Consider the following 114,147-nt stretch of genomic DNA (forward strand, 5'->3'; position numbering starts at 1 on the left):
CAACGGCTCCACGACAGCCCACGACTCATCGGTCAACTCATGACGACGCACCACGACTTACCAACAGCACAAACCACTTTGCGGACACGGCCTAGCAGGACACCCGCCCGCGCGCACGTCCCACCGCATCACTCCAGCTCGATCTCCGCCCCGACCGACCGCTCCCGGGCTGCCGCGACGACCAGCGCCGCGGCCGCGGCGTCCTGCACCGCCACCCCGACGGATTTGTAGAGGGTGATCTGCTGGTCCGAGGAGCGGCCCGGTTTGTTGCCGGCGAGGAGTTCGCCCAGCTCGGCGTGTACATGCCCGTCCGTGATGACGCCGTCGCGGAGGGGGCCCAGCAGATCGTTGCTGCCCGCGGGGAAGGGCGCCAGCGCCGCCTGCCGCGACTCGACGCACACCAGCGCCTCGGCGACCGTGGCATCGTCGATCTCCCGGCCGTCCGGGTTGAAGCCGACCGAGGTCACATGCACTCCTGGTGTCAGCCAGGAACGGCGGATGACGGGCTCGACGGAGTGGGTGGTCGCGGCGGCGATATCGGCCCCGTCGAGCGCCTCGGCGTAGGTGGCCGCCGCCTCGACGGGCACCTGGAGGGCAGCGCACAGTTCGTCGGCCAGCACGGCCGCCTTCGTCCGGTCGCGGCCGGCCACCCGGATCCGCCGGATCGGGCGCACCCGGCACATCGCCTCGGCATGCGACCGGGCCTGTGCGCCGGTACCCAGAACGGCCAGCACCGAGGCGTCCTCACGGGCCAGCAGGCGCGCCGAGAGCGCCGAACCGGCGGCGGTCCGCGCCGCGGTGATCGCCGTACCGTCCAGCAGCGCCGAGGGCGCGCCGGTCTCCGGATCGAAGACGACGATCAGTGCCTGGTGGGTCGGCACCGGGGTGCCGCTGTTCCGCGGAAAGACGGAGACCAGCTTGCTCGTGAGCGCCCCGGCGGACGGCACGAAGCCCGGCATGGCCGCCAGGAAGCCGTCCCGTTCCGGCAGCGTCACGGCGACGCGGTCCGGGGCGGAAGCACGGCCCGCGCTGAGATCCGTCATCGCCGACGCCAACGCGTCGATCAGCGCATCCAGCTCGAGCAACGCCTCGACCTGCGAACGCCCCAGTACCAGCATCCCGGCTCCACCTCCTGATCAGAGCTGCCCGACCGACTGCGCCGGGCCGAGGGGTCGACCGTAGTCCCCTCCCCGTACTGCCGTCTCCCATAAGGCGCGCGGACCGTCCACGGGCCCTTCAGGCCGGGCCCAGGGTGCAGGGGTGGCTCAGGAAGTTGCCGAGCCGGCCCTCGGTATCGCCGTTCTTGTAGGCGTGGGCCTCACCGGTCAGCGCGCCGTCGGCAAGCCGGAGGTACAGTCCCAGCTCCGGGCTGTTGATCCGGGCGTCCGCGGTCGGGAGTTGCAGCGGGAAGGAAGCGCGCAGGTCCCAGGCCGCCGAGGCGGTCGCGGTGGTCGTGGCGCTCATGTCGGCGAGCCGCAGGGCGATCTGACGGTCCGGCAGCACATGGAGGGTGAGCGGGATCGCTCCCTCGGGTGCACTGATCCGGCCCGTCCAGTCGCCCTCCGGCAGGGTCATCGGGCGCGACGGATCGGCGATGACCGGCGTCATCGACTCGGGCGGGCAGTCCGGGGCCAGTTCCTCCAGCACGTACCGGAGGATCGCGTCGCGGGCGGCCTTGTTCGTGGAGTTGGTGAGCACCGCGACGGAGAGCAGCCGCTCGGGTACCGCGACGGCCATCGCGGCCACGCCGGGCCCGCCGCCGCCGTGGCTCTGCACCAGCGGCCCGTCGCCCGAGGACAGGCACCAGCCGAGCCCGTACCCCAGATGGTCGTTGACCGGCAGCGCGTGCCGTACGGCGGCCGCGGTCTCCGGCTTCAGCAGCCGGTCGTACGACTGGGCGAACAGCGCCAGCTCACCGGCCGGGGCCCAGCCGAGGGTGGCGCCCGGGTGGCTGCACTCGTAGTCGGGGTAGGCACGGCCGTCGGGGGTGTACCGCTGCGCCGACGGGGCCGGGCCCGGGTAGACCCTCGTGAGATGGCAGCCGGTGAGCCCGAGCGGTGCGAAGACCCGCTCGCGGAGACAGTCGCCCAGGTCCCGGCCGGTGGCCTGCTCCAGCAGCCGGCCGAGGAGGCGGTAGCCGAGGTTGGCGTAGCCGAAGCCGGTGCCCGGCGCGCGGTGGGGCACGGCGTAGCGGTCCGGGTCGTGCACCCGCTCGCCGTCGCCGTAGTCCCAGTCGTAGTACGCGCCCAAGCCGCCCCGGTGCTGGAGCAGTTGGCGTGCGGTGGGGGCCGGCCCGCCGTCGGCGCCCGGGAGCGGAACGGGGGCGTCCAGGTCCAGGAGCCCTTCGTCGGCCGCGTGGCAGACGGCGGTTGCCGTCATCGGCTTGGTGACGGACGCCAGCGCGTATGCCGTGTCCGGTGTGGCCGGGCGGCCGGTGGCGAGATCGGCCGTCCCGTAGGCGGCGGCGCGCACCACCTCCCCGCGCTCGGCCACCGCGACGGAGACCGACGGACACCCGTGCTCCTTCAGTGCCTCGGTGCAGAACTCGCTCAGCCCGTCCAGCATGGTGCCCCTCCCCGTCGTCCCGTCCATATCAGTTCACGGCTGTTCACGGGAGTCAAGAGCGCTGGTCGCAGGGTGTCTTGGCCGGGGGTGTCGCGGCCCCGGGCCGTTCAGGAGCGCGTCTGGCGCGGCCCCTCGCCGTGGCCGCGCCCGGCCGGAATGTGATCGATTCGGGGAGGAATGTGTTCGTTCGGGTTGGCGGCGCATTGTGGGCGCAGGATCGGGCACGCGAGGACAGCAGGCGTCCGGGTAAGGAGGCTGCCGAGGCAGCCGGCCGACCCGGTGAAGCCGTGCCGCACTGCCCATCGACCGCGCCCCGCCGCGGAGAACGGAGGTAACTCATGGACTGGCGTCACGACGCGGTGTGCCGCGAAGCGGACCCGGAGCTTTTCTTTCCCGTCGGCAACACCGGTCCCGCGCTGCTCCAGATCGAGGAGGCCAAGGCCGTCTGCCGCCGCTGCCCGGTGATGGGGCAGTGCCTCCAGTGGAGCCTCGAATCCCGGCAGGACACGGGTGTCTGGGGCGGTATGAGCGAGGACGAGCGGCGCGCCATGCGGCGCCGGGCCGCCCGGCACCGGGCTCGGCTTGCCTCCGCCTAGGGGAGGCCGTGCGGGCACTCGTTCCGACGGGTGCCGCACCGGTACGGCGTCCCCGTACGTGCGAGGGGGCGGTAGCGGCACGAGGTCCGCTACCGCCCCTTTGTCACGTCACGGGCAAGGAGCCGGGAAACCGCCGCCGGACGCCCGCTCAGCCCTCCGCCCGCTGGGTGACGGGGGCCCCGGTGCGGTCCCCCGGGAACTCGTACCACCGGCGCTGGAGACAGACGTAGCGCGCATCGGCCTCGACGAGACGGAGGAAGGCGGTGACGGTCTCCTCCAGGCGCGTTTGCAACGCGGGGTCGGCCAGCTGTCCGTCCTCGGTGAAGCCCTGGTGGGCCGCGCCCAGGCTGAACATGTCCGGGTAGACGCGGGTGCCGAGATGTTCCAGCGGAACCCGTAGCGCCCACAGTCCCCGGTTGCCGCCGACCAGGGACGGGGAGGCGGAGACGAGCAGCGCGTGCTTGGTCTTGAACGGCTGCGGCCGGACCCGGGAGACCCAGTCGATCGCGTTCTTCACCACTCCCGGCACGGAGGCGTTGTACTCGGGTGAGGCGAGCACGAAGCCGTCGCACCGTTCCAGCCGGTCGCGGAGCGCCAGTGCGCCGTCGGGCAGCCCCTGTGTCTCCTCCACATCACCGTCGTACAGCGGCATATCGAACTCCCGCATCGTGGCGAGATCCACGGTGGCGCCGGCCGCGGTCATCATGCGGGCCACGAGGGAGGCCAGGCGGGCGTTGCTCGATCCGGTGCGCATCGAGGCGCCGAGCACGAGTACGCGCAGCGGGCCGGGGTGTGCGTCCGTGGGCATGGTGACGTCCTTCCGTCGCCGGGGAGGCCGGTCTCCCCTCACAGCAGGTGCTCGATCCTGATCGGCAGCTCCCGCGCCCGGTAGCCGGTGGCGTGGAAGACGGCGTTGGCGATGGCCGCCGCGGCGCCGACCATGCCGACTTCGCCGAGGCCCTTGACGCCGAGCGGGTTGACGACGGTGTCCGGCACTTCCACGAACTCGACGGCGACGTCGGGGGCGTCGGCGTTGACCGGCACCAGGTACTCACCGAGGCTCGCGTTCGCCCAGCGGCCGTCGCGGGGGTCGGTCGAACTGCCTTCGAGCAGCGCCTGGCCGAGACCCCAGAGCATGCCGCCGACGACCTGGCTGTGGGCCGTCTTGGCGTTGAGGATCCGGCCGGGGGCGAAGGCACCGAGCATGCGGCGCACCCGGACCGTACCGAGGTCCGGGTCGACGACGACCTCGGCGAACTGGGCGCCGAAGGTGGCCAGCCCGTACGGGAGGTCCTGCGGTGGCGGGCTCCAGCTGCCGAGTGCCTCCAGGTCGGTCATGAAGTGACGCTCCATCAGGGCGCGGTAGCTCTCGCCGGTGTCGGGCCGGTCCCGGAGCTGCATCCGGCCCTCGCGGACGACGACGGCGGCGGGGTCCGCGTGGTGCAGCGGGGAATGGGGGTCGGCGATCGCCTGCTCGATCATCTGGTCGCGGAGCGTGGTGGCGGCCGTGTACACCGCGGCGCTGATCATTCCGGCGCCGGCCGAGCCGACCGCGGCCGCGATGTTGGGCAGGTCGGTGTCGCCGTATTCGAACCGGACGTTGCGCAGTGCGATGCCCAGTCCGTCGGCGGCGACCTGGGTCATGGCGGTACCCACCCCGGTGCCGAACTCCTGGGTACCGGCCTGCACCACCGCGGTGCCGTCGGCGTAGAGGCGGGCCCGGGCACGCTGCGGCTGCATGGGGAAGAGCACCGGGTAACCGGCGGTGGCCATGCCTTTGCCGATGAGCCGGTTGCCGTCCCGTTCGGAGCGGGGTTCGGGGTTGCGCGACTGCCAGTCGAAGCGGGCCGCGCCGCGCCGGTAGCACTCCTCGGCACCGTCGCTCGACCAGGGGTGGCCGGTGTGGGGATCGGCCTCGGCGTGGTTGCGCAGCCGCAGTTGCACCGGGTCGACGCCGATGCGGTGGGCGAGCTCGTCCATCACGCATTCCATGGCGTACATGCCCGTGGTCTCGCCGGGGCCGCGGGTGAAGGTGGGGGTCATCGTGTTGCTGCGGATCAGCCGGTAGACGCCCTCGTAGTGGGGGCAGGCGTAGACCTGGCCGGCCATGCCGAGCGAGGGTTCGGCCCATTCGTCGAAGGGCGAGGTCAGCGAGAGTTTGTGGTGGCGCAGGGCGGTGAGCCGGCCGTCGTCGGTCGCCCCGAGTTCGATGCGCTGTTCCTGCTCCTCGCGGTGGCCGCAGGAGGTGAACATCTGCTCCCGGGTGAGCGCCAGTTTGACGGGCCGGTCCACCTCCCGCGCGGCCAGGGCCGCCAGGGTGACATGCGGCCAGATCATGGCCTTGCAGCCGAATCCCCCGCCGACGAACGACGCCCGGACCCGCACCTTCGACGGCGGGATGCCCAGCAGTGCGGCCACGGTGCTCTGGGTCGCCACGATGCCCTGGGTGGCGTCGTAGAGGGTGAGCCGGTCGCCGTCCCAGACGGCCGTGGTGGCCGACGGCTCGATGGGGTTGTGGTGGTTGGCCGCGAAGTGGAAGGTGGCATCGAGGCGTTGGGTCGCGGCCTTGAAGCCGGCCTCGACATCGCCGCGCACACTGCGTGCGGGAAGGAACCCGGCGAAGATCGCCTCGGGTTCATAGCTCTGGTCGCGGCCCTCGTCCAGGGTGGTGACGGAGGGACGCCGGTCGTAGTCGACATGGAGCTGCCGGGCCGCGAAGTGGGCGCGTTCGAGCGAGTCCGCGATCACTATGGCGACGGGCTGGCCGAAGTAGTGGACGACATCGTCCTGAAGCGGGAAGAAGCTCTCCCCCGGGGCCGCGTGGCCGGCCAGGGACGGCAGCAGATGGGGCCGGCCGGCGATCTTCGGCAGGTTCTGGTGGGTGAGCACGGCGAGCACACCGTCGGCGCGCTCGGCGGCGTCGGTGCGGATTCCGGTGATCCGCCCGCTGGCCGTACGGGCGCCGACCAGGGCGGCGTACGCGGTGTTGGGCAGGGTGATCTCCGCCGAGTAGCGGCCGTGTCCGGTGACTTTGGCGGGACCGTCGACGCGGTCGACGGGCCGGCCGACGGCTTCGAGGGTGGCGCCGGTGGTCATGACGTCCCGCCTCCGGTCGTGGCAACGGTGCGCAGCGCGCGGACGAGGGTCCGCCGGGCGAGTTCCGCCTTGAACGCGTTCATCGGCCGGGTGGTGGCCGGGGCCAGTTCGGCGGTCGCGGCCCGGGTGAACGCGGCGTCGTCGGCGCGCTCCCCCAGGAGGAGGTCCTCGGCCCGGCGGGCGCGCCACGGCTTGGTGGCCACCCCGCCGAGGGCGAGCCGGACCTCGCGGATCACTCCGTCCTCCAGGGCGAGCGCCACCGCTGCCGAGGCGAGGGCGAACTCGTAGGACTCGCGGTCCCGCACCTTCAGATACAGCGATCCGCGGGCCATGGGGAGCGCGGGCACCTCGATCGCGGTGATGAGTTCGCCGGGTGTGAGCGGATGTTCGCGCTCGGGTGTATCTCCGGGGAGCAGGAAGAAGTCGTCGACGGGGAGGGTGCGGGCGCCGTCCATGCCTTCCAGGTGCACCACGGCGTCCAGGGCGACGAGGGCGACCGCCAGGTCGGAGGGGTGGGTGGCGATGCAGTGCTCACTCGTGCCGAGGACCGCATGACCGCGGTGGACGCCCTCCAGCGCGGAACAGCCGCTGCCCGGAACGCGTTTGTTGCAGGCCGATTCGGGGTCGCGGTAGTAGGCGCACCGCACCCGCTGCATCAGGTTCCCGCCCATGGAGGCCATGTGCCGCAACTGGGCGGAGGCCCCGAGCAGCAGTGCCTGGGACAGCATCGGGAAGCGCTCCACGACCGCTCGGTCCTCGGCGACCTCGCTCATCCGGGCCAGCGCACCGATGAGCAGTCCGCCGTCGGCCAGCTCCTCGACGCCGGTCAGCGGCAGCCCATTGATGTCCACCAGCCGATGCGGCCGCAGCACATCCAGCCGCAGCAGATCGAGTTCCGTGGTGCCGCCCGCGAGGAAGGAACTGCCGGGGTCACTCGTCACCGCCTCGACGGCGCTGTGCACATCCGTCGCACGGGTGTAGCTGATGGCACGCACATCACTGTCCTGTCTTCCGGTCCCGCACCTCGCGGATGGCTGCGCGGATGAGGGGATACGCCGCGCAGCGGCAGAGGTTGCCGCTCATCCACTCGGCGATCTCCGCGTCGGTCCCGGCATGTCCTTCGTTCAGCAGCGCGACGGCCGACATGATCTGTCCCGGCGTGCAGTAGCCGCACTGGAAGGCGTCGTGTTCCAGGAAGGCACGTTGCATCGGGTGCAGCTCATCGCCCTCGGCGAGGCCCTCGATGGTGGTCACCTCCCGGCCTTCGCAGCTGATGGCCAGGGTCAGACAGGACAGCACCCGGCGCCCGTCGACCCAGACCGTGCACGCACCGCAGGTTCCCTGGTCACAGCCCTTCTTGGAGCCGGTGAGAGCCATCTGCTCGCGCAGCGCGTCCAGCAGGCTCACCCGGGGTTCCAGATGCAGGACCCGGGAGACGCCATTGACGTCGAGGGCCACGTTCACACTGCCCGGCCCGCGCGTCTCCAGGAGGGCGGGCCGGGTGACGGGTATCGGCGCGCCTTTGTCTGCCACGACACTCACCTCGGAGTCGATGCCGTGAGTCCATGCCGTATGTCGAGCCTCCGTCCGGTCGTCCGGGCTCGCAACCGGGCGGCGGGGGTCTTCCGGGCGCCGGCGCGCGTGCACCCGGCGGATCCGCGCCGGGCCCCCTGCGGGATAATGCGGAGCATGCGGATCTCAGCCAGAGCGGACTATGCCGTGCGGGCCGCGCTGCAACTCGCTGACGCCCGGGACGCGGGGCCGCTCAAGGCGGAGGCCATCGCCCAGGCCCAGGACATTCCGCACAAGTTCCTCGAAGGCATCCTGAACGATATGCGCCGGGGCGGGCTGGTGCAGAGCCGGCGCGGCGGCAACGGCGGCTACCGGCTGGCCAAGCCCGCGGAGGCGATCAGCATCGCGGATGTCATCCGGGTCGTGGACGGACCGCTGGTGTCGGTACGCGGAGTCCGTCCGCCGGAGCTGTCCTACACCGGGCCCGCCCGGTCCCTGCTGCCGCTGTGGATCGCGCTGCGGGCGAATGTCCGCGAGATCCTCGACGGGGTGTCGCTGGCCGATGTCGCCGCCGCCGCGCTGCCGCCGCAGGTGGCGGAGCTGACCGAGAACCCCGAGTCCTGGACGAATCCTTAGGGCGGAAGGGCGGAAGGACGGGCCGCCCGGAGCGAGGCGCGTCCGGGGCGCGGTGTGTCCGGAGCGAGGCGCGTCCGGGGCGAGGTGTGTCCGGCGCGCCCTCGCGGCCCATGTCCCGGATGCCAAGACGGGCTTGTCCATCCCTTGAACGCCCCTTGATCCGTCCGCGGCCCGGAAGCATTCTTTTCCCTACCAATCCAGTGGGAAAACTAGGGAAGCCAGGAGGTGGGCGTGCGCGCACCGATGCGTTCCGTCCCGTCGGCCGGTGGCCTGATCTGCCCGCCCGCACCGGACGCGACCGACCGGACGGGGCAGGTCACGATGCCGGAGAAATCCCCCGCACACCCCGCTTCCCCGCAGGTCAAGTCCTGTACCGACGAGGAGATCTGGCTGCGCGTCACCCGGGAGGTCGCCGATGACCTCGCGGTCGACGCCCTGGTCCGCGACCGGGCCGGCAAGCCCCCGTTCGACGAACTCGCCCGGCTGCGCGAGGCGGGCCTGCCCGCACTGCTGACACCCCCCGGCCCCGCCGGGCGAGGCACCGACTGGCGCACCGCCTGCGCCGTCATCCGGGAGATCGCGGCAGCGGACGGTTCCATCGGCGAACTGCTGGGCCGGCACTATGTGTTGTCGTGGAGCGCACGGTTCTTCGGTACGCCGGAACGGGCCGACGAGCTCGAACTCCGGGCGAGCGCGGAGCAGTGGCTCTGGGGCGGCGGCATCGACCTCCCCGACACGGAGCCGGCGACCGGGCCCGAGCTCGCTCTGACCCCGGCCGGGGGCGGATACCTCCTCCATGGCTGCCGGTCGTTCGCCGCGGGCGTGACCGTCGCCGACCGGCTGGTGCTCGGCGCGGTGCGCACCGATACGGGCGAGTCCCTCGTGGTCTGCGTCGACCCGGCCCACCCCGGCGTGGCGGCCGCCCCCGAGCACGACCGCCTCGGCCAGCGGCTCACCGCGGCCGGCCGGATCAGCTTCGACGGTGTCCCGGTCGCCGCGGACCAGGTGCTCGGCGCCGTCCCGCGCGATGAGCACGCCCTCGCGCCGTTCGCCACGCTCGCCCCGCTGGCGCTCCGACTCGCCCTCGTCCACGTCGGTCTGGGCATCGCCGAGGGAGCGCTGGCGGAGGCCCGGGACATCACCCGCGCCGGACCGCGCGGCCGGCCGGCCGACGGGCGGGACGGGGGCGGGTACGCGGAGCGGCCGGACGCGGACCCCTATCTCCTCCTCGCGTACGGGGAATTGGTGACCGACACCCACACCGCCGCGGCCGTGGTCGAGTCGGCGTCGGAGGCCCTGGCCCGGGGCCTCCTCACGGGCCCGGAGCTCGGGGTCGACCAGCGCGCCGACATCGCGGTGCTGGTCGCCGCCGCCGAGGCCGTCACCAGCCGCTCCGCGATGCGTCTGACCACCCGCGTTCTGGAACTCACCCAGGACGCCGACTCCGCCGCCGATCCCCTCGGCTTCGACAGGTTCTGGCGCAACGCCCGCGTGCTGACGGCGCAGGCCGCCCCCACCCGCCGGCTCCGTGACATCGGTGACCACTACCTGAACGGGACGCATCCGCCGCTGACCCTGCACTCCTGACCGTGGCTCATGGGGCACGGCGGTGCGGTGCCGCGCGCCGCGCGGAGGTAATCGCCGGTGCCGTCGGCGCAGCTTCGGACGGATCGGCGCCGGGGGCTGCTACATCTCGGGTGTTGATCCCGGAGCGGGGAAGCCCGTCGGTCCTGTGAGGTGGCGCCTTGTCAGAAAGCCGCAGCGTACCCGTGCAGCCGCCCCTGAGACGAGCGGAGCCGCTCCAGCGACTGCTGTTCGGCGGGGTGTACGGCTCGGTGCTCGCCAGCGCTCTGGTGGCCGCGCTGGGCCATGAGGGCAGACCGCCGGACCCGGGCTACGACGCGCTGTGGGTGGCGCTGACGGCCGTGGCGTCGGCCGCGGCACACGGCTACGCGCACTCGATCGCGCACCGGACGAGCGACGACAAGCACGTCACCCCGAGCGCGGTGCGTTCGGTGCTGATGGAATGGCCGCTGGTGGCCGCGATGGCGCCCACCATGTTCGCGCTGTTCGGGGCCTACGCGGAATGGTGGGGCGAGGAGGGCGCGGTCGACGTCGCGCTGACCATCAATACGGTGGCGCTGTTCGGTTGGGGGGTATGGGCGGCCCGGGTGGCGGGCCGGCGCTGGGCGGCGTCCTTTCGGGCGGGTGGGGTGGACATGCTGATCGGCTTGCTCATCGTGATGGCGAACACGCTGATCCACTAGGGCGGCGGCGTACGGGCCGGGCCGCCGCTCCGGCTCAGGGTTCCACGGCGAGCCAGCCGGCGATGGCCTGGGCGATGGGCTGGTCGGTCTCCAACTGGATGAAGCCGAACTGGCCGCCCTGGTTGCATTCCAGGAACCACCAGGCGCCGTCCGCGTCCTCGGCGAAATCAAAAGCACCGTAGGCGAGTTGCGCCTCACTCATATAGGAATTCACGGCCCGGTGGACGGCGTCGGGCACCTCGACGGGCTCCCAGGTGCCCTGGTGGGTGAAGCGGCTGTCGACTTCTTCCGGATCGGCTTTCTTACGGGCTGCGTAGAGATGCTCACCGACACACGTCAGCCGGATATCCGCCTCCTTGGGGATGTGCTGCTGGAGCAGGGTCGGCCCGGCCGCCACCCCGGAGAAGTCGGTGTCCGGACTGATACGGGTGGTGGGCAGCACCATCGGAGGGTCACCGGGGTGCTTTCCGCTCACCGATTTCACCACCAGGTCCGGGTGCGCGGCGGCGAACTGCCGGGCCATCGCCGGGAACGTGGTGAGCAGCGTGGCGGGCACGAGGAAGCCGCTCCGGTGGGCGAGCCGGAGCTGCCAGGGCTTGTAGCGCGCCTGCGCGGCCGCGACCGGATGGTTCATCCAGCGCGCCTGGGTGCTGGTCAGCATGCCGTAGAGCGCATGCTCGGCCTCGGCGGTGATCCAGGCGGACTGTTCCGCGGTGCGGGCACCGGGGATACCGGGCCGGCGCACCCATACCGAACGCAGGCTGCCCAGGCTCACCATGCGTTCGCCGGATTTGAGGTATCCGTGGAAGTCGTTCTCGGCGTACTCCGCCGACAGGGCGACCCTGCCGGGCAGGTCGGCGGGGTCGAGGCGGACGAGCGGGACCCCGAGGTCCTGCAACGTCGACACCACGATGTCCGCCGTCAAATCTTCCTCGCAGGTGAGGACCAGGACGGTCATGGGCTCAGTCGTCGAAGTGGGTCTTGGAACCGGCGGTGGAGGCGGTGGTGCCGGTCGCCAGCAGCACCGCCCGGCTGGACGTGGCCGGGCGTCCGTCCGGGAGGACGTTGAGTTGCCGCGTGGCGTCGTAGCTGTACGGCGTACTGGTCGATGACTTCGCCGCCGGACGGGCGTAGCTCAACGCAAACGGTCGCATTCCATCTCCTCAAAGACCGGTTTCCGAACCCCTGGCACGGGGCAGGGGTGGAAAGCCCCTTCTTATGACTCTGCACGGAAGACGCGACAATCTGGTCAGTTAGTTGCCTCTTTTGCTCGTTTCCAGCGTTCCACTTGACTGAAAAGCGGCGAGCACGTACGCACTGTCTCCGTCATGTGTCACCGAGTAGGCAAGAGACGCAAAAACGCGTCACGCCCCGCCCGGGAGGGCGAGGCTGACCGGCCGTCAAAGAACGGTGTACCCGTTCGGGGCGCTACTCCGGGTGCACCCCGCCGAACGCGTGGTGCACCGGGGTGCCGTCCAGAAGGGCGGTGACCAGGTCCACGGTCAGCCGGTGCCAGTGAGATGCGTCACGCAGCATGGTGTGTCCGCCGCGTGGCATGGCGACCGTGTGGGCGCGGGCCCCCGCCTGCCGGGCGCGGTCGGCCAGGAGCCAGGAGCCCTCGGCGTCGGTGACCCGGTCGTCCGCGTCGTGCAGCAGCACCACGGTCCGGTCCCGCAGATGGGAGACGGGTTCCCCGGGCGGGCACCACGGGGCGAGGGCGACGACGCCGCGGACCGCCGGATGGCCACCGGTGAGCAGGGCGGCCCGGCCGCCCATGGAGTGGCCGACCAGCACGACCGGGAGGTCCGCGGCGCGGGCGGCCAGCTCGTCGAGGGCCTGCCGGGCGTCCCGGGCGGCGTCCGCCCGCGGTCCGTTCCACCCCCGGCAGCGGTAGCGCACGGACGCGAGGAGCACCTCCCGCCCGCGCAGCGCCCGGGACACCGCCGAGCCGAAGGGCCGCATCCGCAGCGCGGGGAGGTTGAGCCGCGGCGGCGGGCCGAGACCGTCGGCCCGCCCTCCGTGCAGCAGGAGCACCGCCGCCCGTGGAGTGTCCGGGCCGCGGTGGATCACCAGCGGCCGGTGCGGGACTCCCCGTGCGCCGCTGCCGGGGGCGGTGGGCCGGGCCGGTCCTGTCGTCATGGGCGGGGGTCCTCCGGGTGGGGGTGCCGGCGGGGTGGCAGCGGTACGAAGCCGCTGGTGCGGGCACGGTACGCGGCGTAGCCGGGGCGGTCGGACAGGTGGTTCTCCAGCAGCCGTTTACCACTGCCGTACGTCAGCAGCAAGGACATCACCAGCGGGGAGAGCATGGCCATCGCGGCGGTCTGCCCGTTGCCGCACGCGAGCAGGAAGAGTCCCCACCACACCAGGAAGTCACCGAAGTAGTTGGGGTGCCGGGTCCAGCTCCACAGTCCGCGGTCCATGACCCGGCCGCGGTTCGCCGGATCGGCCTTGAAGCGGGCGAGCTGGAAGTCCCCGATGCTCTCGCAGGCGAAGCCGGCCGCCCACAGCAGTCCGCCGACGACGGCGCTCGCGCCCAGCGGCACCGGTACGTACTGCGCCACCTGCACCGGCAGCGAGATCAGCCACACCAGGGCGGCCTGGAGCAGGTAGACCACCCGCAGGGCGTAGGCGTCGCGGCTGCCGGGGGCCCGGGCGAGCAGGCGGTCATAGCGGGGGTCCTCGCCCTGCCCGCGGCCGCGCCGGGCGAGATGGGCGGACAGCCGCAGCCCCCACAGGACCGTGGCCCCGGTGACCAGGAGCCGCCGGCCGTCGTCGCCGTGGCCGGCGGACATCCCGTAGCCGGCCAGGGCCACCGCGGCGAACGCCGCTCCCCAGGCGATGTCCACCAGCCGGTGCACACCCTTGGTTCGGGCGACGGCGAACGTGAGGAGCATGACGGCGCCCGCCGTCCCGGCCGCCACCGCGAGGCCGCCGGCGAACGCCGCCCAGGGGAAGCCGGTCACCGCCGGACTCCCCCCACGGACCAGCCCTCCGGTGTCGGCGGCATCGCTGCCGCTCCTCCCGGTGTCGGACGTACGGCGAGGATCTGGTCGACGCCCATCCGGCGCTCAGTGAACGCGAGTCCGCTGCCGGCCAGATACAGCCGCCACACCCGGGCGGTCGGTTCGCCCGCGAGCGCCACGAACTCCGCCCAGCGGGTCTCCAGGGTGCGGTACCAGGCGGCGATGGTCCATGCGTAGTGTTCCCGCAGCGCTTCGACGGACCGCACCTCCAGGCCGCCGGCCTCCAGCAGACCGACGGTCTCGCCCAGCGGGCGCATATGCATGTCGGGGGCGATGTAGACCTCGATGAAGGCACCGCCTCCGGGCGCGGCGGAGCCCCGTGACATCTGCTGGATCAGCGCCCGCCCCTGGGGCCGCAGCAGCGCGTGCAGCCGGGCGGCGAACGCCGGGTACTGGGCGTCGCCGACATGCTGCCACAGCAGGCGGCGCAGTGCGCGGCGCGAGCGCAGGATCACCACCGGTGCGTCCGGCGGGCCGGCCTCGCTGCCGTCCCAGGCCCGCAGCCGCACCGGAAGGCTCCCCGCGAACCGGTCGGCGAGCAGGGCCGCGAGACGGTCCGCCACCCGCGTCACCGCGGGCCCCCGTCCCGCGCCGTCGCGCCGGCCCGGGTGAGGAGCAGCTGGCGGACGTCCAGGTAACCGGCCCGGAATCCGGCCTCGGAGTAGGCCAGATAGAACTCCCACATCCGGCGGAACACCGCATCGAAGCCCAACGCCTCGACGTCGGCGGCCCGTTGGGTGAAGCGCTCCCGCCACAGTCGCAGGGTTTCGGCGTAGTGGCCGCCAAAGCCGTCGTTCTCCCGCACCCGCAGGCCGGCGGCCGCCGTGTGCTGCTCGATGGCCTCGACGGAGGGGAGCAGGCCGCCGGGGAAGATGTATTTGTGGATCCAGGTGTAGGTCGTGCGGGTGGCGCGCATCCGTGCGTGTGGCATGGTGATCGCCTGGAGGGCGATCCGGCCGCCCGGAAGCAGCAGGCGCGCCAGGGTCTCGAAGTAGACGGGCCAGAAGTCCTCGCCGACGGCCTCGATCATCTCCACGCTCACCACGGCGTCGTAACGGCCGCTCAGCTGCCGGTAGTCACACAGCTCGACCGAGACCCGGTCCGCGTGCCCGGCCCGCGCGATCCGTGCGCGGGCGAGGTCGCGCTGCTCCCGCGACAGGGTCACCGAGACGACGCGGGCGCCCCGGGCGGCGGCGCGCAGGGCCAGTTCTCCCCAGCCGGTGCCGATTTCCAGCAGCCGGGTGCCGTCGCCGACGCCCGCCAGGTCCAGCAGCCGGTCGATCTTGCGGTGCTGGGCGGCGGTCAGGTCGCTCCACTCGGCGGGACGCTTCCGGAAGACGGCCGAGGAGTACGTCATGGTCGGGTCCAGGAAGAGCGCGAACAGGTCGTTCGACAGGTCGTAGTGCCGGTGGATGTTCTGCCGCGCGCCCTCCAGGGTGTTGCGCTGCGCGCTCGGCCGGCGGCGCGCCCAGGCGCCGCGGAGCCGCTGAAGCGGCCGGGGCACCAGCGAGGTGAGGTGGGCGGCGAGGACGGTCAGCGCGCCGACCAGGTCGTCCGCCTCCCACTCCGCCGCCATATAGGACTCGCCGAAGCCGATCAGCCCGTCGGTGCCGATCCGCCGGAAGAACGCCTCCGGGTCGCTCACCCGCACCAGGGGCCCCTCGGCGCCCGTGACGGGGGCGTCGCCGAGCGCGATCCGCAACGGCAGGGCGGCCAGCGCCCGTTGGACGAGCAGCCGGGTCACGGCGGTGCGCGCCGCCGAGCCGCGCGGTCCGCGCGCCACATCGGGCCAGGTGGCCGCGTCCACCCGCGGGTGGGCCGGCGCGAGCTCGGCGTCCGGGGCGACGGCGGCGGGTTCGGTGCGGTCCGAGACGGAAGTCTTCACTTCATGCCTTCCTGGATGCGGTGGTGGGGACGGGGCCGGACGGGCAGCCGGCGCAGGAACAGGGCGATGCCGTGCCGGCGGATGCCGAGGGAGACGGCGGCCGTGGACCAGGGGCGGCGGAGCGCCGCGGTCAGCAGCCGGCCGGCGGTCGCGGGCCGCCGGGTGCCGCGCACGGTCGCGGTGAACGGCCGGGCGGCGCCGCGGCGCAGCTGTACGGTCAGATCGAGGCGGCCGGCCGGTGCGGGCAGCCGCATCCGGTAGGCGCCGTCCACCGGGAAGAACGGCGAGACATAGAAGTCCTTGGCGACCTCGGCGCGGCCCCGGTCGTCGGGGTGCAGCAGGTAGCAGTGGCGCTCGCCGTAGGTGTTGTGCACCTCGGCGACGACGCAGACGGGCGCGCCGTGCCGGTCGTGGCACCAGTACAGCGTCAGCGGGTTGAAGACATGGCCCAGCACTCGGGCGTGCGCGAGCATCAGCACCCGCCCGCCGTCGAGCCGTACGCCCCGGCCGGCCAGGAACCGCTCCAGTCCGGCCCGGATCGACGGCGCGGTGCCGGCGAAGTGGTCGCGGGGGTCGAAGCGGGCCAGCGGGCGCAGCACGGCGGGGAGCCGCGGCGGATGGTCGAGGTCGATCAGCCACAGGTAGGTCCGGTGGCGCAGGGAGTAGCGCAGCGGCGCGGTACGGGCGTGGGAGACCAGGCAGACGTAGAGGGCGGGGGCGTGGGTGCCGGTGGCGGGGCCGGCGGCCGGTGCGGTCGTGCCGGGGGTCACCATCGCACGCCCAGGGCCGCCGCGGCGTGCACGCCGGAGCGGCAGCCGTCCTCGTGGAAGCCCCAGCCGTGGTAGGCCCCGGCGAAGGCGGTGACCGCCGTGTTCAGCTCCGGCAGCCGCTGCTGGGCGGCGACCGACTCCGGGGTGTAGAGGGGGTGTTCGTACACCATCCGCGCCAGCACCCGTTCGCTGTCGATGCGGTCGGTGGCGTTGAGGGTGACGATGAAGTCCTCCGGGGTGTCCAGCCGTTGCAGCCGGTTCATGTGGTAGCTGACCCGCACCTCGTCCGCCGGGGTGGTGCAGGAGGCCATCAGGTAGTTCCAGGAGGCCCGCGCGCCGCGGGACCGGGGCAGCAGTGCGGTGTCGCTGTGGAGCACGGTGGTGTTGCGGGAGTAGCGGAAGGCGCCCAGGGTCCGCCGTTCATCGGCGGTGGGGTCGGCGAGTATCCGCAGCGCCTGGTCGGGGTGGACGGCCACGACCACCGCGTCGAAGCCGCGCTCGGCGCCGTCCTCGGTGATGATCCGGGCCCGGTCGGGTGCGCGGTGCACCGCACGGACCGGAGTGCCGGTGTGGACGGCCGTGAGCTGTTCGCCGATCCGGCTGACGTACTCCACCGAGCCGCCGGTGACCGTCTTCCACCGGGGTGAGCCGCCGACCGACAGCAGACCGTGGTGCGCGAGGAAGCGGAACAGATAGACGGCCGGGTACTGCATGGCGGTCGTGGGGGCGCAGGACCACACCGCGGAGACCAGCGGAGTGACGAAGTGGGTGACGAAGTACCGGGAGAAGCCGCAGCGGGTGAGGAACCGGCCGAGGGTCAGGGTGTCACCGCGGTCGGTGGCGAGCGTGGTGCGCGCGGCGCGGTGGAAGGCCCGGATCTCGGTCAGCATCCGCAGATAGCGGCCCCGCAGGGCGCTGCGCGGCCGGGCGAACAGTCCGGCCGGGCCGCGGGCACCGGCGTACTCCAGGCCGCAGCCCTCGCACCGTACGGACATGCTCATCTCGGAGTCCTGGGTGGCCACCCCGAGTTCACGGAACAGCCGCAGCAGCAGGGGGTAGGTGCGCTCGTTGTGGACGATGAAGCCGGTGTCGACCCGTAGTACCCGGCCGTCCGCCGAGGCCCGGTCGTGGGTGTGGGCGTGGCCGCCGAGCCGGTCCTCCGCCTCGTACAACGACACTTCGCAGCCGCCCTGTTGAAGCACGTGGGCGGCGGTGAGTCCCGCCACCCCGCCGCCCACCACAGCGATCCGTCGACGCTCCACGGTCATCCGCCTCCTCGCCTCGGCGCGGGCCGCGTCCGGGTGCGGCGGCCCGCTCACCGAGGGATTCGGCGCCAGGGTGGGCGCGGATTGGTCGGGATGTGTTCCGGACCGCAAGGCCCGGCGCGCGGCGGGGCGGTGGGCTCCGCGCCGGGGCAGCACGAGCCGGCCGCCGGCCCGTGGCGGGGCCGGCGGCCGGGGTCAGATCCGGTGGGGGCCGGAGGTCACAGCCGAAGGACGGCCAGCGGCGCGGTGGTGGGCCGGCTGGAGCCGCCCCGGGGTTCCGCCGTGACGCCGACGCCGTCCGCGCCCTGGGGTCCGCCGGTCAGCAGCATCGTGCCGGAGGAGCTGCCGGTCCGCACGAGGCCGGCGGGTTCCATCGCACCGTTGCGGCTGTACCAGAGTTCGTACACCCGCTGACCGGACAGCGCCGGCAGGCCGTGGTAGAGGAAGGCGGTCTGGCCCCTCCGCTGGGAAGCGACGACGGTTCCGCTGCCGCCGCCCTTGAGCGCGGTGGTGTGGAAGGTGGCGTCCGGGGCGGCCATCAGGGCGCTGACCGTGGCGGCCTGCTGCTCGGCGCGGGCGCTGCGGTCCCGCTGCGCGTCGGCCTCGTTCCGTGCCTGGACGGCCAGCCCGCCGGCGAGCGCGGCGACCACCAGACAGGCGGCGGCCGCGAGATAGGGCAGCCGGAAGCGGATGCCCCGGCGCAGCGGGGTCACGGTGGCGTGGCGTCCCCTCGGCGGCAGCTGCCTGACCTCGGGCAGGGCGGCCATCACCCGGGTACGCAGCCCGGCCGGGGGCACCTCGGCCACGGCCAGCGCGAGCCGGGCCGCGGTCTCCTGAAGTTCCCGCACTTCCTGGGTGCAGGCCGGGCACTGCGCCAGATGGCGGGTGAACTCGGCGGACTCCTGCTCGGACAGCGCGCCCAGCGCGTAGGCGCCGGTCAGTGTGTGCAGATCGACGGTGCTCATGCCGACACCCCCAGGCAGTCGCGGAGCCGGATGAGTCCGTCCCGCAGTCGTGTCTTGACCGTGCCCAGCGCCGCGCCCAGCAGATCGGCGGTCTCCCGGTAGGTGTAGCCGCGGTAGTAGGCGAGCGTCACCGACTCCCTTTGCAGGTCGGTGAGTTGCTGGAGGCAGCGGCGCACCTGCTCCCGCTCCAGCCGCCGCTCGACCTGCTCGCTGACCTCGTCGAAGGGCGCGGTGTAGGCGCCCATGCCGGCCCGGTGGTCGCGGTCGGACGCCGCCTGGACGGAGCGCACCCGGTCCACCGCGCGACGGTGCGCCAGGGTCATGATCCAGGCCATGGCGCTGCCCTGCCGTGCGTCGAAGCGGGCCGCGGAGCGCCACACCTCGATCAGCACCTCCTGCGCGACCTCCTCGGACTGCGCCGGATCCCGTACCACCCGGCGGACCAGGCCCAGTACGGAGCCGGCCACCGCCGTGTAGAGACTCTCGAACGCGTACTGGTCGCCCCGGGAGACGCGGGCGAGCAGGGTTTCCAGGGCACCGGTATGCGGTGCGGGGGATCGGTCGCCGCGGGCTGCGACGGGCATGGACACCTCCGGACGTGACGTGGTCACGGGTGATTCGGCGCCGTGCGACACCTGGATTGGTCGGGAGAGGATTCTTGCGGACGCCCGCACGGGAACCACACCCGGGGCGGCGGCCCGCACGCGCCCGCCGGATTTCCGCGCGTCGGATGCCGCCTCCCGGCCCGGGACTGCGGAAAGATCGCCGCGGGGGCATCGGGCGGCGAGAGGACCGGGTGTGCAGGACGCGGATGCCGTCATCGTGGGCGCGGGAGCGGCCGGGCTGTCGCTCGCCCACCGGCTGTGCGCACCGGCGGCCGGCGGCCGGCCGCTGCGGGTGGTGCTGGTCGACGCACCGCGGGGGCCGCTCACCCCGCCGGAGCGGACCTGGTGTTACTGGGAGGCGCCGGGTGGCGCGTTCGACCAGGCCCTGACCGCGTCATGGGAACGGCTGCGGGTGCACGGGCCCGGCGGAGAGGCGACGGCGGGGCGGCCCGAGCCCTTCCGGTACAAGATGCTGCGGTCGCGTGACTTCGAGGCCCTGGTGGCCGCCCGGCTCGCCGGACAGGACGCCGTGGTCCGGGCCGAGGCAACGGTGGAGTCCGTACGGGACGTCAGCGGCGGGGCCGAGGTGCGGGGGCGCGACGCGGCCGGGCGGCCGGTGACCCTCCGGGCCCGCTGGGCCTTCGACTCCCGGCCGGCCGGGCGGCTCCCTCCGGCGCGGACCACCCTCCAGCAGCACTTCCGGGGCTGGTTCGTCCGCACCCGGCGCCCGGCGTTCGACCCCACGACCGCGGATCTGATGGACTTCCGTACCCCGCAGCCCGGCCACGGTCTGTCCTTCGGTTATGTGCTGCCGCTCAACGACTGTGCGGCGCTGGTGGAGTACACGGAGTTCTCCCGCCGGGCCGTGGCCACCGCCGACTACGAGCGGGCCCTGCGCCACTACACCGGGCAGGTGCTGCGGCTGGGTGCCTTCCGGGTCACGGCCGTCGAGCAGGGCGCGATCCCGATGACCGACGGCCGCTTTCCGCGCCGGGCGGGCCGGGCGGTGTTCCGCATCGGGACCGCGGGGGGCGCCACTCGCCCGTCGACCGGATACACCTTCGCCTCCGTGCAGCGGCAGACGGCGCTGATCGCGGCCGCGCTGCTGGCCGGCCGCCCTCCGGTGCCCCCTCCCCCGCACACCGCCTGGCACCGGGCGATGGACGCCGTGCTGCTGCGTGCGCTGGACAGCGGCCGAGTGGACGGCGCCGAGTTCTTCACCGGGCTGTTCCGCACGGTGCCGATGGAGCGGCTGCTGCGGTTCCTCGACGGCCGCTCCCGTCTGTGGGAGGACGTCAGCATCGGCCTGCGCACCCCGGTGCTGCCCATGCTCCGCACCGTCGCCGAACTCCCGCTGCTGCCCCGCCGCGCCACCGTGCGCTGACCCCGCCCGCTCTTGCCCCGTCACCGGAGGAGACATCCATGGCCCTGCTGCACGACGGCGAACTGATCGCCGCCTTCGACCATGCGTCCCGCAGCTACGACCGGCTGGTCGCGGTGAATCCCGGCTACCACGGCCAACTGCGGCGTTCCGCCCGGCGGTTGGGGCTGCCCGAGGCGGGCCGTGGACTGCGGGTGCTGGATCTGGGGTGCGGCACCGGCGCCTCGACGGCGGCGCTGCTCGCGGTCGCCCCGCACGCCGAGATCACCGCCGTCGACGCCTCGGCCGGCATGCTGGCGCGCGCCGCCGGCAAGCCCTGGCCGCCCGGGGTCTCCTTCGTGCACGCACCGGTGGAACGCCTGGCCGAGGCCGGTGTGGCCGGTGGCTTCGACGCCGTCTTCGCCGCGTATCTCTTCCGCAATGTCACGGACCCGGACGCGGTCCTCGGGGCGGCACGGGAGGCGCTGGTGCCGGGCGGGCGGCTGGCCGTACATGAGTACACGCTGTCCGGCGGGGCGGTGCCCCGCGCCGTGTGGACGGCGGTGTGCGCCGGCATCCTGCGGCCGGCCGGGCGGCTCGCGGGGGACGCCGGCCTGTACCGCCATCTGTGGCGCAGCGTCCTCGCGTTCGACACCGCCGCGGAGTTCACCGGGCGGCTGCGCCGGGCGGGCTTCCGGCAGGTGCGGGCCCTGCCGCTGACCGGCTGGCAGACCGGCATCACCCACACCTTCGTCGCCGCCACGGCCGGCGTCCGCGAGGAGGGGGCGTGACGCCTCGGCCCGACGACGGCGGTACCGCGCGGCGCGGACGTGACCGGCGGGCCCGGACGGTGCCGGGGCCGCCGGGGCGGGACCGGGCGGCGGGCGACCGTCCGGAGGTGGCGGTGATCGGCGGCGGGATCGCCGGCCTTTGCGCCGCGACCGCACTGGCCGAGCGCGGGGTGCGGGTGACGCTGTACGAGCGTGCCGGGGTCCTCGGCGGCCGGCTGGCGGGCTGGCCGGTGCGGCTCGCCGACGGCTCGGCGGCGACCATGAGCCGCGGTTTCCATGCGTTCTTTCCCCAGTACTACAACCTGCGGGGGCTGTTGCGCCGGGTCGACCCGGGGCTGGGGATGCTCAGACGGCTGCCCGACTACCCGCTGCACCACCGGTCGGGCCTGCGGGACAGCTTCGCCCGGGTGCCCCGGACCCCGCCGTGGAGCGCACTGGGCTTTGTGGCGCTGAGTCCCAGCTTCACCTGGCGGGACCTGGGGCGGATGCGCCCCGGCGCCGCGCTGCCGCTGCTGGACGTCAGGGTGCCGCAGGTCTATCGGCGGCTGGACCGCGTCAGCGCCGCCGACTTCCTCGCCGGTATCCGGTTTCCCGAGGCCGCGCGGCACCTGGCCTTCGAGGTGTTCTCCCGGAGCTTCTTCGCGGACCCGCGGGAACTGTCGGCCGCGGAGCTGGTGTTGATGTTCCACATCTACTTCCTGGGCTCCAGTGAGGGGCTGCTGTTCGATGTGCCCGATGAGCCGTTTCCGCAGGCGCTGTGGGAGCCCCTCGGCCGGTATCTGGAAGGGCACGGCGTCCGGTTGTGCACGGGCACGGAGGTGACGGAGGTCGCGCCGGTGGCGGGCGGGGGGATGCGGGTCGCTGCCGGGGAGGGCGTGGACCGCCGGTTCGACGCGGTGGTGCTGGCGCTGGACCCGGGCGGGCTGGGCCGGCTCGTCGCCGCCTCGCCCGAGGTGGCGGATGCCGCCTGGCGGGCGCGGATCGGGCGGCTGCGGACCGCGCCGCCGTTCCTGGTGTCGCGGCTGTGGCTGGCACGGCGGGTGGCCGCCGACCGGCCCGGCTTCCTGGGCACCAGCGGTTTCGGGTCGCTGGACAATGTGAGCGTGCTGGAGCGCTGGGAAGGCGAGGCGGCGCGCTGGTCCGCCCGCACCGGCGGCTCGGTGCTCGAACTGCACGCCTACGCCGTCGCCCCGGGCGCCGACCGGGAACGTGAACAGCGCCGTCTGGTGGAGCAGTTGAACGCCGTCTACCCGGAGACCCGCGGTGTCCGGATCACCGACCGCCGTCACGAGTGGCGCGCGGACTGCCCGCTGTTCCCGGTGGGCGGCTTCCCCGACCGGCCCACCGTGCACACCCCCGACCCCCGGGTGGTGGTCGCGGGCGACACGGTACGGACCGGGCTGCCGGTGGCGTTGATGGAGCGGGCCGCGACGACCGGATTCCTCGCGGCGAACGCGCTGTTGGCGCGCTGGGGCCTGCGCGGCCAGACCCTGTGGACCGTGCCGGACCGGGGCCGGTCGGCGGCCCTGCGGTGGGCGGCCCGGCGGGCCGAAAGGTGACCGGGGCGCGCCGCGGTCCAGGCTACGGGCCCGCGGGCGGGGCCCGGCCGGGCCGGGCGGCACCCCACCCTCCGGGCTGCCCCCGGATGCCGCCCGGGGTCAGCCCGGATGCCGGCCGCTGGTGCGCAGTTGCCAGCGGCGTTCGGCGTAGGCGAGATCGTCCCGCCACAGCCGGCCCGCGGCGGCCCGCATCAGCGGACGCAGGGCGGGGGCGGCCGCGCGGGCCAGGGCGAAGCCGGGGCGCCGGGAGGTGGCGACGATCGCCTCGATGACCACGGTGCGCGGGCGTCCCAGGTCGTCCGGCCCCAGGGGCGTGGCATGGGTCTCCACCACGGATCCCTGCCCTTCGCCCTCCAGGATGCGCATCACCACCGTACGGGGGCCGGGGGCGGTGAACAGCGCGGTGACCGGCACCACCGCGCGTCCGGCGACCTTGAAGGAGACCTGGACGGTGAGGCCGTCGGGCCGTTCCGCGCCGTGCTCCGCCGGGGTGTCGAGCACGGTGAGGTCGACGAAGGAGTAGGGGTGGAACCAGGCACCGTGCCAGGGGTCGAGGCGGTTGGCGACCACGTCCTCGGGTTCGCAGCGGCCGGTGCCGGTGTAGACGGTGGCGACGGCGCCCGCCGGGCGCGGCCGGTCGGGCGGCACGGGCTGCACCAGCGGGCGTTCGCCGCCCGCCTCGTCGAGCCGTACCCAGGCCAGCAGCCCGTCGTCATGGGCGGGGAACGGCTCCCAGCCGGCGAACGGGGCACCGTCCAGGGCGAGTCCGTGCCACCGGCAGCGGAGGATGCCGCAGCGTACGGGCCCCTGCGCGAGGGGCGCGCCGAGGTGCGGGCAGGCCCCGGGGCCGGCGATCAGGCGGCCGCCGGCGTCCCGCCAGGCGACCACCTCGACCCCGGCGACGGTGCGGCCGAAGGCACGGCGTGCGCCGACGTCGCGGGCCGCGCCGAGGACGAACCAGTTGCCGGACGGGCGGGCGAGGGCGGCCTTGACGGCGTCGGCGATGCGCGCGGGCTTCGCGTCGCGCCAGGTGGGGTGCTGCTGTTCCCACAGCTCGGGCCGGCGGCGCAGCCGGAGCGGGAGGCGCGGGGCCCGGCGGGCCTCCTGGGTCATGGGGTTTCCTCCTGCGCGTGGTGCGGCACCCGGCCGGGCCGCACCACGGGCGGCCGGGCGGTGACGCGGGTGGCGGCGAGACGGGCCAGACCGCCGAGGGCGGTGGCCGCGCGGCGTCGGCGGGAGACCACGGCGCGGCGGTGCAGCACGGCGTATCCGTCGTCGTGCACGGCGTCGAGGATGGCGCCGTAGAGGACGAACGCGGTGCGGATACAAGGGCGGGAGACCGGATCGAGCATGGCGAGGCCGGGCTGCGCCTCGCGGTAGACGCCGCGGGTGAGTGCGGCGGCCGCCTTCAGGGCCGCGGTGATCCGCGGGTCCGGGAGGCCGGTGTCCCGGCTCCAGCGGAGCAGTGCGCGGTCGACGCCGTGCGCCGCGAGCAGATCGGCGGGGAGGTAGACGCGGCCCCGGTCGAGATCCTCGCCGACATCGCGCAGGAAGTTGGTGAGCTGGAAGGCGATGCCGAGGGCCGCGGCGTGCGGCACGGCCTCCTCCTGCGGTACGACGGTGCCGAGCACCGGCAGCATCTGTAGCCCCATCACCGCGGCGGAGCCGTGCATATAGCGCCGCAGATCGGCGTAGGTCGGATAGTCCGTCACCGTCAGATCGCTGCGCATCGAGGCCATGAAGTCCTCGAAATGGCGGTGGTCGATGCCGTACACCGCCGCGGTGTGCGCCACCGCGCGCACCACCGGTTCGCTGCTCCCGCCGCCCCGCAGGCCGTCGTCGAGGCGGCGCTGGAGGGCGTCGAGCGCCTGGGCGCGGTCCGTGGTGGGGTGGCCGGTGGCGGGGTCGTCGACGATGTCGTCGGCCCAGCGGGCGAAGCCGTACAGGGCGTGGACGGCCGGCCGGCGGGCCGCGGGCAGCAGCCGGGTGGCGAGGAAGTAGGTCTTGCCGTGCCGGGCGTTGAGCCGGCGGCAGTGGGCGTATGCCTCACGGAGGCCGGGGTCGGTGATGCCGGCGGCGTCGAGTTCGCGTGCGGTCATGCCGGGATGCCTCTCGTGGCGGGGCGGGACGAACCGGCGGCGGGACGTGGGGTCCGCGGGCCGGTGATCCGGGCCGCGGCGAGCTTGCCGGAGATGAGGACGGTGGGGACGCCCACCCCCGGGGTGGTGCCACAGCCCGCCAGGACGGCGTTCGCCGTGCCGCGTACCAGGTTGCGGGGGCGGAAGGGGCCGGTCTGCGCGAAGGTGTGGGCGGCGGAGAACGGCGTTCCGGCGGCGAGCCCCTGTGCCGTCCAGTCGGCCGGGGTGACCATGCGGTACTCCTCGATGGCGGCGCCGATGCCGGTGAGCCCCCGGCGTTCGAGGACGGCGAGCAGGCTGTCGCGGTACCGGGGGGCGAGGTCGCGCCACTCCCCGGCGCCGGGGCCGGTGTCGGTGTTGGGGCAGGGCGCCAGGATGTAGTGCAAGTGCCGCCCCGGCGGGGCGAGTTGCGGGTCGGTGGCGGTGGGGCGGGTGAGCAGCAGCGAGGGGTCGCTCATCAGCCGGCCGGTGCGGGTGAGTTCCTCGAAGGTCCGCTCCCAGGCGGCGCCGAAGGAGAGCGTGTGGTGCGCCAGTCGCGGCCAGGTCCGGTCGGTGCCGGCGTGCAGGACGACCGCGGACGGTGCGTGGCGGAGCCGGACCGGGCGCCGGGGACGCCGGCCGAGCAGCCGGTGGACGACCGGCAGATCGGGGGTGAGGACCACCGCGTCGCAGGGGATGCGCTCGTGCGCGGTGACCACCGCCGTGATCCGGTCACCGGTGCGTTCCAGCCGGGTGACGGGGTGTCCGTAGCGGAAGGCGGCACCGGCGTCGGCGGCCGCGTCCGCCATGGCCCGGGGCAGGGCGTACATCCCGCCGCGGGGGAAGTACACCCCGGCGACGGTGTCCATGTAGGCGATGACAGCATAGGCGGCCAGGGCGCGTGCGGGCGGGACCCCGGCATACAGCGCCTGGAAGGAGAAGACCCGGCGCAGCCGGGCGTCGGGCAGGAAGCGGCCGATCCGGTCGTCGAGCCGCCCGAAGCCGCCGAGTGCGGCGAGGCGGGCCAGGTCCGGGTGCATCAGCTGGAGCGGTGAGTCGAAGTTGGTGTCGATGAAGCGGTGGCGCTGGACCGCGTACAGCTGCTGGAGCCAGCGGCGCAGCCGGCGGTAGCCGTCGGCGGCCCGGGGCCCGGCGAACCGTTCGACCTCGGCCGCCATGGCCTCCGCGTCCGTGTGGACGTCCAGTTCGCTGCCGTCGGCGAACCGGGCGCGGTAGGCGGGGTGCAGGGGCCGCAGTTCCATCCGGTCGGTGAGGCGCTCGCCGACCGCGGCGAACGCCTCGTCGATGAGGTCCGGCATGGTCAGCACGGTCGGTCCGGTGTCGAGGTGATAGCCCCGGCTTTCGATCCGCCCGGCCCGGCCGCCGGGCAGCGCCGCCCGTTCGACGACCGTCACCTGCCGTCCGGCACCGAGCAGATGCAGCGTGGCGGCCAGGCCGGAGAGACCGGCGCCGACCACCACCACATGGTCGGTGGGGCCCTGGACGGTTCTCATACGGTGCCCCTCTCGGCGACCGGGGCGGGAACGGGCCCGGATGCGCTGCCGGTTCGTGCCGCCGGGCGCGGGGGGCCGGTGGCGGTGCGGAGGCCGGCGACGGACGCGAAGAGGCCGCGCAGCCGGGCGGCCGCGGCGGGTTCCGGGGCGGCCGCGGCGAGATGGCGGACGCTGCGGGCGACCAGCCGGTGGATGCGCCGTTCGACCAGGCCGGGGGCGCCGGTGGCCACGAGGACGGCGCGCACCCGCTCCAGGTCCGCGGCGTCCAGCCCGCTGTCACCGACACAGCGGTCGAGGAGCGCGAGGGCCGCCCGGTCGCGGCGCTGCACGGCGCGGGCCCGGCCGACCGCGAGCAGATAGGTGTGCTTGCCCTCCCGGATGTCGCCGCCGGACGGTTTGCCGGTCCGCTCCTGGTCCCCGAACACCCCCATCAGGTCGTCCTGGAACTGGAAGGCCACCCCGGCACAGCGGCCGGCGGCACTCAGGGCGCGGGTGGTGGGCTCATCGGCCCCGGCCAGCGCCGCGCCGAGGGCCAGCGGCCGCTCCACCGAGTACCGCGCGCTCTTGAGGTACGCGGTGCGGACGGCCAGCGCCACGGAACGGGCGCCGGCGATCTGGCCGTACAGGTCGAGGTACTGGCCGGCCACCATCTCCATCCGCATCGCCCGCCAGAGGTGCCGCACCCGCGGACCGGCCTCCGCGCCCAGTTCGACACCGGCGACCGTGTCATCCGCCCAGGCGAGGGCGAGATCGCCGGTGAGTACGGCGGCGGCGGTGCCGAACCGGCCGGCCGCTTCCACGGTGTCCGGCGTCGCGTACTGGCCGGCGAACGCGGCATGGACCGCGGGCCGGCCGCGGCGCAGCGGTGACCGGTCCATGGCGTCGTCGTGGATGAGCGCACAGGTCTGGAGGAGTTCGACGGCGGCGGCCACCCGGAGCGCCGTCGCCACGTCACCGGCGCCCGGCCGGTCCTGGCAGGACCGCAGCCCCCACCACAGGAACTGGGAGCGGGTGCGCTTGCCGCCGTCCAGGGTGAAGCGGGCGACCCGGGCGGCGACATCGCGTGCGAAGGTGCGCTCGATCCCGGCCGCCCGCGCGACCTGCTCACCGAGGACGCCGACGAGCATCCGTCCCACGGCGGCCGGCACATCCGCGTCGACGGTGTCCGGTCCGAGGCCGGCTGAGCAGGTGTCAGCACGGTGCGGTACGGCCGTCCCGGGCCGCGGACCGGCCGGCGGCGGGCTGGTCTCGCGCGGCGTGCGGGGCGCGGTGGCCCCGGTACGACGGCGCATCGTGGTTCCTCTCGTCGCGTCGGTCGGCGGAGGTCGGCGGCGGGCCGCGCACCGGGTCCGGGAGCGCCGCCGGCCGGGTGTGGCAACGGCGGCCGTGCGCGGCCCGGTCCGCGGGTCAGGCGGACCGGAAGATGAGGGCGGCGTTCTGGCCGCCGAAGCCGAACGATGTGCTGGCGGCGGCGGACAGGGGTGTGCGGCGAGGGGCTTTGGCCACGATGTCGAGGTCGATATCGAGGTCGGGGTCCTCGTGGTTGGCGGTGGGCGGGATGGTGTCGTTCTGGAGGCTCATGACCGTGACGGCCGCCTCGATGGCACCCGCCGCTCCGATGGCGTGGCCGAGCGCGCCCTTGAGGGAGGTGACGGCGGGCGGCTCGGGGAAGACGGCGCGCAGCGCCCTGGCTTCGGCCAGGTCGTTCAGGCGGGTGCCGGTGCCGTGCGCATTGACGTGATCGATGTCCCGGGGCGCCAGACCGGCGTCGGCCAGGGCCGCGGTGAGGGCGGCCGCGGCGCCCCGGCCCTCGGGGTCGGGAGCGGCGTAGTGGTAGGCGTCGCAGCTCGCCCCGTAGCCCACCAGCTCCGCACGCGGGCGCGCACCGCGGGCGCGGGCGTGCTCCGGGCGTTCCAGGACCAGCACGGCGGCGCCTTCGGAGAGCACGAAACCGTCGCGTGCGGCGTCGAACGGGCGGCTGGCGTCCGCCGGGTCGTCCGTGCGCCGGGACAGGGCGCCCATCCGGTGGAAGCAGGCGGCGGGGATGGGGTGGCGGGCGGATTCCGCGCCGCCGGCCAGCACGAGGTCGCAGGTCCCGGCGCGCAGCAGGTCACGGGCGACGCCGAGGGCGCTGCTGCCGGAGGCGCAGGCGGTGGAGACGGCGAAGTTGGGTCCGGTGGCCGTCAGGTCGAGGGCGATTTCGGCGGCCGCCATGTTGGGCACGCTACGGGTGATGGCCAGGGGCGAGATGTCCAGCGGGCGGCCGGCCGCGAGCTTGGCGAACTCGGGGACGTAGCGCTCCATGCTCCCGGTGCCGGTGCCGATGACCACGCCGACCCGCGAGGCGTCCCACTCGGTGGGGTCGAGACCGGCGTCGGCGACGGCGTGCCGGGCGGCGAGCAGCGCCATGGCGACGAAGCGGTCCAGCCGCCAGGCGGCTTTCCGGCCGACCAGGCGCGCGGTGTCGAAGTCGGGCACCTGGCAGGAGATGTCCACCGGCAGCCCCGCCAGCCCCGGGTCCCGGGCGGCGGTGGACCGGCCGGTGAGCAGGGTGTCCCAGGTGGCCCGCGCGCCGACCCCGGCCGGGCTGACGACGCCCAGGCCGGTGACGGCGGCGTCTCGGCACTGACCGGGCATCAGCTGCCGCTGTTCGGCGCGGTGGTCAGGGCCTGCTCGGCCGTACCGCTGTCGATCAGCGCGGCGAGTTCGCCGAGGGTCGTCCGCAGCGGAACGTCGTCCAGCGAGATCCCGGTGCGCTCCTGAAGCATCAGGCCCATCTCGACCAGCGCGAGGGAGTCCAGGCCGAGGTCCTCGAAGGTGCGCTCGGGGCTGACCTCGGCCGGGTCGAGGTCGAAGGTCTCGGTGAGGGTGCTGGTGATCAGCTCTGCACTGGTGGGCACGGGTGGCTCCTTCGGTTGGGGTGGGGGTGCCGGCCGCCGCGGGCGGGGCGCCGTCCGGAGGCGGGAGACCGCTTCCGGCAGGCGCCGCGCGGCCGCGCGGAAGGAGCCCGGGGCACCGTGGGAGGTGCGGGTGCGGACGGGGTCTGCATCGTGGCTCCAGGCGGGCGGGGGCGGCCGGCACCGGGGGCCGGTGCGCAGGGGTCGGGCTCGCGCTCTACTGTCGCCGACCGTCTCCTCCGGCCCGGGTCATGAAGGCACCTCTGAACGAGTGACTTATCGCTCTATAGCGCCGGACGCTCCTCTTCCCTGGGCGCCGGCTGCGGTCCGTGGAGCCGGGCACCGCCGGCCCGGGGCGCGCCGTCCGGCGGTCCGGCCGGCCGAGCCAGCGTGCCGCGGCCGCGGCGGTGAGCAGGGTGACGGCTCCGGCGACGACGGCGGTGAGCGTCATGGCGTCCGTGAAGGCGCGTCGTGCGGCGGACAGCACACTGCTGCGCAGCGGGCCGGGCAGCCGCATCGCCTGTGCGGGGACCGACAGCATGCTGTGCCGGGCCGCGGCGGCCACCGGCGCGGGGGCGTGCAGATCGGTGAGGGAGGCGGTGAGCCGGGAGGTGAAGACGGCCGCGAGCAGGGAGCCCTGCACGGCCACCCCGAGGGCGGAACCGACCTGGCGGGTCGCGTCGTTGATGGCCGAGCCGAGCCCGGCTCTTTCGGTGGCGACCGAGCCCATCACCGATTCGGTGGCCGCGGCCGCCACCAGCCCGGCCCCGAAACCCGCCACCAGCTGGAAGGCCGCACAGTGCGGGTAGTCGGAGTCCGGGGTGGTGGTCGCCAGGATCGCGAAGCCGACCGTCACCAGGGCCAGTCCGCCCACGACGGGGACCCGACCGCCCAGCCGCGCCCGTACCGGCACCGCGCACCCCGCGCCGAGCGCCAGCCCCGCCGGCAGGGGCAGCGTCCGCAACCCGGCCTGCAAGGGGCTGAAGCCCAGCACCCCCTGGAGGTAGAGGGTCAGCACGAACAGCGCGCCGAACATGGCGAAGGACATCAGCGCCAGGGCCACCGCGGCCACCCCGATGGCCGGCACCCGCAGCAGGGACAGCGGGAGCATCGGCGCGGGCGTGTGCAGTTGCCGGCGGACGAACGCGGCCAGCAGCAGCGCGGCGGCGGCGAATCCGGTCAGCGCGGCCGGGCTGGTCCAGCCGCGGTGCGGGCTCTCGGTGATGGACCACACCAGGACCAGCAGGCCCGCGGCGGACAGCGCGGCACCGGGCACATCGAAGCCGGCGCGCCGGCGCGCATGGGACTCGGGCACCAGGAGCAGGGCCAGGACGATGATGACGGCGGCGAGCGGCAGGTTGATCCAGAAGGCGGCGCGCCAGGAGAAGTGCTCCACCAGCCAGCCGCCGATGACCGGACCGCACAGGCCGCCCATGCCGCCGACCGCGGCCCAGGCGGCGATCGCCCGGCTGCGCAACCGGGCCTCGGGGAACAGATGGTGGAGGACCGCCAGCGTCGCCGGCATCAGCAGCGCGGCCCCGGCACCCATGGTGCAGCGCGCGGTGATCACCTGCCACGGCTGCGCGGACAGCGCGCCGCCCAGCGAGGCGCCCGCGCAGACCGCCACCCCGCAGACGAAGGAACGCCGCCGGCCCCAGGCGTCGGTGAAGGCACCCACGGCCAGCACCGTGCCGCCCAGGACCAGGGCGTAGCCGTCGACGATCCACTGGACCTGCGCGGTGGAGGTGTCGAGGCCGCCCTGAAGGTCGGGCACCGCGACATTGAGGACCGTCAGATCCAGGCCCAGCATGAAGAGTCCGAGGCACACCACGGCGGCCGCCGCCGCCCGGCGTGCGGGGGCGGCCGGCGTGCGGGCCGGCGCGGCGGCCGTCATGCCGTCGCCACGGGGCGGGCGTACCGGGCCGGGTCGAGGTTCTCCGTGAGCCGGTCGACCAGGGCTTTCGTCTCCGTCTGGAGGTAGGTGTGCCCGCCGGGGAAGAGCTGGACCGGGGCCGGTGTGGTGACCAGGTCGTTCCATGCCCGGAGGTCCGGCACGCTGGTGACGGGGTCGTGTTCACCGCCGTAGAGGGCCAGCGGCACGTCGAGCGGCGGCTCGGGGCGGTGCCGGTAGTGCAGGAGCAGCAGACAGTCGGCCAGCAGGGGGGTGCAGGCCGCGGCCATCAGGCGGGCGTCGGCGAGCAGTTGGTCGGGGATCGGGCCGACGAGTTCACGGATGCCTTCCAGCCCGGCGGTCAGCCGGGGCGGCAGGCCGGCGCTGTAGGCGTCGATATGCGGCGCGGACAGTGAGGACACCGCCAGCAGCGACGGCAGCCGGCCGTGGGTGCGCCGCAGATGGCGGGTCGCCTCGTAGGCCAGCAGGGCGCCCGCGCTGTGTCCGAAGACCGCGAACGGCCGGGGGTCGGTCCAGTCGTCCAGCACCGCGGCGAGCCGGGCGCTCAGATACGCGGGGTCGGTCAGCGAGGGTTCCGCGGCGCGGCTGCCGCGGCCGGGCAGCGACACGGAGCAGGGCTCGATCCAGGGCGGCAGCAAGGGCGCCCAGCGCAGATAGCAGTCCGGGCCGGCCCCGGCGGGCGGCACGCAATACAAGCGCAGCGCGGCCTGCGGACGGGCGGCCAGCACCACACGCTCCGGCACCGCCGACGCCGCTACCGTCACCGACGTCGACTCTTCTGCGAAACCGACACCCACGACACACGCCCTTCGCCTCTCGCTCCACTGGTCCGGGCTCCGCCCGTGCACCGCCGGCCGCCCGGGACCGGCCGGGTGCGGACGTCGGTCCGGAGCGTTCCGGCCGCGGACCCCGCCGGCCGGCAGGGTCCGGAGACCTCCGGCCGGACACCGGACCGGTGCCCACGCCGACCCTGCCCTCCCCCGCCCCCGCACTCCACACACCACGCAAGGCGCCGTCCCCCTCTGACACCAACGGCGGCAGCCGGGCCCGGCCGCCGCGCGGGAGCCCGGCCGGGTGCTCAGTCCTGCTCGTCGAGCTCGAAGGTGCCGTACTCGGGCTTCCCGGCCCGTTGGTAGACGCAGTACTGGACGCCCACGCCGGAGGTGCGGGATTCCGTGAGCCGCCAGGCGGTGGGGGCGGCGCCCTCGGCGAACAGCCGCTTGCCGGTGCCGAGGATCACCGGGTTGATCAGCAGCCGGTACTCGTCGACCAGGTCGTGCTGCTGGAGGGTGCGGATGAGGTCGCTGCTGCCCTGGGTCATGAGCACGCCGTCGAGCTGCTCCTTGAGCCGTGCGACCGCCTCCGCGGCGTCGCCCGCGAGCAGCTGGGAGTTGTTCCACTCCAGGCTGGTGCGGGTGCGTGAGGCGACGTACTTGGGCATGCTGTTGAGCTTCACCGCGATCGCGTTGTCCGGGTCGGTGACGCGGGGCCAGTAGGTGGCGAAGATGTCGTAGGTCTTCCGGCCGAGCAGGAGATGGTCGGCGGTCTCCTCGAAGACCCCGGTCATGAGGTCCATGAATTCGTCGTCGACATACGGGACCTGCCAGCCGCCGTGCGGGAAGCCCGCGTCGACGTCCTCGTTCGGGCCGCCGGGGGCCTGCATGACGCCGTCCATGGTGACGAACGCGGTGACGATCAGTGTGCTCATGGTGCTGCCCTTCGGGTGCGGAAGCTGCCGTTACCGGGGTGGACTCCCGGGCCGGCGAGAACTCATCGCTCGCCGCGCGACCGGCCGGTCCTGGGTACATACCACGACACATCACCGCAGGCCGTACGTCGCGGCCCGCCGCCCGTCAGCCGGCGGCCGGGCGGTGCCCCTTCGGCGGGACGCAGAAGAACGCGAGCGCGGCAGCCGTCAGATACGCGGCCGCGCCGATGGCCATGCTCGTCCGCAGCCCGGTGGTGAAGCCGGCCGCGGCGGCCAGCAGGGAGCCGCCCAGTGCGACGCCTGCCGCGCTGCCGATCTGGCGGGTGGTGTTGAACAGCGCGGAGGCGGTGCCGGAGTACGCGTCCGGGGCGGCCGACATCACCGTGGCGGTCGCTCCGGTGAGGGCGAAGGACGTGCCGAAGCCCGCCGCCATCATCGGCCCCACCAGCAGCAGGTAGTCCGGACGGGAGCCGGCGGCCGCCCAGCCGGCCAGACCTGCCGCGCCCAGGAGCATGCCGGTGACCACGAGCGGGCGGTGGCCGGTCCGGCGGGCCAGCCGCCCGGACAGGACGGAGGCGAACATGGTCATGGCCACCGCCGGGAAGAGGGCGAGCCCGGTGCGCAGCGCGGTCAGGCCGCGGTGGTGCTGGAAGTACAGGCTGGCGGTGAAGATCATGCCGTAGAAGGCGAAGTTGAAGAGGAGTCCGATGGCCGCTGCCCCGCTCATGGGACGGGAGCGCAGCAGCCGCAGCGGCAGCACGGGGGTACCGGCCAGGCGCTCGCGCAGGACGAACGCGGCGGCCGACAGCAGACACAGGCCGGCTCCGCTGAGGATCAGCGGGTCGGTCCAGCCCCGTCGTCCGGCCTCGTTGAGGACGGTGGTGAGCAGGGCGACGGTGGCGATGAGCGCGCACTGGGCCGGCCAGTCCACGGGGCGGTCCGTGCGCCGGGCCGAAGCAGAGACATGACGCAGCGTCAGCAACAGACAGGCGCATCCGACGGGCAGATTGATGAAGAACACCCAGCGCCAGCCCACGGTGGTGACCAGGAGGCCCCCCAGGAGGGGTCCGGCGGAGGCCGCGACGCCCGCCATGGAGCCCCAGAGGCCGAAGGCCCGGGAGCGCTCGGCGGGTGCCGGATACGACTGTTGGAGGAGGGCGAGCGAGCCGGGGACGATCAGGGCCGCGCCGAGCCCCTCCACCAGCCGGGCGGCGATCAGGACCCCGCTGGTGGGGGCCAGGCCGCGTCGTCAGCGCCGGACCCGCCGCCGGGGACACCGGCACACCGCCGGCCGGCGCCCTTCCGCGAGGTCGGGCGCCGGCGCCCGTCAAGGGCCCGCGGTGCGGGTCAGTGCCGTGCCCGGGCGTCCAGCCAGTCCCGGACCAGTTCGTCGTTGGGGGATTCGAGCAGGGCGAAGTGATCGACCGGCAGCCGGTCCACGGCGTCGTCGGGCAGGATGTTCCGCCACTGGCCGAGGGCCTGTCCGCGGGTCCACGGTGTGCCGCCGCCGGCCGTGACGGCGGTCGGTCCGCGGCGGGCGTAGTCGATCTCGCCGCCGGTGTCGCCCTGGAGGATGCGCACCGGGAGCCCGTCGGGCGGGCTCAGCACCAGGCCGTCGAGGATCCGCGCATTGGATTCGTACACCGCCCAGGCGTCCTCGATCTCCTGCCGGCCGGCGTCCCGCGCCAGGGTCCCGGCGTCCTTGGCCGCCGCGGTGACCGCGGCCAGGTCGAACCCGCCGTCCTCGGTGACGAACCGCTCGGCGGGCACGGGGATGGACCAGCCGACCCGGACGAAGATGTCGAAGGCGTCCTGCACCCGCACCCGGTGGGCGCCGGGGTCCGGCGGGTCGATGAGCAGGGCCCGCACCGCGTCGCCGCAGCTGTCGCGGAGCCGGCGGGCGACCTCGTAGCCGAACACCCCGCCCAGCGAGAATCCGGAGACACAGATGGTGCCGTACCGGTCGACGTCGTGGGCCAGCAGGACCTCGGCGAGACCGTCGGCGAGCGCCGCCATGCCCTTGCCGGACAGTTCGGGCGGGGTCTCCATGGCCCACACGGTGTCGTCGGCGGGCAGCAGCCGGGACAGCGAGGCGTAGCGGGTGACCGCGCCGGACAGCGGCGGCAGGAAGACCCACAGCCGGTCCGCGCCGGCCGGCCGCATCGGCACGAGGGTGGTGCCGGTCGTGTGGTGGGCGGTCGGAATGCCGTCACGACGGTCGGTCAGCAGCCGTGCCAGCGCGTCGAAACCGGGGGTCCGGTACAGCTCGGCGGCGCGCAGCTGCACATCCAGCCGGCTGCGCACCTGGGTGATCAGCTCGATCGCCCGGACCGAGTTGCCGCCGACCGCGAAGAAGCTCGTCGAGCCGTCCTCGGGCGGGCTGCCCAGCACGTGTCGCCAGGCCAGCCGCAGCTGTGCGGTCACATCCGCCGGGTCGGCGTCCTCCTCGGCGTCCGCGCCCGGCCGGGTCCGTGCCCGGTCGAGCAGCGCCGCCTGATCGACCTTGCCGCGGGACGTCAGCGGGAACTCGTCCAGCACGGTGACCTGCGAGGGCACCATGTAGTCGGGCAGGGTCTGCGCGAGCTGCCGCACGAGCGCCGCTTCGGGATCCTGGTGCGCTGCGCGGCCGCCGTCGAGCCGGACGAACGCGGCCAGCAGGCGGCCGGCAGCGCCGTCGAACGGCACGACCACCGCGTCGAGCACGTAGTCGACGGCCAGCAGCCGGGAGACGATCTCACCGGGTTCCACCCGGAAGCCGCCGTTCACCTTGACCTGGGCGTCGAAGCGGCCGTGCAGGTCGTAGCCGCCGTCGGGCCGGGCGGTGGCCACATCACCGGTGCGATAGGACCACTTGCCGTCGAGCAGACCGAACGCCGAGGACGACGCGGCCCGCCCCAGGTAACCACGGCCCACCGCGACGCCCTGGATGACCAGCTCGGACGCGTCCCCCTCGGTGCCGATCGGTGCCAGCCGGAACCGGACCCCGTCCATCGGCGCACCGACCGCGATGTCGTCGCCGGGCAGCAGGTCCCGGTAGCAGACGACGACGGCCGTCTCGGTCGGGCCGTAGCCGTTGACCACGCGGGTGCCGCCCGGCGCGGCGTTCGCCCAGGCGGCCACGGCGCCCTGGGTCGGCGCCTCGCCGCCGGCCATCACCAGCCGCAGATCCGGCGCGAACCGACCGTCCGAACCGGCCAGTTCGGCACCGAACCGGTTGAACACGCCCGTCGGCAGGCTCAGCACGGTGATCCCGAGCCGGCGGCAGTGATGCAGGAAGTCCTCGGCGCCGCCGTACACGAACGCCTCGTCCCGGAAGACGAGTTCACAGCCGACGGCCATCGAGGTGCAGATCTGTTCGAGCGCCAGGTCGAAGGCGATCGAGGAGAAGAGCAGCCGGGTGTCGGCCGAGGTCAGCCCGTACCACTCGATGGTGCGCCGGACGTGGTTCTCCAGGGCGGCCTGCTCGATGACGGCGCCCTTGGGCACGCCGGTCGACCCCGAGGTGTAGCCGACGTACGCGGCGGGCGAGGTGCGCCGGACCAGGCGTTCGTCCAGCGGCGGACCCGGCTCGGGGCCACGTGTCAGCCCCGACTCCGTGATCAGCGCGGCCGGGCGGCAGTCGTCGATGATCAGCTGCTTACGGGAGTCCGGCAGCTCCGGCTCCAGCAGGGTGAAGGCCGCGCCGGCCCGGCTGACCGCGGCCATCGCGACGATGGTGTCGAAGCCCACCGGCAGGTCGATGACGACCACGCTCTCCGCCGTCACACCGACGTCGTGCAGCCGCGTGGCCAGGGTGTCCGCGGCCGTGGCGAGTTCGCGGTAGCTCAGCCTGTGGTCGCCGCGGGACAGCGCGGTCTTCTCGGGACGGTCGCTCGCATGCGCGGCGATCGCGGCGTACAGCATGCCGCCGGTTTCCGAAGTCATCAGGCGTTCACCTTTCGCGAACGGGGAGTCACGGAGGTACTCGTGGGGGTGGCGGGCAGGATCACCAGGACGGTGAGCGCGGCGACCGCCGCCACCGCCGCGCCGGTGATCCAGGCAGCGAGCAGACCGGAGCTCAGCCCGTCGGCGAACCAGGCCGCGGCCTGCCGGGATCCGTGGGCGAGCAGGTCATGGCCCTCATTGACCGAGCGGGCCGCGGCCGGCAGACCGGGCACCGAGGCGATCTGCGCGCCGTAGCCCGCGGAGAACACCAGCCCCATCACCGCGACGCCGCCGGCGCCGCAGATCTGCTGGAACATGGCGTTCACGGAGGACCCGACGCCCGCGTCGTCCGGTCGCAGGCTGGTGACGATCAGGGTCAGCGCGGGTCCGACGGACGACCCCATGCCGAGTCCGCAGCACAGCAGCCCCGCGGCGAGCAGCGGATACCGCAGGTCCGCGGTGGCCATGGCGCAGAGCGCACAGCCGAGGGCACCGAGGCCGAGTCCGGTGGCCACGACGGCCTTGGCCCCGGCCCGCGCGGTGATCGCGGCGCAGGACAGCGAGGCGACGGTCAGCCCCACCGCCAGCGGCAGCAGTCCGGCACCGGCCAGCAAGGGGCTCCAGCCCAGGCCGTATTGGGTGAACTGGCCGGCCAGGAACACCGTGCCGAACAGGGCGAAGAACAGCCCGGACATGGCCACGACGGCCCCGGTGAACTTCCGCACCCGGAAGTAGCCGAGATCGAACAGCGGCCGCTCGGTGCGCCGTTCGTGGACGGTGTACCCGGTCAGCGCCAGCAGACCGACGGCACCCAGGCCGATCCGCAGCCAGCCGGGGAGCCGGTCGTCGACGGCGAAGATGATGGCCGAGGCGAACACCCCGACGCCGATCAGCAGCAGCACCGCCCCGATGAGGTCCGGGCGCCCGGTGGTGGGCACCGGGTCCCGGCGCTGGATGAGGGTGGCGGCACCGATCAGCGCGATCACCCCGACCGGGACATTGATGAGGAAGATCGAGCCGTACCAGAACCGGGTCAGCAGCAGACCGCCCAGCACCGGGCCGATGGCCACGCCGAGACCGACGACGGCCGGCCACAGCGCCAGCACGCGCCGGCGGCCGCTCTCGGTCAGTTCCGTGGCGAACAGCCCGAAGATGCTCGGCACGATGAAGGCCGCGCCGATGCCCATGCCCGCGCGGGACAGCACCAGGGCGGGCACCGAGGGCGCGAAGGCGCCCAGCAGCGAGGCGGCGGTGAACACCATGACGCCCACGGCGTAGGAACGGCGGGCCCCCATACGGTCGACGGCGCCGCCCGCGATGATCAGCGAGGAGGCGAAGACCAGCATGTAGGCGTCGATCGCGAATTGCACGGCGGGCGTGCCCGCCTCCAAGGACGCCGATATCCGGGGTACCGCGGTGTTGATGATGGAGTTGTCCGCGGAGACCATGAACAGACTCAGGTACGCGGTGGCCACGACACCGCGGGTACGCGACATCATTTTCGGTCGACTTGCTGCCAGCGACATTCGGTTCTCGGTCTTCTCTTGGGCTGGGGCTAACCGTTGATCAGAAATGCGATGCCGTCCACGAATTGATGCAGATGCCGGCGGCTGAATCGACACGTGTCGTCATTTCCATGCCAGGGCAAGAGGAAGAAGTGTGGGGTGGCTTTCCGGGTGATGACCTTGTGTGCCCCCGACGCGCAAGCTATTTTGCGCTCGCTATCCTCAGACGCTAGCAGTCGGCCGCGAGGAAGATCAATCGTAGGTGTTTTGGATCACAGGCCCCTCCCCCGCATCGGAAAGCCGAGTGGCCACGGCCGCTCGGTGGCCGTCCGCCACCACGACGTCTGCGATCTCCCAGCCGTGCGGCTGCACGGCCCCGTGTGCCGCCGTACCCAGGTAATCCAGGGACGGATCACGGCCGAGGCCGATTCCCAGACCCTTGAGATACGCCTCCTTCCGCACCCAGACCCGCGCGAACGCCGCCCCGCGCTCCTCCTCCTGACATACCGTCAACTCTGCGGCCTCCTTGGGGTGCAGTGCTGTCGCCACCCCGTCGACGGTCCCGGCGGCGGGCACGGCCTCGATGTCGACCCCGACCGGCACCGCCGCGAGCGCGATCAGGCCGAGGTGGCCGGTGTGGGAGAGCGAGAAGTGCACCGGGTTGCCGCGCACGACCGGACGGCCGTGCGGGCCGCCGCACGTCAAGCAAGGGGCCCGGTCCAGCGGCACCCGCGCGGGCTCGGCACCGAGACGGCCACCGAGCAGCATCCGCAGCGCGACATGGGTGACCAGATAGGTGTTCCGGTCCTCCGCGCGCCGGAACTCCCCGGCGCGGTCCCGCTCGTCCCGGCTCAGCACCGAGGGGGCCAGCTCCGCAGCCGCGGACAGCAGGTCAGCGGTACGGGTCAGCCGGAGATCGGCCGGCTCCCCGGGTTCCGGAGGGCCCGGCCGACGGCTCCAGGTCTCGGTGCTGAGCAGTTCGGCGGCGCGTGGCGCGGGAAGGGTCACCCGCGCAGGATACGAACTCGGGTCAGCCGTTGATCAGGTGGTCGGTGCCGGGTACCAGGTGCTCCTGGTGCGGCGTCATGTCGTCCACGTTCACCGTCTTGATGATCCAGCGGCTCTGGAGCGCCTCGGGGTCGCCGACCTTGACGACCTCCTTGGCGTGGATCGTGTGGTTGTTGTAGGTGATCACGAAGTCGCCGGGCTCGATGAAGACCCGCTGCTTGAGGGCGTGCAGGGTGGCGGCGACCTTGGGGACGATGGCCTTGGCGGCCTCGGTGACCCCCACCGTCCGGTTCTCGAAGAACCGCAGGTCCTCCGGGCCCCGGCCGCCGATGATCGGGTGCTTGTCGGCCTCGCCGAGCTCGACCCGGCCGCCGCCCATGGTGCTCAGATCGTCAAAGGGGGTGTAGAACTCGTGGGAGCGCAGCAGCGCCAGTTCTTCCTCGGTGAAGGCGGCGATGACATCGATGTTGCGGACGAACGAGGTGTAGACCTCGTTCACGGGATTGCTGCGCATACCGACCATGTACACCTGGTCGGGCCGCACGAAGTGATTTGCCAGGTCCTTGTGAAAGTGAATCTGCTTCAGTGCCTTTTGCGACTGGCTGCCCTGTAGGTGCCGCTGCGGGTAGATGTCCTGGAAGACATCGCCGTCGTTGACATTGACGTATCCGATGGCCGGCGTGTTGGCCAGCTGGGCGAACAGCGCGAGGAATCCCTCGGCGATGAAGGTCTTCTTCAGCTCGTACTTGGAGCGTACGGGCTGGTCGAAGTCGAATATGGGGACCTCGTGGTCGTACGGGACGTTCTTCAGGACCACTACGGGCTCGGCGCCGCGGTCGCGGGCGGCCAGCGAGTCGACATAGGTCCGGAAGCGTTCCGGGACCAGGCCGTTGGCGATCAGCCGGCCCACCTGGTAGCGATGGGCGTCATAGAGGCGATAGGGGTTCGCGGTGATGTTGTCGAGCGAAGATTCCAGGGCTTCGCGCTCCGCATCCGTGAACACAAACTCTGGACTGATGGTCCAGCTGGTTCCGGTAGCAGCTTCCACAGTCATTTACGCTCCTTGTGGGAATACCCTCACCGCTGGCGGAGGAGGTTTCCATGCAACGCACAGCCGGATGACGAGTTCGGCACTTCAGCGGCAGTCAACTCTGGCCATTTCACGCTGTCCATGTATTTGAGACAGAGTCAAAATCATCCGGCCGGCGCCACTGACCGCACCCTGAACGCGCGCGCCGGGCCGTCAAATCAGCTGTGGAGCCATGTTTGGTTCTGCGGTGAATTGAGCGGTGATCAGCGCCGAACCGACGGGGGTCAGGACATGTCTGACCGCTTTGCCCACGCGGTGCGTGGCCACCAGGCCACCGTTGCGGAGAGCGGTCACATGCACCGAGGCGGTCCCCGCGCTGACGCCGAGCCGGTCGGCCAGTTCCGTGGTGCCGCAGCCGGCCCCTATGTTGAGGAGCGCCGCCGCGCGACCGCGGCCGAGCAGCGCGCCGAGCCGGGTGGCGGCCACCGCCTCGTCGTCGTCCCACAGTTGGCGATGGCCGGCGGCCGGATAGGTGATCACCGAGCCCCGTTCGCTCGTCAGCAGCACCCGGGTGCGCTGAAAGACCGAGGGCACCAGGATCAGCCCGCGCTCGACGCCTGCCGGACCGCTTCGGGCCTCGCGCACGGTGAGGCCGGGCAGGCTCTCCACGACCCGCCGGACGCCGCACGAGGCCAGGTTGTGGGCGCGTAGCGCGACATCGGACTCCAGCGCGGTCCTGATCCGGGGCCAGTCGCCGACCAGGCATTCCTGGAAGAATTCCCGCGCCGACTCCGCCAGCGGCCCGAGGACGGTGAAGTCGGTCTCCTGACGGCTCGTCGCTCCCACCTGCTGGCGGAGTAATTGCCCTGCCACCAGCCGGATCCCGCGTTGCACCACGGCCTGGGGGAAGTTGAGTGCGTGCCGCTGTCCGAACTGGGGAATGCGACGGCGCCAGCCGCGCAGGGCCGGGTACGGTCCGCACAGCGCCTCCGCTGCCGCCAGCACCTCCAGGAGCGGCGAGATCAGAAAGCGGCAGCCGGACAGGTCACTCGCCGAAATGCTCAGTAACTCCTGGCCGTTGTGCTCCGGCCGGGCCGGCAACTGGTGGCCGGCGCGCTCACCGGCCAGCGGGGGCGGCGTGGTAATGGACATCGGGTGTGGTGCTCCTCCACTCGACCTTTATGACCGCCGGCGGTCTCCGCGTACGGGTGGCGGTCACCGAGCCGTTTCCAACGGTGTCGGGTCAGCAGAATCCCCCGGGCACGGGGGTGGTGTCCGCCCGTCTCCGCGCACGGAACGCTCAGACGCTCCGCTCCTGGATGGAGATGACGTTCACCAGCTTGTCGAGCTGCTGAATGACCTGCTCCAGAGAGCGCTCCTCCACATCGACGACGATCGTCATGTGGGAGGTGGCGGGTTCCTCTGCGGGGCCCACGGACAGCGAGTCGATGTTGAACCCCCGGCGGGAGAAGAGGCCGGCGATCCGCGTGAGCGCACCGGCCTTGTTCTCGACGCGGACGGAGAGGGTGTGCTTCGACATGGCGTTCTTACTCCTCGTCGTCGCCGAAGTCGGGTCGAAGATCGCGGGCGGCCATGATCTCGTCGTTGGAGGTACCGGCGGCGACCATCGGCCAGACCATGGCGTCCTCGTGGACGATGAAGTCGATGACGACCGGGGCGTCGTTGAGTGACATCGCCTTCTCGATCGTGGCGTCGAGCTGGTCGGGTGTTTCACAGCGCAGCCCGTGGCAGCCCATGGCCTCGGCGAGCTTGACGAAGTCCGGGAGGCGGGTGCCGCCGCCGGTCCCGCCCCCGGCCGCCTCGCCGGAGTGCAGCACGGTGTGGGAGTAGCGCTGGTTGTAGAACAGGGTCTGCCACTGACGGACCATGCCCAGCACGCCGTTGTTGATGATCGCGACCTTGATCGGGATGTTGTTCAGCGCGCAGGTGACCAGTTCCTGGTTGGTCATCTGGAAGCAGCCGTCGCCGTCGACCGCCCAGACCGTCGCCTCCGGCCTGCCCGCCTTGGCGCCCATCGCGGCGGGCACGGCGTAGCCCATCGTGCCGGCGCCACCGGAGTTCAGCCAGCTGCCGGGCCGCTCGTACCCGATGAACTGCGCGGCCCACATCTGGTGTTGGCCCACGCCCGCCGCGACGATGGTGTTCTCGTCGGTGAGCTGACCGAGGCGCTGGATGACCTGCTGCGGGGCGAGCTCGCCCGCCGGGGCCGGCTCATAGCCCAGGGGGTAGGTCGTGCGCCAGCGGTCGAGCTGCTCCCACCAGGCCGCGTGGTCGCCGGCGGTCCCGGCGGTCCGCTGTTCCTCTGGGAGGGCGGCGATGAGGCCGGTCAGCACCTCGCGGGCGTCTCCGACGATCGGCACGTCCGCGAAGCGGTTCTTCCCGATCTCGGCGGGGTCGATATCGGCGTGCACCACCGTGGCGTCCGGCGCGAAGCCGTCCAGCTTGCCGGTGACCCGGTCGTCGAACCGTGCGCCCAGGGCCACGATCAGGTCGGCCTTCTGAAGTGCCGTCACAGCGGCGACCGTCCCGTGCATCCCGGGCATGCCCAGGTGCTGCGGGTGGCTGTCGGGGAAGGCACCGATGCCCATGAGGGTCGTGGTGACGGGCGTCCGGGCGAGTTCTGCCAGGGCCTTCAACTCGGCGGTGGCCCGCGCCTTGAGCACCCCGCCGCCGACGTAGAGCACCGGGCGCTCGGCGCGGGCGAGCAGCCGGGCGGCCGCACGGATCTGTTTGCCGTTCGGCTCGGTGACGGGGCAATAACCGGGGAGTTGGTGTGCCACCGGCCACCGGAAGACGGTGTTCTTTTGCAGCGCGTCCTTGGTGATGTCGACCAGGACCGGTCCCGGCCGGCCGGTGGCGGCGATATGGAACGCCTCGGAAATCGCCCGGGGGATCTCGTCCGGGTCGGTGACCAGGAAACTGTGCTTGGTGATCGGCATGGTGATGCCGCAGATATCGGCTTCCTGAAAGGCGTCCGTACCGATCGACGAACTCACCACCTGCCCGGTGATCGCCACCACCGGAACCGAGTCCATGTAGGCGTCGGCGATCGGCGTGACCAGGTTGGTCGCCCCCGGACCGCTGGTCGCCATGCAGACCCCGACCTTGCCGGTGGCCTGGGCGTATCCGGTCGCGGCGTGGCCCGCGCCCTGTTCGTGCCGCACCAGAACGTGCCGCACTTGGGTCGAGTCCATCAGGGCGTCGTACGCCGGGGTGATCGCTCCCCCCGGAATGCCGAACGCGGTGTCCACGCCCACGGCTTCCAGGGAACGAACGAGGGACTGGGCGCCCGTCATGGTCTCCGCGGAGGACGGGGCGGCGGGTATTTCTGCGATCTGAGTCATCGATTCCGTGTTTCTTTCCCGGGGCGAGCCATCGATGGTCAGGGTCTGCCCGAATCTTCAAGTGAAGCGGCAGGATGTGCCGGCACAGAAAGCCGGAAGGGGGCGCATGGTCTGCACTCACGCCTCAGGCGCGCGACATTCGACGGGCCGGGCCCATCGGTTTGCGTGAAGTATCCGCTGGTGAGCGGGCCCTGATCATAAGCACAAATGATCTAGGAACAACAGCCTCCGCCCAGATGCTGAGAGGCGCCCCGTGCCACGCGAACGCGGGCGCGGCAAAGGGGCATTCGGGTGGGCGAGGCGAATTCGCGAACCGGGCCGCAGCGCGCCGCCCACCGCCGCCCCGCCCCCTACCCCTGCTACCTGAGAGCTAGTCCGGAAGTACGCTCCCCGGCGGGACGCCGGCCAAGTGCCCTGCTCCATAGCTTCGGTACCGGAAGCACGACCGGCTTCCGGTACGGAAGGACCATTCATCATGGCGTCCCGCCCGCGCGGCAGCCGTCCGCTGCGCACTCTCCTCGCCGCTTTCGTCGTCACCGCGGTGGTGGTGCCCGTCTCGGGTGCGGCCCGCCCCGCGGCCGTCCCGGCACCCGCCCCCAAGGCCCTCGCTCCCCTGCGGTCCGCCGCACCCGGCGCGCTCGCCGAGCGGTACGCCGTCAACCGCGAGGGCATCCGGGCGGCGGAGCGGATGGCCGAGGCCCACGGCGACCGGGCGCGGGCCGGGGTACTGCGCGGGATGGCCGGCCCGGCGCGGCAGTTCCTGTTCTTCGACGGCCGCGACGGAGGCCGCACCACCGAGGTCTTCGGCGACCTGGCACGGGCCGAGCGGATCGCCGTACTGGTGCCGGGCTCGGACACCCATCTCGACAGGTACGAGCGGCTGCGGTCCGGTGCGCTGGCGCTCCAGAAGGAGTTGGGCGGCCGGTCCGCCGTCCTCGCCTGGGCCGGGTACCGGACGCCGAGCACGGTGAGCCCCGATGTGCTCACCCCCGGCCGTGCGGCGGAGGCCGCTCCCGGGCTCCGCGCCTTCGTCGGTGCCGTGGCGAAGCTCCGTCCCACGGCCCGGCTCTCCGTGCTCTGCCATTCGTACGGAGCCGTGGTCTGTGGCCGCGCCGCGCCGGGGCTGGATGTCGCGGACCTGGTGCTGTTCGGCAGCCCCGGCGCGGGGGCCGGAAACGTCGCCGCGCTGCACACCCCGGCGACCGTGTGGGCCGGCCGGGGCGCGGACGACTGGATCGCCGATGTGCCGCACGGGCAGCTGGAACTCCCCTTCGGGACACTCGGGTTGGGCACCGATCCGGTCACGCCCGAGTTCGGCGCCCGGGTCTTCGCGGCGGGCCCCGGAGGCCACAGCGACTACCTGAAGCCCGGTTCGGTGTCCCTGCGGAACCTCGCCCGGATCGTGTCCGGCCGGGCCCCTTCCGAGGAGAGCAGCGATGCGTGAGCTGATCCGGCGGATCGCCGCCGCGACACCGGCCGACCGTGACCGCGGCGTCGACGCCCTGCGGGCGCTCGCCATTCTCGGGGTGATGCTCGGACACTGGCTGGTGACCGCCCTGGTCGCCGACAGCGGCAGGGTGCGGGTCGTCAGCCCCCTCCACCAGCTGCCCCACCTCACCCCGGTCTCCTGGCTTCTCCAGACCCTGGCCGTCTTCTTTCTGGTGGGTGGTCAGATGGCGGCGAAGAGCCATGCCGCCGCCCGTGCCCGGGGCGGGACCTACCGCCGGTGGCTCGGCGCCCGGACGGCCCGGCTGTTCCGGCCCGTGGTGGCCGTGCTGGTCGTCTGGAGCGTGGTGGCGGGCGCGCTGCTCGTCGCCGGGGCCGGTCTGGACACCGTCTACGCGCTGGGCAAACTGGCGCTCTCCCCGCTCTGGTTCCTGCTGGTCTTCGCCGCGCTGACGGCGGCGACTCCGCTGGTCGCCCGGCTGCATCCGCTGTGGCCGCTCGCCGTCGTCCTGCACATCGATCTGCTCCGGTTCGGGCTCGGCGGCCCGGCCTGGCTCGGCTGGATCAATGTGGCGGCCGGCTGGCTGGTGCCGTACTGCCTGGGCGCGGCCTGGGCCCGGGGCGGGCTGCGCGGCCGGGCGACGGCATGGGTGCTGCTGCTCGGCGGCGGCGCCACCACCGCCGGGCTCGTCCTGTGGGCCGGCTACCCGGCCGCCATGGTCGGGGTGCCCGGCGCCGCCCTCTCCAACCTCAACCCGCCCACCCTCGCGGCGGTCACCTTCGGTCTCGCGCAGTGCGGGGCGGCCCTGCTGCTGCTCGGCCCCCTTCGGCGGCTGCTCCAACGCCCCACCGTCTGGGCGGCGGTGGCGCTGCTGAACCTCTCGGCGATGACTCTCTTCCTGTGGCACCAGACCGCGATGATGGCGGTCACCGCGGTCGGTCTGCTCACCGGTGGGTTCCTGCCCGGTCTGCACACCCTTCCCGACGGGGTCGGCTGGGTCCTCGCCCGGCTGGTGTGGCTGCCGGTGTTCGCGCTCGCGCTGCTGGTGTGCTGGGCCGCGTTCCGCACATACGAGCAGGGGCGGCGCGGCGGCAGCACGGTGGTCCGGGCCGGGCGTCCCGCTGAGGCCAGGGCGGTGCGGCGTGTCTAGGATGCAGCGTGTGAGCCAGGGGGGCGGGACAACCGGGGGGCCGCGGCTGTGGGCGGCCGTGCGGCGGATTCCGCACACCTTGCGCGAGGACCTGTGGACCGTGGCGCGGGACCCACTGCCCCGGCTGCGCTGGCTGGGCCGGCTGCCGCATGCCCATGTGGTGCTGGCCGCGGTGCTGATGGGCTGGCTCAACGTGGAAGCGCGTGAAGGGGATTTCGGGCCGGCCGCGATGACGTCCGTCCTGGTGCTCGCGGTGCTCCAATCAGCCGCCGTGGTCCTTGCGCTGTCCCGCCCGGTGCCCGCCTGGTGGCTGTCGACGATCGCGCTCTTCCTGGCCAGGAACGCCGGTTCGCTCAGGGTCAGCCACGCCCAGCTGTGGTCCTGGAGCATCCCGGGCATCTCCCTGCACGCCCTGGTGCTGTTCCTGTTCGCGCTGCGGGTCCGTCCCCGCGTCGCGGCCGAGGCGCTGGGGTTCTCGCTCCTGGCGGCGGTGGCCGCCCTGGTCTTCGTGATGCCGGCACCGGAGCCGCCCCTGCCGGGTGCCGCCGCTCCGGTCCTCGCGACCTCCTCCCAGGACGTGACGGTCGTCCAGGACGCCGTGACCTTCACGCTCGCGGTGGTGGTGGGCACCTCGCTGCGCGGCCGCCGGGTGGCCCGTACCCGGCTCGTCGAGCAGGAGGTGCTCACCGCCGGGGAGCGGGCCCGGCGCACCCTGCTGGAGGAGCGCAACCGGATCGCCCGCGAACTGCACGACGTGGTCGCCCATCACATGTCGGTGATCTCGATCCAGGCGCAGGTCGCCCCGCATCTGGTCAAGGACCCCACCGACGAGCTCAAGGAGAATCTCGCGGGCATCCGCGGGAGCGCCGTCGAGGCGCTGACCGAACTCCGTCGGGTGCTGGGCGTGCTGCGCTCGGAGGAGGCCCTGGCGGACGGGGTCCGGCACACCCCGCAGCCCACTCTCGGCCGGCTGGACGAGCTGGTCGGCACGGTGCGCGGAGCCGGGCTCAGGGTCACCACCGAGATCACCGGTGAGCCCCGCCCGCTGTCCCCCGGAGTCGAGCTGTCGGCGTTCCGTATCGTCCAGGAGGCGCTCAGCAACGCGCTCCGGCATGCGCCGGGCGCGCAGGTGCGGGTGGCCCTCGGGTACCGGTCCGGCGGTCTCACCATCCGGGTCGCCAACTCCGCGCCGGACCGGCCCGCCCCGCCCTCGCCGGGCGCCGGGCACGGCCTGCTGGGGATGCATGAGCGCACCGCCATGCTCGGCGGCGAACTCGCCACCGGCCCCACCCCCGACGGCGGTTACGAAGTGACCGCGATTCTGCCCGCCCAGGCCGTGACGCCTGCCGACCCCCGGTGAGCCTGCCCCATGACGACCATCCGTGTGCTGATCGCCGACGACCAGATGATGGTCCGTCAGGGCTTCACGGTGCTGCTCAACGCCGAACCCGGTATCGAGGTCGTCGGCCAGGCCGTCGACGGCCTCGACGCCATCGCCCAGGTCGATCGACTCGCGCCGGACGTCGTGCTGATGGACGTCCGGATGCCCCGGCTCGGCGGCATCGAGGCGACCCGTCGCCTCACCGGACCGGCCGGGGCCACCGTCAAGGTCCTCGTCCTGACGACCTTCGACCTCGATGAGTATGTGTACGAGGCACTGCGCGCGGGCGCCTCCGGCTTCCTGCTGAAGGACGCCTCGGCGGATGAACTCGCCCAGGCCGTACGGGTGGTGGCGGCCGGTGACGCATTGCTCGCCCCGAACCTCACCAAGCGCCTGATCGCCGAGTTCTCCCGGGTCACCAGCGCACCGCGGGCCCCGCTCAAGGAGCGCGTCGGCGACCTCACGGAACGTGAGACCGAGGTCCTGTCCCTGATCGCCCAGGGTCTGACGAACGGCGAGATCGCGGAGCGGCTGGTGCTGGCGGAACAGACCGTGAAGAGCCATGTGGGCCGGATCCTGGGCAAGTTGGGCCTGCGGGACCGGACGCAGGCCGCCGTCTTCGCGTATGAGACGGGGCTGGTCCGCCCGGCCGGGTACTGAGCGGGCCGGGGCGGCACCGGCACGGCGGACGGACGGACGGGGAAGCGGCCGATGCGGCAGACGGCCCGCTCCGGCATCGGCCATGGGTACTCCTTCCCGCTCCGCCATGGGGCGGAGCGGGACCCGTCCGTGGAGTGATGTCCGGCGGCGCGGTGGACGGGACCGTGGTGCTCAGCGGGGAATCGACGCCCCGCCGCACCGAGTCCGGTGCCGACCTCATCCGCAGGAGGACCCCATGCCCCGAATACGCCGCCCGTTCCTCGTGGCCGGTGTCGCCCTCGCCGTGTGCACGGCGATCGTGCTGCCGCTGGGCACGACCGAACCGGCCGCGGCGGCCGGGACCGAGACCCGGGCCGTCCGGCACACCGCCGACGCACCGTCACTGACCGGCTCCGTCAAGCTCGCCCGACAGCCCGGCGACAACGTCCGCTTCCGCATCGACGCCCATGGCTTCGCCGACAAGGCGCGCGGCACCTTCTACGTCAGCCACCACTTCGGCAAGACCTGGGGCGGCCACTTCAAGGGCCGGATCGACTGCCTGCTGACCGGCGGCCCGGCGGCCGTCGCCACCGGCATCGTGACCGAGTCGCACTTCACGGGCGCACCGGGCATGCCGGAGATCGGGGACCTCAGGGGCAAGCGGTTCGGCTTCACCGTCCTGGACAGCGGCAAGAAGGACCGGCTGGGCTACAGCTGGGCGATGGACGGCGTGCCGAAGAACAGCGTCGGCAAGTGCCTGGGCTCGGCCCCGTTCGAGACGCTGGAGAAGGGGGACCTCAAGGTCCACCACTGGATGCCGCCGCGCGGAACCACCGAGCGGTGATCCACCGCCGCCGGCCGGCCCGGGTGTCCCACAGCGGTTGCCATGGACTCGCAAGAGTTATAGCTTCTAACAGAAGCGAGAGGGCGGAACGAGATGCCACTCGTTCCGCTCGCCACTCCCCCGCCTTTCGGCCGCTCGGCCCGGAGAGAAGGAACCGCCATGTCTGCTGCATCGGAACCGCTGCACGTCGTACTGGGCGCCGGCCCCGCCGGCACCACGCTCGCCGGTGAGCTCGTGCGCCGCGGTCACGCCGTACGACTGGTCAGCCGCTCGGCGCCGGAGGACACCGGCGAGGGCGTCCAGCCGTTCGCCGCCGATGTGAGCACGCCCGAGGGGGCGCTGGCCGCCGTCGCGGACGCCGCCGTCATCTACCACTGCGTGAATGTCCCGTATCACCGCCAGGTCGAGGTGATGCCCCACATCCAGCGCGCGGTACTGGCCGCCGCCGAGGCCACCGGGGCCCGGCTGGTCGTCCTGGACACGCTGTACCCGTACGGGCCGACCCGCGGTGAGGTGATGACGGAGGACACCCCGTGGCGGGCGACGAGCCGTAAGGGGCGGATGCGGGCGCAGCTGGACGGGCACTACCTCGACGCCCACCGGGCGGGGCGCGTCCGGGTCGTCCTCGGCCGGTCGGCCGACTTCGTCGGTCCCGGGGTGCTCAACTCGACGCTCGGCGGAGCGGTCTTCCCGGCCGCGCTGGGTGGCGGCGAGGTCCTCGGCCTGGGCGATATCGACCTGCCGCACAGTTACACGGACATCCGGGATGTGGCGGCCGGACTCGCCACGCTCGGCACCCGCCCGGAAGGCGACGGCCGGGTCTGGCACCTGCCCACCGCGCCCGCCGTCACCACCCGCGAGATCCACGCGATGATCGAGGAGCGGGTGGGCCGGCCGCTCCAGCGGGTGGTCCTCCCCGAACCCCGCCCCTTCGGGCCGTTCGACGCGGAGTTCATGGACGAGTACGCGGAGATGTTCTATCAGCACACCGAGCCGCAGATCGTGGACTCCACGGCCTTCGAGCGGACCTTCGGCGTCCGCCCGACATCGCTGGACGCGACCCTCGACGCCACCGTCGAGTGGTACCGCGCCCTGCTCGCCGGCTCCCGGAGCTGACCCGGCCGCACGACCGGCGGCCGGGCGCGGCACGGCGGCCGGGCGTGGCACACCGAAACCGAGGGCCGACGCACCGTGCGTCGGCCCTCGGTCTGTTGGTACGGGTCAGGAAGCGCTCGGGGGCGTCGCCGACCAGGCGGTCACCGACAGCGCGCCACCGTCGACCGCCTTGTCGAAGCCCACCACGCTGTGCGCGTTGCTCCCCGTCGGCGAGACCTGAAGGTACTTGGCCTGGGCGGACGACGGGCCGGCGTGCGTCCAGACCAGGTCCGCGTAGGCGCTCTTGCCCGGCTTCAGGGTGACCTGGTGCACGCCCGGGTCCTTGGCGAAGTAGGTGTCACCGTGGTGCGCGGTGGTCTTGATGGCCGTGTGTCCGGCGCCCTCCAGCGCCAGGCCCGGGTAGCCGCCTATCGCGCACGTGCCGTTGCCGGTGTTGGTCACCTTCAGATAGGTGCCCTCGTGGTTCATTCCGGCCTGGCCCGAACCCGCGTCGGTGGTCGTGACCTTCAGGGTCCCCGGCCGGCACGCACCGGCCGCCGACCCGCCCGATTCGGCCGCGGAGGCCATCCCGGCACTCGCGCCCGCGCACAGCGCGACGGCGGCGGCGACGGTGGCGGCGGTGCGCAGACCACGCATCGTCATCAGTCATCAACTCCCTCTTCTCCGGAACCGGAGAACCTCGGTGGAACGCTCTCCGAGGACAGTCGGTGCGTTCCCGTTCGTTTTTTACGCACCACCCACCCTGGGAGCCCCCACTGATGATCGGCTAACGCCTCACTAACACCCGATAAGGCTGGAATAAGTGGAGAGTTACTTTTGCCCGTCACGCGAACAACACGCGTAATGCCGGGAGTTGGCGGAACAGCGGGGCCGCGGCGCTGCCGGGGGCGGTGCGGCGGAAGCCGGTCCGAGCAGGCGTGCGATGCTGGTGCACTGCGGATCATGGCAAAAAATGGGGAGCGTACGGCAGCGTGCTGGCAGCGATACGGCGGACTGGGACGCACAGCTGGGACCGCTTCGCGGCATCCGACCCAGGGCTACTGCGGCTGATGGCAGGGCTGCGCACGGTCGGGGCGATCGTGCTCACCCTCGTCGTCCTGGCGCTGCTGGACACCGACGTCACGCTGATGGTCGCGGGCGCCATGACCGCCATGGTGTCCACCTTCGCGATCAAGGAGAAGGAGGTGCGCGGCCAGGCGGTCACCCTCGCACTGGGCCTGCCGGTCGCGCTCGCCGCGATGTCGCTGGGGGCGCTGCTGCACACCCTGGTCGTGGCCGGCGACCTGTTCTTCGTCCTGCTGATCTTCGGCGCCGTCTACTGCCGGCGGTTCGGTGACCGGGGCACCGCGCTCGGACTGATCGGCTTTCAGGTCTACTTCGTCTCGCTGTTCGTGCACGCCACCGGCCCGGCCCTGCCCGAGCTGTATCTGACGCTGGGCATCGCCTTCGGGTGCAGCGCGGTCGTACGCTTCGCCGTCGTCCCGGAAACCCCCACCCGCACCCTGCGGCGGCTGCGCGAGGCGTTCCGGGCCCGGCTCGCCCAGCTGATGGCGACCCAGATGGAGCTCCTGGACGCCGGCCCCGATGACCTCGACGGGGTCCTCGACGACCTGCGGCGGCACACCGCCCGGCTGCACGAAGCGGCCCTGATGATCCAGGGGCATCTGGAGGAGGGCACCCGGGACGCGGCCACCGCGGGGCTGGTGGAACGCCGCGTCGCGGACGCCGAGATCGCCGCCGAGCGGCTGGGGATGCTGATCCTCAACGCCCGCAGCGCCGAGCGCGCGGACACCATCACCATGCATCTGCCGCACGCCCCCGTGCCGGCCACGGCGAACCGGCTGGGGACCGAGGAGGAGGCGCTCGCCACCCTGCGCCGGGATCTGCGCGCGCTGCTGCTGCTGGTCGCCCGGCGCGCGCCCGACGACCGCGGCACCGCACTGGCCCTCGTCCGCAACCGGCTGCTCGGCTACCGGGAAGAGGACGATCTGCCGCGCGCCTCGGCCGCCGTCCAGGACGTCTTCCGCGGGCTCGGCGAGGCCGCGCGTGCCGTCCTGGGTCTGCGGCTGGCGCTGGACGGGCCGCAGGACGAGTCGGACGACTCCCCGGCCACCACGCGCTCGCGTGAGGAGTTCGACGCCGAGGACCTCTCGATCACCGGGGCCGATGAGACCGAGGAGCCGGCGGACGACCGCACCGGGCTCGAACGGCCCACCACCCGGGCCGCGTTCCAGGTCGCGGTGGGCTCGACGCTGGCCATCATCGGCGGTGAGTTCCTGTCCAGCCAGCGCTGGTACTGGGCGGTGCTGACCTGCTGGGTGGTCTTCCTGAACACCGCGTCCACGGGCGAGATCCTAGTGAAGGGATATCGCCGGCTGGTCGGCACGGTCCTCGGCGTGGTCGCCGGTGTCGCGCTGGCCGGGCTGGTCGGCAACCACACCTGGACCGCGTTCGCCCTGGTCCTGCTCTGCATCTTCGGGATGTGGTTCACCGCGCCGCTGTCGTACGCGCTGATGTCCTTCTTCACCACCGCGATGCTCGGGCTGCTCTACACCCTGCTCAACACCTACAGCTTCGATGTGCTGGTGCTGCGCATCGAGGAGACCGCGCTGGGCGCCGCGTGCGGGATCATCGCCGCCGTCCTGGTGCTGCCCGTGCACACGGACCGCCGTACGGACGAGTTGCTGGGCACGGTGCTGGAACGGCTGCGGGACGTGGTGTCCGCGGCGGTGGAGCAGCTCAGCGGCGGGCCCGCCGTCGACCTGCTGGGCATGGCCCGCGATCTGGACACCGCGCTGGACGAGCTGCGCGCCTCCATCCAGCCGCTGACGCACCCGATCACCCCGCTGCGCGTCCGCCGGCGGACCGCCCGCTATCTGGTGGCGCTGCTGGAGACCTGCGCGTATCACGCCCGTTCCCTGGCGGCGACGGCGGAACTCGTGCCGTACAGCAAGACCATCGCGGCCGACCCGCGGCTCGCCCGGGCCGGCCGGCGGATCGGCCAGAACATCGATCTCCTCGTCGCCCGGGTGCTGGAGGAGAGCACCGAGGGCGAGGTCGATTCCGGTTTCAGCATCGCCGCGATGCTGGAAGCGGCCGGCGCGGGGGCGCTTCAGTCGGGCACGGTCACCTTCCGCGTGCTGCGGCACCTCCAGCGTCTCGACGAGGGAGTGGTGGGTCTCGCCCGGCCGCTCGATGTGCCGGTGTCCGGACCCAAGGGGAGCAAGGCCGGCTGAGCGAAGGCCGGTCGGTGCGTCGCCGGCTCCTCCGGGCCGGTGCCGGTCATCCGCCGACGCTCCCGGCGTCGTGCCGCGCGAGCACCGCCCGCTCCTCCTCCGGGGTGTAGCCGACCTCCAGCGGCGGCTCGCCACGTGCGCGGTCCCACGCCAGGACATCGGCCGCGGTGACCTCCAGCGGGGTCGCGGGCAGGCCGGCCGCGCGGGCACGCGCCGGGCTGCGCTGCTGTGTCGACCACTCCGGCCGCGCGAGCGGGAACATCGGCGGCCGTCCCTCGGGCGAGACAGGTACGATCTCGACCTCCGCGCCCGCCACCCGGGCACAGGTCTCGATGAGCCCGCCGAGGGTGGTCGGCTCGTCCGGCCCCACCGCGTGGAACGCGCCCGGACGCGCGTCGGCCAGCAACCGCACCACCAGCCGGGCCAGATCGCGCGAGTCGATGACCTGCACCGGCTGCCGGGGGTCGGCGGGCAGGGCCACCCGTCCGCCGCTCGCGGCCCGGCGCACCCAGTAGGTGAAGGCGCCCTGCGGGTCGTACGGCCCGGCCACCCTTCCCGGCCGCACGATCGTCGCCCGTGCGCCGTACCGGGCCACCACATCGTCCTCGCAGGCCACCTTGAGCGGGCCGTAGGTGTCCTCGCTGAGCTCCTCGGTGTCCCGTACGGGCGGACGGCGCGGGGTGTCCTCGGCCGACCCCGGCCCCACCCCCGCGCGCTGGTACACCGCATGGCTGGAGACGAACAGATACCGCCCGGCCCGGTCCCCCAGCGCGTCCATCGCCTGTCCGACATGGCGCGGCACATAGCCGCTGACATCCACGACCGCGTCCCAACTGCCGTCGCGCAGGGCCCGGTAGTCGCCGGTCTCCCGGTCACCGACGAGCCGGGGCACCCCGGGGAAGAGCTCCGTCCCGGTCTTTCCCCGGCCGAACAGCGTCACCTCGGCGCCGGTGCGCAGCGCCTCGTCCACAATGGCGCGGCCCACGAATAATGTCCCACCCAGTACCAGAATCCGCATGGTCCCCGACGCTACCGACCATGGCGTCCCGGCGCGGGCGGGGTCCGGAAAAATCATGTGCGCATCCGGTAACCGGTTGACAGGCTGGGAGCATGAGCCCTGAGTCCGCCTCCGCGCCCCCTACCGCCGCCCCGCCCCCGGCAACCGGCTGGATCAGCACGCCCGTTACCGCGGACCTCCTGCGCGGTGCGCTCGAACTGGAGCACACCGCGCACGGGGTGCTGCCGCACCGGCTGCCCGCCCGGGCCCGCGCCCAGTGCGCCGACGGACAGCTGGCCATGGCGGAGGCCCAGCCCTCGGGGGTACGCCTGGTGTTCCGCACCCGGGCCACCGCCATCGAGCTGGACGCGCTGCGCACCAAGAACGCCTACGAGGGCGCCCCGCCCCGCCCGGACGGCGTCTACGACCTGTTCGTCGACGGGCAGCTCACCGGGCAGGACAGTGTGACCGGCGGCAATGTGTCGGTGGTGGACATGATCGCCGGGACCGCGGAAATCCAGCCCGGCCCGGCCGGCACCGTCCGGTTCACCGGTCTCCCCGACGGCGTCAAGGACGTCGAGATCTGGCTGCCGCACAACGAGATCACCGAACTGATCGCGCTGCGCACCGATGCCCCCGTCGAGCCCCTCCCGGAGGGGGGCCGCAAGAGGTGGCTGCACCACGGCAGTTCGATCAGTCACGGCTCGGACGCCGCGAGCCCCAGCGCCACCTGGCCCGCGCTGGCCGCCACCCTCGGCGGCGTGGAACTCACCAACCTGGGCCTGGGCGGCGGCGCCCTGCTCGACCCGTTCACCGCCCGCGCCCTGCGGGACACCCCCGCGGACCTGATCAGCATCAAGATCGGCATCAATCTGGTCAACACCGACCTGATGCGGCTGCGTGCCTTCGGCCCGGCGGTCCACGGCTTCCTCGACACCGTCCGCGAGGGCCACCCCACCACTCCGCTGCTGCTGGTCTCCCCGCTCCTGTGCCCCATCCACGAGGACACCCCCGGCCCCACCGCCCCGGACTTCAGCACCGTCAGCGCGGGGAAGCTCCAGTTCAAGGCCGCGGGCGACCCCGCCGAACGGGCCATGGGCAAGCTGACGCTCACCGTCATCCGGGACGAACTGGCCCAGGTGATGAAGCAGCGGGCGGCCGGCGACCCGAACCTGCACCATCTCGACGGGCGCGACCTCTACGGCGAAGCGGACTTCGCCGAGCTCCCGCTGCCCGATCAGCTCCACCCGGACGCCGCCACCCACCGCCGCATCGGCGAGCGCTTCGCCGCGCTGGCCTTCGGCACCGGGGGGCCGTTCGCCACCGGGCGTGCTTAGGCTCTCCGCTGAAGGTGCCGAGAGCGGCCGGTTCGTCCGCGGCGACGTCGTGGCCGGCCGCTCAGTCACCCGCGCCCGGCAGAGGCGTCAGCCGGCCGTGTCGTCGCCCGCCCCGGAGCGGCAGGCGGGGTGGCCCCAGCCGTCGGGGTTCTTGGTGATGGGCTCGCCCGCCGCGTAGGAGCGCCCGCAGCGGCAGCGGCCGGGGAATTTGGCGTTGAGGGTCCGGGTCTTCCCCGAGGTGCGCCGCTGCGGTGCGGAGGCGGTCTTCGCCGCCGGGCCGGCGGCCCGTCGCCGGGTGCCGGCGGGCCGCACGGTGTCGGGGGCGGCCGGCGGCTCCGGGGAGCCGAGTGCACTGCCGGCGGCTTCCTGGACGATCGCCGCCTGGCTCGCCGCCCGGTCGGCGAAGTCGTTGAGCGGGTCCCCGTCCACCTGGTGCGCCGGGACATAGCGGAACTCCACGGAGCGGTCCGTGAGCAGCGCGTCGATGCCGGCGACCAGTTCCTGATTGGCGACCGGCTTGCCCGCGGCCGTCTTCCAGCCCTTGCGCTTCCAGCCGGGCAGCCAGGTGGTGACGGCCTTCATCGCGTACTGGGAGTCCATCCGGATCTCGATCGGGACGGCCGGATCGGTGGCTGTCAGCAGACGTTCCAGGGCGGTGAGTTCCGCGACGTTGTTGGTCGCGGTGCCCAGCGGCCCGGCCTCCCACCGGACGACGGTTCCGGCACCGTCGGCGACGACCCAGGCCCAGCCCGCGGGCCCGGGGTTTCCTTTCGAAGCGCCGTCACAGGCGGCGATCACGCGTTCAGCCATGCGCGCGATCATGCCAGGCAGCGGCGCGCCGCGCGAAGCCGGCTCCGCGGGGCCCGCGGGCGGGCGGGCCGAATGGGACGCGCACCGTTCGAGCAGCGGGCCCTCGGCCGGCCGGACGCGCGCCTGGCCCCGGACCGCCGGCGGTCCGGGCTGACCCGGATCAGTTGCCGGATTCCTTCTCCGGGCGGAGTTCACTGGGCCGTACGATCACGAATCCCTCGCCGTCGAGGCGGAGTTGGACGGCCTCCCCGGAGCCGCCCCGGAGCATCGAGCCGAGGCTCTGCGACCGGTGCAGCGTGGTCTGGAGCGCGCTGCTCCAGCCGACCACGGCATCGGTGTCGACGAAGACCGGGGCCTGCGGGGAGACGGGTATGACGATGGGGTTGCCCTCACACATCACACCGAGCTTGCCGTGGCCGCTGAAGACGGAGTTGAAGAGCCCGCCACCGACCATCCCAGCGCCCTTGACGACCTTGATCTCGTAGGAGAGGGACGGGTCGAAGCACAGCACATTCCGGCCGTTGACAGTGATGCCGTCGCCCGGGGCGAGGTCGATGATGAAGCAGTTGGCGGCCTCGTGCGCGAACCACACCTCACCGCGGCCCCGCACGGCCATCAGCGCCAGCCCCTCACCGGTGACCGCGCGCTTGAGGAACTTGCCGATGCCCTGCCCCTGCTTCTCGAATTGCAGATCGCCGCGGTAGGCGATCATCGCGCCCTGCCGGGCGTAACACTCGCCGTCCAGCGCGTACTTGAGCGATTTGGCGTTCTGCTGCGTCATCCCGGGCGCGGTGGCCGGTGCGGCCATGTTCTCCGAGGCGAAAAGGTCACTGTTCATGGCCGGAATGCTAGCCCGGGGTGGCTGCGACCACCGGAAAACGTCGGGGGAGTCGGGTTCCGGAAGACCTCGGGCCCGGCCCCGTGCCGCCCCCGGCACAGTGGCCGAGACCGGATCACGCGCTCGTCCGCTTGTAAACAATCGGACACAAGAACACTCAAAATAGGTAAACCACAGCAGTCGGGCGCAGCGTGCTCTAGCGTCACGTCCGACACGGGGGCGGTTGTGGGGCCGGGGGGCTCCAGCCGCGCCGGAAGTGAAGGGGACGACCAAGTGGGGGGCCATGGGGTTGTTCGAAGCTGCCGGAGCAAGGGTGATCGATTCACCTGCCGGGACAGCCAAGTTGGACCGCGTACCGGAACGCGACGACCAAAGCAGGCACCGGCCGACGGAACGCCGGCTGCGACAGCTGGCGCCGGTCGTCGACGCCGTGGGCGCCCTGCTGCCGGTGGGGCTGCTCTGTGCCGTGACACAGCAGCCCCAGCCGCTGCTCACCGCGGCGCTGGCCGGTGCCTCATGGCTTGCCGTGGGCGCGTCGAAGAATCGTTACAGCCGGCAGGGGCCGGCCGATGACGATGCCGCACTGCCGGTCCTGCGGGACTGGCTGACCATGCTGGGCGTACTGGCCGTCGTCTGCGTCGTGGCGCGGGTCGAGGTCTCGCTCAAGATCTGTGTGCTGGCCCTGTTACCGTGCCTGGCGCTGGGCGTGGCCCGGCGCCGGCTCGTGCACCGGTATCTGGTGGCCGCCAGACGCCGTGCGCAGGCGCTGCGCCGGGCGCTGATCGTCGGGGAGGCGGGCACCGTCGATGTGGTGCTCGCGGAGCTGGCACACCGTACCGATCATGAATATGTCGTCGTCGGCAGCTGCCTCGTCGGCGAGGAGACCACCGACTCGGCGGTGCCCGTCCCGGCCCGGCTCGCGTCGGACGGGAGCACATCCGACGCGGGACTGGACGGCGAGACCGTGCTCCGGTGCGCCGCCGACCTCGACGCCGATCTCGTCTTCGTGGCGCCGGGCCGTCGGCTGCCCGCGGCGCGAATACGCCGGCTGGCCTGGGCCCTGCACGACGGGGGTCGAAATCTGGCCATACTTCCGGGCCTGATCGATGTCTCGCAGCACCGGGTCCGGCTCGCGAAGGCGGCGGGCCTGACGGTGATGCATATAGATCCCGCGGCGCGGCGCGGGATGCCGGTTCTGCTGAAGCAGGTCACGGACCGGCTGGGGGCGCTGCTGCTGCTGATGCTGCTCTCCCCCGTGTTCGCCTTGGTGGCGGCGGCGATAAGGCTCTCCTCCACCGGGCCGGTGTTCTACTGGCAGATCCGGACGGGCCAGGATCTGCGGCCGTTCCGGATGTGGAAGTTCCGCACGATGGTGGTCAGCGCCGACCGGATGCGGGCGGCGCTGGAGGCGTCGAACGAGCACGACGGGGCGATGTTCAAGATGCGGCGGGATCCCCGGGTGACGCCGGTGGGCCGGCTGCTGCGCCGCTTCTCCCTGGACGAACTGCCCCAGCTGTTCAACGTCCTGGCCGGCCATATGTCCTTGGTCGGCCCGCGGCCCCCGCTGCCCGAAGAGGTGGAGCGGTACGACGGGACCGAGCTCCGCCGGCTGTCCGTCAAGCCGGGGCTGACCGGGCTGTGGCAGGTCAGCGGTCGGTCCGATCTCTCCTGGGACGAGACCGTCGCACTGGATCTGAGCTATGTGGACAACTGGTCCTACGTCCGCGACATCGGTGTGCTGGCGCGGACCGTGCGGGCCGTCGTGGACGGGCGCGGTGCCTACTAACGCCCTTTGGTGTGCGTCCGGCGCCTCGCCGAGAGGCGGGCGCCGGACGCACGGGACGGATCGAGGGCGGTCACACCGCGGCCGGCTCCGCCCGCCATTCCTGGTAGGTCCGGGCGATGCCCTCGGCGAGCGGAATGGTGGGCGTCCAGCCCAGGGCCCGCATCTTGCTGATGTCGAGCAGCTTGCGCGGGGTGCCGTCGGGGCGGGACGGGTCGAAGGCGATCCGTCCCTCGTACCCGACCGCTTCGGCGACACAGGCGGCCAGGTCGGCGATGGTCAGGTCGCTTCCGCAGCCGACGTTGACCGTGTCGTCGCCGTCATAGCGGCGCAGCAGCACCTCGCAGGCGGCGGCCAGGTCGTCGACGTGCAGGAACTCGCGCAGCGGGGTGCCGGTGCCCCAGAGGGTGAGCTCCGGCAGCCGCTGTTCCTTCGCCTCGTGGAAGCGGCGGATGAGGGCGGGCAGGACGTGCGAGGTCTCCAGGTCGAAGTTGTCGCCCGGCCCGTAGAGGTTCGTCGGCATGGCGGAGATGAAGGAGGCACCGTATTGCCGGCGGTAGGAGCTGATCTGGACGAGGCCGGCGATCTTGGCGATCGCGTAGGGCTCGTTGGTGGGCTCCAACGGCCCGCTCAGCAGGGCGTCTTCGGTGATCGGCTGGGCGGCGTGCTTGGGGTAGATACAGCTCGATCCGAGGAACAGCAGCCGGCGCACCCCGGCCCGGTGCGCGCCCGCGATGACGCTGAGCTGGATGCTCAGATTGTCCTCCAGGAACTGCACGGGATAGGTGCTGTTGGCCATGATTCCGCCGACTTTGGCGGCCGCCAGGACGACGGCGTCGGGCCGTGCCGAGCGCAGATACGCCTCGGTGGCCCCGGCGTCCCGCAGGTCGAGCTCCGCGCGGGTACGGGTCAGCACGTCATAGCCCTGCGCGGACAGCCGCCGGGCCACGGCGGATCCCACCAGACCTCGGTGGCCCGCGACGAAGACGCGGGCGGGTGTGGGCAGCAAGTCATCCATGGGGCGGATTGTGTCAGTCAACCCGATACGTCCACCGGCTATTTCAGGAAATATCTGCCGCTCCTCGCTCTCGACCGGCGGCGCCGGAGCGGGTAGCGTCCACGCCCCGCGGTCCGCCGGCGCGTGGGCAAACCAGCAAGTCAGATCCCGATGCACATCACTTCTCGTGGGGGGAAGCCATGCCGAAAACCGCGGTCATCACCGGAATTACCGGTCAGGACGGTTCGTATCTCGCCGAATTGCTGCTGAGCAAGGGCTATGAGGTGCACGGCCTGATGAGACGCTCGTCGAGCTTCAACACCGAGCGCATCGACCACATCTACCAGGACCCGCACACCCCCGACCGGCGGCTGCTGCTGCACCACGTCGATCTGTCGGACGGGGTGGCCCTGGTGAATCTGCTGCGCGATGTGCAGCCCGACGAGGTCTACAACCTCGGGGCCCAGTCCCATGTCCGGGTCTCCTTCGACGCTCCGCTGTACACCGGGGATGTGACCGGGCTGGGCGCCGTACGGCTGTTGGAGGCCATCCGCGCCAGCGGCGTGCAGACCAAGCTCTATCAGGCTTCGTCCTCGGAGATGTTCGGCGCCACCCCGCCGCCGCAGAACGAGGCGACGCCCTTCCACCCGCGCAGCCCGTACGGCTGCGCCAAGGTCATGGCGTACTGGTCCACGGTCAACTACCGCGAGGCGTACGGGCTGTTCGGGGTCAACGGGATTCTCTTCAACCACGAGAGCCCGCGGCGCGGCGAGACCTTCGTGACCCGCAAGATCACCCGCGCGGTGGCCCGCATACAGGCGGGCCTTCAGGAGCATCTCTACCTCGGCAATCTCGACGCCGTGCGCGACTGGGGTTACGCGCCGGAGTACGTCGAGGCCATGTGGCGGATGCTCCAGCAGGACGAACCCGACGACTATGTGGTGGCGACCGGAGTGGCCGCGACCGTACGGGACTTCCTCCAGGCCGCCTTCGACACGGTGGGGCTGGACTGGGAGCGCAGTGTGCGCTTCGACCCGAAGTACGAGCGGCCCTCCGAGGTGGACGCGCTCATCGGCGACGCGTCCAAGGCCAAGAGCCTGCTGGACTGGTCGGCGAAGGTGCAGTTCGACGAACTCGCCCGGATCATGGTCGAGTCGGACGTCCGGCAGCTGGCGGACGAACTCTCCGGTCACCGGGTGCGGGTGGACCGATGACGGCCACCGCCACCGACCGCCGGCTGCGCGGCTTCACCGGCGCCGGCTACGACAAGGGCCGGGGACTGCCGGCCCAGGTCGCCTGGTTCGTCGTGCTCAACGTGCTGTTCATGAAGTGGTGGTTCCCGCCGCGGCTGCGGCCCGCGGTGCTGCGGCTGTTCGGCGCCCGGGTCGGCGAACGGGTGCTCATCCGGCACCGGGTGCGGGTGCAGTGGCCGTGGAAGCTGACGGTGGGAGATGACGTCTGGGTGGGCGAGGACTCCTGGCTGATCAACCTGGAGCCGATCAGTATCGGCCATGACGTCTGTGTGTCCCAGGGTGCCGTGTTGTGCACCGGGAGCCACCAACGCAAGTCGCCCACCTTCGAGTTCGACAACGCACCGATCCGGCTGGAGCCCGGGTCCTGGGTGGCGGCCCGTGCCATGGTGCTGCGCGGCGTCACCGTCGGAGCGGACGCGGTGGTCGGGGCCGGCGTGGTCGTCCACCGCGATGTGCCGCCGGGGGCCGTGCACACCACCGGAGGTGCCGTATGAGGATCACCCATGTGGTGACGCTGGTCAGCGACGACGGGGCCTATGGCGGTCCGGTGAGCGTGGCCACCGGGCAGCTGGGTGAACTGGCCGCGCGGGGGCACGAGGTGGAGCTGGTCTCGCTGTGGCGGGGCCGGAGCGCGCCCCCGCGGTCGGTGGACGGGGTGCCGCTGCGCGCCCGGACCGCCCGCACGCTGGTCCCGGGACAGGGCTTCCTGGGCCTGTTCCACCCGGGGCTGCTGCCCACGCTCTGGCGGCGGGTGGGCCGGGCCGACGCCCTGCATCTGCACGCCGGGCGGGACCTGGTGTCCCTGGCCGCGCTCGCGGTGGCCGTGGTGCGCCGCCGGCCCTTCGTCGTGCAGACCCATGGCATGGTCCAGCCCCGCGGCTCGGCGGTGGCCCGGCTCTTCGACCGGGTGTATGTCCCGCTGCTGCGGCGGGCGGCCGCGGCCCTGGTCCTCACCGACGAGGAGGAGGCCGGGCTGCGGAAGGTCCTGGGCCCGCGCGGGCCGCGGCTGGTCCGACTTCCCAACGGGGTCCGCTCCCGCCCGGCCGACGGGGAGCGCGGCGAGACCGATGTGCTCTTCCTCGCACGGCTGCAGAGCCGCAAGCGCCCCGAGGCTTTCGTGCGGATGGCGGCGCTGGTGCACCGCAAACGGCCCGAGGTGTCCTTCACCCTGCACGGTTCGGACGAGGGACGGCTGGCGGAGGTCCGGCGGCTGATCGCCGAGGAGGGGCTGGGCGAGGTCGTGACGTACGGCGGGGCCCTCGACCACGACGCCGCGGTGCGGCGGACGGCGCAGGCCACCGTCTACGTGCTGCCCAGCGTCGACGAGCCGTTCCCGATGAGTGTCCTGGAGTCCCTGGCGGTGGGCACCCCGGTGGTCTGCACCGGCAGCTGCGGGATCGCCGGTACGCTCCGGCGGCGCGAGGCCGCTGTGGTGACCGACGGTTCGCCGGAGCAGCTGGCGGACGCGGTGCTGCGGCTCCTGGAGGACCGTCCGCTGCGGGAGCGCGTCACCCGGGCCGGTCATGCGGCCGTCGAGGCGGAGTTCTCGCTGGCGGCGGTGGCCGACCGGCTGGAGGGGTGGTACGGGTCCCTCGCCCGGCCCGGCGCACGATGACCGGGGCGGCGGGGGCCGGCGCCCCCGCCGCCTGCGGTTACCGGCCGGCGGCCCGCGCGATCCGCAGCAGTTCGGTGATCCGCTCCAGACCGGCCCGGCTGCTGAGCCGCTGCTCGACGTACTGCGGGCCCCGGGCGCCCAGCTGCGCGGCCCGCCCGGGGTCGTCGGCGAGCGCCCGGACCTCCGCGAGGAGCGCCTTCGGGTCCTCCGGGGCGAGCACCGTCCCGGCGCCCGAGCGCAGCACCTCCTGTGCGGTGCCCCCTTCGGCGGCCACCGAGGCGATCACCGGCCGGCCCGTCATGAAGTACGAGGTCAGCTTGGACGGCAGGCTCATATCGAGCACGGATGCCTTCTGGGTCACCGCGAGCACATCGGCGGCGGCCAGCACCTCGGGGAAGTCCTCGGCGTCGGCGGGCGGCAGGAAGGACAGCGCGGGGACGTCCGCGGCGAGCCGTTCCAGATGCGCGCGCTGGTTGCCGTCCCCCATGAGCACGAACCGTACGGGCGCGGCTTCCTGACCGGCCAGCCGCGCGGCCTCGACCAGCACCTCCAGCCCCTGTTTGAGGCCCATGTTGCCGGCGTGCAGCACCACGGTCTCCCGGTCGGACCAGCCCAGTCGCGCCCGGGTGCGGTCCCGGTCGCCGCTCGGTCCCCGCACATGGGTCCAGTTGGGCACCACATGAACCCGGGCGCGCGGCACGCCCATCGCCGTGACCCGGTCCACGAACGATTCGTGCACCACGCCGACGACCGCCGCCTGGCGCAGCACCCGCGCCTCCACCGCCCCGGCCAGCGCGGCGGCCCGGCCCCCGCCCTGGATGCCGCTCTGCTCGGCGGCGGCCCCCATCAGGTCCTGGACGACCACGACATGAGGTACCCCGGCCTGCCGCGCCAGACGTCCGCCCAGCACTCCCCCGGCCAGGCTCGGCATCTGGGTGAGCACCACGTCGGGTCGGATACGTGGTGGTGTCAGGGCACCGTGGGCCAGGATGCTGGCCTCGAACAGGGCCCGGCGCAGGGCGGTCTGATGCGGCGGAACGGTGTGCCGCCGACGGTGCACGGTCACCCCGCCGCGGCGTTCCCGGACGCGCCACCGGCCGCGGTAGCCGTCCGCGACCCGCCAGGCGGGGTAGTGCGGCATGCCCGCGAGGACATGGGTGTCGGCGCCGGATGCGGCCAGGTGCTCGGCGATCTGGGTCGAGTACGGCCCTATGCCGGTGTGTTCGGGTGCGTAGTTGGTCGAGACCACGAGCACGCACCGGCCCGCGAACGAGTCTTCCACGAATGGCCCCCTCTGGATGTGCGGTCATCGTAGGAGGCTGCCGGGGTCCGCGGGCTGTGAATTGCGTTGCGATTGTGTCCCGAAGGCAACCTTGTTCTACCGATGTCCCTTAGATTGTGGTCGCTGGTGGGGAGTTGGGGGGAGGTGGGCCGATGCGGCGCGGAAATCGACCGGGCACCGCGGTGCCGGTGCGGGGTGTCGCCGCACTGTGCTGCTGGGCGCTGCTGCTGGTGGTGCTGCTGCCGGTACTGATCCTTCAGTCGCTCGACGCCCGTTTCGGTGCCGCGCTGGCCGTGCAGTGTGTGGTGGTGGTGCACACGGGTGCGGCGCTGGCCCGGGTGCTGACGGACGTCCGGGCGCGGCTGATTGCCCTCGGTTTCTGGCTCTTTTCCTATGTGTGGCTGGGACTCGCGCCGTTGGCGATGCTCGCGACGGACGCCTATCCCCGGGGGTTCATGGTCGACGCGAACACCGCGTTCCTGACAACTGCCGTGGTGGAGACGGGACTTCTCGCCTACAGCGCGGGGTCCGCGGTGGCGTCCTGGCGGTCGTCGCGCACCTCCGTGGTCCTCGAACCGGTGCTGGCCCGGCGGCTGTCGCCGGGGCGGGTGCTGCTGCTGTGCGGTCTGGCACTGCTGCTGGCGGTCGCGCTGATCCCGGGACAGGGCGGACTGTCGGCGTTCTTCCTCAGCCGGCAGGCCGCCAACGAGGCCGCGGCGCAGGCCGCGCCGGCCGCGTCCGCGGACCGGGCGATGGCCGCCTGGGCCCTTTCGGTGCCGGCCTTCTGGGCGCTGGTGGGGCTGGTGCACGTACCGCGGTTCACCGCCGGCGACCGGACCCTGCGCGGCCTGCGGTGGCTGCTGCTGCCGCTGCTGATCGCGGTGAACGTGGTCGTCAACAACCCGATCAGCCAGCCGCGTTTCTGGGCCGGCACGGTCCTGCTGGCGCTGGTCTTCAGCGCCTCCTGGCTGCGCGGACCGCGGGCGTTCCGGCTGGGCGCGGCGGCCGTGGCGGCCGTGGTGCTGGTGGTCTTCCCGTACAGCGACTACTTCCGCTACGACAAGCGGGAGCCGGTCCATGTCGTGTCGCTGGCCGAGCAGTTCACCTCCAACGGTGACTATGACGCGTTCCAGCAGATCGAGACGGGTGTGGACTACGTCCATACGCATGGCTTCACGCCGACGGCCGCGCTGGGGCCCCCGCTGTTCTTCGTGCCGCGTGCCGTCTGGCCCGGCAAGCCCGATGACGCGGGCATCCTGCTCGCCCGGCATGCGGGCTACACCTTCGAGAATCTCTCCGCGCCCTTGTGGATCGAGTCGTACATGTGGGCCGGGTTCCCGTCGGTCATCGCCGTCTTCGGTCTGATCGGCGCGGTGGGGCGGCGCATCGACGACCTCCGGCACCGGCTGCGGCGGCGCCCGGGGACCCTCGCGGCGCTGCTGGTGCCGGCCTTCGGCTTCTACCAACTGGTGCTGCTGCGCGGCAGTTTGATGGCCATCGTGGGCCCGCTCGCCCTGCTGGTCTGCATCCCGCTACTGATCACCCGTAAGCCGGGGCGGCGGACCCTTCCGCCGTCCGCGGCGGATCCCGCACGCGCCCCGGCGTCCCCCGCGCCCCGCGCCGCCTTGCCGCTACCCACAGGAGGAGCACGTACGTGAGCGTCTTCGACGAGCCCGCGGAGGAGCCGGACCAGATCCGGGACCAGCTGCGCCAGCTCTTCCGGTATCGGGCCCTGGTCGTGCTGGGGCTGGTGCTGGGCATGCTCGGCGGTGGCGCCGTTTCCCTGCTCGGCGGTTCGACCTATACCGCGACCGGCGAGGTCGTGGTGCATGCGATCAGTACGGCGCCCTTCGAGGCCGGCGGGGTCTCGGTGGACAAGCAGATCAGCATGGGCACCGAGCGGCAGATCGCGCAGAGCGCGTCGGTCGCGGCCGGCGCGGCCAAGGCCCTGAAGCTGGACACCGTGCCGGCCCGGCTCCAGCGGGATCTGCGGGTGAGCAATCCACCCGAGACCCAGACCCTGATGTTCGAGTACGACGCGGACTCCCCGGACCGGGCGGCCGCGCTCGTCAACGCCTTCGTGCATGCGTATCTGGACTACCGGCAGGACGCCGCGACCCAGCGGATAGACAAGACCGTCAGCAAACTGAGCGCCGAACTCAAGCCGCTCCAGGAGCAGCGCAAGGTGCTGGACCGGCGGATCGCCGCCGGGAGCGGGGGGCGGGCCACCGATGAGTCCGAGCGCAGCAATCTGGTGTCGGAGATAGCGGACCTTCAGGGGCGGATCTCCAGCCTGAAGTCCCTCGACACCACGCCCGGCGACATCGTCCGCAAGGGCGATCCGCCGGCCTTCCCGTCCAGCCCCGGACTCGTCGTGCTGCTGCTCGCCGGGGCCGTGGTCGGGCTGGTGCTGGGCATTCTGGCGGCCTGGGTGCGCTCGGTGCTGGAGCCGCGGGTCCGGTCGGTGGCGGATGTGCAGGACAATCTGCGGGCACCGGTGCTCGGCATCCTGCCGCGCCGGCAGGCCGGTGCACAGCTGCTGGAGGTCGGGCGGACCGGCCGCGGCAACCGGGCGGAGGCATACCGGACGATCGCTTTCCGGCTGGTGCACGACCAGCGCTTCGCGGGACGGGGCAGTCTGCTGGTCGTCTCCCCCCGGGAGCATGCGGAGGCGGTCTCGGTCGCGGTGAACCTGGCCGGTGCGTTCGCCGAGATCGGCAACGACATCCTGCTGGTGGAGGCCGATCTGCGGACTCCACAGCTCGCCCAGCGGCTGCCGCTGCACCACGGTCACGGCCGTCCGGTGCCGGGCAGTTGGGCGGACGGCGAGCGGCTGGCCGTGGACGCGGGGGTGGACGGGCGGTTCGATCTGCTGCCCGGCCGGGAGGTGCCCAACCCGGCGCGTGCCCTGTCCTCACCGCAGTTCGCGCGGCTGCTGAACGCCCCGTCCGGCCCGAACGAGAATGTCGTGGTCGTCACCGGGCCGCTGCTGTCGCACGCGGACGGGCTGGCCGTCGCCAAGCAGGCGGCCGGCGTCGTGGTGGTGTGTGATCTCAACGAGGTCCGCCGGGACGATCTGGACCGGGTCTGGGAGCTGATCACCGGCGCCGGCGGGCACATCCTGGGGGCCGTGCTGGACAAGGGCAGCCGCGGGACGTCACTGCGCCGGCTGACGGACGGCGGACCGACGCACCGCAAACGCGGCCGGGGCCGGGCGCGGACGGCCCCCGTGGCGCCGCCGCCGCGGCCGGGCCCGCCGCCGCCTCTGCTCGGACCGGCACCGCAGGACGGCGCGTCCGTCGACGCCGACACCACCTCGCTGCACAGGTGACGGCCATCCGTCCGGCGGGGGCGGGCGACCGGCCCGCGCCACCGGCGGCGGGCGGGGCCGGCGGGAGCGGGGTCGGCAGCACCGCCCGCGGCAGCATGTTCGGCCTGGCGGGCTCGGCCGCCAACGCGCTGTTCGGGTTCGTCCTCGTCGCCGTCATCACCCATGGCCTCGGGGCCCGCGGGGCCGGCGCGGTGTTCACGGGGGTCGCGGCCTTCACCATCCTGAGCAACGCACTGAAGCTGGGCGCCGATACCGCGCTGGTCCGCTTCGTCTCCCGGGACCTGGAGCTCAGCGGCGGCGCCGGCGTACCGGCCCTGCTGCGGATCTCGGTGCTGCCGACGCTGCTGGCGAGTGCCGCGGGCGCGGCGGTGCTGCTGTGCTCCCCCGGGCTCGCCGGTCTGCTGCTGCCCGAGCTGGATCCGGGCCGGGCCGCCGCGCTCATCCGGCTGTTCGCGGTGTTCCTGCCGGTGACGACGGTGGCACTGGTGCTGCTCGGGGCCACCCGGGGCTACGGTTCGGTGGTGCCCTTCGTGGGCGTGGAGCAGATCGGCAAGCCGGCCCTGCGGGTGCTGCTCGCGGTGCCGCTGGTCCTGGTCGCACCGAGCGTGACCGGGCTCTCCGTGGCCTGGCTGGCGCCCGGGGTGCTGGGTGCGGTGGCCGCCGGCGTCTCGCTGCGCCGGTCCCGCCGGAGGCATCCGGGTTCCGGGCAACCGCCGTCGCAGGCACGGGAGTTCTGGGCGTTCGCCGGACCGCGGGCGGTCTCCTCCGTCTTCGACATCACCGCGGTGTGGATCGGGGTGATCCTGCTGTCGGCGCTGGGCACCGGCACCGACGCCGGCATCTACACGGCGATCGGGCGGCTGGTCACCGCGGGCAGCCTGCTCCAGCTGGCGATCAGACTGGCGGTGGCGCCGCAGATCAGCCGGCTGCTGGCGGCCGGCGACCGGCACGGGGCGCGGCATCTGCACCGGTTGTCCACCCGCTGGATCGCGCTCTTCTCCTGGCCCGTGTTCCTGGTCCTCGCCGCGTTCCCGCGGACCGTGCTGTCGCTCTTCGGGCCCGGCTTCGGCGGGGGCGCGGCGGGGCTGGTGGTCCTGGCGGCCGCCTGTCTGGTCAATGTCGGCGTCGGCAATGCGCAGACGGTCATCCTCATGGCGGGCCGGAGCGTCTGGAATCTGGTGGTTGCGGGCACCGCGTTCGTGGTCCAACTGGGCAGTGGCATCTGGCTGGTTCCGCGCTACGGGGTGCTGGGGGCGGCGGTTTCCTGGGGGCTGGCGATCGTGGTGGACAACGGTGCCTCCGCGCTGCTGGCCCGCTACCGCCTGGGCTTTCGTACCGTCGACCGGGGCTATCGGTGCGCCGCGGTGCTCGGCGTCGTGACGGTGGCGCTCCCGGTGTTCGCGCTGCGGACGCTTTTCGGGGACACCGTTCCGGGCGCGCTTTTAGGAATTGTTTTAGCCATTGGGGCTTTCGGCGCCGCCGTCTGGCGCTATCGTTTGCCGCTGGGGGTAGGGGAGTTCTTCGGGGCGCTGCGCAAGCGTGGTTCGGGAAACTCACCGTGAACATCGGTCCCATTTCCGCACAGAACTCGTCGCGTTCCCACGTCCTACCCTGACAATTCCGATCGCGCCATGCTTCCAGGGGGGACCTGTGCGCCAAAGAAGCAGACCTGTCCATCTCTTGCTCGCCGCCGCGGTGCTCGGCACCGCGGCCACGGCCCTTTCCGCCGGCCCGGCTCAGGCCACCGGCGAAACCACCCTCACCGCCGATCCGCTGCGCACCTGGCAGACCGACGGCATCGTGTGGGCCATGGCCTACGCCAAGGGCATCGTCTATGTGGGAGGCACCTTCAGCCACATCCGGCCGCCGGGCGCCGCCCCCGGCACCGGCGAAGTCGCCCGTACGAACTTCGCGGCCTTCGACGCCAAGACCGGTGAACCGCTGTCGTGCGCCCCGGCGTTCACCGGCGGCACGGGCACGATCCGGGCCATGAAGGCATCGCCCGACGGCTCGACGGTCTACATCGGCGGCTCGTTCGGGAAGGCCGGCCCGGTGGGCCGGTCCAACACGGCCGCCCTCAACACCGCTGACTGCACCATCGGGGCGGACTGGAAGCCGACGGTCAGCTCGACCGTACGGGCCCTCGACGTCACCGACGACACCGTCTACATCGGCGGTGGCTTCGGCACCGTCCAGGGCCAGACCCGCGAACGGGTCGCCGCGCTGCGGCCCGACGGCGAGCTGCTCCCGTTCAAGGCGACGATCCGTGGTTCCTCGGTCGGCAACGACCCCACCCCGGCGGTCAACGCCCTCACGGTCGCTCCGCAGCTCAACAAGGTCATCATCGGTGGCCGGTTCACCTCGGTGAACGGCAGCCTCTTCGGGGTGCACGCGCTCGCCGGGCTCGACGCCACCACCGGCCGGGTCGTCAACTCCTTCACCGGCTGGATCCCCAACCGCTCGGCGGTCAAGTCCCTCGTCAACGACGGGACCAACTTCTATCTGGGCGCCGAGGGCACCGGCGGCGGGGTCTTCGACGGCCGCGCGGCGGGCCGGCTGTCGGACGGCGGGCAGCTCTGGAAGGACACCTGTCTGGGCGCCACCCAGGCGGTCCTGCCGTACAAGGGCGTGCTCTACAGCGGCTCCCACGCGCATGACTGCTCCAACACCCCGGGCGGCTTCACCGACATCGGCAACCGTCAGCACTTCCTGGCGCAGTCGATCTCGGACAAGACGATCCTGCCGTGGTTCCCGGACACCAACGACGGGATCGGCGAGCAGATCGGCCCGCGGGCGCTGACCATGGCGGACGGCGTCCTGTGGGCGGGCGGCGAGTTCACCACCGTCAATGACGCGCCGCAGCAGGGCCTGACCCGGTTCACGGCGGCGCCGGACACCGGGGCGCCGCAGGTGCCGCTGCTCAGCGGTGCGAGCGGGTCCCGGGGCAAGATCACGCTGAACTGGAAGGCTTCGTGGGACCGGGACGACGGTGTCCTGACCTACAAGATCTACCGGGACGGCGAGTATCTGACCTCGCTCAACCAGGACTCGCGCTACTGGAACCGGCCCAACATGAGCTACACGGACACCGTGGAGCCCGGGGCCCAGCACCGGTACTCGATCGAGGTCACCGACGGCACCAATGTGTCCGGGCGCAATGGCCCGGTCTATGTGACCGCCAGAAACTGACCGTCTGCCGAGTGGGGGGTAAATGACGCACCGAGTAGGTTATGCGCCCGGGGTCTACGACCTATTCCACGTCGGGCACCTGAACATTCTCCGGCACGCCAGAAGCCAGTGCGACTATCTGGTGGCGGGTGTGGTCTCGGACGAAATGGCGGTGCAGGCGAAAGGGCAGGCACCGGTCATTCCGCTGGCCGAGCGGCTGGAGATCGTACGCAGCGTCCGATTCGTGGACGCGGCGTTCGTCGAGACGGTGCCCGACAAATTGGAGACCTGGCAGCAGGTGCGGTTCGACGTCATTTTCAAGGGCGACGACTGGCGGGGGACGAGCAAGGGCGACAAGCTCGAAAGGGATTTCGCGACGGTCGGGGTCGAGGTGGTCTATTTCCCCTACACCGTGCACACGTCGAGCACCCTGCTGCGCAAGGTGCTCGACGGGCTCGCGAATTCCGCGTGACCGGCCCGGGGCGCCTGCCCCGGTGAGGTGTCCGTCCCCGGCCGGTCAGCGGCCGGGGGCGGACAGCTCGCGGTACCACTTCACCAGGAACGCCACCATGAACAGCAGATGGGCGACGAGCAGGCAGCAGTACAGCACCAGGAACACGTCCCGGCTGCCGAACAGCAGGAACAGGGCGCAGAAGATCCCGTAGTCGACCGGAAGCAGGGCGACGGAGCGCAGCGTGGAGGCGGGTGCCGTGGGTGCCGGCCCGCCCGCACCGCTCCGCAGCCGGTCGGCGCGCTTGAGCTGTTCGGTGAGGATGCCGCCGAAGAAGACCATCACCGCGGCGAACTGGAAGGCGACGGGTACCAACAGATACCGAGGGTCGGAGAGACCGAAGCGGCGGTAGAACGAGACGAGTACGGCCATGTGGAGGGCGAGCATCTTCGCGCAGTCGACCACATGGTCCAGCCACTCCCCCGCGGCGCTGCCGGTTCCGGTCAGCCGGGCGAGCTGCCCGTCGGCGGAGTCGAGGGCGAAACCGAGGACCAGCGCCGCGAAAATGGCGGCCGCCGCGGCGGGCGAGGGCCGGAGCACCGCAATCATGACCACGCCGGCAAAGGTGAAAAGCCCGCTGATCATGGTGACTTGATTGGGTGTCAGTTTGATGCTGTAGCCCACGGCGGCTAACACCCGGCCGGCCGGCCGGTTCACATAGCGCGAGTACAGGGACACTCCCTTCGCGGATTTCTGGGCCGCAGACAGCTGTCTGATCGCATATCCGAACTGGCTCATGTCCCCCACCTGATGAATGGACCCCCGAAGGAGCAACATCATGGCAGGCAGGACCTCTTCGTCAACCGGTGGCGCCGATCGCCGGACGGTGCTGGCGGGTACGGCCGCGGCGCTGGCGGCCGCCCTCACCGGATGCGAGCCGGCGGCCCCTGCCTCCCGGCAGTCGTCCGACGACGCCAGGGCCCCCGTGGTCACCGGCCACAAGCCCAAGGGCAAGGACGTCATCGATGTGGTCGCGGACTTCGGCGCCAAGGGCGACGGACGCACCGACGACAGCCGCGCGTTCGCCCGCGCGTACTCCTACGCGGCCGGCCGGGTGTGGGACCACATCGGCCGGACCGTGATCGACATACCGGCCGGCACCTACCTCATCCGCAAGCCCCACGCACTGCTCCACGCCCCCGGCGGAAAGCTCAAGGCCAACGGCTTACGGTTCCGCGGGGCCGGCAAACGGATGACACAGCTGCTGTTCGCACCGTCCGACGGCGAGAACGCCTATCTGTGCCGCAACGAGGACAGCTGGGCGAATGTGATGTTCGAGCAGCTGGGCTTTGTCTCCGCCACGCCCGGGGCCTCGTTCTTCTACTCCTACTCGACCGGTCAGGCACAGGACTACCGCTTCACCGAATGCGAGTGGACCGGCGAGTGGACCTACGGCCTGGCCCTCGACGGCAGCAACACCAACTCGGAGATGCGCTGGGACGCCTGCCGGGTGGGCGGGGCGTACCGCAAGGCGTTCCTGTACTCCGGGCTGTCCGAGAAGTCGGTGAGCCACGGCCAGCAGGACCAGTTCCTCAACTACTGGTTCAACGACATGAAGGTCGAGTACGCCTGGGGCAACTTCCTGGAGTTCCCCTACGGGGGTTCCATCACCTGCCGCGGCGGTTCCTACATCGTCACCGGCCGCCGCCCCGAGGACTCCGCTGACTACGGGCGCACCAGCACCTTCTTCCGTTTCCCGCGCGGTCCGCACCACGACTCCGTGCAGCGCTTCCACGCCGAGGACATCCGCTTCGAGGTGCGCCACCCGGACACCGTGGTGATCGACTGCGCCTGGGACAGCGGCACGGTGCACTTCAACGACTGTGACGACACCGCGAACGCCTTCAAGTCCTTCGCCGAGGAGAGCAGCCCCCATCGCTACCGCATCGGCTCCCAGGGCCCGCTCGTGCGCTACGACTCCTGCCAGCTGTCCGGGCAGCACTCCTACGAGCAGGACGGCGGCGGCGCGGGCCCCCGGGCCCGCTATGACATGTGCCGGCTGCGCAATCACTCCCCGCAGGACTTCATCAAGGGTGCGGGCGACCGGGTGAAGTTCGTCGACTGCCTGGGGTCCTGAACGGGCCACGGAGGGCGGGAACCCGGGGGTCCGGAAACGCCGCTGACGTCCTGTGCGTCCGCTCCGCCCCCTCGCCGACGGTGACCAACGGCACACGTACTGGTCAGTAGGATCACTGCCGGCCGGGCCTAGAGTGAGGGCCGCAAGGGCGCCGCCGGGCACCGGCGGCGGCCCGCCCTCCGAGCCGACCAGGGAGACTGCATGCGTTCTCCGAAGGACTTCTTCCGCCCGCTGGCAGTCGGGGCGCCCACACCGGTACGCGAGGTACCGTTCCGGCCGTCCCGGATGATCCACTTCTTCGACCCGGGCAACGAGAAGATGGCCGCCAAGGTGCCGGCCATCGCGCCCACCGTGGACGTACTGCTCGGCAATCTGGAGGACGCGGTCGCCGCCGACCGCAAGGAAGTCGCCCGGTCGGGTCTGGTGAAGATCGCCAAGGCCACGGACTTCGGTGACACCCAGCTGTGGACCCGGATCAACAGCCTGGACTCGCCGTGGGCGCTGGACGATCTGCTGACGCTGGTCACCGAGATCGGCGACAAGCTGGACGTGATCATGGTGCCCAAGGTCGAGGGCGCCGAGGACATCCACTACGTCGACCGGCTGCTCGCCCAGCTGGAGGCGAAGGCGGGGATCCAGCGGCCGATCCTGGTGCACGCCATCCTGGAGACCGCCACCGGCGTCGCCAATGTCGAGGAGATCGCCGGCGCCAGCCCCCGGATGCAGGGCATCTCGCTCGGCCCCGCCGACCTCGCCGCCAGCCGCCGGATGAAGACCACCCGGGTCGGCGGCGGACACCCCGGCTACCTGGTCCGGGAGGACCCGCACGGCGCGGACGCCGACGCGCCGCGGGCCACCTTCCAGCAGGACCTGTGGCACTACACGCTGGCGCGGATGGTCGACGCCTGCGCGGCGCACGGCATCCTGCCGTTCTACGGGCCGTTCGGTGACATCAAGGACGTCACCGCCTGCGAGGACCAGTTCCGCAACGCCTTCCTGCTGGGCTGCGTCGGCGCCTGGAGCCTGCACCCGGTGCAGATCGCCATCGCCAAGAAGGTCTTCTCCCCCGCACCCGCCGATGTCGCCTGGGCCCGCCGGGTCATCGAGGCGATGGGCGACGGCACCGGCGCGGTGATGATCGACGGCAAGATGCAGGACGACGCCACGTACAAGCAGTGCCAGGTGGTCGCCGAACTCGCCGATGCCCTCGCCGCCCGCGACCCCGAGCTGCGCGACGCCTACGCCGCGGCCGAGAAGGAGTAAGACCCGTGTCCGACGCGATCCTGCGACCGCGCCGCTCCGTGCTCTACATGCCCGGTGCCAATGAACGCGCCCTGGAAAAGGCCAAGTCCCTCCCCGCCGACGCGCTGATCCTCGACCTGGAGGACGCCGTCGCCCCGGACGCGAAGGCGGACGCCCGCAAGCGGGTCGCGGCCGCCGCGGCCTCGGGGGAATACGGCTACCGGGAGGTGACGATCCGGGTCAACGGGCCCGGCACCGCCTGGCACGCCGATGACCTCCGGGCCGCCGCCGAGGCCGGACCGGACGCGGTGGTGGTGCCCAAGGTGGACTCCGCCGACACCGTGCGGGAGGTCGAGCGGGCGCTCGAAGCCGCCGGCGCTCCGGACCGTACGGCCATCTGGGCCATGGTCGAGACCCCGCGCGCCATGCTGGACGCCCGTGCGGTCGCCGCTGCCAGCGAACGCCTCACCGTGCTGGTGATGGGCACCAACGACCTGGCGAAGGAGCTGCACGCCGAGCATGTTCCCGGCCGGGCCCCGCTGCTGACCGGGCTGTCCCTGGCGCTGCTGGCGGCGCGTGACACCGGCAAGGCGATCCTGGACGGCGTCTACAACGACGTGAAGAACGCCGAGGGGTTCGAGGCCGAGTGCGTGCAGGGCCGGCAGTTCGGGTTCGACGGCAAGACGCTCATCCATCCGTCGCAGGTCGAACCGTGCAACCGGGCCTTCGCCCCGTCCGCCGACCAGATCGCCCACGCGCGCAAGGTCATTGACGCGTTCGACGAAGCCACCCGCGAAGGGCGCGGGGTGGTCACCGTCGACGGCCGGATGATCGAGAACCTGCATGTCGAGGACGCCCGCCGGATTCTCGCCCTCGCCGAGGCGATCGCCGGACGTTAGGGCTTTTCCGCACCGTCCCACCTGGCTCACGCCCTTCCCGCGACCGCGGGAAGGGCGGCGCGGTTCCAGGGCCGTCACGGTGAATCCCATAATCGGACAGGGTGAACAATCGGGACTGGCCGTTGCTCAGGCTTGGTGGTGTGGGGCATCCGGGATAGCAAGATCCCCGGTTCCCACCATGAGCGCAGGAGCACACAGTGAAGAAATCGGCACGCGTCAATGTCGTGATGGCAGGAGCCTGCGGTCTGCTCCTGGCCGCGGGTACGTTCTCGCCCACCCTGGCGTGGGCCGCGCCGGCCGGCGGCGACGGGGTCTCGAACAGTGACACCATCGCCCGCTTCGACGCCAGATTCCACTGCGCGCACCGGGCCAGGTTCTGTATCAACGGCCCGGTCCTCAGCGGCAATTTCAGGAGATCGCAGAACGTCCATATCTCCGGCACCGTCAGCAACAGCGGCAGCCCGACCAACACCAACGCGAACACCAACGACGACACGGGCGGCACGACCGGCACGGCGACCAAGTCCGGCAACAACGAGCAGCACATCCACCACCACCGCGAGTGAGCCGGCGGGTGCGCGGTGAGCCGCTCCGGTCCCGGGCGTTCCGGGGCCGGAGCGGCTTGTGGCATCGACGCTCTCCGGGCGGCGGTGCCGGACGGCCGAGTGCCGGTGCGACGCGGTGCCGGTGGTCCCTCGGCACCGCGCGGATCAGTGGTGGAAGAGGCCGAGTCCGAGGATGCGCTGGACGTTGTTGCCGCTGCCCGACGAAGCACCCGTGACGGAGTTGGCAGCGTTGGTGGTTCCGTTGGTGTTGGAGAGGTTTCCGCTGTTGTTCGGGTTCCCGTGGTTGATGAAGTTGCCGCTGTTCAGGCTGTTGCCGCTGTGCACCGGCCCGTTCACACAGGCATGCGGGGACGCCAGCACCGGTGACCTGAAGTGGATCTGGCCCAGGCGGTTGTTGCAGACCACCCCGTTGACCGTGCCGTTCAGGGTGCCCACATCGGCGTCCGCCACAGCGGAGAGCAGCGAGTCCGGAAGGGTCACCGCCTGAGCCGCCCCGCCACCGAACAGCACCAGCCCGCACGCCCCGACGACCGTTCCCGCCTGCACAATTCTTCTCACGACGCTCCTCGCCTCTTCATCCGTCTGATGCCAGACGTATCGTGCTGCCGCGGTCGGCCCGCATCGGCGTTCAACCCGCGGGGAGGAAACCCCCGGCGGCCACAATCAGCCGGGTGGCCCACACTCCGGAGGTGACGGCGCGCGTCAGGTGACGCTGTGCGGATGGCAGGCCGTCGCCGAGCGGGGCGGCCAGGACTGGGGGGCGAGGATGCCCAGGACATAGGCGCGGGCGACCAGGGCGGGGCGGGTCGGGGCGTCCAGCAGGTCGCGCAGCCGGCTGAGGTGGTAGTCGACGGTCTGCCGGGAGAGGTGCAGGGACGTGGCGATCTCCGCGTTGCTGTGGCCGGCGGCCAGCAGGGACAGGATGCGTACCTGACTTGCCGTCAGCGGCGGATGGGGATCGTGCGCGAGCCCCTGATGGGTGATGACCGCCCAGACACTGGTGGCGCGGTCCGCGCTGCGGCCCACCGTGGTCAGATGCAGCCGGGCGCGGCGCTGCTGACCGCGGGCGTCCATGAGCACCACGGTCGTCTGGATGCGCCGGCTGCGGCGGGCTATGAGATCGAGCCAGCTGCGGTGCAGCCCCGGTAATTCCGGAGCCGGGCCGAGCACGGTGTGCGCGCGGCGGCCGACGAGGTCGGAGAGCCGGGTCCGCAGCAGTTCGGCGGCCGCGGCGCTGGCCTGCTGGATGCGTCCGCCCGCGGAGATGAGGGCGCACGGCAGACCGCTGTGATCGCGCAGTGCGTGCAGGCTCTCCTCGGCCTCCCGGCGCTGGCGCAGGGCGCGGGTGTAGTCGCTGATGTCGATGTAGATGCCCGCGACGCACCGCTGGCTGCCTTCCCGGACGGGGAAGCGATGGCCGACCGCCTGGCCGCCGGTGCCGTCGAAGCGGTGGTAGGTGAGGGTGTGCCGGACCGGTTTGCCGCGTTCGAGCACCTCCCGGTCCAGGCTCAGGACCTGGGGGGCGTCGGCCGGGCCGTCGACGTCGGCGACGTCCTTGCCGATGATGTGCTCCGGTGTGGTGCCGTACAGATGGGCGTAGGCGTGGTTCGCCCAGAGGTAGCGCCCGTTCCCGTCCCGGATGAAGGCCGCGGCGGGGGCGAGGTCCGCGAAGGCGTCGTAGCGGCGGGGGCCGGCCGTATGGGGGCCGACCTCCACCGCCAGTCCACGGGAGCGGCCCTGCCGGGGCACGCCGAGGGGCCAGTTCACATCGAAGACCCGGCCGTCGAACTGGGCCTGCCAATGGCTGATTTCGGGTGCCTCGGCCGGCCCGGCGAGTTCCTTGCGCACGGTGTCGAGGAACCGCTGGGCGGTCACCGTGTCGCCGAAGGCACCCCCGCCGCTGTCGATCACGCGTAGCTCACGGTCGGCCTCCCACCAGGACACCGGAAGGCGTTCGAGCAGCGACTTCAGACTGGTCTCGTCCACGACGGGCCCCTTAGTGGTGAGGAGATCAACGGGTTTCGGACGGCGCGTCCCCGCCATGCGTATCCCCCGGTGCGGGCAGGCATGCCCGGTTCTCGGCCGATCTGGCGATATCCGCGCGTTCACATCTGCCGCGCCGCGGGGACGCCATACGGCATTACGGAACCTTCGCGACGGCATGACGGTATCCACAACTCTGGCATTTGCCTGAGCGGTTGCGGCCCGAAGAGGGGAACGGTGGGCCGCACGGCTGCTTCGCTAGAGGGAACGGCGTTCGGTTCCGGGGGGCCGGGCGCTGCCAGCCGTTCCGATGGTTCCCACGTATGAAAAGGAGTCGGATTCCAGTGAGCAAGGTGCTGTTCGTGTATGCCAAGGGTGGTCCGCCCTTGGGGTACGCCCTGTCACGGGTCGCCGCACGGTCGGCAGTGCACCTGCTGGCGCTCAGCGCGCTCCCTCCCACCGTGGCCGCGTCCGCGGACCGGCTGTGCGCCTCGGTGCTGTGCCCCGCCGAGTCCGAGCGGCGCGACCTGGTGTCCCTGATCGTCTCCCGGGCCCAGGCGGTGGGCGCGGACGCGGTCGTCACCTTCTCCGAGTACGCCGTCGTCGCGGTCGCGGAAGCCTGCGAGAAGCTGGGCCTGGCCGGCGCGGGCGGCTGCTGCGCCCTGGCCCGCGACAAGCGGATGATGCGGCGCACCTGGCAGGAACAGGGCATCTCCCAGCCCCGGTTCCGGCCGGTCGCCACCGCACAGGATCTGCACGACGCGGCCGCCGCGCTCCGCTTCCCCCTGCTGCTGAAGGCCGCCTGGAGCGCCGGCTCCACCGCCCACCGGACCCTGCGCTCCGCCGAGGACGTACCGGCTGCCTGGGAACGGGCCCGGGAGGTGATGGCCGAATCCGCGCAACTGGGGTATGCCGAACTGCATGTGGCCGACGCCGGGGCCGACTTCCTCGTCGAGGAGATCGTGCCGGGCACCGCCACCGGGTGGTTCGACCAGGAGGGCTGGGGCGACTACGTCAGTGTCGAAGGCGTGGTCGTGGACGGCGACTTCCATCCGGTCTGTCTCAGCGGGCGGATGCCGACGGTGGAGCCGTTCACCGAACGCGCCGGGATCACCCCGGCCGCGCTGCCGGACGACGCCCAGCGGCGCATCGTGGCCCTGGCGCGCGAGGCCGTCGATGCGCTGGGGTTGCGGAACTGCGGTACGCACACCGAGATCAAGCTCGGCGCGGACGGGCAGATGTGGGTGATCGAGACCGCCGCCCGGTTCGGCGGGGCGATGACGGTGCCGCAGATCGAGGAGGTCTTCGGCCTGGACCTGATCGGGATGCTCACCGACCATCTGCTGGGGCGTCCGGTCTCCTGGCCCGCGGAGGTGCGCACCCCGCAGGAGGCGCACGGCGCGGCCGGTTCGCTGGTCGTGCTGGCCGTCGACGGCGCCGGTGACGCCTGGCCGGACCAGCGGGTCTGGGACTTCCCGACGGTGCGGGACGCGGTACCGCTGAGCGCCGGCAGCCATCTGTCCGTGGTCGCCGAGAACTCGCTCCCGGACGGGGCACCGGTGCCGGTGTACGACCCGGCCGCGGGCGCCAACACCATGGCGGCGCTGTGCCTGTTGTCCGCCACCGACCCGGAGACCGTGATCCATGACTTCCGGAACCTGGTGGACGCCCTGCCCAAGGTGCTCCCCACGGCCGGCCCCACCACGGAGGTGCGCGCATGACCACCACCGCCGTTCTGCCCGCCGGCGCCCCCGGCCCGGTCACCGACCGCACCGTCATCGGTGAGAACCTCTCCCTGCCGCTGTTCCGCACGCTGTCGGGTGTGCTGGCCGGTCACCCGTACCTCAAGGTCGTGGTGGACCGGATCGAGGACACCTGGCATCTGCTCGACACCGCCGTCCATCCCTTCCACGTCAACTACATCGCCACCCGCGTCCTGGACATGGAGCTGACGGAGCTGGACTCCTGCCTGGACGCCTTCAACGCCTCGGTCTACATGGACCCCGAGCGCCGCTTCCTGCTGGGTGTGCTCTCGCTGCACACCGACGAGGACGCCGAGGGCCGGGAGCGGCCGTTCCTCGTGCTGGAGACCACCGAGGCCGACACCATGAACGGCCGGCTGCTGGAGGAGTTCTACACCTTCGTCCGGCATCGGGTCGACGGCCGGCTGCCGCTGCTGCTGAAGCCGGCGAACCACGGGCAGGAGCACGAACTCGCCGCGATCAGCGACGTACGGGTGCCGCGGATCCTGGGCCATCAGCTGTTCGGCAACCGCACCCGCACCCCGCTCAACCCGGGGGAGGCCGTCGGCCGGCTCCGCTACTTCCGGACCCTTGAGGAGTACTCGGCCGCGGCCGACGGGCTCGGCTGGTCCGACATCGTGGCCATGCCGTGTCTGCCGGACGATGTGCCGCGGGTGGCCGGCTTCCTCAACACCTCGCCGGGCACCCCCCTCTCGCACACCAATGTCCTCGCCTCCGGCTGGGGCATCCCCAACGCGATCGTCCGTGACCTGGAGCGGATGGTCGACGCGGACGTCCTCGACGGCGCCTGGGTCCGCTACCGGGTCCAGGACGACGAGATCACCCTCGTCCCGCTGGCCCACGCCCCGACGCTGGAGGCCCCGGCCTGGCACCAGCAGCGGATCCGGATGGAACCCCCGCTGCTGGAGGACGTACCGGCGCTGTGGCTGCACCGGCTGCGCCGCGCCGACCGGGACCGGTACGGGACCAAGGCCGCCAACCTCGGCGAGCTCCATCACGTCCTCGACAGCCGTACCGCCGACCTCACCGCCTTCTACGGACGGCCCAGGCCGCCGCGCGCCGACCTCTACGGCCACCTCGCGGCCCGCCTCGGCGCCAAGGACGCGACGCCCGAGGAACTGCGTTCGGTGGCCGCCGACTTCGTGGGCGGGGTCATCGCGGCGCCCCACGGGGTCGCCCTCCCCTTCGCCCTTCAGCACCGCTTTCTGACGTCCTCGCCGGCCGTGCAACAGGGCCTGGGCAAGCTCAAGATGGCGCTCGAACTCGACGCCGTCGACGTGCTGGACGCGCTCTGTTTGCATTTGCAGCAGCTCATCCGGAACACCCCGCTGCCCGAGGACGTGAGCCGCCAGATCACCCAGGCGCTGCCCGGCGGCCCGGCCACCGGCCGGCGTCTCGTGGTCCGGTCCTCCTCCAACGCCGAGGACCTGCCCGGGTTCTCCGCGGCCGGGGTCTATGAGTCGATCACCACGGTCCACGGCGCGGACGAACTCCTCGACGCGGTACGCCAGGTGTGGGCCTCCCTGCTGTCGGCGCGCAGTGTCCGGCTGCGCCACCAGGCGGGCATCTCCCTCGACGACACGTACATGGGCGTGATCATCCAGGAGTATGTGCCCGCGGACCTCGGCGGTGTGCTGGTCACCTGCAATCCGACCCGGCGCGAGGACTTCCGCAACGTCTACGTCAACTGCTCCCCCGGCTCGCCCGAGACGGTCGTCGACGGCACGACGCTGCCGCTCCAGTACCTGTACAACACGGTGGAGGGCGGCGGCCGTACCGTCGCGCTCGGTTCGTCCGGCCAGGATCTGCCCGTGGACACCCGGGACAAGCTGGCGCGGCTGGCGCTGACCGGGCGGCTGCTCCAGTCCCACTTCAGCGACACCGACGTGGACCATCCGCTCGACATCGAGTGGCTGATGACCGATCAGGGGGACTTCCGCCTGGTCCAGATCCGCCCCTACGCGCTGTGATCCGCCGGTTCACCGGCCCGCTGCGCACCCGCCGGTCCCGGCCCGCGGGTGCGCCCCTGCCCCCACGGGCCCGACGGATCATCCGGCTGAACAACGGCTTCCAGCTGCTGTTCAACCTGTTGTGGTGGATGCCGGTCTTCTACGCCTACCAGCGGGAGGCGGGGCTCTCCGACGGGGAGATCTTCGGCATCCAGAGCATCTACTACGTCGCGTTCTGCCTCTTCGAGATCCCGACCGGGATGGTGGCCGACCGTATCGGTGCCCGCAACTGTCTGCGGGCCGGTGCCGTCGTGATGACCGCGGCGAATCTGGCGCCGGTCTTCGCGCCCAGCTACACCGGTTTCCTGGTGCACTTCCTGGCCATCGCCGCGGGCCGCTCGCTGACCTCCGGCGCCGCCAGCGCCTATCTCTACGACGGCCTGGCGGCCGAGGGGGCGGGCGAGCACTATCTGAGGGCCGAGGGCCAGGCGCGGGCACTGGGGCTGGCGGCGAAGGTGCTGTGCTGGCCGCTGGTCGGTCCGCTGATGGCCGTCGCGCACCCCACGCCGTATGTGCTCAGCGCCGCGAGCGCGGCGGGTTCGCTGGTCTGTGCCGTGGTGCTGCCGCGGCAGGCGACGGCCCGGGACGGCGGCCCCGGCGGCGGCAAGGGGGCGTCGCGCGGCGGACCGGTGTTCCTGCGCGATGCCGTCTCCTCGCTGCGCTGGGTGTGGGCCACCCCCTGGCTCGCGCTGCTCATGGTGCAGGGCGTCGCGGTCTTCACGCTCTCCCGTATCTGTCAGGTCAACCTCTTCCAGCCGGTGCTGCTGGACCACGGCATCCCGGAGAGTTCGCACGGCGGGGTGCTGGCCGCGATGACCGTCGCGGAGGCGGTGGCCTCGGCCCGTCCGCAGTGGCTCGGCAGACGGCTGTCACCGGTGGCCTGGGTGTCGCTGCTCAGTCTGGCGATGGCGGGCACGCTGGCGGGCAGCACGCTGGGCGGGCCGTGGACCGTGGTGGCCCTGCTGTGCGTGTTCGCCGCGGTGACCGGCTTCGCCTATCCGCTCCAGCGCAAGCTGGTGAACGACGCCATCCCGGCGGGCGCGCCCCGGGCCACCCTGCTGTCCGTCGAGAGCATCGTGGACCGGGGGGTGTGCGCGCTGGCGGCGGTGGCCGCGGGGGCCTATCTCTCGGCGGGCCGGCTGGACGCGCTGCTGTGGCACAGCGCGCTGGCCACCGGTGTGGTGATGGTGGTCCTCCAGCTGGTCCTGCGGCGTGCCCCGGGCCGCCGCAAGGTCGCTCCGGTGGCCGAGCCGGAAACGGAGCTGGTCACCACAGCAGGAAACCCCTGAGCGGCACCGTCATACTGGGGACGTGCGGGGTACCGAAGCCGGGCGCTACGGCGAAGGGCTGTTCCGTCCGGACGAGACCGGCGAGGCCGACCGTATCGACCTGGGCGCGCTCGCCCATGACGAGGTGAGCACGGCCCGGCTGGCGACGCTGGGTGCCGGGCCCGGGTGGTCCTGTCTGGACGTGGGCGCGGGTACCGGCACCGTCGCGCGGTGGCTGCTGGAGTCGGCGGGTGTCGCGGCGGTCCTCGCGGTCGACCGTGACACCCGGTCGCTGGACGCCGACCGGACACCGGGGCTGTCGGTACTGACCGCCGACATCACCGCGCCGGACTTCGACCCCGGCCGGTTCCAGCTGGTCCACGCGCGGTTCGTACTGATGCATCTGCGCTCCTGGCGCCGCATGATCACCAAGCTGGCCTCGCTGGTCGCGCCCGGTGGTGTGCTGGTGCTCAGCGACGCCGTGGACCTGACGACCGCCGGGGCGCCGGCCACCCCGTACACCACGGTCATGCGGGCGATGTGGCACGGGCTCCGGCAGTCCATCGGCACGGACATCTCCTGGGTGCCCGACTATCCGTACCTGTTGCGGGAGGAGGGCCTGAGCCGGGTGGCCGCCGAGATCCATGTCCCCCCGCTGGTGCCGGACAGCCCCCTCAGCCGTTTCTGGGCCGACACCTGGGACCGGGCGCGGGACGCCATGCTGGCGACCGGGCAGGTGGACGCGGCAGGGATCGAGCGGGCCAGGCACGAACTGTCGTCGGACGACTGTGCCGGCCTCTCCCCCGGGATGCTCACCGCGTGGGGCTGGCGGACCGAGGAGGCCGTCCGCGGCGGGCGGATCTGACGTGCCGCCGGCCGGACGGTCCGGTCCGCCGGCGGGGCGCGGTCAGCGGTGCTGCGCCGGGTCCGGTGACTGCCTCTCCGCCGTGGGGAGTTGCTGGGTGGAGCAGTGGATGCCGCCCCCGCCCTCGCCGATGTTGTCGACCGGTACCTGTACCACCTTCCGCCCCGGATACTGCTCCCGCAGGATGGCCGCCGCCCTGCTGTCCGCCTTGCGGTCACCGAAGCGGGGCATGACGACCGCGCCGTTGGCCACGTAGTAGTTGACGTAGCAGGCCAGGAACTCCTTCCCGCGCCGCCCGATGTCCGCCGGCTCGGGCAGCTCGACGACCTCGATCCGCTTCCCGCGGGCGTCGACGGCCCGGTCCAGGACGCCGCGGGCCTGTTCGTAGGCCCCGGTGAAGGGATTGCGGGGCGCGCCCTTCGCGGGGGTGCTGAGGACCACGACGCCGGGCGCGGAGAACCGTGCCAGCGCGTCGATGTGACAGTCCGTGATGTCCTTGCCCTTGACGCCCTTCACCCAGATCACCTTCGTGGCGCCGAACAGGTCCTTGAGCTCCCGTTCCAGGTCCGCGCGGCTCTTGCCGGGGTTGCGGTTGTCGTTGACGAGGGAGCTCTCGGCCAGCATCAGGGTGCCCCGGCCGTCGCCCTCCACGGCCCCTCCCTCACCGACGAGCGGGGCCTTGATCCGCGGGATCCGCCCGTCGGCCAGCACCGCGCGGGCGACCCGGCGGTCCTGGCCGTGCTCCTGTTTGCCGCCCCAGCCGTTGAAGTTGAGGTCGACACCGGCGACGCCGTCGGGGCCGAGCACGAAGACCGGTCCGGTGTCCCGCATCCAGAGGTCGTCCACCGGCGTCGGTATGACCTCCACCCCGGCCCCGCACGCCCGCTGCGCGGCCTTCGCGTCCCGGTCCCCGGCCAGCAGCAGCACCGGCTCGAACTCGGCGACGGTCCGGGCGAGTCGGGCGATGTCGGCCCGCACTCCGGCGGTGTCCGGCCCCCAGATCCGCCGGCTGGGCCAGGACATGTACGTCGCCTCGTGCGGATGCGCCTCCTCGGGCAGCCGCCATCCGCCGCCCGGCCGGGCCGCCACGGGGACGGCGTCGGCCCCGTGCGGTGCGGCCCCGTCGCGGTCCGGTGTGCCGCAGCCGCTCAGGGCTCCCCCGAGGGCGGTGGCGACCGCCGCTTGCAGTGTCTGACGTCGGGATATTTCCACGGCCAACTCCCTGACTGAAAATTTGGTCAGGAAGATGGTAGGGCATGATCGGAACCGAGCCACCTTGATTTCTTCGGACAGCGGGAGCATTCGATGCCGGACAGGCCCACCCAGATCCTCGAAGCCGCCGCCCGGCTGATCGCCCGGCGGGGCGTCCGCGGGCTGCGCGTCGAGGAGGTTTCCGCGGAGGCCGCCGTCTCGACCGCGCTGATCTACTACCACTTCAAGGACCGCGCCGGGCTGCTGCGCCGCACACTGGAGTTCATCAGCCGGCGCGCGGTCCGCTACACGGACGCCGCGCTGGAGACCTCCCACGATCCCCGGGTGCAGCTCACCGAGATGCTGCTGCTGGAGCTCCAGGACAGCCCCCAGGTCAGGGAGAACAGCGCGGCCTGGGGCGAGTTGCGGGCCACCGCCGTCTTCGACCCGGACCTGCGGGAGCTGCTGGCCGAGGCGACCCGGGAGTGGGTGGACGATCTCGCCGGGCTGCTGCGCCGCGCCCGGGAGGCCGGTCCGGACGGGGCCGGGGCCGATCCATATGCGGCGGCCGAGCGGCTCACCGCACTCGTCGAGGGCCTGAGCGAACGCTGGCTGAGCGGCACCACCTCGCTCCAGCGGGCCCATGAGCTGCTCCGCGGCGCCGTCGAGACGGAACTCCGGCCGACCTGACCGATCTTGCACCCCGGCTGCCCCCGCCCCACGGCGGGGGCAGCCGTGCGTTTGAACCGGTGAGAGGCCCCGCCACCACAGGGTTAAGGTGCCGGCGCGGCCGCCATAGCGGATGAACTCAACCCTTCGGTGAATAAGCGGACATCAACGACTGTTTTCGGTCGGAGTCCGGCACGTGACGCTCTGCGCATGATCGCCCGTTCTCACACGGGCCCCATCATGGGACCCCCCACCCGCCAAGGAGCACGACAGATGGCGGTCCTCCGGCGGTTGGCCGTATCTGACGGAAAATTTTCTGTCTTGGTGGGTAAATGGTGAAGAAAGGCGACCGAAAGTGTGCATCGGTTTTTGACCATCGATCGGCCGCTCAGCGATGGTCCTTCGTATGCCCGTCATACCCCGACCCGCGGCCAGCGGCCCGCTGCGCCTGCGCGACTTCCGTCTTCTGCTCGCCGGTGCCGCGGCCGGCCAACTCGGCGCCCAGGTCACCCTGGTCGCCCTGCCCCTCGTCGCGGTATTGGAGCTCAATGCCCCCGCCTTTCAGGTGGGGTTGCTCACGGCCGCGGAGACCGCCGCGTTCCTGCTGGTCGGACTGCCGGCCGGGGCCTGGGTCGACCGGATGCGCAAGCTGCCGCTGATGATCCGGGCCGATGTCGTACGGGCCGTGGCGATGGCCAGCATCCCGCTGGCCGCCGTCGCCGGGGTGCTGACGATGGCGCAGCTGTATCTCGTCGCCCTCGTCACCGGTGTGGCGACGGTCTTCTTCGACGTGGCGCACCAGAGCTTTGTGCCGCACCTGCTGCCCAAGGATCAGCTGGTCCCGGGCAACGGGGCGCTGGAGACCATCCGTTCCTCGGCGCAGGTGGCCGGTCCCGGGCTCGGCGGCGGTCTCGTCCAGCTGCTCGGGGCCTCCCTCGCCATCGTCGCCGACGCGGTCGGCTATGTGCTCTCGGCGCTGTTCCTGTGGGGGATCAAGCAGCCCGAGAGCCGCCCGGAGCGCGTCGCGGGGACGTCCCTGCGCCAGGACATCGGTGAGGGGCTGCGGTTCGTGTTCGGGCACCGCCTGCTGCGGGTGATCGCGGTGACGACGGGCCTGGCGAACTTCTTCACCGCGACGCTGATGGCCACCCAGTCCGTCTTCCTGGTCCGGGTGCTCGGGCTGGCGCCGGGCGTGGTCGGCCTCGTGCTGGCCGCCTCGGCGGTGGGCGGGCTCGCCGGGGCGCTGTGCGCGGGACGGCTCGCCGCCCGCTTCGGCCAGGCCCGGATCATCTGGCTGTCCGCGCTGGCCACCGGCCCGTTCGCGCTGCTGTGGCCGCTCTCGGGGCGCGGCGCGGGCGCGGCACTGTTCGCGGTCGGCTCCGGCGTGGTCTTCTTCGGCGCCGTCGTCTACAACGTCGCGCAGGTGAGCTTCCGTCAGGCGTTGTGTCCGCCGCGGCTGCTCGGCCGGATGAACGCCACTCTGCGGTTCCTGATGTGGGGCACCCTGCCGCTCGGGGCCCTGGCCGGCGGTGCGCTGGCCGACGCGTTCGGCGCCCGCACGGCGCTGGCGTGGTGCGCGGCCGGATTCCTGGTCGTGCCGCTGCCGCTGCTGCTCTCCCCGCTGCGCCGGATGCGGGACCTGCCGGCCGCCGAGGCGGCCGAGGACGCCCCCGCCGACAGCACGGGCCCGGCCGAGCCCGCGTCCGTCGGCTGACCGCCGGCCGCCGTATCCGGCCCGGCCCTTCTCTCTTCCGCGCACGGCCTTCCCACCCGCATCGCCTCCTGGCGATGCGGGACCGTCACGACAAAGAGGATCACGTGCTCAGCATCACGAGCCAGTACCTGGCCCGTTTCCGGCGGTTGGACGCCGGTGACGGCACCCCGGTCCTGCTGCCCGTCACGGGCGCCCAGCGTCGCTTCGCGCTGGTGCGTGCCATGGACCCCCACGGGCGGCCGGATCTCGTGCCGATGTTCTTCGCCTTTCCGCGCGGCACGGTGGACCCCGTACGCCTCGCGGCGGCCGCGAACCGTCTCGCCGCCCGGCACCCCGTGCTCCGTGCCCGGCCCACCGTGCTGCGCGGCACCCCCGTACTCCGCCTGGAGCGGCCGCAGGTTCCCGTGATCCAGGAGACCTGCGCGCCCGGCGAGGACGCGGCCACCGTGCTGCGCCGGGCCCTGGGCCGGTGGGCGCCGGAGGGCGCACCGCTGCGGCTGTTCCTGGTGCCGGACGGTCCGGAGGGCACGCAGGAGGTGCTCGCCGTCGTACTGGACCACAGCGCGTGTGACGGCCAGTCGCTGGCCCGGCTCGTCGAAGAACTCGGCGCCGGCTACGACGAGGGCCCGAAGGCCGAGGACCCCGCTCCCGCCGACGTCGCGGCCGAGCTGGCCGCCTACCGGGACGCCGTGCTGCGGCAGCTCGACGCGGAGGAGCGCGCGGGGGCGCCGGAGGCCATGGCGTACTGGGGCGAGCGCCTGCGCACGGTGTGCGAACAGGTCCCCGTGGCCCGGCCGGAGCCCCTCTCCCCCGGTGCGCCGCCGAGCGGCTCGGCCGCGCTGCGGATGCCCGCGCCCTCCGACGGGGTGTCCTTCCCCGAGCTGCTCAACGCCTGTCGCGCGGCGGCAGCGGTGCTGTACGGAGCGGGTCATGTGGTGCCGCTCGGCTACCCGTGGGGCGGGCGGCCGGCCGGTGCCGCGCCGGTGCTCGGCTGTTTCCTCAACACCGTGGTCTTCCCGACCGCCACGGGCGACGCGCCCACCGCCTCGGCCACGGCGGCCGACTGGTGGGACGACCTGGACCATGCCGCCACCCCCTTCGACGCCGTGGTGCACGCCGCCCGCGCGGCCGGCTCCGGCTGGCGCGGCCGGCTCGACGGCATGCTGACCGTCGACGACACCCGGCGCCAACCGCCGCTCCGCCTGGGCGGGGTGACCGGCCGGGAGATCCATGTCGACGGCCGGGCGGTCCGCGGCCCGTTCGCGGTCTCCGTCTCCCAGGGCCCCGAGCTGCGGCTGCGCATGGTGTGGGACCGCGCGGTCCTCCCCGATCACGCCGCCGAGAGCGCCTTCACCGCCCTGGCCGACGCGGTGCGGACACCCGTACCGACGGCCGGCTGACCCGGGGCCCCGCCCCGCACCCACCAACCGAACCCGCCGGACCCGCCGCGCGATCCGCGGCGCGGTCCGTGCATCCCCCCACCGGCCGGGCCCGACCATGTCCCGGCCGAGCACACCAAGACCCGACGACCTCAGGGATCGCCCATGCTTCCGCTCTCCTCCTCGCAGGAGATCGTCTGGCTGCACGAACAGGTGCAACCGGGCAGCCGCGCCTACAACTTCACCGCCGCCCTCGACCTGTGGGGCACGCTCGACACCGACGCGCTGCGCGACGGACTCGCCGCCACCCTCGACCGGCACGTCGGCCTGCGGCTGGAACTCGTCGCCGTCGCCGGGGCGATGCCGGGACAGCGGGTCGCCGGGGCCTGTGCACCGCGGCTGCGCACGGTGGACCTGAGCGGGGCGGCGGACCCGGAGGCCGCCTTCCAGGACCTGCTGCGCACCGAGGCGGAGACCCCGCTCGACACCTACGAGGCACCGCTGCTGCGCTGGACGCTGGTACGGCTGGCGGACGAGCGGCACCGGCTCATCCACGTCGAACACCATCTGATCCACGACGGCCACTCGTTCGCGATCCTGCTGCGGGACGTGTTCACCGTCTACCGGGGCCGTGTCCTGGGCGAGCCGGTGGAACTGCCGTCCGCTTCCTCGTACGCCGACCATGTCCGGGCCCGGTCCGGGGACGAGGCGACCGCGGAGCGCCGGGAGGGTCTGGAGTTCTGGGCCGAGGCGCTGCGGGAGAAGTCCTACGACCTGCCGCTGCCCGGTCTGGCCCGGCCCGGGGCCCGGCGGCGGCACCACGGCGGCCAGTTGCGCCAGTCGATCGGTGCGGATCTGGCGGAGCGGCTGCGTGCCCACGCCCGGGACCGTGGTCTGACCCCGTTCGCCACCCTCCTCGGGCTCTTCGCCGAGCTGCTGCGCCGGCACAGCGGCCGCGCGCAGATGGTGATCGGCACCGCGGTCGGCAACCGGCCGCGCGGTTTCGAGGACGCCGTGGGCATGTTCGTCAACACCATCCCGCTCCCGCTGCGGCTGGACCCGGCCGCGCCGGCCGAGGAGTCCATGGACGAGGTGACCGACACCCTCATCCGTGCGCTGCCGCACCAGGAGGTGCCGATCCAGGAGCTGACCCGCGCGCTCGGGCTGCACACTTCGGGGGCGGACAACCCGCTGTTCGACGTCATGTTCAGCGCGCACGACGCCGAGCTGCCCGACATCGAGGTGCCCGGCCTGGACATCACCCTGTTCGAGGGCTTCAACACCGGCACCACCCGGTTCGACCTGGACGTGGTGCTGCTGCCGGACGACCGCCGCGGCGTCGGTCCCCGGCACGGCGCGCCGGGCATGACGCTGGTCTGGGACTACGACGCCGACCTGTTCGGCGAGGACGTGGCGAAGCTGCTGGCCGAGCGGTTCCTCGACCTGCTGCGGGCGTATCTCGACGCGCCCGGCACCGCCCTCGCGGACCTGGCGCCGCCGCCGGTCCCGCCGGCCCTGCCGGCCGCCGCTCCGCAGGAGCCGGGGCACGACCCGCTCGACCCCGCCACCGCCCACGACCCTTCGCTGCCCGCGCTGCTCGTCGGCGCCCGCCGGCTCACCTACGGCGATCTGGCGGACCGGGTCGCGTCGCTCGCGCAGCGGATGCTGGCCGCGGGGGTGACCGCCGGTCAGCCGGTGGCCGCGGTGCTGCCCCGCGGTGCCGACTCGGTCGTGACGCTGCTGGCCTGTCTGCGGACGGGGGCGGTGTACTGCCCGCTCTCGCCGTCCGATCCGCCGGCCCGGCTGACGCTGCTGCTGGAGCGGCTGAGCCCGGCGCTGGTGCTGACCTCGGCGGACGCCCCGGTTGCCGTTCCCGACGGGCTGCCCTCGGCCACCGTCGACGCCGCGGTCCTGCCGCCGGCGCGGGCGGCGGAGACCGTGCCGGGTGCCGCGTACCTCATTCACACCTCCGGCTCGACGGGCATCCCCAAGCCGGTCGCCGTCGGCCGTGCGGCGCTGGAGAACCATCTGACCGGTGCGGCCGAGCGGTTCGGGCTGGGTGCGGGTGACCGGGTGCTGCTGTTCGCCCAGCCGTCGTTCGATGTGGCCCTCGAAGAGGTGCTGCCGTCGCTGTACGCGGGGGCGTGCCTGGTCGCCCCCGAGCGCGAGGTGCCGACCGGCACCGAGCTGGCCGAACTGCTGGTCGCCGCCCGGGTGACCGTGGCCAATCTGCCCACCAGCTACTTCCTGGCCACCCGTCAGGAGATGCGCCCCGCGCTGCGGGACGGTTACTGGGCGCCGCGGCTGCTGGTGCTCGGCGGGGAACGTCTGCCGGCGGATGCGCTGCGCGCGTTCCTGGCCGACACCGACAGCACCGTGCTCAACGTCTACGGCGTCACCGAAGCCGCGATCAGCTCCACCGTCCACGAGATCACCCGGGACGGTCTCACCGAGGGGGCGGAGATCCCGCTCGGTACCGAGCTGCCGGGCGAGCGGGTCCATGTCCTGGACGCCCACCTCCGGCCGCTGCCGGACGGCGCGGTCGGTGAACTGGCCATCGCCGGGGCGGGGTTGGCCGAGGGATATGTGGGCAACCCCGAGGTCACCGACGCCCGGTTCCGGCGTGTCGAGGCGCTCGGCGGTGAGCGGGTCTACCTCACCGGTGACCGCGGCTACCGGGGTCTCGACGGGCTGCTGTACTTCCTGGGACGCCTGGACCACCAGATCAAGCTGCGGGGTTACCGCATCGAGCTGGAAGAGGTGGAGGCGGCCGCCTCGGCCGCGCTCGGCGGGCGCTCCTGCGCCGTCGTCCTGGACCGTGAGGCCCCGGGCGGGCCCCGGCTGGTCGGCTTCCTGGAGAGCGCGGACGAGGACGGGCCGTGGGACGAGCAGACGCTGCACACGGAGTTGAGCCGACGGCTGCCGAGCGCCCTGGTCCCGGGGCGCTGGGCGCGGCTCGACGTGATGCCGCGGCTGGCCGGCGGCAAGCCGGACCGGACCGCGCTGACCCGCAGTGCCGCCGCGCTGGAACCGGCCGCCCCCGACGGGGAGTCCGGTGCCGGGCAGCCGGTGGTGCCGGCCGATCCGATGACGGCGCTGCTCGTCGAGGGCTGGCGCGAGGCCCTGGGGCACGACCGCTTCGAGGTGTCCTCGGACTTCTTCCGGTCCGGTGGCCACTCGCTGCTCGCCGCGCAGCTGGCCTCCTGGCTGGAGCCGCGGCTGGGGCAGCGCCCGCCGCTGCGGCTGCTGTTCCAGCACCCGGTGCTGACCGACCAGGCCGCCGCGCTCGCCGCCGTCGGCACCGCTGCCGCCGGCCGCCCCCTGCCCGCTCCCGCCGCCCCGACCACCGTGACGGAGTCCCGATGACCCAGCCGATGACCGCCCGGACGGCGGCCCCGACGACCGCCGGCGCGCTCAGCATCGCGCACGGCGCGCGTCCCGCCACCGACGGCGCGACCGAGGTCCTCGCCCGCTTCGAGGAGTGGGTGCGCCGCTCCCCCGACGCGCCCGCGGTGATCGACGGGACGCACAGCTGGACGTACCGGCAGATCGGCGACGCCGCCGACGAGACCGCCGCGGTACTGCGGGCCCGGGTACGGCCCGGGGACCTGGTCGGCGTCTGCCTGGACCGCTCGGCCGCCCTCGTGGTGACCGCCGTCGCGCTCGCCAGGATCGGCGCCGTCTATCTGCCGCTGGGGCCCCGCCCCGGCGAGCGCCGCACCGACGCCGTCACCGAGGATCTGAACGTCGGCTGTCTGATCGGCGATCCCGGGCTGTTGCCGCCCCGGCACCGGACGGGCGACCGGCTGGACCTGGCGCTGCCCGGCGAGGGGGCCAATGCCACCGCCACGGTCGTGGCGGCCTTCGCCGCTCCCGGTGCCGGCGCGCACTCCGCGCCCGCCGGGGCGTTCTACGCCGTGCTGACCTCCGGCTCCACCGGCCGCCCCAAGGCGGTGGCCGTCGGTGAGCCCGCGCTCGGCGGGCTGCTGGACTGGTACCGCGCCACGACCGGGCTCGGCCCCGGTGACCGGCAGTCGCTGCTGATCGGCGTCGCGTTCGACCCCCATCTGCTGGAGCTCTGGGCCGGGCTGACGTCCGGAGCGGCGTTGGTGCCCGCGCCGGACGAGGTCCGCTGGGACTCCGTGGTGCTCGCCGACTGGTGGCGCACCGCCGGGCTGTCGGTGGCGGTCGCGGCGACCCCGATGGTCGAGCCGCTGCTGGACCGGCCCTGGCCGCAGGACCTGAGGCTGCGTCATCTGATCGTCGGCGGTGACCGGATGCGCCGCCACCCCGGCGCGGAGGTGACCGCCACCGTCCACAACGCCTACGGCCCGGCCGAGGCGACCGTGGTCGCCACCACCTACGCCATGCACGGCACGGACAGTGCGGCGGGCACGGACTCCGCGCCGCCGATCGGTCACCCCGTACCGGGCGTGACCGTGATCGTCGCCGACCCGGACGGCCGGCCCGTCGAGCGCGGTACGGAGGGCGAACTGCTCATCGGCGGCAGCGGGCTGGCGCTCGGCTATCTGGACCCCGAGCTGACCGCGCGCCGCTTCACCGCCGTGCCCGAGGGCCTCGATCTGCCGGGCCTGGAGCGGGTGTACCGCACCGGTGACCGGGTGCGGATGCCGGCCGACGGGCGGCTGGAGTTCCTCGGCCGCCTCGACGACCAGGTCAAGATCAGCGGGGTGCGGATCGAACCGGCCGAGGTGGAGGCCGCGTTCGAGCAGGACCCGGCGGTCCTGAGCGCCGTCGTCACCGCGCCGCGCACCGCCGACGGACGGGCCCGCCTGGTGGCGTACGTACGGGCGGCGGCCGGTGCCGGGCTCACGGCGGACGCGCTGCTGCCGGCCCTGCGGACCTGGCTGCCCGAGCAGGCCGTTCCCTCGGACGTCCGGATCGTGGGCTCCTTCCCGCTGGACGCCAACGGCAAGGTGGACCGCGCCGAACTCACCCGGCGGGCGGCCGAGTCCGGCGCGTCCCGCCCCGGCGCCGCCCCGGACGGGAGCGCCCCGGACGGTGCCGGGCCCTCCGGTGCCACCCCTGGTGAGCGGCTGGTGCTGAGCGCCGCCCGTGATCTGCTCGGCCGGCCCGGGATCTCGCTGGCGGACAACTTCACCGCGGCCGGCGGCACCTCCGTGCTCGCCGCCCGGCTGCTGACCGTCATCGAGAAGGACAGCGGCATCCGGCTGCGCGCCCCCGAGCTGCTCCGCCAGCCCGATCTGCGCGCGGTGGCCCGGCTCGTCGACGAGCGTGCCGCCCGGCAGCCGGCGGGTGCCTGAGATGACCGCTCGCACCCCCGCGTTCCCGTCCTCCCCCGACACCTGGAAGGAAGGCCCCGTGCCCACCGAAGGCACCCCGTCCCCCGCACACCGCCCGGCCGGTGAGCACACCGCGGCCGGCCGGCCCGCGCCCTCGGCCGGGCTGCCGGCCCTCGTGGCCTGGCACGCCGCCCGGACCCCGGACGCCCTGGCCGTGGTGGACGGCGACAGCACGCTCACCTATGCGCAGCTGGTCACGGCGGGCCGGGCGCTCGCCGCACATCTGCGGGCGCACGGCGTCGGCCCGGGTGACTCCGTCGCCCTGCTGATGCCCCGCTGCGCCCGGACGGTCGTCGCCCAGCTCGCGCTGTGGTGGGCGGGCGCCGTGTGCGTGCCGCTCGATCCGGCCCATCCGCGCGCCCGTTCCGAGGCGCTGGCCGCCGAGGCGGGTGCCACGCTGACCGTCGGCGACAGCAAGCTGCTGGAATCCGCGGCGCTCACCGGCGCCACCCTCGCGCTGCCCGCTGAGCCGCTCATGGACGGCGCCCCCGCCCCGGCGGCCGAACCGGCCCCGGACGCCTCCGCGTTCATCATGTTCACCTCGGGCTCCACCGGCCGCCCCAAGGGCGTGGCCGTGCCGCACCAGGCGATCGCCGAGCTGGTCTCCGAACCCGCGTATCTCACCCTCACGCCCCGCGACCGGGTGCTCTTCCACTCGCCGATGACCTTCGACGCCTCGACGTTCGAGGTGTGGGGAGCCCTGGCCAACGGCGCCGCGGTGGTGGTGTGCACCGCCGACCGGCCGTCGTTCGAGGACCTGGCCCGGCACGTGGAGCGGCACGGCGTCACCGTCGCCTTCTTCACCACCGCGCTCTTCCACCAGCTGGCCGGCCGCCGCTCCCGGATCTTCGCGCCGCTGCGTACGGTGATCGTCGGCGGCGAAGCCCTGTCCGCGCACCATGCCCGCGCGGTCCTGCGGGCCTTCCCCTGGCTGGAGCTGGTCAACGGCTACGGGCCGACGGAGGCGACGACCTTCACCACCACCCACCGGGTCACCGACGCCGACTGCGACGGCCAGGTGCCCATCGGCCGGCCGGTCGCCGGGGCGGCCGTGCATGTCCTCGACGCCGCCGGCCGGCCGGTGAAGGACGGTGCGCAGGGCGAACTGTGGATCGGCGGCAGCCGGCTGGCGCACGGCTACACCGGGCAGCCGGAGCTGACCGCCGAACGCTTCGGCCGGCAGCCCGAGTTGGGGCGCCTCTACCGCACCGGCGACCTCGTCTCCCGGCGCCCGGACGGGCTCCTCGACTACCACGGGCGCACCGACGACCAGGTGAAGATCCGCGGCTTCCGGATAGAACCGGGCGAGATCGAACACGCCCTGCGGGAGCGGCCCGAGGTGGCCGACGCGGCCGTGACCGTGCACCGCCCCGCCCCGGACGACGCCCGGCTGGCCGCGTTCGTCGTGGCCGCGTCCGGACCGGTCCCCCGCCCCGAGACGCTGCGCGACCGGCTCGCCGCCGTGCTGCCCGCCCATCTGGTGCCCGACGATGTGCGGCTGGTCGACGCGCTGCCGCTCACGCCCTCCGGCAAGGTCGACCGCCGTGCCCTGACGGGCCTCGTCACGACGGACGCACCCGGCGCGCCGGCCGGTCCGCTCGGCCCGCTCGAACAGGCCGTCGCCGAGATCTGGAGCCGGTCGCTGGGCCGTGAAGTCACCCGTGCGGACGCCGACTTCCTCGCGCTGGGCGGCCACTCGCTGCTGGCGCTCGCCGTCACCGACGATCTGCGCGAGGAGCTCGGTGTCGAGCTGACCCTCGCCGACTTCTTCGCCGCCCCCACGGTGGCGGGACACGCCGCGCTGGTCGAGCGGGCCCTGCTCGCCGCGCACAGCGATCTGCGCCCCGGCGCCCCGGAGGACACCGATGACCACTGACACCCCCACCGGGGCGGCGCTCCAGGAGGAACTGCTGCGCCGGGCGCGCTCCCGCGACGCCCGCCCCGCTCCCGCCCCCGAGGCCGTCCACCACGGACCCGCGCCGCTCTCCCACGCCCAGCGCCGGATGTGGCTGATGGACCGGCTGGGCCAGGGCGGCGCCTCGTACAGCGTGCCGTTCGCCACCCGGCTGCGCGGTCCGCTCGACCTGGACGCGCTGGCAGCCGCGCTGACGTCCCTGGTGCGCCGCCACGAGATTCTGCGTACCCGGTACGGGCAGCAGGGCGGCGAGCCCTACCAGGAGGTGCTGCCCGCACCCGAGGCGATGGCGCTGCGCGTCGTGGAGACGGCCGCCGACGGCGCCGGCGTGCTGCTGGCCGAGGAGGCGCACCGCCCGTTCGACCTCGCCGCCGGTCCCGTGCCGCGCGCCCTGGTCCTGCGGCACGGTCCGCAGGACCACACCGTTTTGCTGACGTTTCATCACATCGCCTTGGACGGCGCCTCGTTGGAGACCGTGGCCGGGGAACTGGCCGAGCTGTACGCGGCCGCCGCCGGGGGCACCGCCGCCGAGCAGCCGAGTCCCCCGCAGTACGCGGACTTCGCCCGGCGGGAGCAGGCCGCGGCCGACCGCCTGGAACAGGGCCTGCGCCACTGGGAGTCCCGCCTCGCCGGCGTCTCCCCGCTGCGGCTGCCCCGCCCCATGCACCCGCCCGCCGACGGTGGCACCCGGTCCGCCGGAACGCACACCGCCCCGCTCGACCCGCGGGTGCCGGCGGCCCTGCGCGAGCTGGGCCGGCAGCACCGGGCCACCCTGTTCACCGTGGCGCTGGCCGCGGGCTTCGCCGCCCTGCACCGCTTCACCGGGCAGGACGACCTGGTGATCGGGGTCGCCGGCAGCCACCGGCAGGGCGCGGAGATGCGCGGCCTGGTCGGCCTGTGCGTCAACACCCTGCCGGTCCGGGTGAACACGGGCGGCGACCCGTCCTTCACCGTGCTCGTGGAGCGCGTACGGGAGGCGCTGCTCGACGCCCAGCAGAGCCGCGAGGTGCCCTTCGATCTCATCCTGGAACGGCTCGGGGCGGCCGCCCGCGGCACGGACGGGACGGCCCTGATACGGGTGAGCGCGGACGTCCTGGGCGCACCCACCACGCTGCGGCTGCCGGGCACGGTGAGCGAGTATGTCGAGGTCGGCGCCGGTGAGGCCAAGTTCGACCTCTCCTTCGCGCTGGTCGACACCGAGGCCCCGGCCGGCCTCGTCCAGTACGGCCGGGCCGCGCTGGACGAGGAAGCCGCGGCCGCTCTCGGTACGCACTACGGCGCGCTGCTCACCGCCGTCGCCGACGACCCGGGCCTGCGGCTGTCCCGCTTGCCGGGCGCGGTACCGGTGCCGCGGGAGGAGACCGACGCACACCCGGCCGAGGCGCTGCTGTGCGCGCACCCCGGGGTGGCCGAGGCCGCGGTGCTCACACCGGCCGGCGGCCCCCTGCTGGCCTATGCCGTGCTGCGCGGGATCGGGGGCCCCACACCGGCCGAGCTCCGCTCCCGTCTGCGGGCGGAGCTGGCGCCGGAGCTGGTGCCCGCCGCGGTGATGCTGCTGGACGCGCTGCCGCGGACGGCCGACGGTGCGCCCGACCCGGCCCGGCTGCCCGGCATGCCCGCCGCACCCGCACCGGAGGGCGCCCACGCCGAGGCCGTGACCGAAGGCTTCACCGCGCTGCTGGGCCGTCAGCCCCGGCCGGACGACGACTTCTTCCTCCTCGGCGGTCACTCGCTGGTCGCCGTGCAGCTCGCCGAGCGGCTGCGCCGGGCGCTGAAACTGCCGCTGACCGGCCTGGACATCATGCAGGCCCGCACCCCGCGCGCGGTCACCGCGCTGCTGGACGCCCGCGCGGAGGAACGGGCCGCCGCGCCCACGGTCACCGCGGCCCGTCCGCGGCGCTCGCGCGAGGGCACGGTCCTGGTCACCGGCGGCACCGGCGGGGTCGGCGCCTTCGTGCTGCGCGAACTGGCCGCACGGGGCCGCCCGGTGCTGGCCCTGGCCCGCCCCGAATCCGCGCATCTGGTCGCCGGCGACGGGGTGGAGGTCATCGAGGGCGATCTCACCGATGTGGCCGGGCTGCGCAAGGCCGTCGAGAGCGCCGATGCGGTCATCCACGCGGCCTGTACGTTCACCCGCCCCGAGGTCGATGTGACGGCGATGGCGGCGATGGTCGGCGCCTGGTCGCGCGGCCCGTTCGTCTTCGTCAGCAGTGTGGACGCCTATGGGCACCCGGCCGGCGAGTGGGTGGCGGAGGAGTCCGCCCCGGGGCAGCCGCTGAGCCCGTACGGGCAGGCGAAGCTCGACTGTGAGGCGCTGCTGCTGCGGGCCGCCGGTTCGCAGGGCCGGGGCGGGGCGAGCGCCGTCCGCTCCCCCCTCGTCTGGGGCCCGCACCAGCGGCTGCGGGACCAGTTGCGCTGGGGCGCGACGGGTCTGCTCTACCAAGCCGCACGGGAGGGCCGGCCGCTCGTGCTGCCCCGGCCGGGCACCGGTGGCCATGCCTGGTACGGCGCGGCCTGGGTGCACGCCGCGGCCCTGGCCCGGTCCGTGGTCTCCTGCCTGGATGCTCCCGTGCACGGCGTCGCCAACGCCGTCAGCGGCCATGTCACCTGGCGGGAGCTCGCCGCCACGCTGACCGAACTGCTCGGCAGTGACAGCGAGATCCGCGAGGCGGACGAGGTCCATCCGGACCTCGACCACCGCTGGCACTACCACGCCGACCGGCTGGCCCCGTCCCTGCGCCGTCAGCCGGGCGAGGACCGGCGCTCCGTGCTGGCCGCGATGACCGGCCCGGCCGAGCGGTGACCCGGTCGGGGTGACGACGCTGCGCCCGGTGGCCCGATCGGCCACCGGGCGCTGCCGCTGTCACGCCGTGCGGGGACCGGGCGCTCCGGGAAATCACCGCTTCCCCCGGCCTGCCCCGCGCCGTTTCCCGCACTCGGCTTGCGACCATGGGCGGGCTGCCGGGCTGACGCCCTCCGTCGCCGCAAAGGAGCCCCCATGAACGCCAGCACGGACCTGCTCGTCGATGCCTTCGGACGTATCCGGGAGAGCGTCGAGGACGCCGTCACCGGGCTCGACCCCGATGAGCTCAGAACGCGCCCCGAGGACGGCGGCAACTCGATCGGCTGGCTGGTCTGGCATCTCACCCGGATCCAGGACGACCACCTGTCCGGGGTGGCCGGCACCGAGCAGATCTGGACGTCGGACGGCTGGTACGACCGCTTCGGCCTGCCCTTCTCACCCGACGACACCGGCTACGGCCACTCCGCCAAGGAGGTGGCGTCCGTACGGGACCTGACCGACGAGCTGCTGATGGGCTATCACGGCGCGGTCCACGACAACACCGTCCAGTACCTCGCCGGGGTCGACGACAAGGACATGAAGCGCGTCGTCGACCGCGCCTGGACACCGCCCGTCACCCTGGGCGTCCGGCTCGTCAGCGTCATCGCCGACGACCTCCAGCACGCCGGGCAGGCGGCCTATGTGCGGGGCCTGCTCGGCCGTTGAGCACCGGGCCGGGCGGGCCGCCGCGGGCTCACCGCCGGCGGGGCAGGCGGTGCAGCCGCACCGCGGTGAGCCGGCCGGCCGTGATCTCCGCCGTCATGTAGGTGCAGTAGGGCTGCCGGCGGCGGTCGGTCGGCGAACCCGGGTTGAGCAGGCGCAGCCGGTCGCCGGCCATGGAGTCCCAGGGGATGTGGCTGTGCCCGAACACCAGCACATCGAGCCCGGGGAACCGTTCGGCACACCGGCGCTCCCGGCCCTGCGCGGGGCCGGTCTCGTGCACCACGCCGAGCCGTACCCCCGCCAGTTCCGCGTACGCCACCTCGGGCAGCCGCGCCCGTAGTTCCGGGCCGTCGTTGTTGCCGTACACCCCGATCAGCCGCCGGGCGCGGTCCGCCAGCAGGTCCAGGGTGGCGGTGTCGACCCAGTCACCGGCGTGCACGACGACATCGGCACCCGGCACCTCGTCGAGCAGCTGGGGCGGCAGCGCCTTGGCGCGCTGGGGCAGATGGGTGTCGGACAGGAGCAGGAGTCGCACGGGAACTCTCCTTCATCTCCGTCGAAGTCATGCCCGGTTCGACCAGCCCGACCCGGACCTGACGCCCGGTCACCTCCTGGCGCAGCGCCTCGCTGAAGGAGCAGACCGCGTGCTTGGTGGCCGAGTAGACGCTGTTGTCCTTGCGGGGCACCCGGCCCGCGACCGAGCTGACGGTGACCAGGTCGGCCACGCCCCGCGGCCCCTCGTGCGCCGCGCGCAGCAGATGCGGCAGCGCGGCGTGGGACATCCGCAGCACCGCCTTGAGGTTGAGGTCGACCATCCGCTCCCAGTCCTCGGGGTCGCTGTCCGTCACCGCGCCACGGGCGCCGAATCCGGCGCTGTTCACCAGGAGGTCCAGCCGCCCGAAGTGGTCCACGGTCTGACCGACCGTCCGAAGTGCCTCGGGGGCGGCGGCGAGGTCGGCGGTCACGGCTAGGGGGAGTCGTTTGGATCATGGTGGATCAGGGAGCGGGGTCTGGTGCGTGCAGCTGCAAGGCGGAGGAGGGAGTCGACGCGGAGCGTCGGCGAGTGACGACAACGCCGCAGATGGGCGTGCCAGACCCCGCGAGCCCGCCATGATCCGAACGACACCCCCTAGGGACGCGCCGCCCTGTGCGCCGATCGTCTCCGCCAGCTCCTCCAGGCGCCCGGTGCGGCGGGCCACCAGGGCGAGGGCGCAGCCCTGCCCGGCGAGCGCCAGGGCGGTGGCGGCTCCGATGCCGCTGGAGGCGCCGGTCACCAGCGCCACCCTGCCCGTCAGCGGCTTCCGGCCGTCGCCGCCGCCTACCCCGGTGGGGTCCTGGCGTGCCGTCGCGGTGTGCTCGCTCTCTCCGGTGCCCATCCCGTCCCGCTCCTCCCGCTCGGATTCCGCGGCCGGGGTGGCCGCATACACGGTCCGGAAATCCGTACCCCGCCGGGCCGCAGAATTCCCTTTCCCCTCCGGTAGCTGTATTCCTCAGCTGCCCCACGGGGAAAGCCGGATGGCCGGGAAATGCGGGCCGGCAATTCCCCGGACGCGGTGCGCACGGCCGGACACCGGGTATGACACAGAGAACCCCTTGTGCCCCCGGGAGCTGCTCATGAGGCATACGCATCCCCTGCCCGGCGACATCGGACTCACCCGAATATCCGGCATCACCGGCCGGTTGATCCGCTTCGGACAATGGATCAATGGCGACGGCTTCGCCGACTATCAACACGCCTTTCTCGTCCTGCCCGACGGCCGGCTGCTGGAAGCCGAGCCGGGCGGGGCCGACATCAAACCCCTCTCCGCCTACGACGGCACCGCGGTGTGCTACGTCTGCCCGGAAGGGCTCACCGAACAGCAGCGCACCGCGATCTGCGTAGCGGCCACCGCCTACGTCGGCGTGCCCTACAGCTTCCTCGACTATCTGGCGATCGCCGCGCACCGCTTCCATCTGCCCCTCCCGGGGCTGCGCCGCTATGTGGCGAGCACCGGGCACATGATCTGCTCCCAACTCGTCGACCAGAGCTATCAGGACGCCGGCGTCCATCTGTTCGCCGACGGCCGCTGGCCGGGCTATGTGACACCGATGGCCCTGCACAACCTGCTGGCCGACTGACCCCCGCGCGGGCGCACCCGACGGCACCGGAATTCCTCCCGGTAGCGTGGCGCATATCATTGAGGCCACCGGTGCGAGAGGTGACGGGACCATGCGACAGCAACCCGTTCTTGTCTATGACGGCGACTGCGCCTTCTGTACGTCCTCGGTGCGGTTCGCGGAACGGCGGCTGCGTCCGCGCTGCGCGGCCACGCCCTGGCAGTTCACCGATCTCACGCAGCTCGGCATCAGCCGGCGTCGCGCCGAGCACGAAGTGCTGTGGGTGACGCCGGCCGGTGCCGTGCACGGTGGCGCGCAGGCGGTCGCCAAGCTGCTGCTGAGCGCGCCCCGCGGCTGGCCGGTCGTGGGCGCGTTGCTCACCCTCCCGCCCCTCCGCTGGGCCGCCCATGGGGTGTACCGGCTGATCGCACGCAACCGGCACCGGATGCCGGGCGGGACGGCGGCCTGTGCGCTGCCGTCCTCCCCCGCCGCCCGGAAGCAGCTGTAGCGGGACGCCGTCAGGTGCCGGGCTTGCGGCCGTAGACGTGGACGTCGTCACCGTTCTTGAGCAGCGACCAGTACTTCTTGGCGTCGTTGACGCGCATGTTGACGCAGCCGTGCGAGCCGGGTGCCGACCAGACGCTGCCGCTGATGGAGTGGAACGCCTGCCCGCCGTCGAAGAACTGGCTGTACGGCATGGGCACGTCGTAGAGGGTCGACACATGGTGCAGATGGCGCCAGTAGATCTTCTTGGCGCCGGTGCGGGTCTCGTAGCCGTCCCGGCCCGTACGGACCGGCACCGGCCCGAAGACCAGCTTCCCGCCGTCCTGGATCCAGCTGAGCTGGCGGGTCAGGTCGACGCAGGCTATCCGCCCCTTGTTGGTCGGGCAGTGACCCGCCTTGTTGGGGTTGCGCCCGGCCGCGTTCTGCTGTGCCACGACGCGCATCACGCCCCAGGTGACAGGTCCGGCGTAGCCGATGTTCGGGGTGATGCCGTGGCTGGTCTGAAAGGCCCGGATCGCCCGGCAGTCGGCGGCCGACTGCCGGCCGTCCACCCGCAGTCCGAGGAATTTCTCGGCCTGCTTCTGGTAGGGGCCGCGGCTCGCGGTGCACGAAGAGGCGGTGGCGGCCTGAGCCGTGGAGCCGAAGGCCACCGTCAGCGGGACGGTCAGAGCCGTGAGAGCGAGCGCCGCGCCCGCCCGACGACCGGCGCCGGACCGCGGGACACGCAGGTTCAGTCGTCTTTTCATGCCCCGTAGGACTGTTTGCCCGACCCGCCGGTTGCAGGCGTGACCGACCCGAAATATCTGGTACGTGATCCGCGCCCCCGGCAGCCGGAACGCGTCCGGCTGCCGGTACGCATCCGGCTGCCGGGGGAGGAGGGCTCCTACAGAACCGAGAGACGACGAACACACCCCCTACGGTGACTGTCCGCTATCGCATCACCACTTAATGTGCTCATGGCGGCCGGTCGCGGCGCCCGCGACCGGCCGCTTTCCCCGGCTCCCCCAGGAGTCACCCCCGACCGGAAGGGACGACGCATGATCACCGATGCAGTGCGTGCGGAGTACGAGCACCGCTTCGCCATGTACGACACCGACGGCGACGGCTATCTGACCGCCCAGGACTTCACCGACCGGGCCCGGCTGCTGACGGACGCGGTGGGCGAGCCGGCGGACTCCCCCAAGGCGCGGGCGCTGGGTGCGGGGATGCGCCACACCTTCGAGCAGCTCGCCGCGCTGGCGCAAATCGACGCCACGGGGCGGCTCAACCAGGAGCAGTTCGTCGCGGCGTTCGCGCGCGCGGGTGCGGCGGGGACGCTGGGCCAGGTCGTGGGACCGTCGATCGCCGCGACCGTGGCCCTCGCCGACGCCGACGGGGACGGTGTGGTCAGCCGGGAGGACTTCGCGGTGGTGCACCGTGCGGCGGGGTACTCGGCCGCACAGGCGGCGGAGGCATTCGCGGCGCTGGACCGGGACGGCGACGGACGGCTGCTGGTGGAGTCCTGGCCGGCCGAGTAGGCGCCCGGGGGCCCGGCCGCGACAGCTCCGCCCGTCCCTCAGCCGCGGAAGGTCAGTGCGAGGTGTGCCGTCAGCCCCGGGGCACTCACCGGGGCGTCGCGCAGTCCCAGGTAGTCGTCGGGGCGGATGAGGAACCCTTCGCCGCCCCGCGCCCCGTACATCTGCCGGAACGCGTCGAGCCCGTCGTGGAAGACGGGCAGTGCCAGGCCGTCCGTCCGGAGGTGCGGGGCCGCGACCACCCAGGCGCTCAGCTGCCCCCGCGCCCCGCGCCGCGCCGCCGCCACCACCTCGTCGTACGGCGCCAGCGGCTGCCGGACCGTCCGTTGCACCACCCCCTCGCCCACCGGACGGCGCTCCGTGTGATAGCTGGCCAGCAGCCCCTCGCTCGCGGCCGACCGCACCACCAGGGCCACCTTCCAGGCCAGGTTGTAGGCGTCCTGGATACCGGTGTTCATGCCCTGGGCGCCGGTGGGCGGATGGATATGGGCGGCGTCTCCCGCGACGAACACCCGGCCCGCTCCATAGCGGTCCACCAGGCGGTGGCTGATACGGAAGACCGAGGACCAGCGGAGCGAGGAGGCGCGGGTGGGCTGCGGTGCGAGCCGGTCGAGGACCGCCTGGATGCGCGGGAGGCCGGGGGCGGGCCCGGCCTCCGGACCGTGCGCCACGTCTTCCCCGTGCGCCACGTCTTCCCCGTGCGGCTGTTGCGGCAGGGGGAGTTCGGGTGGAACCGCCCTCGAAGCTCAGCCCGAGGCCCTTGCGGACGACGCTGTGGGCGCCGTCGCAGCCGAGGAGGAAGCGGGTGCGGATCCACTGGCTCGATCCGCGCCTGCTCCGCGCCGTTGACGTAGATCAGTTGCCCCCCGGAGCGGGGCCGCGGCCGCCAAGACCTGCCGCGCCAGCCCCATCAGGTCCCAGAACCGGGCCGGCACCGAGACCAGGACATCCACATCGGCCATGGCTGCCTCCCGGGGCGGAACCACACTCCTTTCCAAGGGAACACAGCGCGGTGGGGCTGTCCATTTCCGCTGACAGGCTTCCCGCCCTCCCCGGCGAACGGGCCGTTACACCGCTCAGGACCCGTGCGCGGTGCATGCGTACCTGCGCAGCGCGTGCATCGAGTGCGCCGGTTGCGCTCGGCGGACACCCCCCGGCCGAGCAGGTGATCGCCGGCCTTCTGAAGGTCATGCGCCCACGGCCTGAGGGGTGCGCCCCCGCCCGCCTGAACAGGTGCGCCGTGTACAGGCACGGCCGCGCGCCGACGGCAAGGGGGCAGGCCGGTCCGCGGCGGCGCTACCGCGCGCTCTGCCGATAGCAACTCGGGGCGTGGTTGTCTCTTCCCCGTCGAATTCATGGCGCCGCGCGGAAATCGCAGTTCGAGCACCATTCGAACGCGATTCGCCGCACCGGCGCCGGGTTTCCTGAATGGCTGCCAGGCAACTGCGCGGCGAGCGACGGGAGTAAAGGCATGCAATTTCCTCAGGTATCGGAATCGACGACCCGGAGTGAATTCCGGGGCCATGGGGCCCGGGGCATCACGGCAGCAGCCGTCCTGCTGGCGGCCGGGGCGCTGAACCTCGTCACCGAGCAGCCCGCCGAGGCCCGGGGCGGCGGGGCCTGGGACCGCCTGGCCGGCTGCGAGAGCGGCGGCAACTGGCGTATCGACACGGGGAACGGGTTCTCCGGAGGGCTTCAGCTCGCCCACTCCACCTGGCACTCGTTCGGTGGCGGCGCCTATGCGTCACGGGCCGCGCGGGCGACCCGGGCGCAGCAGATCCAGGTGGCGGAGCGGGTCCTGGCCCGTCAGGGCTGGGGCGCGTGGCCGGCCTGCTCGGCCTCGCTGGGGCTCAACTCGGCCACCGCGCACCGCACTCCACGGAGCACCACGGCCCGTCCCGCGCCGCAGCGGCACGCCGCTCCGTCGTCCCGCGAACGGGTCCGGCATCCGCAGTCCCATGAGAAGCGCTACAAAGTGGGGCGCCATAGGAGTACCGGCGGCTCGGTCGTCGTCAACGCCGGGGACACCGTGAGCGGTATCGCCTACGCACACGGTTTTGGCTGGCAGGAATTCTACCGGCTGAACCGCCGTGTGATCGGGGCGAATCCGCATCTGATTTTCCCCGGCACACGACTGGCCCTGCCGCACTCCGGCACCCGCTGAGCACCTTCCGGAATTACCGGCACAGCATGACGCAGGTCCCGGGGAATTCCGCCGAAACTCCTTACGCACACCGCGAGACGGCCCGCCGGAGGGGACGGGCCGGCGCGGAAAGGGGTGACGGCGTCGGGGTGTGGTGATCCGCCGCCGAGAGTGCGGGGAGGTCCGTCCGCGACACCGCGGACGGGCCTTCCGGCTCCGTTTCCGCCGCGCTACGCGGTCGCGTACACCTTGTTGGCGAACTCCGCGATCTCCGCGTCGCTGAGGTTCTTGGCGAGGTTGGCCTCGGTGATCATTCCCACCAGACGGTGGCCGCCCTTGACATCGATCACCGGCAGCCGCTTGATGTGGTGCTGCTCCATGGTCTGGAGAACCTCACTGGCGCTCGCGTCCGCATCGATCCAGTGCAGCGTCCCGCCCATGGAACCGGCCTGCACCGTCGCCGGGTCGATCCCTTCGGCGCAACACGCGATGACGATGTCACGATCGGTGATAAGGCCCATGAGCCTGTTGTTGTCACCGCAGATGGGCAGGCAGCCGACGTCCAGATCCCGCATCATCTTCGCCGCGTCGTGCAAGGACTCGTGTGCACCCACACAGTGCGCTCCGCCGGACATGATGTCTCGGGCTCGCAACTTGGTGGCCATGATTCCTCCTGTCTCAGGAGTGTGCTTGCATGCCTCGCCTTCGATCACATCACGGATGCCCCCGAGATGCTCACCGGGACGGCCCGGAAACGTCCGGCCCCGACGGGGCGGGGCCGCCTCCTGGGACGACCGCCGGACCCGGCGCCGTCTCCGGGCGTAGTGTCGGTCCGTGACGACGTCGAATCCTTTCTTCGAGCCGAGTGATCTGCCGTACGGACTGCCGCCCTTCGCGCGGATCCGGAACGATCACTTCCTGCCCGCGTTCACCCGCGGCATGGCCGAGCAGCGGGACGAGGTGGCGGCGATCGGCGCCGGCGCCGGGCCGGCGACCTTCGAGAACACCGTGGAGGCGCTGGAGCGCAGCGGTGCGGTGCTGGACCGGGTGTGCCGGGTGTTCTTCAACAAGGTGGCGGCGGACACCGACGAGGAGATCCAGGCGCTCGAGGTCGAGATCACGCCCCGGCTGGCCGCCCATGGCGACCTGCTGCTGCTCGACCCCGCCCTGTTCGGCCGGCTGGACGCGCTGTACGAGCAGCGCGGGAAGCTCGGGCTGGACGAGGAGCAACTGCGGCTGCTGGAACGCCACCACACCCACCGGGTACGGGCCGGTGCCCGGCTCGCCCCCGAGCAGCAGCGGCGGCTGCGCGAGCTGAATGCCGAAATCGCCGCGCTGAGCACCGAGTTCAGCCAGAACCTGCGGGTGGCCACCGCGGCCGCCGCGCTGGTGCTGGACCGGGCCGAGGAGCTCGCCGGCCTGCCCGCGGACCGGATCGCGGCCGCCGCCGAGCAGGCGCAGGCGCTCGGGCACCCCGGCAAGTTCGCGCTCGCCCTGAAGAATTTCTCCTGCCAGACCGAACTCGCCGCGCTGGAGGATCCCGCGCTGCGCGAGCGGCTGCTCGCCGCCTCCCTCGGGCGCGGCATCGACAGCAACGGCCCGGTCGCCGTCGCCCTGGCCAGGCTGCGCGCCGAGCGCGCCGCGCTGCTCGGCTACCCCAGCCACGCCGCCTGGGAGGTCGCGGACCGGACGGCCGGCACCACGGAGGCCGTCGAGGAGCTCTTCGGCCGGCTGGCCGCCCCGGCCGTCGCCAACGCCGAGCGGGAGGGCGCGGCGCTGGCCGAGGCGGCGGGGGTGGCGGAGATCGGCGCGGCGGACTGGCAGTACTACGCGGAACGGGTGCGCAAGGAGCGGTTCGACCTCGACGCGGCGGCGCTGCGGCCCTACCTGGAGCTGGACACCGTGCTGCACGACGGTGTCTTCCACGCCGCCGAGCTGGTCTACGGCATCACCTTCACCCGGCGCCCCGATCTGGTCTCGTACCACCCGGACGCCCATGTCTACGAGGTGCACGACGCCGACGGCGGCCCGCTCGGCCTGTACATCGGCGACTTCCACGCCCGCGAGTCCAAGCGGGGCGGCGCCTGGATGGACTCGCTGGTGGCGCAGTCGCGACTGCTCGGGCAGCGGCCGGTGGTGGTCAACAACCTGAATGTCGCCAAGCCTCCGGCGGGCGAGCCGGTGCTGCTGAGCTGGAGTGAGGTCAACACGCTGTTCCACGAGTTCGGGCATGCCCTGCACGGCCTGTTCTCCGATGTCCGCTATCCGCTGCTGTCCGGCACCCAAGTGCCCCGCGATTTCGTCGAGTTCCCCTCGCAGGTGAACGAGATGTGGGCGGACTGGCCCGAGGTGCTGGCGCATTACGCCCGGCACCACGTGACGGGTGAGCCGATGCCGGCCGAACTCCCCGCCCGGCTGCGCGAGGCGGAGAACTTCGGCGCGGGCTTCCGGATGGTGGAGCACCAGGCCGCCGCGGTACTGGACTGGGCATGGCACACCCTTTCCGCCGACGGCGACGTGCCGGGCGAGGACGCGGTGGCGGCTTTCGAGACGGCCGCGCTGGAGCGTTACGGGCTGGCGATGGCCGCGATCCCGCCGCGCTACCGCACCGGCTACTTCGCCCATATCTTCAGCGGCGGTTATGCGGCGGGGTACTACGGCTACCGCTGGGCCGAGGTGATGGACGCCGACACCGTGCGCTGGTTCCGGGAGAACGGGCGGACGATCCGGGAGAGCGGTGAGATCTTCCGCCGGGAACTCCTCGGCAGGGGCGGCAGCGTCGACCCGCTCGCGGCGTTTCGTGCGGTGGTCGGCCGCGACGCGGACATCGGGCCGCTGCTGGACCGTCACGGGGTATCGCCGAGGTGAGCGCAAAAGGGGCCATGGGATGATCTTGAAGCTACTCGTGCGATGACGGCCCTCTTGCTGTACGGCATGTCCTCGGTGACGACCGGCGGCCGGCCGCCGTGCTTGCCCTTGGGGGCGGCGGTGTCGAGCCCCTCCAGCGTCGGCTCCCGGATGTTCTCCCGCTCGGTCTCCGCCATGGCCGGGAAGAACTCGAAGAGCAGCTCGCCCGGGCCGGTGGGGTCGTAGATGCCGGGCAGGGGCCCGGCGAGCATGTCGGTCAGGCGGAAAGCGGAAGTCCCCGATCTGCACGATCGGGGACTTCACCAAGCCCGGCGGCCCCGGGCGCCAAATGCCCGTTTACGCGGCGGGGTTGAGTTCGGCCTGGCCGAACAGCAGGGCGTAGCCGGCGGGGAGCTGGTGGAGGATGCGGGTGATGAGGTCGGAGCCGGCGTGGGCGGCGACGGCGGTGAAGACGGAGCCGGTGTCCCAGCGGGTGGTGGCCAGGGAGGCCCCGGAGCGGCTGGCGAGGTCCTTGACGAAGGCCCAGCCTCCCAGCGGCCGGGTGTCGGGGATCTGCGCGGTCAGGATGCTTGCGGCTTCCCGGGGCAGGCAGGCGGCCAGGTCGACGCGTTCGTCGCCGGTCAGCTGGCGTCCCAGCCCCGCCAGGACCAGGCGGACGGCTTCGTCGGCTCTCTCGCGGGTGGGGTAGGCGCCTTCGTAGCGGACCTTCTCCAGCATCTGCTCATACGCCGTCCCGTACGACTGCTGCTGCTCAGACGGTACGCGCACGTCGGTGATCACTGCGGTGCATGCCTTTCGTGGAACGGTGCGGGTGTGTGGCACCGAGGTAGGGGTCAGGTGGACTGGGGGCGGCCGAAGAGGAGGTCGTAGCCGGCGGGGAGCTGGAGCAGGATCTGCCCCATCAGGTCGTCGCCGGCGGTGTCGGCGACCGTGGAGAGGACGGCGCTGACGTCCCAGGTCGCGGTCTGCTCGGTGGCGCCCTCGATCCAGGCTGCGGTCGCCCGGACGAACCGCTCCGGCGACAGCGGTTCGGCGCTCTGAAGCGGGTTGAGCAGGATCAGGGCGAATTCCTCCGGCAGGCGGGCTGCGAGTTGGGCGCGGACGTCGCCGACCAGGTGGGCGCCGAGCAGGGCGAGCACCACACGGGCCGCGCGCTCGGCTTCCTCCACGGTGCCGTACTCGCCTCGTTCCTTGACGTGGTCGAGGAACGCTTCGCGTCGCAGAGTCATCTTGGCCGCCACCCCTTCTTGTTCTTCGGGCTGCCCACGGGGTGCGGAGGAAGGGTGAGGGGGAGATCAGGTGCCCGTCCTCCGCACCTGTCCCGGCCGGTGTCAGCCGGAGATCTCCTTGTGGCCGGATCCGACGCCGATGGAGATCTTGCGGGGCTTGGCGCGCTCGGCGATCGGGATGCGCAGGGTGAGCACGCCCGCGTCGTAGTCGGCCTTGATGTGCTCGGTGTCGAGGGTGTCGGCGAGCACGATCTGGCGGGAGAAGACGCCCAGCGGCCGCTCGGACAGCTCCATCTGCACATCGTCGGCCCTCGCCACCGGCCGCCGCTCGGCCTTGACGGTGAGCATGTTCCGCTCGACGTCGATGTCGATCGCGTCCGCGGCAACACCGGGAAGGTCGAAGGCCACCACGTACTCGTCGCCCTCACGGTAGGCGTCCATCGCCATCGCCGACGGCTTCGACCAGGTACCCGGGCCCATCAGCTGCTGCGCCAGCCGGTCCAGCTCACGGAAAGGGTCAGTGCGCATCAACATCGTGAAAACACCTCCAGCAGGTTCAGGCAGTTACTGCCAATGCGCCTCACTGAGACTGTTGTAACATGTCATCCAATGGATGACAAGCATGATGTCGTCAACCCGATGACAACCCGAGGGAGGTGTCCGTGACCCCGGCCGACCAGCCGTCTCCGTCCCGCACCGATGCCCACAGCCCGGCGTCGTTCCTGGCCGCCGCGGCGGCCCTTGCTGCCATAGACGATGCCCTGCGCGACGCCCAGCAAGGGGCCAAGAACCTCCCCGATGCCCTCGGTCCCGGTCCGGAACAGGCCCTGGCCTCCTTGTCGTTGCTGCGGCAGGTGCGCGAGCAGCTCGCCGGATGGGAGACCGGCCTGATCGAAACGGCCCGCGACGCGGGCGCCAGCTGGGCCGACCTCGCCCACCCCCTCGGCGTCGCCAGCCGCCAGGCCGCCGAACGCCGCTACCTGCGCGGCCGTCCCGGCCCGGCCGGGACCACCGGCGAGCAGCGTGTCCAGGCCACCCGTCAGGCCCGGGCCGCCGACCGCAGCACCGCCGCTTGGGCCCGCCGCAACGCGGCCGACCTGCGCCGCCTCGCCGGCCAGATCACCGCACTCACCGACCTTCCCCCCGCCGCCCGCCGCCCGATCAGCGAGCTCCACGCGGCCCTCGCCCACGACGATCCCGCCGACCTCATCGCCCCCCTGACCGCTGCCCGCCCGCACCTGGCCGCCGCCCACCCCGACCTCACCGCCCGGCTCGACACCCTCACACCTCCCTGACCCCGCCCGGCGCACCGCAACAGCAACCCGGTCCACGTCCGCCCCCGGGCAAACGAGGGGAGACCTGGAGACCAACGCGGCCGGCCTGCGGGCCCACCTGGCCCGCTCCCTCACCAAGCAGTGCCTGGACGGGCGGACGCAGTTGGTGGCCAAGGTGTCGAGGCGCCGGTTCGTGCCGGGCCGCGGACCGGCCGTCGTACCGCCGCGCCGCTCAGCCGGCGACGAAGCGCGGGTGCGGCTCCCCGTGGAGGCGGCCGGGCGGGAGCTTGCGGCCGTAGGCGACCAGCAGCAGGTCCTGGGCGGCGCCGTGCAGCGGTGTGCCGGTGCCGAAGGACCAGTCGAGGTCGTCGGCGCGGAGCTGGATGCCGCGGAGGTCGGCGCCGAAGAACCTGGCCGTCCCGGGGGTGACCTTCTCCAGGAGGAGGCGCACCCGGTCTTCGGGGACGCGCCGGTCGAGTCCCAGGGCAACGGTGATGTCCAGGCCGTGCACCACGTCGTGCCCCAGGGCCGCCGCGAAGCCGCCGACCGGCGGCGTCCAGGGATGGTGCGCATGCTCCCGGAGGTAGCCGGCGAGTTCGCTGGTCGAGGCGGCGGCCGCGTCCCTGCGGGCGCACCGGTCGGTCATCCGGTGGAGATGGCCTCCGGCGCGGACGAGTTCGGCGAGCGTCTTGGGGAGCGAGTAGCGGAACCCCATCGACATATGTGCCACGACCTCCCGCACCCGCCACCCCGCGCACAGCGTCGGTGCGTCCCACTGCCCGGCCGGCAAACCGTCCAGCACGGCTGCCAGTTCCCGGCGTTCGGCCGCGATCGCCGCCTTGATCACCATCGGAGTTCTCCTCTCGAACTGCCCCTGGTGTCAAGGATCTTGGCAGCGTCGCCATAAGTCCAAGAGTTGGTGGTTCTGCTCGCCAGAATCACCGGTTATGGATGTACGGCAGGCGGCCGGTGCCGGGAACGCCCGGCAGGCGGCCGGGGCCGCGCCCGGTCACCAGGCCGTGGGCGCGTAGTCCTTCAGGAAGCAGCCGAACAGGTCCTCACCGAGCTCGCCGCGGACGATCGGGTCGTACACCCGGGCCGCTCCGTCGACCAGGTCGAGCGGGGCGTGGAAGCCCTCGTCGGCCAGCCGCATCTTGTCGGGGTGCGGACGTTCGTCGGTGATCCAGCCGGTGTCCACGGCCGTCATGAGGATGCCGTCGGTCTCCAGCATCTCCCGCGCGCTGGTGCGGGTGAGCATGTTCAGCGCCGCCTTGGCCATATTGGTGTGCGGATGGCCGGCGCCCTTGTAGCCGCGGCTGAACTGGCCCTCCATGGCGGAGACGTTCACCACGTACTTGCGGCGCGCCGCTGCCGCCGCCATGGCCGGGCGCAGCTTGCTCACCAGCAGGAACGGGGCGGTCATATTGCACAGCTGGACTTCCAGCAGCTCGACCGGGTCGACCTCGTCCACCTTCTGGATCCAGCTGTTGCTGGCGTGCAGATCCGGTACCAGCCCACCGGCGTCGATCGCGGTGCCCGCCTCGATACGGGCGGGGGTGGCGGAGCCGGTGGTCAGGGCGAGGGCGGTGAGGTCGGCCGCGGTCAGCGCGCCGGAGGTGCCCGCGGCGGCGGGGAGAGCCGCGGGGGCGCCGCTGCCGAAGTGCCCGAGGACGACGGAGGCGGGCAGCTCCCCGGCGGGCAGCGGGGCGGACTCGGCGGCGATCAGCTGTCCGTACGCCTCGGGTGACCGGCGGACGGTCTGCGCGGCGTTGTTGATCAGAATGTCCAGCGGACCTTCGGCGCTCACCGTGTCGGCGAGCGCGATGACCTGGGCCGGGTCCCGCAGATCGATCCCGACGATCTTCAGCCGGTGCAGCCAGTCCGCGCTGTCCGGCATCGCCTTGAAGCGGCGGATGGCGTCGCTCGGGAAGCGGGTGGTGATGGTGGTGTGGGCGCCGTCGCGCAGCAGCCGGAGCGCGATATACATGCCGATCTTGGCCCGGCCGCCGGTGAGCAGTGCGCGCCGGCCGGCGAGGTCGGTCCGGGCGTCGCGGCGGGCCCGGTTCTCCTTGGCGCAGGGCGGGCAGAGCTGGTGGTAGAAGGCGTCGACCTCGACATAGCGGGTCTTGCAGGTGTAGCAGGACCGGGGCCGCTCCAGGATGCCGGCGAGCTCGGTGCGCACGGAGCTGGCGAGGGCCAGGCCCTGGGTCTCGTCGTCGATCCGGTCGGGCGCACCGGTGGCGGTGGCCGCGGTCACCGCCCGGTCGTTGGCGGACTTGGCCGCCCGGCGCTCCTGCCGGCGCCGCTGCTTCACCTTGCGGTAAATGCCGGCGGTGGCGCGCCGTATGGTGATCGCGTCCGGGTGGTCGACGGGCAGCGCGTCGAGCTCCTCCAGCACGCTCAGGCAGACCGCCATCCGCTCCGAGTCGATACCCGTGCCATCGGCCCGGCCTGTTTCGGTCACCGTCATCGCCGCTGCCGCTTTCCTGGGATCGTATGTTCTATTCACGCTTCGGCGGAACTGTACTGAGCCGCGGCT

98 protein-coding genes and 3 pseudogenes are annotated in these 114,147 nt (G+C 72.7%); 46 read left to right on the forward strand and 55 right to left on the reverse strand.

The genetic code is table 11. The annotated features are described in order from the left end of the window. Positions 1 to 128: 128 nt before the first annotated feature. Both ACFWJW_RS16835 and ACFWJW_RS16840 read right to left on the reverse strand, forming a co-directional pair. Positions 129 to 1,118, reverse strand: coding sequence for an ornithine cyclodeaminase family protein (locus ACFWJW_RS16835; protein ID WP_387241031.1), 990 nt, complete (start codon positions 1,116 to 1,118; stop codon positions 129 to 131). Positions 1,119 to 1,236: 118 nt separating this feature from the next. Further along, positions 1,237 to 2,565 (reverse strand): serine hydrolase domain-containing protein, encoded by a 1,329-nt coding sequence (locus tag ACFWJW_RS16840; protein WP_387241034.1) that lies wholly within the window; start codon positions 2,563 to 2,565, stop codon positions 1,237 to 1,239. 338 nt (positions 2,566 to 2,903) lie between these two features. On the opposite strand from ACFWJW_RS16840, the gene ACFWJW_RS16845 reads away from it, so the two are divergent. Continuing rightward, the gene (locus ACFWJW_RS16845) at positions 2,904 to 3,161 is read left to right on the forward strand and encodes a WhiB family transcriptional regulator (RefSeq protein ID WP_387241037.1); all 258 of its coding nucleotides are present in this window, start codon (positions 2,904 to 2,906) and stop codon (positions 3,159 to 3,161) included. A 148-nt stretch (positions 3,162 to 3,309) separates the two neighbouring features. Here ACFWJW_RS16845 and ACFWJW_RS16850 read toward each other — a convergent pair whose 3' ends face one another. From ACFWJW_RS16850 to ACFWJW_RS16865, 4 genes are read right to left on the reverse strand one after another with little or no spacing between them, the layout of a single operon-like run. Continuing rightward, positions 3,310 to 3,969, reverse strand: a complete 660-nt coding sequence (locus ACFWJW_RS16850) for an NADPH-dependent FMN reductase (RefSeq protein WP_387241040.1) — start codon at positions 3,967 to 3,969, stop codon at positions 3,310 to 3,312. 38 nt (positions 3,970 to 4,007) lie between these two features. Continuing rightward, positions 4,008 to 6,257, reverse strand: a complete 2,250-nt coding sequence (locus ACFWJW_RS16855; protein WP_387241043.1) for a xanthine dehydrogenase family protein molybdopterin-binding subunit — start codon at positions 6,255 to 6,257, stop codon at positions 4,008 to 4,010. Then, positions 6,254 to 7,252, reverse strand: a complete 999-nt coding sequence (locus ACFWJW_RS16860; RefSeq protein ID WP_387241046.1) for an FAD binding domain-containing protein — start codon at positions 7,250 to 7,252, stop codon at positions 6,254 to 6,256. Before ACFWJW_RS16860 ends, ACFWJW_RS16855 begins: the two co-directional genes overlap by 4 nt. Before the next feature lies 1 nt (position 7,253). Beyond that, entirely contained in the window at positions 7,254 to 7,790 is a 537-nt protein-coding gene (locus tag ACFWJW_RS16865; protein ID WP_387241049.1) for a (2Fe-2S)-binding protein, read from the reverse strand. A gap of 156 nt (positions 7,791 to 7,946) precedes the next feature. Between ACFWJW_RS16865 and ACFWJW_RS16870 the strand changes: the two genes are divergently transcribed. The 3 genes from ACFWJW_RS16870 (at position 7,947) to ACFWJW_RS16880 (ending at position 10,672) form a co-directional block, all read left to right on the forward strand. Next, complete coding sequence (locus ACFWJW_RS16870) at positions 7,947 to 8,405, forward strand: RrF2 family transcriptional regulator (RefSeq protein ID WP_387241052.1); 459 nt, start codon at positions 7,947 to 7,949, stop codon at positions 8,403 to 8,405. A 321-nt stretch (positions 8,406 to 8,726) separates the two neighbouring features. Further along, complete coding sequence (locus ACFWJW_RS16875; RefSeq protein ID WP_387241353.1) at positions 8,727 to 9,992, forward strand: acyl-CoA dehydrogenase family protein; 1,266 nt, start codon at positions 8,727 to 8,729, stop codon at positions 9,990 to 9,992. Positions 9,993 to 10,150: 158 nt separating this feature from the next. Further along, the gene (locus ACFWJW_RS16880) at positions 10,151 to 10,672 is read left to right on the forward strand and encodes a hypothetical protein (RefSeq protein ID WP_387241055.1); all 522 of its coding nucleotides are present in this window, start codon (positions 10,151 to 10,153) and stop codon (positions 10,670 to 10,672) included. A 34-nt stretch (positions 10,673 to 10,706) separates the two neighbouring features. Here ACFWJW_RS16880 and tgmB read toward each other — a convergent pair whose 3' ends face one another. From tgmB to ACFWJW_RS16930, 10 genes and pseudogenes are all read right to left on the reverse strand, one after another. Continuing rightward, positions 10,707 to 11,630: an ATP-grasp ribosomal peptide maturase gene (tgmB, locus tag ACFWJW_RS16885; RefSeq protein ID WP_387241058.1), complete on the reverse strand. Its 924-nt coding sequence runs from the start codon at positions 11,628 to 11,630 to the stop codon at positions 10,707 to 10,709. A 4-nt stretch (positions 11,631 to 11,634) separates the two neighbouring features. After that, on the reverse strand, positions 11,635 to 11,826 hold the full coding sequence (gene tgmA, locus ACFWJW_RS16890) for a putative ATP-grasp-modified RiPP (protein ID WP_387241061.1): 192 nt from the start codon (positions 11,824 to 11,826) through the stop codon (positions 11,635 to 11,637). Positions 11,827 to 12,100: 274 nt separating this feature from the next. Continuing rightward, positions 12,101 to 12,811, reverse strand: a complete 711-nt coding sequence (locus tag ACFWJW_RS16895) for an alpha/beta hydrolase (RefSeq protein WP_387241064.1) — start codon at positions 12,809 to 12,811, stop codon at positions 12,101 to 12,103. Continuing rightward, entirely contained in the window at positions 12,808 to 13,635 is an 828-nt protein-coding gene (locus ACFWJW_RS16900) for a DUF1295 domain-containing protein (RefSeq protein WP_387241067.1), read from the reverse strand. Before ACFWJW_RS16900 ends, ACFWJW_RS16895 begins: the two co-directional genes overlap by 4 nt. Continuing rightward, positions 13,632 to 14,108: pseudogene (locus ACFWJW_RS16905) on the reverse strand (class I SAM-dependent methyltransferase); the annotation flags it as partial. The gene ACFWJW_RS16900 and the pseudogene ACFWJW_RS16905, both read right to left, overlap by 4 nt. Before the next feature lie 155 nt (positions 14,109 to 14,263). Next, entirely contained in the window at positions 14,264 to 15,580 is a 1,317-nt protein-coding gene (locus ACFWJW_RS16910; protein WP_387241070.1) for a class I SAM-dependent methyltransferase, read from the reverse strand. Continuing rightward, positions 15,577 to 16,353: a DUF1365 domain-containing protein gene (locus ACFWJW_RS16915; protein WP_387241073.1), complete on the reverse strand. Its 777-nt coding sequence runs from the start codon at positions 16,351 to 16,353 to the stop codon at positions 15,577 to 15,579. Before ACFWJW_RS16915 ends, ACFWJW_RS16910 begins: the two co-directional genes overlap by 4 nt. Then, positions 16,347 to 17,618, reverse strand: a complete 1,272-nt coding sequence (locus tag ACFWJW_RS16920; protein ID WP_387241076.1) for an NAD(P)/FAD-dependent oxidoreductase — start codon at positions 17,616 to 17,618, stop codon at positions 16,347 to 16,349. The genes ACFWJW_RS16915 and ACFWJW_RS16920 overlap by 7 nt, the downstream gene beginning before the upstream one ends. A 215-nt stretch (positions 17,619 to 17,833) precedes the next feature. Continuing rightward, positions 17,834 to 18,580: an anti-sigma factor domain-containing protein gene (locus ACFWJW_RS16925; protein ID WP_387241079.1), complete on the reverse strand. Its 747-nt coding sequence runs from the start codon at positions 18,578 to 18,580 to the stop codon at positions 17,834 to 17,836. Continuing rightward, positions 18,577 to 19,164 (reverse strand): sigma-70 family RNA polymerase sigma factor, encoded by a 588-nt coding sequence (locus tag ACFWJW_RS16930; RefSeq protein ID WP_387241082.1) that lies wholly within the window; start codon positions 19,162 to 19,164, stop codon positions 18,577 to 18,579. Before ACFWJW_RS16930 ends, ACFWJW_RS16925 begins: the two co-directional genes overlap by 4 nt. A 214-nt stretch (positions 19,165 to 19,378) precedes the next feature. Here ACFWJW_RS16930 and ACFWJW_RS16935 point away from each other — a divergent pair, with 214 nt between their 5' ends. Genes ACFWJW_RS16935 through ACFWJW_RS16945 form a run of 3 tightly spaced genes read left to right on the forward strand, consistent with a single transcriptional unit; the run spans position 19,379 to position 22,895 of the window. Next, positions 19,379 to 20,569, forward strand: a complete 1,191-nt coding sequence (locus tag ACFWJW_RS16935) for a lycopene cyclase family protein (protein WP_387241085.1) — start codon at positions 19,379 to 19,381, stop codon at positions 20,567 to 20,569. 38 nt (positions 20,570 to 20,607) lie between these two features. After that, a complete protein-coding gene (locus ACFWJW_RS16940) occupies positions 20,608 to 21,336 on the forward strand; it encodes a class I SAM-dependent methyltransferase (RefSeq protein WP_387241088.1) in 729 nt (242 codons plus the stop codon). After that, on the forward strand, positions 21,333 to 22,895 hold the full coding sequence (locus tag ACFWJW_RS16945) for an FAD-dependent oxidoreductase (RefSeq protein WP_387241091.1): 1,563 nt from the start codon (positions 21,333 to 21,335) through the stop codon (positions 22,893 to 22,895). The genes ACFWJW_RS16940 and ACFWJW_RS16945 overlap by 4 nt, the downstream gene beginning before the upstream one ends. A 99-nt stretch (positions 22,896 to 22,994) precedes the next feature. Here ACFWJW_RS16945 and ACFWJW_RS16950 read toward each other — a convergent pair whose 3' ends face one another. The 17 genes and pseudogenes from ACFWJW_RS16950 to ACFWJW_RS17030 form a co-directional block, all read right to left on the reverse strand. Continuing rightward, a complete protein-coding gene (locus tag ACFWJW_RS16950) occupies positions 22,995 to 24,008 on the reverse strand; it encodes a DUF5914 domain-containing protein (protein WP_387241094.1) in 1,014 nt (337 codons plus the stop codon). Beyond that, the gene (locus ACFWJW_RS16955) at positions 24,005 to 24,994 is read right to left on the reverse strand and encodes a phytoene/squalene synthase family protein (RefSeq protein WP_387241097.1); all 990 of its coding nucleotides are present in this window, start codon (positions 24,992 to 24,994) and stop codon (positions 24,005 to 24,007) included. The genes ACFWJW_RS16950 and ACFWJW_RS16955 overlap by 4 nt, the downstream gene beginning before the upstream one ends. Next, positions 24,991 to 26,526 (reverse strand): phytoene desaturase family protein, encoded by a 1,536-nt coding sequence (gene crtI, locus ACFWJW_RS16960; protein WP_387241100.1) that lies wholly within the window; start codon positions 26,524 to 26,526, stop codon positions 24,991 to 24,993. Before crtI ends, ACFWJW_RS16955 begins: the two co-directional genes overlap by 4 nt. Continuing rightward, entirely contained in the window at positions 26,523 to 27,818 is a 1,296-nt protein-coding gene (locus tag ACFWJW_RS16965) for a polyprenyl synthetase family protein (protein ID WP_387241103.1), read from the reverse strand. The genes crtI and ACFWJW_RS16965 overlap by 4 nt, the downstream gene beginning before the upstream one ends. 115 nt (positions 27,819 to 27,933) lie before the next feature. Continuing rightward, positions 27,934 to 29,163, reverse strand: coding sequence for a beta-ketoacyl-[acyl-carrier-protein] synthase family protein (locus ACFWJW_RS16970; protein WP_387241106.1), 1,230 nt, complete (start codon positions 29,161 to 29,163; stop codon positions 27,934 to 27,936). Next, positions 29,163 to 29,426 carry an acyl carrier protein gene (locus ACFWJW_RS16975; RefSeq protein ID WP_387241109.1) on the reverse strand — a complete coding sequence of 88 codons (264 nt, stop codon included), beginning with the start codon at positions 29,424 to 29,426 and terminating at the stop codon, positions 29,163 to 29,165. The genes ACFWJW_RS16970 and ACFWJW_RS16975 overlap by 1 nt, the downstream gene beginning before the upstream one ends. 214 nt (positions 29,427 to 29,640) lie before the next feature. Continuing rightward, the gene (locus ACFWJW_RS16980; RefSeq protein ID WP_387241112.1) at positions 29,641 to 31,317 is read right to left on the reverse strand and encodes an MFS transporter; all 1,677 of its coding nucleotides are present in this window, start codon (positions 31,315 to 31,317) and stop codon (positions 29,641 to 29,643) included. Beyond that, on the reverse strand, positions 31,314 to 32,099 hold the full coding sequence (locus ACFWJW_RS16985) for a thioesterase II family protein (RefSeq protein WP_387241115.1): 786 nt from the start codon (positions 32,097 to 32,099) through the stop codon (positions 31,314 to 31,316). Before ACFWJW_RS16985 ends, ACFWJW_RS16980 begins: the two co-directional genes overlap by 4 nt. Before the next feature lie 314 nt (positions 32,100 to 32,413). Next, a complete protein-coding gene (locus ACFWJW_RS16990) occupies positions 32,414 to 33,043 on the reverse strand; it encodes a dihydrofolate reductase family protein (protein WP_387241118.1) in 630 nt (209 codons plus the stop codon). A 145-nt stretch (positions 33,044 to 33,188) separates the two neighbouring features. Then, a complete protein-coding gene (locus ACFWJW_RS16995) occupies positions 33,189 to 34,283 on the reverse strand; it encodes an MFS transporter (protein ID WP_387241356.1) in 1,095 nt (364 codons plus the stop codon). 107 nt (positions 34,284 to 34,390) lie between these two features. Further along, a complete protein-coding gene (locus ACFWJW_RS17000; protein ID WP_387241121.1) occupies positions 34,391 to 36,967 on the reverse strand; it encodes an AMP-binding protein in 2,577 nt (858 codons plus the stop codon). Next, positions 36,967 to 38,442: an MFS transporter gene (locus ACFWJW_RS17005; RefSeq protein WP_387241124.1), complete on the reverse strand. Its 1,476-nt coding sequence runs from the start codon at positions 38,440 to 38,442 to the stop codon at positions 36,967 to 36,969. The genes ACFWJW_RS17000 and ACFWJW_RS17005 overlap by 1 nt, the downstream gene beginning before the upstream one ends. A gap of 282 nt (positions 38,443 to 38,724) precedes the next feature. Next, on the reverse strand, positions 38,725 to 39,480 hold the full coding sequence (locus ACFWJW_RS17010; protein WP_387241127.1) for a 4'-phosphopantetheinyl transferase family protein: 756 nt from the start codon (positions 39,478 to 39,480) through the stop codon (positions 38,725 to 38,727). A 22-nt stretch (positions 39,481 to 39,502) separates the two neighbouring features. Beyond that, the gene (locus tag ACFWJW_RS17015; protein WP_387241130.1) at positions 39,503 to 40,534 is read right to left on the reverse strand and encodes a hypothetical protein; all 1,032 of its coding nucleotides are present in this window, start codon (positions 40,532 to 40,534) and stop codon (positions 39,503 to 39,505) included. Between the two features lie 189 nt (positions 40,535 to 40,723). After that, positions 40,724 to 41,662, reverse strand: a complete 939-nt coding sequence (locus ACFWJW_RS17020) for a hypothetical protein (RefSeq protein WP_387241133.1) — start codon at positions 41,660 to 41,662, stop codon at positions 40,724 to 40,726. A 160-nt stretch (positions 41,663 to 41,822) separates the two neighbouring features. Further along, positions 41,823 to 42,050, reverse strand: a pseudogene (ilvN, locus tag ACFWJW_RS17025) (acetolactate synthase small subunit); the annotation flags it as partial. A gap of 7 nt (positions 42,051 to 42,057) precedes the next feature. Further along, positions 42,058 to 43,875, reverse strand: coding sequence for an acetolactate synthase large subunit (locus ACFWJW_RS17030; protein WP_387241136.1), 1,818 nt, complete (start codon positions 43,873 to 43,875; stop codon positions 42,058 to 42,060). 475 nt (positions 43,876 to 44,350) lie between these two features. Here ACFWJW_RS17030 and ACFWJW_RS17035 point away from each other — a divergent pair, with 475 nt between their 5' ends. The 6 genes from ACFWJW_RS17035 (at position 44,351) to ACFWJW_RS17060 (ending at position 50,452) form a co-directional block, all read left to right on the forward strand. Next, positions 44,351 to 45,319: an alpha/beta hydrolase gene (locus ACFWJW_RS17035; RefSeq protein WP_387241139.1), complete on the forward strand. Its 969-nt coding sequence runs from the start codon at positions 44,351 to 44,353 to the stop codon at positions 45,317 to 45,319. Next, positions 45,312 to 46,472: an acyltransferase gene (locus ACFWJW_RS17040; RefSeq protein ID WP_387241142.1), complete on the forward strand. Its 1,161-nt coding sequence runs from the start codon at positions 45,312 to 45,314 to the stop codon at positions 46,470 to 46,472. The genes ACFWJW_RS17035 and ACFWJW_RS17040 overlap by 8 nt, the downstream gene beginning before the upstream one ends. Position 46,473: 1 nt before the next feature. Continuing rightward, a complete protein-coding gene (locus tag ACFWJW_RS17045; RefSeq protein ID WP_387241145.1) occupies positions 46,474 to 47,832 on the forward strand; it encodes a sensor histidine kinase in 1,359 nt (452 codons plus the stop codon). Between the two features lie 9 nt (positions 47,833 to 47,841). Beyond that, positions 47,842 to 48,513, forward strand: coding sequence for a response regulator (locus ACFWJW_RS17050; RefSeq protein ID WP_387241148.1), 672 nt, complete (start codon positions 47,842 to 47,844; stop codon positions 48,511 to 48,513). 235 nt (positions 48,514 to 48,748) lie between these two features. Continuing rightward, positions 48,749 to 49,336 (forward strand): hypothetical protein, encoded by a 588-nt coding sequence (locus ACFWJW_RS17055; RefSeq protein WP_387241151.1) that lies wholly within the window; start codon positions 48,749 to 48,751, stop codon positions 49,334 to 49,336. A gap of 159 nt (positions 49,337 to 49,495) precedes the next feature. Next, the gene (locus ACFWJW_RS17060) at positions 49,496 to 50,452 is read left to right on the forward strand and encodes an NAD-dependent epimerase/dehydratase family protein (RefSeq protein ID WP_387241154.1); all 957 of its coding nucleotides are present in this window, start codon (positions 49,496 to 49,498) and stop codon (positions 50,450 to 50,452) included. Positions 50,453 to 50,557: 105 nt separating this feature from the next. Here ACFWJW_RS17060 and ACFWJW_RS17065 read toward each other — a convergent pair whose 3' ends face one another. Next, a complete protein-coding gene (locus ACFWJW_RS17065) occupies positions 50,558 to 51,094 on the reverse strand; it encodes a DUF4232 domain-containing protein (protein ID WP_387241157.1) in 537 nt (178 codons plus the stop codon). A 407-nt stretch (positions 51,095 to 51,501) separates the two neighbouring features. On the opposite strand from ACFWJW_RS17065, the gene ACFWJW_RS17070 reads away from it, so the two are divergent. Next, the gene (locus ACFWJW_RS17070; RefSeq protein WP_387241160.1) at positions 51,502 to 53,688 is read left to right on the forward strand and encodes an FUSC family protein; all 2,187 of its coding nucleotides are present in this window, start codon (positions 51,502 to 51,504) and stop codon (positions 53,686 to 53,688) included. Between the two features lie 46 nt (positions 53,689 to 53,734). Here ACFWJW_RS17070 and ACFWJW_RS17075 read toward each other — a convergent pair whose 3' ends face one another. Further along, entirely contained in the window at positions 53,735 to 54,706 is a 972-nt protein-coding gene (locus tag ACFWJW_RS17075; RefSeq protein WP_387241163.1) for an NAD-dependent epimerase/dehydratase family protein, read from the reverse strand. 92 nt (positions 54,707 to 54,798) lie between these two features. Between ACFWJW_RS17075 and ACFWJW_RS17080 the strand changes: the two genes are divergently transcribed. Next, positions 54,799 to 56,022 (forward strand): GDSL-type esterase/lipase family protein, encoded by a 1,224-nt coding sequence (locus ACFWJW_RS17080; protein ID WP_387241166.1) that lies wholly within the window; start codon positions 54,799 to 54,801, stop codon positions 56,020 to 56,022. A gap of 87 nt (positions 56,023 to 56,109) precedes the next feature. Here ACFWJW_RS17080 and ACFWJW_RS17085 read toward each other — a convergent pair whose 3' ends face one another. Next, positions 56,110 to 56,844, reverse strand: coding sequence for a ribonuclease H (locus ACFWJW_RS17085; RefSeq protein ID WP_387241169.1), 735 nt, complete (start codon positions 56,842 to 56,844; stop codon positions 56,110 to 56,112). A gap of 148 nt (positions 56,845 to 56,992) precedes the next feature. After that, on the reverse strand, positions 56,993 to 57,670 hold the full coding sequence (locus ACFWJW_RS17090) for an AIM24 family protein (protein WP_387241172.1): 678 nt from the start codon (positions 57,668 to 57,670) through the stop codon (positions 56,993 to 56,995). A 283-nt stretch (positions 57,671 to 57,953) separates the two neighbouring features. On the opposite strand from ACFWJW_RS17090, the gene ACFWJW_RS17095 reads away from it, so the two are divergent. Beyond that, on the forward strand, positions 57,954 to 59,456 hold the full coding sequence (locus ACFWJW_RS17095; protein ID WP_387241175.1) for a sugar transferase: 1,503 nt from the start codon (positions 57,954 to 57,956) through the stop codon (positions 59,454 to 59,456). A gap of 70 nt (positions 59,457 to 59,526) precedes the next feature. Here ACFWJW_RS17095 and ACFWJW_RS17100 read toward each other — a convergent pair whose 3' ends face one another. Continuing rightward, positions 59,527 to 60,471: a GDP-L-fucose synthase family protein gene (locus ACFWJW_RS17100; RefSeq protein ID WP_387241178.1), complete on the reverse strand. Its 945-nt coding sequence runs from the start codon at positions 60,469 to 60,471 to the stop codon at positions 59,527 to 59,529. Positions 60,472 to 60,650: 179 nt separating this feature from the next. On the opposite strand from ACFWJW_RS17100, the gene gmd reads away from it, so the two are divergent. The 3 genes from gmd to ACFWJW_RS17115 are packed head-to-tail and all read left to right on the forward strand — an operon-like array spanning position 60,651 to position 63,318. Beyond that, positions 60,651 to 61,664: a GDP-mannose 4,6-dehydratase gene (gene gmd / locus ACFWJW_RS17105; protein ID WP_387241181.1), complete on the forward strand. Its 1,014-nt coding sequence runs from the start codon at positions 60,651 to 60,653 to the stop codon at positions 61,662 to 61,664. Next, a complete protein-coding gene (locus ACFWJW_RS17110) occupies positions 61,661 to 62,197 on the forward strand; it encodes a DapH/DapD/GlmU-related protein (RefSeq protein WP_387241184.1) in 537 nt (178 codons plus the stop codon). Before gmd ends, ACFWJW_RS17110 begins: the two co-directional genes overlap by 4 nt. Next, positions 62,194 to 63,318, forward strand: a complete 1,125-nt coding sequence (locus ACFWJW_RS17115; RefSeq protein WP_387241187.1) for a glycosyltransferase — start codon at positions 62,194 to 62,196, stop codon at positions 63,316 to 63,318. The genes ACFWJW_RS17110 and ACFWJW_RS17115 overlap by 4 nt, the downstream gene beginning before the upstream one ends. Before the next feature lie 37 nt (positions 63,319 to 63,355). Here the strand turns inward: ACFWJW_RS17115 and ACFWJW_RS17120 are convergent, their stop codons facing one another. After that, positions 63,356 to 64,567, reverse strand: a complete 1,212-nt coding sequence (locus ACFWJW_RS17120) for a glycosyltransferase (protein WP_387241358.1) — start codon at positions 64,565 to 64,567, stop codon at positions 63,356 to 63,358. A gap of 185 nt (positions 64,568 to 64,752) precedes the next feature. Here ACFWJW_RS17120 and ACFWJW_RS17125 point away from each other — a divergent pair, with 185 nt between their 5' ends. The 5 genes from ACFWJW_RS17125 (at position 64,753) to ACFWJW_RS17145 (ending at position 71,571) form a co-directional block, all read left to right on the forward strand. After that, positions 64,753 to 66,258 carry a hypothetical protein gene (locus ACFWJW_RS17125; RefSeq protein ID WP_387241190.1) on the forward strand — a complete coding sequence of 502 codons (1,506 nt, stop codon included), beginning with the start codon at positions 64,753 to 64,755 and terminating at the stop codon, positions 66,256 to 66,258. Next, positions 66,255 to 67,931 (forward strand): lipopolysaccharide biosynthesis protein, encoded by a 1,677-nt coding sequence (locus ACFWJW_RS17130; protein WP_387241193.1) that lies wholly within the window; start codon positions 66,255 to 66,257, stop codon positions 67,929 to 67,931. The genes ACFWJW_RS17125 and ACFWJW_RS17130 overlap by 4 nt, the downstream gene beginning before the upstream one ends. Next, positions 67,928 to 69,493, forward strand: a complete 1,566-nt coding sequence (locus tag ACFWJW_RS17135) for an oligosaccharide flippase family protein (RefSeq protein WP_387241196.1) — start codon at positions 67,928 to 67,930, stop codon at positions 69,491 to 69,493. Before ACFWJW_RS17130 ends, ACFWJW_RS17135 begins: the two co-directional genes overlap by 4 nt. An 88-nt stretch (positions 69,494 to 69,581) precedes the next feature. Beyond that, positions 69,582 to 71,120 (forward strand): fibronectin type III domain-containing protein, encoded by a 1,539-nt coding sequence (locus tag ACFWJW_RS17140; protein ID WP_387241199.1) that lies wholly within the window; start codon positions 69,582 to 69,584, stop codon positions 71,118 to 71,120. Positions 71,121 to 71,142: 22 nt separating this feature from the next. Next, on the forward strand, positions 71,143 to 71,571 hold the full coding sequence (locus tag ACFWJW_RS17145; RefSeq protein ID WP_387241203.1) for an adenylyltransferase/cytidyltransferase family protein: 429 nt from the start codon (positions 71,143 to 71,145) through the stop codon (positions 71,569 to 71,571). 45 nt (positions 71,572 to 71,616) lie between these two features. Here ACFWJW_RS17145 and ACFWJW_RS17150 read toward each other — a convergent pair whose 3' ends face one another. Next, a complete protein-coding gene (locus tag ACFWJW_RS17150; RefSeq protein ID WP_387241206.1) occupies positions 71,617 to 72,348 on the reverse strand; it encodes a CDP-alcohol phosphatidyltransferase family protein in 732 nt (243 codons plus the stop codon). Between the two features lie 40 nt (positions 72,349 to 72,388). Between ACFWJW_RS17150 and ACFWJW_RS17155 the strand changes: the two genes are divergently transcribed. From ACFWJW_RS17155 to ACFWJW_RS17170, 4 genes are all read left to right on the forward strand, one after another. Continuing rightward, a complete protein-coding gene (locus tag ACFWJW_RS17155) occupies positions 72,389 to 73,687 on the forward strand; it encodes a glycosyl hydrolase family 28-related protein (protein WP_387241209.1) in 1,299 nt (432 codons plus the stop codon). A gap of 201 nt (positions 73,688 to 73,888) precedes the next feature. Then, positions 73,889 to 74,950, forward strand: coding sequence for an HpcH/HpaI aldolase/citrate lyase family protein (locus tag ACFWJW_RS17160; RefSeq protein ID WP_387241212.1), 1,062 nt, complete (start codon positions 73,889 to 73,891; stop codon positions 74,948 to 74,950). A gap of 5 nt (positions 74,951 to 74,955) precedes the next feature. Continuing rightward, complete coding sequence (locus ACFWJW_RS17165; RefSeq protein WP_387241215.1) at positions 74,956 to 75,828, forward strand: HpcH/HpaI aldolase/citrate lyase family protein; 873 nt, start codon at positions 74,956 to 74,958, stop codon at positions 75,826 to 75,828. A gap of 197 nt (positions 75,829 to 76,025) precedes the next feature. Then, positions 76,026 to 76,394 (forward strand): hypothetical protein, encoded by a 369-nt coding sequence (locus ACFWJW_RS17170; protein WP_387241218.1) that lies wholly within the window; start codon positions 76,026 to 76,028, stop codon positions 76,392 to 76,394. A gap of 144 nt (positions 76,395 to 76,538) precedes the next feature. On the opposite strand, the gene ACFWJW_RS17175 is transcribed toward ACFWJW_RS17170, so the two are convergent. Beyond that, on the reverse strand, positions 76,539 to 76,940 hold the full coding sequence (locus ACFWJW_RS17175) for a hypothetical protein (protein WP_387241360.1): 402 nt from the start codon (positions 76,938 to 76,940) through the stop codon (positions 76,539 to 76,541). 156 nt (positions 76,941 to 77,096) lie between these two features. Further along, entirely contained in the window at positions 77,097 to 78,380 is a 1,284-nt protein-coding gene (locus tag ACFWJW_RS17180; RefSeq protein ID WP_387241221.1) for a PAS domain-containing protein, read from the reverse strand. A 341-nt stretch (positions 78,381 to 78,721) separates the two neighbouring features. Here ACFWJW_RS17180 and ACFWJW_RS17185 point away from each other — a divergent pair, with 341 nt between their 5' ends. From ACFWJW_RS17185 to ACFWJW_RS17200, 4 genes are read left to right on the forward strand one after another with little or no spacing between them, the layout of a single operon-like run. Continuing rightward, entirely contained in the window at positions 78,722 to 80,098 is a 1,377-nt protein-coding gene (locus ACFWJW_RS17185) for an acetyl-CoA carboxylase biotin carboxylase subunit family protein (protein ID WP_387241224.1), read from the forward strand. Further along, positions 80,095 to 82,110, forward strand: coding sequence for a PEP/pyruvate-binding domain-containing protein (locus ACFWJW_RS17190; RefSeq protein ID WP_387241227.1), 2,016 nt, complete (start codon positions 80,095 to 80,097; stop codon positions 82,108 to 82,110). The genes ACFWJW_RS17185 and ACFWJW_RS17190 overlap by 4 nt, the downstream gene beginning before the upstream one ends. Continuing rightward, positions 82,107 to 83,438: an MFS transporter gene (locus ACFWJW_RS17195; protein WP_387241230.1), complete on the forward strand. Its 1,332-nt coding sequence runs from the start codon at positions 82,107 to 82,109 to the stop codon at positions 83,436 to 83,438. Before ACFWJW_RS17190 ends, ACFWJW_RS17195 begins: the two co-directional genes overlap by 4 nt. 22 nt (positions 83,439 to 83,460) lie before the next feature. Next, positions 83,461 to 84,282, forward strand: coding sequence for a class I SAM-dependent methyltransferase (locus tag ACFWJW_RS17200; RefSeq protein WP_387241233.1), 822 nt, complete (start codon positions 83,461 to 83,463; stop codon positions 84,280 to 84,282). A gap of 42 nt (positions 84,283 to 84,324) precedes the next feature. Here ACFWJW_RS17200 and ACFWJW_RS17205 read toward each other — a convergent pair whose 3' ends face one another. Then, positions 84,325 to 85,494: an agmatine deiminase family protein gene (locus ACFWJW_RS17205; protein ID WP_387241237.1), complete on the reverse strand. Its 1,170-nt coding sequence runs from the start codon at positions 85,492 to 85,494 to the stop codon at positions 84,325 to 84,327. A 93-nt stretch (positions 85,495 to 85,587) separates the two neighbouring features. Between ACFWJW_RS17205 and ACFWJW_RS17210 the strand changes: the two genes are divergently transcribed. The 8 genes from ACFWJW_RS17210 (at position 85,588) to ACFWJW_RS17245 (ending at position 99,982) form a co-directional block, all read left to right on the forward strand. Then, the gene (locus tag ACFWJW_RS17210) at positions 85,588 to 86,163 is read left to right on the forward strand and encodes a TetR/AcrR family transcriptional regulator (RefSeq protein WP_387241240.1); all 576 of its coding nucleotides are present in this window, start codon (positions 85,588 to 85,590) and stop codon (positions 86,161 to 86,163) included. A gap of 385 nt (positions 86,164 to 86,548) precedes the next feature. Further along, the gene (locus ACFWJW_RS17215; RefSeq protein ID WP_387241243.1) at positions 86,549 to 87,856 is read left to right on the forward strand and encodes an MFS transporter; all 1,308 of its coding nucleotides are present in this window, start codon (positions 86,549 to 86,551) and stop codon (positions 87,854 to 87,856) included. Positions 87,857 to 87,960: 104 nt separating this feature from the next. After that, positions 87,961 to 89,256 (forward strand): non-ribosomal peptide synthetase, encoded by a 1,296-nt coding sequence (locus tag ACFWJW_RS17220; RefSeq protein WP_387241246.1) that lies wholly within the window; start codon positions 87,961 to 87,963, stop codon positions 89,254 to 89,256. 144 nt (positions 89,257 to 89,400) lie between these two features. Further along, the gene (locus ACFWJW_RS17225) at positions 89,401 to 92,601 is read left to right on the forward strand and encodes an amino acid adenylation domain-containing protein (protein ID WP_387241249.1); all 3,201 of its coding nucleotides are present in this window, start codon (positions 89,401 to 89,403) and stop codon (positions 92,599 to 92,601) included. Beyond that, positions 92,598 to 94,520, forward strand: coding sequence for a non-ribosomal peptide synthetase (locus ACFWJW_RS17230; RefSeq protein ID WP_387241252.1), 1,923 nt, complete (start codon positions 92,598 to 92,600; stop codon positions 94,518 to 94,520). Before ACFWJW_RS17225 ends, ACFWJW_RS17230 begins: the two co-directional genes overlap by 4 nt. 1 nt (position 94,521) lies before the next feature. Then, a complete protein-coding gene (locus tag ACFWJW_RS17235; RefSeq protein WP_387241255.1) occupies positions 94,522 to 96,435 on the forward strand; it encodes an amino acid adenylation domain-containing protein in 1,914 nt (637 codons plus the stop codon). Continuing rightward, on the forward strand, positions 96,425 to 99,277 hold the full coding sequence (locus ACFWJW_RS17240) for a condensation domain-containing protein (protein ID WP_387241258.1): 2,853 nt from the start codon (positions 96,425 to 96,427) through the stop codon (positions 99,275 to 99,277). Before ACFWJW_RS17235 ends, ACFWJW_RS17240 begins: the two co-directional genes overlap by 11 nt. Before the next feature lie 195 nt (positions 99,278 to 99,472). Beyond that, positions 99,473 to 99,982 carry a DUF664 domain-containing protein gene (locus ACFWJW_RS17245; protein WP_387241261.1) on the forward strand — a complete coding sequence of 170 codons (510 nt, stop codon included), beginning with the start codon at positions 99,473 to 99,475 and terminating at the stop codon, positions 99,980 to 99,982. Positions 99,983 to 100,010: 28 nt separating this feature from the next. On the opposite strand, the gene ACFWJW_RS17250 is transcribed toward ACFWJW_RS17245, so the two are convergent. The 3 genes and pseudogenes from ACFWJW_RS17250 to ACFWJW_RS17260 form a co-directional block, all read right to left on the reverse strand. After that, positions 100,011 to 100,514, reverse strand: coding sequence for a metallophosphoesterase family protein (locus ACFWJW_RS17250; protein WP_387241264.1), 504 nt, complete (start codon positions 100,512 to 100,514; stop codon positions 100,011 to 100,013). Further along, positions 100,405 to 100,890, reverse strand: coding sequence for an SDR family oxidoreductase (locus tag ACFWJW_RS17255; RefSeq protein WP_387241267.1), 486 nt, complete (start codon positions 100,888 to 100,890; stop codon positions 100,405 to 100,407). The genes ACFWJW_RS17250 and ACFWJW_RS17255 overlap by 110 nt, the downstream gene beginning before the upstream one ends. 222 nt (positions 100,891 to 101,112) lie before the next feature. Continuing rightward, positions 101,113 to 101,355 (reverse strand): annotated as a pseudogene (locus ACFWJW_RS17260) (SDR family NAD(P)-dependent oxidoreductase); the annotation flags it as partial. Positions 101,356 to 101,593: 238 nt separating this feature from the next. Between ACFWJW_RS17260 and ACFWJW_RS17265 the strand changes: the two are divergent. Next, on the forward strand, positions 101,594 to 102,097 hold the full coding sequence (locus tag ACFWJW_RS17265; protein WP_387241270.1) for a hypothetical protein: 504 nt from the start codon (positions 101,594 to 101,596) through the stop codon (positions 102,095 to 102,097). Positions 102,098 to 102,188: 91 nt separating this feature from the next. Further along, on the forward strand, positions 102,189 to 102,584 hold the full coding sequence (locus ACFWJW_RS17270) for a thiol-disulfide oxidoreductase DCC family protein (protein ID WP_387241273.1): 396 nt from the start codon (positions 102,189 to 102,191) through the stop codon (positions 102,582 to 102,584). A gap of 10 nt (positions 102,585 to 102,594) precedes the next feature. Here the strand turns inward: ACFWJW_RS17270 and ACFWJW_RS17275 are convergent, their stop codons facing one another. Further along, a complete protein-coding gene (locus tag ACFWJW_RS17275; RefSeq protein ID WP_387241277.1) occupies positions 102,595 to 103,326 on the reverse strand; it encodes a L,D-transpeptidase family protein in 732 nt (243 codons plus the stop codon). Between the two features lie 291 nt (positions 103,327 to 103,617). Between ACFWJW_RS17275 and ACFWJW_RS17280 the strand changes: the two genes are divergently transcribed. Next, positions 103,618 to 104,097, forward strand: coding sequence for an EF-hand domain-containing protein (locus ACFWJW_RS17280; protein ID WP_387241280.1), 480 nt, complete (start codon positions 103,618 to 103,620; stop codon positions 104,095 to 104,097). A 38-nt stretch (positions 104,098 to 104,135) separates the two neighbouring features. Here ACFWJW_RS17280 and ACFWJW_RS17285 read toward each other — a convergent pair whose 3' ends face one another. Next, positions 104,136 to 104,783: an FAD-dependent monooxygenase gene (locus ACFWJW_RS17285; RefSeq protein WP_387241283.1), complete on the reverse strand. Its 648-nt coding sequence runs from the start codon at positions 104,781 to 104,783 to the stop codon at positions 104,136 to 104,138. A 782-nt stretch (positions 104,784 to 105,565) separates the two neighbouring features. Between ACFWJW_RS17285 and ACFWJW_RS17290 the strand changes: the two genes are divergently transcribed. Further along, a complete protein-coding gene (locus ACFWJW_RS17290; RefSeq protein ID WP_387241286.1) occupies positions 105,566 to 106,258 on the forward strand; it encodes a transglycosylase family protein in 693 nt (230 codons plus the stop codon). Between the two features lie 209 nt (positions 106,259 to 106,467). Here the strand turns inward: ACFWJW_RS17290 and ACFWJW_RS17295 are convergent, their stop codons facing one another. Then, complete coding sequence (locus ACFWJW_RS17295; RefSeq protein ID WP_387241289.1) at positions 106,468 to 106,902, reverse strand: CBS domain-containing protein; 435 nt, start codon at positions 106,900 to 106,902, stop codon at positions 106,468 to 106,470. 169 nt (positions 106,903 to 107,071) lie between these two features. Here ACFWJW_RS17295 and ACFWJW_RS17300 point away from each other — a divergent pair, with 169 nt between their 5' ends. Next, a complete protein-coding gene (locus ACFWJW_RS17300) occupies positions 107,072 to 109,105 on the forward strand; it encodes a M3 family metallopeptidase (protein ID WP_387241292.1) in 2,034 nt (677 codons plus the stop codon). On the opposite strand, the gene ACFWJW_RS17305 is transcribed toward ACFWJW_RS17300, so the two are convergent. From ACFWJW_RS17305 to ACFWJW_RS17320, 4 genes are all read right to left on the reverse strand, one after another. Next, the gene (locus ACFWJW_RS17305; protein WP_387241295.1) at positions 109,084 to 109,356 is read right to left on the reverse strand and encodes a recombinase family protein; all 273 of its coding nucleotides are present in this window, start codon (positions 109,354 to 109,356) and stop codon (positions 109,084 to 109,086) included. The genes ACFWJW_RS17300 and ACFWJW_RS17305 overlap by 22 nt on opposite strands. Positions 109,357 to 109,441: 85 nt before the next feature. Further along, positions 109,442 to 109,885, reverse strand: coding sequence for a DUF2267 domain-containing protein (locus ACFWJW_RS17310; protein ID WP_387241298.1), 444 nt, complete (start codon positions 109,883 to 109,885; stop codon positions 109,442 to 109,444). Between the two features lie 53 nt (positions 109,886 to 109,938). After that, positions 109,939 to 110,334, reverse strand: coding sequence for a DUF2267 domain-containing protein (locus ACFWJW_RS17315; protein WP_387241301.1), 396 nt, complete (start codon positions 110,332 to 110,334; stop codon positions 109,939 to 109,941). Between the two features lie 102 nt (positions 110,335 to 110,436). Next, positions 110,437 to 110,868 carry an Hsp20/alpha crystallin family protein gene (locus ACFWJW_RS17320; protein ID WP_387241304.1) on the reverse strand — a complete coding sequence of 144 codons (432 nt, stop codon included), beginning with the start codon at positions 110,866 to 110,868 and terminating at the stop codon, positions 110,437 to 110,439. A gap of 128 nt (positions 110,869 to 110,996) precedes the next feature. On the opposite strand from ACFWJW_RS17320, the gene ACFWJW_RS17325 reads away from it, so the two are divergent. Then, positions 110,997 to 111,629: a type III effector protein gene (locus ACFWJW_RS17325; protein WP_387241307.1), complete on the forward strand. Its 633-nt coding sequence runs from the start codon at positions 110,997 to 110,999 to the stop codon at positions 111,627 to 111,629. Between the two features lie 211 nt (positions 111,630 to 111,840). On the opposite strand, the gene ACFWJW_RS17330 is transcribed toward ACFWJW_RS17325, so the two are convergent. Then, positions 111,841 to 112,458: a maleylpyruvate isomerase family mycothiol-dependent enzyme gene (locus ACFWJW_RS17330; RefSeq protein ID WP_387241310.1), complete on the reverse strand. Its 618-nt coding sequence runs from the start codon at positions 112,456 to 112,458 to the stop codon at positions 111,841 to 111,843. Positions 112,459 to 112,617: 159 nt separating this feature from the next. Further along, the gene (locus tag ACFWJW_RS17335; protein WP_387241313.1) at positions 112,618 to 114,078 is read right to left on the reverse strand and encodes an SDR family NAD(P)-dependent oxidoreductase; all 1,461 of its coding nucleotides are present in this window, start codon (positions 114,076 to 114,078) and stop codon (positions 112,618 to 112,620) included. Between the last annotated feature and the right edge of the window lie 69 nt (positions 114,079 to 114,147).

Origin of the sequence: Streptomyces sp. NPDC127097 (assembly GCF_042724075.1) — a bacterium.
GTDB lineage: Bacteria > Actinomycetota > Actinomycetes > Streptomycetales > Streptomycetaceae > Streptomyces.

Coding starts and splice junctions, on each gene's coding strand:
- ACFWJW_RS17295 (WP_387241289.1), bottom strand. CDS start 106,902: ATGGCCACCAAGTTGCGAGCCCGAGACATCATGTCCGGCGGAGCGCAC.
- ACFWJW_RS16915 (WP_387241073.1), bottom strand. CDS start 16,353: ATGGTGACCCCCGGCACGACCGCACCGGCCGCCGGCCCCGCCACCGGC.
- ACFWJW_RS16850 (WP_387241040.1), bottom strand. CDS start 3,969: ATGCCCACGGACGCACACCCCGGCCCGCTGCGCGTACTCGTGCTCGGC.
- ACFWJW_RS17210 (WP_387241240.1), top strand. CDS start 85,588: ATGCCGGACAGGCCCACCCAGATCCTCGAAGCCGCCGCCCGGCTGATC.
- ACFWJW_RS17090 (WP_387241172.1), bottom strand. CDS start 57,670: ATGAACAGTGACCTTTTCGCCTCGGAGAACATGGCCGCACCGGCCACC.
- ACFWJW_RS17040 (WP_387241142.1), top strand. CDS start 45,312: ATGCGTGAGCTGATCCGGCGGATCGCCGCCGCGACACCGGCCGACCGT.
- ACFWJW_RS16855 (WP_387241043.1), bottom strand. CDS start 6,257: ATGACCACCGGCGCCACCCTCGAAGCCGTCGGCCGGCCCGTCGACCGC.
- ACFWJW_RS16920 (WP_387241076.1), bottom strand. CDS start 17,618: ATGACCGTGGAGCGTCGACGGATCGCTGTGGTGGGCGGCGGGGTGGCG.
- ACFWJW_RS17150 (WP_387241206.1), bottom strand. CDS start 72,348: ATGAGCCAGTTCGGATATGCGATCAGACAGCTGTCTGCGGCCCAGAAA.
- tgmB (WP_387241058.1), bottom strand. CDS start 11,630: ATGACCGTCCTGGTCCTCACCTGCGAGGAAGATTTGACGGCGGACATC.
- ACFWJW_RS16980 (WP_387241112.1), bottom strand. CDS start 31,317: ATGACGGCCGCCGCGCCGGCCCGCACGCCGGCCGCCCCCGCACGCCGG.
- ACFWJW_RS17095 (WP_387241175.1), top strand. CDS start 57,954: ATGGGGTTGTTCGAAGCTGCCGGAGCAAGGGTGATCGATTCACCTGCC.
- ACFWJW_RS16875 (WP_387241353.1), top strand. CDS start 8,727: ATGCCGGAGAAATCCCCCGCACACCCCGCTTCCCCGCAGGTCAAGTCC.
- ACFWJW_RS16845 (WP_387241037.1), top strand. CDS start 2,904: ATGGACTGGCGTCACGACGCGGTGTGCCGCGAAGCGGACCCGGAGCTT.
- ACFWJW_RS16925 (WP_387241079.1), bottom strand. CDS start 18,580: ATGAGCACCGTCGATCTGCACACACTGACCGGCGCCTACGCGCTGGGC.
- ACFWJW_RS17045 (WP_387241145.1), top strand. CDS start 46,474: ATGCAGCGTGTGAGCCAGGGGGGCGGGACAACCGGGGGGCCGCGGCTG.
- ACFWJW_RS17030 (WP_387241136.1), bottom strand. CDS start 43,875: ATGACTCAGATCGCAGAAATACCCGCCGCCCCGTCCTCCGCGGAGACC.
- ACFWJW_RS17060 (WP_387241154.1), top strand. CDS start 49,496: ATGTCTGCTGCATCGGAACCGCTGCACGTCGTACTGGGCGCCGGCCCC.
- ACFWJW_RS17330 (WP_387241310.1), bottom strand. CDS start 112,458: ATGGTGATCAAGGCGGCGATCGCGGCCGAACGCCGGGAACTGGCAGCC.
- ACFWJW_RS17305 (WP_387241295.1), bottom strand. CDS start 109,356: ATGCTCGCCGGGCCCCTGCCCGGCATCTACGACCCCACCGGCCCGGGC.
- ACFWJW_RS17270 (WP_387241273.1), top strand. CDS start 102,189: ATGCGACAGCAACCCGTTCTTGTCTATGACGGCGACTGCGCCTTCTGT.
- ACFWJW_RS16970 (WP_387241106.1), bottom strand. CDS start 29,163: ATGCCCGGTCAGTGCCGAGACGCCGCCGTCACCGGCCTGGGCGTCGTC.
- ACFWJW_RS17085 (WP_387241169.1), bottom strand. CDS start 56,844: ATGATCGCGCGCATGGCTGAACGCGTGATCGCCGCCTGTGACGGCGCT.
- ACFWJW_RS16835 (WP_387241031.1), bottom strand. CDS start 1,118: ATGCTGGTACTGGGGCGTTCGCAGGTCGAGGCGTTGCTCGAGCTGGAT.
- ACFWJW_RS17290 (WP_387241286.1), top strand. CDS start 105,566: ATGCAATTTCCTCAGGTATCGGAATCGACGACCCGGAGTGAATTCCGG.
- ACFWJW_RS17280 (WP_387241280.1), top strand. CDS start 103,618: ATGATCACCGATGCAGTGCGTGCGGAGTACGAGCACCGCTTCGCCATG.
- ACFWJW_RS16930 (WP_387241082.1), bottom strand. CDS start 19,164: ATGCCCGTCGCAGCCCGCGGCGACCGATCCCCCGCACCGCATACCGGT.
- ACFWJW_RS17215 (WP_387241243.1), top strand. CDS start 86,549: ATGCCCGTCATACCCCGACCCGCGGCCAGCGGCCCGCTGCGCCTGCGC.
- ACFWJW_RS16955 (WP_387241097.1), bottom strand. CDS start 24,994: ATGACCGCACGCGAACTCGACGCCGCCGGCATCACCGACCCCGGCCTC.
- ACFWJW_RS17240 (WP_387241258.1), top strand. CDS start 96,425: ATGACCACTGACACCCCCACCGGGGCGGCGCTCCAGGAGGAACTGCTG.
- ACFWJW_RS16940 (WP_387241088.1), top strand. CDS start 20,608: ATGGCCCTGCTGCACGACGGCGAACTGATCGCCGCCTTCGACCATGCG.
- ACFWJW_RS17100 (WP_387241178.1), bottom strand. CDS start 60,471: ATGGATGACTTGCTGCCCACACCCGCCCGCGTCTTCGTCGCGGGCCAC.
- ACFWJW_RS16965 (WP_387241103.1), bottom strand. CDS start 27,818: ATGCGCCGTCGTACCGGGGCCACCGCGCCCCGCACGCCGCGCGAGACC.
- ACFWJW_RS17075 (WP_387241163.1), bottom strand. CDS start 54,706: ATGCGGATTCTGGTACTGGGTGGGACATTATTCGTGGGCCGCGCCATT.
- ACFWJW_RS17245 (WP_387241261.1), top strand. CDS start 99,473: ATGAACGCCAGCACGGACCTGCTCGTCGATGCCTTCGGACGTATCCGG.
- ACFWJW_RS16895 (WP_387241064.1), bottom strand. CDS start 12,811: ATGACGACAGGACCGGCCCGGCCCACCGCCCCCGGCAGCGGCGCACGG.
- ACFWJW_RS17315 (WP_387241301.1), bottom strand. CDS start 110,334: ATGACTCTGCGACGCGAAGCGTTCCTCGACCACGTCAAGGAACGAGGC.
- ACFWJW_RS17015 (WP_387241130.1), bottom strand. CDS start 40,534: ATGACTGTGGAAGCTGCTACCGGAACCAGCTGGACCATCAGTCCAGAG.
- ACFWJW_RS17000 (WP_387241121.1), bottom strand. CDS start 36,967: ATGACTTCGGAAACCGGCGGCATGCTGTACGCCGCGATCGCCGCGCAT.
- ACFWJW_RS17055 (WP_387241151.1), top strand. CDS start 48,749: ATGCCCCGAATACGCCGCCCGTTCCTCGTGGCCGGTGTCGCCCTCGCC.
- ACFWJW_RS17050 (WP_387241148.1), top strand. CDS start 47,842: ATGACGACCATCCGTGTGCTGATCGCCGACGACCAGATGATGGTCCGT.
- ACFWJW_RS17160 (WP_387241212.1), top strand. CDS start 73,889: ATGCGTTCTCCGAAGGACTTCTTCCGCCCGCTGGCAGTCGGGGCGCCC.
- tgmA (WP_387241061.1), bottom strand. CDS start 11,826: ATGCGACCGTTTGCGTTGAGCTACGCCCGTCCGGCGGCGAAGTCATCG.
- ACFWJW_RS17155 (WP_387241209.1), top strand. CDS start 72,389: ATGGCAGGCAGGACCTCTTCGTCAACCGGTGGCGCCGATCGCCGGACG.
- ACFWJW_RS17080 (WP_387241166.1), top strand. CDS start 54,799: ATGAGCCCTGAGTCCGCCTCCGCGCCCCCTACCGCCGCCCCGCCCCCG.
- ACFWJW_RS17335 (WP_387241313.1), bottom strand. CDS start 114,078: ATGACGGTGACCGAAACAGGCCGGGCCGATGGCACGGGTATCGACTCG.
- ACFWJW_RS17275 (WP_387241277.1), bottom strand. CDS start 103,326: ATGAAAAGACGACTGAACCTGCGTGTCCCGCGGTCCGGCGCCGGTCGT.
- gmd (WP_387241181.1), top strand. CDS start 60,651: ATGCCGAAAACCGCGGTCATCACCGGAATTACCGGTCAGGACGGTTCG.
- ACFWJW_RS17225 (WP_387241249.1), top strand. CDS start 89,401: ATGCTTCCGCTCTCCTCCTCGCAGGAGATCGTCTGGCTGCACGAACAG.
- ACFWJW_RS17020 (WP_387241133.1), bottom strand. CDS start 41,662: ATGTCCATTACCACGCCGCCCCCGCTGGCCGGTGAGCGCGCCGGCCAC.
- ACFWJW_RS17190 (WP_387241227.1), top strand. CDS start 80,095: ATGACCACCACCGCCGTTCTGCCCGCCGGCGCCCCCGGCCCGGTCACC.
- ACFWJW_RS17110 (WP_387241184.1), top strand. CDS start 61,661: ATGACGGCCACCGCCACCGACCGCCGGCTGCGCGGCTTCACCGGCGCC.
- ACFWJW_RS17115 (WP_387241187.1), top strand. CDS start 62,194: ATGAGGATCACCCATGTGGTGACGCTGGTCAGCGACGACGGGGCCTAT.
- ACFWJW_RS17265 (WP_387241270.1), top strand. CDS start 101,594: ATGAGGCATACGCATCCCCTGCCCGGCGACATCGGACTCACCCGAATA.
- ACFWJW_RS17320 (WP_387241304.1), bottom strand. CDS start 110,868: ATGTTGATGCGCACTGACCCTTTCCGTGAGCTGGACCGGCTGGCGCAG.
- ACFWJW_RS17065 (WP_387241157.1), bottom strand. CDS start 51,094: ATGACGATGCGTGGTCTGCGCACCGCCGCCACCGTCGCCGCCGCCGTC.
- crtI (WP_387241100.1), bottom strand. CDS start 26,526: ATGAGAACCGTCCAGGGCCCCACCGACCATGTGGTGGTGGTCGGCGCC.
- ACFWJW_RS17070 (WP_387241160.1), top strand. CDS start 51,502: ATGGCAGGGCTGCGCACGGTCGGGGCGATCGTGCTCACCCTCGTCGTC.
- ACFWJW_RS17035 (WP_387241139.1), top strand. CDS start 44,351: ATGGCGTCCCGCCCGCGCGGCAGCCGTCCGCTGCGCACTCTCCTCGCC.
- ACFWJW_RS16990 (WP_387241118.1), bottom strand. CDS start 33,043: ATGAGCACACTGATCGTCACCGCGTTCGTCACCATGGACGGCGTCATG.
- ACFWJW_RS17230 (WP_387241252.1), top strand. CDS start 92,598: ATGACCCAGCCGATGACCGCCCGGACGGCGGCCCCGACGACCGCCGGC.
- ACFWJW_RS17125 (WP_387241190.1), top strand. CDS start 64,753: ATGCGGCGCGGAAATCGACCGGGCACCGCGGTGCCGGTGCGGGGTGTC.
- ACFWJW_RS16950 (WP_387241094.1), bottom strand. CDS start 24,008: ATGACCCAGGAGGCCCGCCGGGCCCCGCGCCTCCCGCTCCGGCTGCGC.
- ACFWJW_RS16870 (WP_387241052.1), top strand. CDS start 7,947: ATGCGGATCTCAGCCAGAGCGGACTATGCCGTGCGGGCCGCGCTGCAA.
- ACFWJW_RS17235 (WP_387241255.1), top strand. CDS start 94,522: ATGACCGCTCGCACCCCCGCGTTCCCGTCCTCCCCCGACACCTGGAAG.
- ACFWJW_RS16840 (WP_387241034.1), bottom strand. CDS start 2,565: ATGCTGGACGGGCTGAGCGAGTTCTGCACCGAGGCACTGAAGGAGCAC.
- ACFWJW_RS17145 (WP_387241203.1), top strand. CDS start 71,143: ATGACGCACCGAGTAGGTTATGCGCCCGGGGTCTACGACCTATTCCAC.